The sequence below is a fragment of the Bacillus sp. PS95 genome (assembly GCF_037963565.1).
Taxonomy (GTDB): Bacteria; Bacillota; Bacilli; order Bacillales; family Bacillaceae; genus Bacillus; species Bacillus subtilis.
In genome coordinates this window covers 35,001-148,803 of sequence record NZ_CP150160.1, presented here as the reverse complement: position 1 = coordinate 148,803, position 113,803 = coordinate 35,001, and the positions used below count along the sequence as shown (strand labels likewise).

The window sequence follows — 113,803 nt, the reverse complement described above, 5'->3', positions numbered from 1 at the left end:
GAAACTCGCATTCTCACCAAGAGTCGCGATATGAAGATCAGGATTTAAGATCTCTACATCACTATCGTGTGTAATATCAGCTGCCGTTACAGTTCCTTCACCCTGTACATCAATTTCTAGCGTCTTCTCTTCATCAGAGTAGATTTTCAATGCAAGCTTTTTAATGTGTAAGATAATCGTTGTAACATCTTCCACAACGCCTTCAATTGTCGAGAATTCGTGCAGTACACCATCTATCTGGATTGATGTTACAGCGGCACCAGGGAGTGAGGATAAGAGGATACGACGTAAGGAGTTACCCAGAGTTGTACCATATCCACGCTCAAGTGGCTCTACGACAAACTTACCAAATTTGGCATCGTCGCTGATTTCAACCGTTTCGATTTTTGGTTTTTCAATCTCGATCATTACTTAAAACCCTCCTTCAAAACGTCGAAACCTCGAATAGAATCATATGAGATTCCATCCGAAATTCCCCATTGTTTAGTCCCGTATGTGCTCAGGCAACGAGTCGGTGCATTCGTTTCATAAATAACTGTATCATAACCCATTATTGACAGGGACACAAAATCTATACAAACAAATTACACGCGGCGACGTTTTGGTGGACGGCATCCGTTATGAGGAACAGGAGTTACGTCTCTGATAGCAGTGACTTCTAGTCCAGCAGCTTGAAGTGCACGGATTGCAGCTTCACGGCCTGAACCAGGTCCTTTAACAGTAACCTCTAGAGTTTTAAGACCATGTTCGATTGAACCTTTAGCAGCTGTTTCTGCAGCCATTTGCGCAGCAAAAGGAGTAGATTTACGAGAACCTCTGAATCCTAAAGCTCCGGCACTAGACCAAGAAATAGCATTACCATGAGTGTCAGTGATCGTAACGATCGTGTTATTGAAAGTTGAACGAATATGAGCAATTCCAGACTCAATATTCTTTTTCACGCGACGTTTACGCGTGTTAGATTTACGAGCAGCAGCCATTGTTTAAGAACCTCCCTTACTTATTTTTTCTTGTTAGCTACAGTACGACGCGGACCTTTACGAGTACGCGCATTGTTTTTAGAGTTTTGTCCGCGAACAGGTAATCCTCTGCGATGACGGATTCCGCGGTAGCTTCCGATTTCGATCAGACGTTTGATATTAAGAGAAACTTCACGGCGAAGGTCACCTTCTACTTTCAGTTTGTCAATAATATCACGGATTTTACCAAGTTCTTCTTCAGTAAGATCGCGCACACGAGTATCTTCTGAAACTCCAGCTTCTTTTAAAACTTGCTGAGCCGTTGTGCGGCCAATTCCGAAGATGTATGTTAAAGAAATAACAACACGTTTGTCACGTGGGATATCTACACCAGCAATACGAGCCATTCTCTGGGCACCTCCTTATAAATTATCCTTGTTTTTGTTTATGCTTTGGATTTTCACAGATCACCATTACTTTTCCTTTTCTGCGAATAACTTTACATTTTTCGCAGATTGGTTTAACTGATGGTCTCACTTTCATGTGTTTCCAACCTCCTTCAGTTTCCGGAGTGCTTTATTTGTAACGGTACGTAATCCTGCCACGAGTTAAGTCATATGGAGATAATTCTACCGTAACTTTGTCTCCAGGTAAAATGCGAATGAAGTGCATGCGGATTTTACCAGATACATGAGCCAAAACAGTGTGGCCATTTTCAAGTTCAACTTTGAACATCGCGTTTGGCAGTGTTTCGACTATAGTACCTTCCACTTCAATTACATCGTCTTTCGCCATTCAAGTGTTCTCCCTTCTTCAAATCAGTAACTTGCTTTCTGACAAATTTCAAAAGAAGTTTGTCACACGCCCTGTTTCGTTTATACTGTTCTGAACTTCCGGAGATACGCAATCATAAAGGGTTAAATGATTGATATTCTTTTTCTTAGGAGAATGAAATGTACGCTTTTCTCCGTCTGCTGTTAGTACATTGATGATGGTTAAAATTCCAACGACAAGCAGCAAGATGAATTCGGTCTTGCCAATGTTCACCCAAGCTTTCTGCCCTATCAAGCTTGAAAAACATCTGTCTTCGGAATTATTTTCATCATCTAGACTCTCGTCAGTATATCAAAACCCGTTTCCGTAATCGCAATCGTATGTTCAAAATGAGCACACTTTTTCCCATCTACCGTTACAACCGTCCAGTTATCAGCCAATGTTTTCACGTAGCGGCTGCCAGCGTTCACCATAGGTTCAATAGCGAGAACCATGCCAGGTTTAAGCCGTGGTCCTTTGTTGGGCGGACCGTAATGAGGAATTTGCGGGTCCTCATGCAAGTCTTGACCAACACCATGTCCGACATACTCCCTAACAACTGAAAACTGCTCATTTTCGACATACGTTTGTATTGCGTGGGAAATATTCGACAAACGTTCACCTGGTTTTGCTTCCTGCAAGCCTTTATATAAAGACTCCTCTGTCACTTCCAGAAGTTTTTTGTCATCATCGCTGATGTTTCCTACCGGATATGTCCATGCAGAGTCACCATGATAACCATTTAATTTAGCACCGATATCAATACTGATGATGTCACCGTCCTTCAGCACCCTGCTGCCAGGTATGCCGTGAACGAGTTCTTCATTAACTGATACGCAAATGCTCCCGCGAAACCCATTATACCCCTTAAAAGATGGGATTGCACCCTGCTTCTTAATAAAACGTTCGGCAATTTGATCCAATTCTTTTGTCGAGATTCCTGGTTTAATGTGCTTTTTTAACTCTTCATGAGTTAAAGCCACGATTCGCCCTGCTTCCCGCATGATACCAAGTTCACGTGGGGTTTTACAGATAATCATTTTTTTAATCCTCCAAGAAGATCCTTCACATCTGCATAAACGTCTTGAATGTCCTGCTGGCCATTCACGTTTGCAAGATAACCTTTCTCTGAATAGAAATCGAGTAAAGGCTGAGTTTGCTTCATGTTTACCTCAAGCCGTTTAGAGACTGTTTCCTCATTATCATCTGCCCGTTGATAGAGTTCGCCTCCGTCTTTATCACAAATACCCGGCGTTTTCGGCGGATTAAAGACTAAATGATAGGTTGTGCCGCAAACACTGCAAATTCTGCGTCCAGTCAGACGTTCCATCAGAACATCTTTGTCGACTTCAATGTTAATGACATAATCAATCGGCTTGCCGTATTCCTCAAGAATTTCTTCAAGAGCTTCGGCTTGAGCGACTGTTCGCGGAAATCCGTCCAGAAGAAAACCTCTTTCACAATCATCTTTGCCAAGTCTCTCTTTTACAATTCCGATTGTGACTTCGTCAGGTACGAGCTCTCCCTTATCAATATAAGATTTTGCTTCGAGTCCGAGTGGTGTTTCTTCTTTCATAGCAGCACGGAACATATCTCCTGTTGAGATATGAGGAATCCCATAATCCTCAACAATTCGTTCGCCCTGTGTGCCTTTACCGGCACCAGGAAGCCCCATTAAGACTAAGTTCATTCGGATTTCCCCCGTCCTCTCTTTATTAAGAGGGAATGGATAAATCCATTTCCTCTAGTTTTTCATAAATCCACGGTAGTTTCGTTTCACCAACTGGCTTTCTAGTTGTTTCATTGTCTCCAAGGCTACCCCGACAACAATTAACAAAGACGTTCCGCCAATTTGTGCACTTTGAGGCAATCCAGCGAATTGAATGAAAAAGATAGGAAGAATGGAAATCACGGCTAAGAATATAGAACCCACAAACGTAAGTCGATACAAAATGCTCGTAATTCTATCTTGAGTCATTTTCCCTGGACGAACCCCCGGGATATAGCCACCCTGTTTTTTAAGGTTATCAGCCATTTGTTCAGGGTTTACCTGTACAAAAGCATAAAAGTACGTAAAGGCAATAATCAACGCAACATATATCGCCATACCCACCGGATGCGTATTATCAAAGTTGTTTTGAATCCACTTTGTCACATCGTTTGTTCCAAAGAATGACGCGATCGTCCGCGGCGTTATCAAAAACGCAACCGCAAAGATTACCGGAATAACCCCTGCAGGATTCACTTTCAATGGAAGGTGTGTAGACTGACCTCCGCCAGCAGGTGAACGACCTGTGCCTTTAGCATATTGAATCGCAATTTTCCGTACGGCTTGCTGAATGAAAATAACTCCAACAATAACTGCTAAAATCGCAATCACAAGAAGTGCGACTTTCACAATATGAATAAACAACTGATCGTTGCTGCCGACAAATTGAGTCTCATATATTTGCCCAATTGTTTTTGGAATACTAGACACAATCCCCGCGAAGATAATGATCGATATTCCGTTGCCTACTCCATGAGAAGTAATTTGTTCCCCAAGCCACATTAAAAAGGCAGTTCCGCCAGTGAGCACTAAAGCAATGATAAGATATGTCGATACACCGGATTTTTCGATCAGCATACCGTTTGCCAGATTGTTAAATCCATATGACATACCTAATGCTTGGATGAAACCAAGCACAATCGTAAAGTACCTTGTGAACTGAGCTAATTTACGGCGGCCAACTTCACCTTGCTTAGACCACTCGGTAAACTTCGGTACCACATCCATCTGAAGCAGCTGAATGATGATCGAAGCCGTGATATAAGGAGTAATTCCCATTGCGAAAATGGAAAATTGGTAAAGCGCACCGCCGCCAAATGTATTAAGGAGATCAAAAACACCCATTTGAGACTGTGCCTGTAACGCTTCAGCGTTAACGTAAGGCACAGGAATAAACGCACCTATGCGAAAGACGATAAGCATGAGTAAAGTGAATATGATTTTATTCCTGATATCACTCACACGCATAAAGTTGGAGATTGTTTTAAACAAGTTAGATCACCTCAGCTGTACCGCCAGCAGCTTCAACAGCTTCTTTCGCAGAAGCAGAGAATTTATTGGCTTTTACAGTTAATTTTTTCTCTAATTTACCGTTGCCAAGAATCTTTACTCCTGCATTAAGTTTGCTAATAACACCAGTCTCTAGAAGAAGTTCAGGAGTGACTTCCGTTCCTTCTGCAAAACCGTTCAATTTGTCTAGGTTGACTACAGCGTATTCCTTGCGGTTGATGTTAGTGAAACCGCGTTTAGGAAGACGTTGGAATAAAGGCATTTGTCCCCCCTCGAATCCAGGGCGTACACCGCCGCCAGAACGAGCGTTTTGACCTTTGTGACCTTTACCAGCTGTTTTACCGTTGCCAGAACCAATACCACGACCTACGCGATTACGCGTTTTGCGTGAACCTTCTGAAGGTTTTAATTCATGAAGTTTCATTAGGACACCTCCTTATCCGATCAAATATTTTTATTGTTCTTTAACAGAAACTAAATGAGATACTTTATTAATCATACCACGGATCGCAGCGTTGTCTTCATGCACAACAGTTTGGTTTGTTTTCTTTAAACCAAGTGTTCTTACAGTAACGCGTTGGTCTTCCGGGCGACCGATTACACTTCGTTTGAGGGTAATTTCTAATTTAGCCATTAATGTTCCCTCCTTATCCTAACAGTTCTTCTACAGATTTTCCACGAAGCTTCGCAACGTCTTCAGCACGTTTAAGTTCACTTAAACCTTGAAGTGTTGCACGAATCATGTTGATCGGTGTGTTAGAACCTAAAGACTTAGAAAGGATATCAGCTACACCAGCTAGCTCAAGTACCGCACGTACAGGGCCTCCAGCGATAACTCCAGTACCTTCAGAAGCAGGTTTTAACAAGATGTTACCTGCACCGAAACGTCCGATGATTTCGTGTGGAATTGTAGTTCCAACCATTGGTACTTCAATCAAATTCTTTTTCGCATCTTCAACAGCTTTGCGGATCGCTTCTGGTACTTCTTGTGCTTTACCAGTACCGAATCCTACGTGTCCGTTTTTGTCACCGACAACGACTAGAGCTGCGAAGCGGAAACGACGACCACCTTTAACAACTTTCGCTACGCGGTTAACCGTAACTAAGCGTTCTTCTAACTCTAATTTGCTTGGGTCAATACGACGCATAATCATGTGTCCCTCCTTCTTTTATTAAAATTTAAGTCCAGCTTCACGAGCGGCATCAGCCAAAGCTTTTACACGTCCATGGTATAAGTATCCGCCACGGTCAAATACTACGTCAGAAATGCCTTTTTCAGCAGCGCGTTTTGCAACTAATTCTCCAACTTTAGTAGCAGCAGAAGTATCTCCAGTGCTTTCAACGTTCAAGTCTTTATCGAGAGTAGATGCACTAGCAAGTGTTACACCATTTACATCATCGATGATTTGAGCGTAAATGTGCTTGTTAGAACGGAAAACGTTCAGGCGCGGTCTTTCAGCAGTACCGGAAAGTTTAGCGCGAACACGAGCGTGTCTTTTAAGACGAGCAGCATTTTTGCTAGTTTTCGTAATCATCTAGGTCACTCCTTTCTTCACTTTAAGCGATCTTACTTAGCAGATTTACCTTCTTTACGGCGAACAACTTCACCTTCGTAGCGGATTCCTTTACCTTTGTAAGGCTCTGGAGAACGTACAGCGCGGATGTTAGCAGCAATAGCTCCTACGCGTTCTTTGTCTGTACCTTTTACAACTACTTTTGTTTGAGAAGGAACTTCGATTTCGATGCCTTCTTCAGGAACGATCTCAACAGGATGAGAGTATCCAACGTTTAAAACAAGTTTATTTCCGGATTTAGAAGCACGGTAACCGACACCGACTAATTCCAAACCTCTTTCAAATCCTTTAGATACACCTTCAACCATGTTGCCAAGCAGACTGCGAGTCGTACCATGCAGGGCACGGTGCTCTTTTTGATCAGAAGGACGAGCGACTGTAAGCACATTGTCCTCTACTTTAATCTCCATATCAGGGTGAAACGTACGAGTTAATTCTCCTTTTGGTCCTTTCACAGCTACAGTGTTGTTATCATTTAACGTTACTGTAACATCAGAAGGAATCTCAAGTAGCTTCTTACCTACACGAGACATACCAAACACCTCCATTCATGTTAAACTTCTTACCAAACGTATGCTAGAACTTCTCCACCAGCTTGTTTTGCACGGGCTTCTTTGTCCGTTAAAACACCTTGTGATGTAGAAATAATCGCGATTCCAAGACCGTTAAGTACGCGAGGTACTTCATTAGATTTAGCATAAACACGCAAACCAGGCTTGCTGATTCTTTTAAGACCAGTGATAACGCGCTCGTTGTTTTGTCCGTATTTCAAGAAAACGCGGATGATACCTTGTTTGCTGTCTTCTACGAACTCAACGTCACGAATGAAACCTTCACGCTTTAAAATTTCAGCAATTTCTCTTTTCAATTTAGAAGCAGGAATTTCAAGCTTCTCATGACGTACCATGTTTGCATTGCGAATACGAGTTAGCATATCTGCAATTGGATCTGTCATAACCATTATATAATTACCTCCTTCCCTTTCTTGGGGATTACCAGCTGGCTTTTTTCACGCCAGGAATTTGTCCTTTATATGCAAGCTCACGGAAACAAATACGGCAAAGTTTAAATTTACGAATGACTGAATGCGGACGTCCGCAGCGTTCACAGCGTGTGTACTCTTGTACTTTAAACTTTGGTGTACGTTGTTGTTTCGCAATCATAGACTTTTTAGCCACGATTTCGCCTCCCTTTCATTGATTATTTCTGGAACGGCATACCTACTTGAGTTAATAGCTCACGAGCTTCTTCGTCAGTATTAGCAGTTGTTACGATAACGATGTCCATTCCGCGAACCTTTGTTACTTTATCGTAGTCAATTTCAGGGAAGATTAACTGTTCTTTGATACCAAGTGTGTAGTTACCGCGACCGTCGAAAGATTTTTTAGAAACCCCGCGGAAGTCACGTACACGCGGTAAAGATACAGAAATAAGTTTATCAAGGAAATCATACATGCGCTCTCCGCGAAGAGTTACTTTCGCACCGATAGGCATTCCCTCACGAAGACGGAATCCAGCAATTGATTTCTTCGCACGAGTAACGACAGGTTTTTGACCTGCGATAAACGTTAATTCTTCAACAGCACTGTCGATTGCTTTGGCGTTTTGAACAGCGTCACCAACACCCATGTTGATTACGATTTTTTCGATTTTAGGCACTTGCATGACTGAATCATAATTGAACTTAGTCATTAAAGCAGGTGCAATTTCTTTATTGTACTTTTCTTTAAGGCGGTTCATGAGATAGACCTCCCTTCCTTTTAATACTATTTATCTAGAACTTGCCCAGATTTTTTTGCTACACGAACTTTTTTGCCATCTTCCACTTTGTATCCTACGCGAGTCACTTCACCTGTTTTAGGATCGAGCGGCATAACGTTTGATACATGAATTGGCGCCTCTTGATTAGAAATACCGCCTTGAGGGTTAGCTTGAGTTGGTTTAGAGTGTTTCTTTACCAAGTTAACACCTTCAACTAAAACGCGGTCCTTTTTAGGGAAAGCAGCAAGGATTGTTCCTTGTTTGCCTTTATCTTTACCAGAGATAACCATAACTTTATCGCCTTTTTTTACATGCATCCTGATCGCACCTCCTTGAGTAAGGCATTTATTTCAATTAGATAACTTCTGGAGCTAGAGAAACAATTTTCATAAAGTTGTTTTCACGCAATTCACGAGCAACTGGTCCGAAGATACGAGTTCCGCGTGGGCTCTTGTCGTCACGGATGATAACACATGCATTCTCATCGAAGCTGATGTATGAACCGTCACTTCTGCGCGCTCCGCTTTTAGTGCGAACGATAACAGCTTTTACGACTTCACCTTTTTTGACAACGCCTCCTGGTGTTGCTTGTTTAACCGTGCAAACAATTACATCACCAATGTTAGCTGTTTTACGTCCAGAACCACCAAGAACTTTAATAGTAAGTACTTCACGTGCGCCAGAGTTGTCAGCTACTTTTAAACGAGTCTCTTGTTGAATCATTATTTGTTACCTCCCTTCGGAAAAAGAATTCCGAACTTTATTAGATAATAACAGCTTCTTCGACAACTTCAACTAGACGGAAACGCTTAGTTGCAGACAATGGACGAGTTTCCATGATCTTAACGATGTCACCGATTTTAGCTTGATTATTTTCATCATGTGCTTTGAATTTTTTTGAGTATTTTACGCGTTTACCGTAAAGTGTATGTTTTTTGTATGTCTCAACAACAACAGTAATGGTTTTATCCATTTTGTCAGAAACAACACGGCCTTGGTAAACTTTGCGTTGGTTACGTTCGCTCATGCTCACGACCTCCCCTCAGTGATTATTTATTAGCAGCAATTTCTCTTTCACGAATCACAGTTTTCATGCGCGCGATAGCTTTGCGCACTTCACGAATGCGAGCAGTATTTTCAAGTTGTCCTGTCGCTAATTGAAAGCGAAGATTGAAAAGTTCTTCTTTAAGAGACTTTACTTTTTGTTCAATTTCAGCAGTGGTAAGGTCACGAATTTCATTAGCTTTCATTTGATTCACCACCAATTTCTTCACGTTTTACGAACTTCGTTTTAATTGGCAATTTGTGAGATGCAAGGCGAAGCGCTTCACGAGCAACCTCTTCAGACACACCAGAAATTTCAAATAAAACTTTGCCCGGTTTTACAACAGCTACCCAACCTTCTGGAGCCCCTTTACCGGATCCCATACGTACCTCAAGTGGTTTAGCAGTGTAAGGTTTAGAAGGGAAAATTTTGATCCAAACTTTACCGCCACGTTTCATGTAACGAGTCATCGCAATACGTGCAGCTTCGATTTGACGGTTAGTAATCCAAGAAGCTTCTAGAGCTTGGATACCGAATTCTCCGAAATGTACTTCAGTACCGCCTTTCGCACGGCCACGCATTTTTCCGCGATGCTCTCTGCGATATTTAACGCGTTTTGGTAATAACATATTATTTTCCTCCTTCCTCAGTTTTCTTCTTAGTAGGAAGAACCTCTCCACGATAGATCCAGACTTTTACACCAAGCTTACCGTAAGTAGTATCAGCTTCAGATGTTGCATAGTCAATGTCCGCACGTAATGTGTGCAATGGAACAGTTCCTTCACTGTAGTATTCAGAACGAGCGATATCTGCACCGCCAAGACGACCAGAAACCATTGTTTTCACACCTTGTGCTCCAGCACGCATAGTACGTTGGATTTGTTGTTTCTGCGCACGGCGGAAAGAAACACGGTTTTCTAATTGACGAGCGATGTTGTCAGCAACTAGCTGTGCATCAAGATCTGCTCTTTTGATTTCAAGAATGTTAATGTGTACACGCTTGCCAGTAAGGCTGTTAAGGGCTTTGCGAAGTGCTTCGACTTCAGAACCGCCTTTACCGATAACCATACCAGGCTTAGCTGTGTGGATCGTAATGTTAACGCGGTTTGCTGCACGCTCGATTTCTACTTTAGAAACAGAAGCGTCAGAAAGGCGTTTGCTAATGTATTCACGAATTTTTAAATCTTCGTGCAGGAAGTCAGCGTAATCTTTACCAGCGTACCACTTAGATTCCCAATCACGAATGACTCCGATACGAAGACCGACTGGATTTACCTTTTGACCCACTACTTATCCCTCCTTCTTTTCTGATACAACGATTGTAATGTGGCTCGTACGTTTGTTGATTTGGCTCGCACGTCCCATAGCACGTGGGCGGAATCTTTTTAACGTAGGGCCTTCGTCAACGAATGCTTGAGAAATAACCAGGTTGTTAGCGTCCATTTCATAGTTATGCTCAGCATTTGCAATAGCGGATTTTAATACTTTCTCGATAATTGGAGAAGCAGCTCTTGGTGTAAGGTTCAAGATTGATACTGCCTCACCTACTTGCTTGCCTCGAATCAGGTCCATTACTAGACGTGCTTTACGAGGAGCAATACGGACTGTTCTTGCAACAGCTTTAGCTTGCATTTAAAAGCCTCCTCTCTTAGCGTCTTGTTTTTTTGTCATCACTAGCATGACCTTTGTACGTACGAGTTGGAGCGAATTCACCCAACTTGTGCCCTACCATATCTTCAGAGATGAATACAGGCACGTGTTTACGTCCGTCATAGACTGCGATTGTGTGACCAATAAACTGTGGGAAAATAGTAGAACGACGAGACCAAGTTTTTACGACTTGTTTCTTGTCTGTTTCATTTAATTTCTCGATTTTAGTCATCAAGTGTCCATCGACAAATGGTCCTTTTTTTAAGCTGCGAGCCATTTTGGAACCTCCCTTCGTGATTGCACTACGGTCCGAAAAGAACCGTAGACAACCCCGTTATTTATTTTTACGACGACGTACGATAAATTTATCGGATTTGTTCTTTTTCTTACGAGTCTTGAATCCAAGAGTTGGTTTGCCCCATGGAGACATTGGTGATTTACGTCCGATTGGCGCACGTCCTTCACCACCACCGTGTGGGTGATCGTTAGGGTTCATTACAGAACCACGAACTGTAGGACGGATGCCTTTCCAGCGAGAACGTCCAGCTTTACCAATGTTGATAAGTTCGTGCTGTTCGTTACCTACTTGACCGATAGAAGCACGGCAAGCAGAAAGGATCATGCGAACTTCACCAGAGTTAAGACGTACAAGAACGTATTTACCTTCTTTACCAAGAACCTGAGCAGATGTACCAGCTGAACGTACAAGCTGTCCGCCTTTACCAGGTTTTAATTCAATGTTATGCACAACTGTACCAACAGGGATGTTGATAAGTGGAAGTGCATTACCTACTTTAATGTCAGCTTCAGGACCTGACATGATTTCAGTACCTACTTGAATTCCTTTAGGAGCAAGAATGTAACGTTTTTCTCCGTCTGCATAGTTGATTAGAGCGATGTTAGCTGAACGGTTTGGATCGTATTCAACTGTAGCAACGCGTCCAGGTATACCATCTTTATCGCGTTTGAAGTCGATAACACGGTATTGGCGTTTATGTCCGCCACCTTGGTGACGTACAGTCAATTTACCTTGGTTGTTACGTCCGCCTTTTTTGTGAAGGGGAGCAAGCAAGGATTTTTCCGGCTTGTCAGTCGTGATTTCAGCAAAATCTGAAGTTGTCATGCCACGACGTCCATTAGAGGTCGGTTTATACTTTTTAATCGCCATTTTGAATTTCCCTCCTTCTTTTTACAGATAATTAAGCTTCAAAAATTTCGATTTCTTTGCTGTCTGCAGTAAGTTTTACGATCGCTTTTCTGCGACGGCTAGTCATACCAGTGTAGCGTCCAACACGTTTTGATTTGCCTTTGTAGTTCATGATGTTGACTTTGTCAACTTTCACTCCAAAGATGCTTTCAACCGCGTCTTTCACTTCTGTTTTGTTAGCTCTTACATCAACTTCAAAAGTATATTTTTTTTCAGTCATTAAATCGGCAGAACGTTCAGTAATGACGGGGCGCTTTAGAACATCACGAGGATCTTTCATTATGCAAGCACCTCCTCTACTTTTTCAACCGCTGCTTTTGTAATCAGAAGCTTCTCGTGGTTGACAACGTCTAAAACGTTGATTCCGTTAGCTTCAACAACAGTAACTCCAGGAATGTTACGAGCAGATAATGCTACTGCCTCGTTTGCATCCGCAGTTACGATTAAAGCTTTTTTCTCAACAGATAATCCTTTAAGGATAGCTGCCATTTCTTTTGTTTTAGCCGTATCAAGAGTAAGATCTTCAAGAACGATGATGTTGTTGTCGATCACTTTAGAAGACAATACTGATTTGATTGCCAAGCGGCGAACTTTTTTAGGTAATTTATAAGAATAGCTGCGTGGTGTTGGGCCGAATACGACACCACCTCCGCGCCATTGCGGTGAACGGATTGAACCTTGACGGGCACGTCCAGTACCTTTTTGACGCCATGGTTTACGACCTCCGCCGCGTACTTCAGAACGATTTTTTACTTTGTGAGTTCCTTGACGTAAGGAAGCTCTTTGCATAAGAATAGCGTCGAATACAACACTCTCATTTGGTTCGATACCAAATACAGAAGCGTTTAATTCGATGTCACCAGCAGTAGAACCGTTTTGGTTGTATAATGCTACTTTTGGCATAATCAATTTCCTCCTTTCCTAAGAGAATTATTTAGATTTAACAGCACTTTTAACAGTGATTAAAGATTTCTTCGCACCAGGTACGTTACCTTTGATCAAAAGAAGATTGCGTTCTGCATCAACTTTTACGATTTCAAGGTTTTGAACAGTGATTTGCTCTCCGCCCATACGTCCAGGTAATAATTTACCTTTGAATACACGGTTAGGATCTACAGGTCCCATTGAACCAGGACGACGGTGGTAGCGTGAACCGTGAGACATAGGTCCGCGAGATTGTCCGTGGCGCTTGATCGCACCTTGGAAACCTTTACCTTTAGATACTCCTGTTACATCTACGATTTCTCCAGCAGAGAAAATTTCAACCTTGACTTCCTGACCAACTTCATACGCATCCATTTCCACTCCGCGTAATTCTTTAACGAAGCGCTTAGGAGCAGTTTCCGCTTTTGCAACGTGCCCTTTTTCAGGTTTGTTAGAAAGCTTTTCACGCTTGTCGTCAAAACCAAGCTGGATTGCTTCGTAACCGTCGTTTTCAGCTGTTTTCTTTTGAAGAACAACGTTTGGAGCAGCCTCGATAACAGTTACCGGAATAAGATCACCATTCTCAGCGAATACTTGCGTCATACCAATTTTTCTTCCTAAGATTCCTTTGGTCATTCGTCACACCTCCTATTAAGATCATTCTATATTTTAGAATTAAAGTTTAATTTCGATATCGACACCAGATGGTAAGTCTAATCGCATAAGAGCATCAACAGTTTGTGGTGTTGGGTTCACAATGTCGATTAAACGTTTATGTGTACGCATTTCAAATTGCTCACGAGAATCTTTGTATTTGTGCACCGCACGAAGGATTGTGTAAACTGATTTTTCAGTTGGCAACGGAATCGGACCAGATACGCTGGCACCAGAACGTTTTGCCGTTTCAACAATCTTCTCTGCAGATTGATCAAGGATTCTATGATCATATGCTTTCAAACGAATACGAATTTTTTGTTTTGCCATTATTTTCCCTCCTTTTCGCCTACATCACGTTAGACAGTTCTCCGTGAGAAAAACCTGAACACCTTGCCATGGCAAAGCGGCCGGGTGTGTCAGCAACCTCTCACTTCATCGCAGTCAAAGACCAACATACACCATTATACAGAAAATAGGCGCATGTTGCAAGACTTATTTAAAATATGCATGGTTTGCACACTTTTTTTATTATACAGGGGTTTTTCTTATTTATCAAGGATCTATCATAAATGGTGTCGTGCATGTCGACTTAATGTGTTCGCGAATAATGCCGGCTCCTCAATATGCGGGGTGTGAGCTGAGTTCTCAAATTGAAACCAGCGCTTTTCGGGTGCCTCAAGCTCTTGATAATACTGTTTCGATATTTCAGCAGGAACAATTAAGTCATGTTTCCCTGAAATGAAAACACACGGTACTTTAATAGAAGGAACTGATGTAAAAGCATTAAACCGGTACAACTCACCAGTTAAATGTTTTTTACTGAAGCGCAATCCATTGAGGAAGCTGTGCATGTTCCGCACTCCATACTCATTGCCAGTAAGCATTTGAAATAATACAGCTAGATATTGACGATGACGGCGAGTGAAGCCTCCCCTGCTTAACTCGACACAAAACCGATAGATAAGGTGCTGGATATCCTGCTTCCAAGGCGGAGCACCAATGAAACGTGTGAGGAAAGATAATAAGCTGGCTTTTTTTGATTCAGAAATTTCACGAATATGTTGATAAGCAGTTGATTCTTCATCATGAGGGTTAACAACCTGGCTGATTCCATAATACGCGTAAAATAAATCAGGACACTGCTGCAAAACATGAAGCGCCAGTATTGACCCCCAAGAATGACCGGCTAGGTAAAGTTTTGATTTTGAAAAATGAGCTAAAAGCCATTGAGTGACTTGGATTGTATCTTTAATGAAGTGATTTATTGTCATAGAGTGATGCGAAATTCGCTTAGAATAAGAAAGCCCCGATCCTCTCTGATCCCAATGAACTACTGTAAAATACTGTTCCAGCTCTTTTTGATAATGTCTAACATATCCAATTTGCGGCGTTCCCGGCCCGCCATGTAAAAAAAGCAGCAATGGATTTTTCACGTCAACTCCATTTATCATCAGCATTTGCTTTGTATTTCCAATGCTTAGTTCTTTCATGATTGCGATTGATTTCTTTTCAGGAATCATAAATATTAACCCCTCGAATATGATAGATCCTATTATACAAGAAAAAGATAAGCAAACAAAAAACGAGACCCGCAGGGGTCTCGTTTAAAATCATACTATTACTCAGTGATTGTAGAAACAACGCCTGAACCAACAGTACGTCCGCCTTCACGAATAGAGAAACGAGTTCCTTCTTCGATAGCGATTGTAGAAATAAGTTCAACGTTCATTTCAGTGTTATCTCCAGGCATAACCATTTCTACGCCTTCTGGAAGATGGATGATACCAGTTACGTCAGTTGTACGGAAGTAGAACTGAGGACGGTAGTTAGAGAAGAATGGAGTATGACGTCCACCCTCTTCTTTAGAAAGAACGTAAACTTCAGCTTTGAATTTGCTGTGTGGAGTGATTGTACCTGGTTTAGCAAGTACTTGACCACGTTGGATTTCTTCACGAGATACACCGCGAAGAAGGGCACCAATGTTGTCACCAGCTTCAGCGTAATCAAGAAGCTTACGGAACATTTCAACACCTGTAACAGTTGTTTTCTTGTTCTCTTCTTGAAGACCGATGATTTCAACTTCGTCACCGACTTTAACTTGTCCGCGTTCTACACGGCCAGTAGCAACTGTACCACGACCAGTGATTGAGAATACGTCCTCAACTGGCATCATGAATGGTTTTTCAGTGTCGCGTTCTGGAGTTGGGATGTACTCATCAACCGCATCCATAAGTTCGAAGATTTTAGCTTCCCACTCAGCGTCTCCTTCAAGAGCTTTAAGAGCAGAACCTTTAACAACTGGTACATCATCACCAGGGAAGTCGTATTCGCTAAGAAGATCGCGAACTTCCATTTCAACTAGTTCAAGAAGCTCTTCGTCGTCTACCATGTCGCATTTGTTTAAGAATACAACGATGTATGGTACACCAACGTTTTTAGAAAGAAGGATGTGCTCACGAGTTTGTGGCATTGGGCCATCAGCAGCAGATACTACAAGGATAGCTCCGTCCATTTGCGCAGCACCAGTGATCATGTTTTTAACATAGTCAGCGTGTCCTGGGCAGTCAACGTGTGCATAGTGACGAGTTTCAGTTTCGTACTCAACGTGTGCAGTAGAGATTGTGATACCGCGCTCGCGTTCTTCTGGAGCACCATCAATTTGATCGTACGCCATAGCTGTACCTTTACCAGATTTCTTATGAAGTACTGTTGTGATAGCAGCAGTTAAAGTTGTTTTACCATGGTCAACGTGTCCAATTGTACCAATATTGGCATGTGATTTGGAACGGTCGAATTTTTCTTTAGCCATTCTAAAATCCTCCTTAAGAGCTTTTAATTAGTAATGTATAGAGTGATAGGAAGTGAAAGAAAGCTTTCACTTCCTCATCTTACAATAGTAGTTATACTTGAGTTAAGCGGCAAAATCAATTATTCGCCTTTATTTTTTTTGATAATTTCTTCTGCGACGCTCTTCGGCACTTCTTCGTAGTGATCCATGTGCATAGTGAACGTACCGCGACCTTGCGTATTAGAACGAAGTGCAGTAGCGTAACCGAACATTTCAGCAAGAGGAACCATAGCACGAACAACTTGAGCGTTACCGCGTGCTTCCATACCTTCTACGCGTCCGCGACGTGAAGTGATATCACCCATGATATCTCCCATGTATTCTTCTGGAATAACCACTTCTACTTTCATGATTGGTTCAAGAAGAACTGGGTTACATTTGCTGACTGCATTTTTCAATGCCATAGAAGCAGCAACTTTAAATGCCATTTCGTTTGAGTCAACATCATGGTAAGAACCGTCGAAAAGTTTAGCTTTAATGTCGATAAGCGGGAAGCCTGCTAGTACACCATTTTCAAGTGCATCTTCCAGACCTGCTTGAACAGCTGGGATGTATTCACGAGGAACAACCCCACCGACAATCGCATTTTCAAATTCAAAGCCAGCGCCTTCTTCGTTTGGTTCGAATTCGATCCAAACGTGTCCGAACTGACCGCGTCCACCAGACTGACGTACGAATTTACCTTCAACTTTTGCACCGGTACGGAATGTTTCACGGTACGCAACTTGAGGAGCACCAACATTGGCTTCTACTTTAAATTCGCGTTTCATACGGTCAACAATGATATCAAGGTGAAGTTCACCCATACCAGAGATGATCGTTTGGCCAGTTTCTGGGTTTGTTTGAGTACGGAATGTAGGATCTTCTTCAGCAAGTTTCGCTAAAGCGATACCCATTTTATCTTGGTCAGCTTTTGATTTAGGCTCAATAGCAACGTCGATAACTGGTTCTGGGAATTCCATTGACTCAAGGATAACAAGATCCTTCTCATCACATAGAGTATCTCCAGTAGTTGTATCTTTTAGACCTACAGCAGCTGCGATATCCCCTGCGTATACAGTAGAGATTTCTTCACGGCTGTTAGCGTGCATTTGAAGAATACGTCCAACACGCTCACGTTTGCCTTTAGTAGAGTTTTTCACGTATGAACCAGAATCAAGTGTTCCAGAGTACACACGGAAGAACGTCAACTTACCAACGTAAGGGTCAGTCATAACTTTAAATGCTAATGCAGAGAATGGCTCTTCGTCAGAAGAATGGCGCTCAATCTCTTCATTTGTATCAGGACGTGTACCTTTGATTGCAGCAACGTCAGTTGGTGCAGGAAGGTAGTCAAGAACAGCATCAAGTACTAGTTGAACACCTTTGTTTTTGAAGGCAGAACCAACAAGAACAGGGTAGAATTCAACATTTAAAGTACCTTTACGAATTCCTGCTTTTAACTCGTCAATTGTGATTTCTTCACCCTCAAGGTACTTATCCATAAGCTCTTCATCAAGCTCACATACAGCTTCAATAAGGCTGTTGCGAAGCTCTTCAGCTTGCTCTTTGTACTCTTCAGGGATTTCTTTTGCATCAGAACGAGTTCCGAGGTCATCTTCGTAGAAATACGCAACGTTTTCTACAAGGTCGATGATACCTTCGAAGTTATCTTCAGCACCGATCGGCAATTGAATTGCATGAGCGTTTGCTTGAAGACGGTCTCTTAAAGTTCCTACAGAGTAAAGGAAGTCTGCACCGATTTTGTCCATTTTGTTAACAAAAACGATACGCGGTACTCCATAAGTTGTTGCCTGACGCCAAACAGTTTCTGTTTGAGGCTCAACGCCTGATTGCGCGTCAAGTACAGCAACAGCACCATCAAGTACACGAAGAGAACGTTCAACTTCAACTGTGAAGTCTACGTGTCCTGGAGTATCGATGATGTTTACGCGGTATCCTTTCCACTGTGCAGTTGTCGCAGCGGAAGTGATTGTGATACCACGTTCTTGTTCCTGCTCCATCCAGTCCATTTGTGAAGCTCCTTCATGAGTTTCACCAATTTTGTGGATACGACCAGTATAGAACAAGATACGTTCTGTAGTAGTCGTTTTACCGGCATCGATGTGAGCCATGATACCGATATTACGAGTTTTTTCTAAGGAGAACTCTCTTGCCATTGGGTAATTTCTCCTTCCTTATTAGGAAATTGTGTTTTGTTAATCTATAAATCCTACCAGCGATAGTGAGCAAATGCTTTGTTTGCTTCAGCCATCTTATGAGTGTCTTCACGTTTCTTAACAGCAGCACCAGTGTTGTTAGCTGCGTCAAGGATTTCGTTAGCTAAACGCTCTTCCATCGTTTTTTCTCCGCGAAGACGAGCGTAGTTAACTAACCAGCGAAGTCCAAGAGTCGTACGACGTTCAGGACGAACTTCTACAGGAACTTGGTAGTTCGCACCACCTACACGGCGTGCTTTTACTTCAAGTACAGGCATGATGTTTTTCAATGCTTGTTCGAAAACCTCCATTGCATCATTGCCAGTACGTTCTTTAATGATATCGAATGACTTGTATAGGATTGTTTGAGACTTACCTTTTTTACCATCGATCATCATTTTGTTGATTAAACGAGATACAAGCTTAGAGTTGTAAATCGGATCAGGTAAAACATCTCTTTTTGCTACAGGACCTTTACGTGGCATCTGAATATCCTCCCTTCATCAATTATGCGTATTTTCTTATATTATTTTGCTTTAGGTTTTTTCGTACCGTATTTAGAACGGCCTTGTGCACGGTTTTCAACTCCAGCAGTATCAAGCGCACCACGAACGATGTGGTAACGTACCCCTGGTAAGTCTTTTACACGTCCGCCGCGGATAAGTACAACACTGTGCTCTTGCAGGTTGTGACCGATACCAGGAATGTAAGCAGTAACCTCGATTCCGTTAGTCAAACGAACACGAGCATATTTACGAAGTGCTGAGTTCGGTTTTTTCGGTGTCATTGTACCAACACGAGTACATACCCCGCGTTTTTGTGGAGAAGATACGTTAGTGTGCTCTTTTTTAAAGCTGTTGTATCCTTTGTTAAGTGCAGGAGACTTTGAGTTTTCTACTTTACTCACGCGTCCTTTGCGAATTAGCTGATTAATTGTAGGCATGAATTTTTCCTCCCTTCATTACGTTTTATAACCCACATACCCAGGTGGTTCATCAAAAGGCAAAAAACAATGTCTTTACACAAGATGGAATCTTACGCAAAAACAAAAGTACGTTATAAAATAATGGCAACAGCGGCTGCTCCTACCTCAATTCCGCAGGCTTTGCCGAGCTTTTTCATGGATTCAACCATTGAGACAGAGATACCTTGATCTTCAGCAAGTGAAACAACACTTGACGTGAGTATCGGATCTGCGTCTTTTGCAACGACTACTTCCTTTACTGAACTTCGCTTTAGAGCTTTCACTGTTTGCTTCGTACCAATAATAATTGATTTGGCCTGTGATACTTTATCATAAGACATAAACATATCCTCCAAAGTAACAGGTTTATTTCGAGCACCTTGGTTATATTATCATTCTAGGAGACGAATGTCAACAAGGTATGACATTTTTTAGTTTCGTTCTTCTCATAGAGTGACTTTTTCATAAATATATCTGCTGAAAGACTGTTTTTGCAGTCTTTCAGCAGCATTAAATCAGTTATTCAACCGGGACCATATCGTCAGTCGGCTGAACATTTGATACTGGTTTTACTTTACGGTATTTCATCATTCCTGTACCAGCTGGAACAAGCTTACCGATGATAACATTCTCTTTCAAGCCGAGAAGCTCGTCACGCTTACCTTTGATCGCTGCATCTGTAAGGACACGTGTTGTTTCCTGGAAGGAAGCAGCAGATAAGAATGAATCAGTTTCAAGAGATGCTTTTGTAATACCGAGTAAGACAGGACGGCCTGTAGCAGGTCGATTGCCTTCAAGTAATACCTTTTTGTTTGCTTCAGTAAATTGGTGAATATCAAGCAATGTACCTGGAAGCACATCAGTGTCACCGGCATCAATTACGCGTACTTTGCGAAGCATCTGGCGAACCATTACTTCTACGTGTTTATCACCGATTTCAACACCCTGCATACGGTAAACCTTTTGAACCTCATGGAGAAGATACTCTTGAACAGTCGTCAGGTCAGTCACTTTAAGAAGTTCTTTCGGATCGATTGAACCTTCTGTCAGTACTTGGCCTCGAGTAATTTTATCTCCTTCCGCTACTTTCAGGCGGGAGTTGTAAGGTGCCGTATAAGAACGTGTTTCCACTGCGCCTTGAACCACAATTTCCTGTTGCTTATCACGAACTTCATTGATCTCAACGACTGTACCGTCGATTTCTGTAATTGTTGCCTGACCCTTCGGATTACGCGCTTCGAAAAGCTCTTGGATACGCGGAAGACCCTGTGTGATATCGTCTCCGGCAACCCCGCCTGTATGGAATGTACGCATTGTTAACTGTGTACCAGGCTCACCGATTGATTGGGCAGCAATGATTCCGACAGCTTCACCGACTTCAACATCGGAGCCAGTTGCAAGATTTCGGCCATAGCATCGTTTACATACACCATGAGGCGTATTACATGTGAAGGCAGAACGGATCCACACTTCTTCAATGCCGGCTTCGACAATCTCCAGTGCTTTATCTTCATCGATCAGTTCGTTTTCATTCACAAGCACTTCACCTGTTTCAGGGTGCTTCACTTGTTTTCTTGCAAAACGTCCGATTAAGCGTTCTTCTAAGCGCTCAATTGTTTCAGTTCCTTCTTTAAGAGGCTTAGCAAGAATGCCTCGGTCAGTTCCGCAATCAGTTTCACGGATGATAACATCCTGCGCAACGTCAACGAGACGGCGTGTAAGGTAACCTGAGTCAGCAGTTTTAAGAGCGGTATCGGCAAGACCTTTACGCGCACCGTGTGTGGAGATAAAGTACTCCAATACTGTCAGACCTTCACGGAAACTTGATTTGATCGGCAACTCAATGATACGTCCAGCCGGGTTGGCCATCAGGCCGCGCATTCCGGCAAGCTGTGTAAAGTTAGATGCGTTACCACGGGCACCAGAGTCACTCATCATGTAGATCGGGTTGAGTTCATCAAGTGATTTCATCAGTTTGCCTTGGATAACGTCTTTTGCAGCACTCCAGATAGAGATGACTCTCTCATAGCGTTCTTCTTCAGTGATAAGACCGCGGCGGAACTGCTTCATAACGTTGTCAACTTTGCTTTGCGCTTCCTCAAGAATTTCTTGTTTATCATCAAGTACGACGATGTCAGAAACCCCAACTGTAATACCAGCTTTAGTTGAATATTTGAAACCTAGGTTTTTCATGCGGTCAAGCATTTTAGACGTTTCCGTAATATGGAATCGTTTAAAGATTTCCGCGATGATTTTACCCAGAATGCCTTTTTTAAACGGCGCATTGATTGGCTGCTGTGCGATAACAGCTTTAACGTCAGCACCTTTTTCTAAGAAGAAACGGTCAGGTGTTTTCTCTTCAATGTTGCTCTTCGTTGGTTCATTCATGTAAGGGAATGATTCCGGAAGAATTTCATTGAAGACAAGCTTACCGACAGTTGTAATTAACAATTTTGAGCGCTGTTCTTCGGTAAATGTCACATTCTTAAGTGAGTTAGCTGCAACAGCTACTCTCGTATGAAGGTGAACATATCCGTTTTGATAAGCAAGAAGCGCTTCGTCTGTATTCTTGAAGACCATACCTTCACCGACAGCACCGGCACGCTCAAGTGTCAGGTAATAGTTACCTAGTACCATATCCTGAGACGGTGTTACAACCGGTTTACCATCTTTAGGGTTCAAGATGTTTTGAGCAGCAAGCATCAAGATACGTGCTTCAGCTTGTGCTTCAGCAGATAATGGTACGTGAACCGCCATTTGGTCACCGTCAAAGTCAGCGTTGTAAGCTGTACATACGAGTGGGTGAAGACGGATTGCGCGTCCTTCAACAAGCGTTGGTTCAAACGCCTGGATACCTAATCTGTGAAGTGTAGGGGCACGGTTCAGCAGTACCGGATGCTCCTTAATAACTGATTCTAGCACATCCCAAACTTCAGGCTGTACGCGCTCAATTTTGCGTTTCGCACTCTTAATGTTGTGAGCAAGACCTTTTTCAACAAGTTCTTTCATAACGAAAGGTTTGAAAAGTTCAAGCGCCATTTCCTTCGGTAATCCGCATTGGTACATTTTCAAATGAGGACCAACAACGATTACAGAACGTCCGGAGTAATCGACACGTTTACCAAGAAGGTTTTGACGGAAACGGCCTTGCTTCCCTTTCAGCATGTGAGAAAGAGATTTTAACGGTCTGTTACCAGGGCCTGTTACAGGGCGTCCGCGGCGGCCGTTGTCAATTAAGGCATCGACAGCCTCTTGAAGCATACGCTTTTCGTTTTGAACGATGATGCTAGGCGCACCAAGGTCCAAAAGGCGTTTCAAACGATTGTTACGGTTGATGACACGACGATAAAGGTCATTCAAATCAGAAGTCGCAAAACGTCCGCCATCTAGCTGAACCATCGGTCTAAGCTCCGGAGGAATAACAGGAAGCACATCAAGGATCATCCAAGAAGGCTTGTTTCCTGAGTTACGGAAGGCTTCTAAAACTTCAAGACGTTTGATCGCACGAGTACGGCGTTGTCCTTGTGAAGTTTTCAGCTCTTCTTTTAACATATCAACTTCTTTTACAAGATCGATATCTTGAAGAAGTTTATGAATTGCTTCAGCACCCATAGATGCCTGGAATTTATTACCGTATTTATCAAGATAAGCACGATATTCTTTCTCAGACAGAAGCTGTTTCTTTTCAAGCGGTGTATTCGCCGGATCAGTTACAACGTAAGAAGCAAAGTAAATGACTTCTTCTAAAGCACGAGGTGACATATCCAGCACAAGACCCATACGGCTTGGAATACCTTTGAAATACCAAATGTGGGAAACTGGGGCAGCCAGTTCAATGTGCCCCATTCTCTCACGACGGACTTTAGCCCGTGTTACTTCGACTCCGCAGCGGTCACAAACTACGCCTTTATAACGAACTCGCTTGTACTTCCCGCAATGACATTCCCAGTCCTTAGTCGGTCCGAAAATGCGTTCGCAGAATAGACCGTCCTTTTCAGGTTTTAACGTACGATAGTTTATCGTTTCAGGCTTTTTCACTTCACCAAAAGACCATGAACGGATTTTATCTGGTGAAGCAAGACCGATGTTCATATACTCAAAATTGTTCACATCTAGCAAGGGGCCTACCTCCCTTTTTTCTTCGGATTAACCGATGTCACTTGCCTTTATAACTAGAGATTATTCTTTTGTTACTACATCGCGTTCAACGTCTGCAGATGCTGTTTCTTCCGGCTCTTCATCACCTGATAATGCCAGGCCGTCAGCTTGTTTCGCATCTTCTTCGTCTTCTAAATCTCTCATTTCTATTTCTTCTTCATCACCAGAAAGGATTTTGACATCCATACCTAAGCTTTGAAGTTCTTTGATTAATACTTTGAATGATTCCGGAACACCTGGTTCAGGAACATTGTCGCCTTTAACGATGGCTTCGTATGTTTTCACACGTCCAACCACGTCATCAGACTTAACAGTCAGAATTTCTTGAAGAGTGTAAGCCGCACCGTAAGCTTCAAGTGCCCAAACCTCCATCTCACCAAAACGCTGTCCGCCAAATTGCGCTTTACCGCCAAGAGGCTGCTGCGTAACAAGTGAGTAAGGGCCTGTAGAGCGTGCATGAAGTTTATCGTCAACCATGTGAGCTAGTTTGATCATGTACATGATACCTACAGATACACGGTTATCAAACGGCTCTCCAGTACGTCCGTCGTAAAGCACTGTTTTGGCGTCACGAGACATGCCGGCTTCTTCAAGTGTTTCCCAGACATCCTCTTCTCGCGCTCCGTCAAATACAGGAGATGCAATGTGAATGCCAAGGTAACGAGCGGCCATACCCATGTGAAGTTCCAATACCTGCCCGATGTTCATACGTGATGGTACGCCCAGCGGGTTAAGCATGATATCAATCGGTGTGCCGTCAGGAAGGTAAGGCATATCCTCTTCAGGAAGAATCTTAGAGATAACACCTTTGTTACCATGACGACCGGCCATTTTATCCCCTTCAGAAATCTTACGTTTCTGAACGATATATACGCGTACTAACTGGTTAACACCTGGAGGAAGTTCGTCTCCGTCTTCACGGTTGAAGACTTTAACGTCATGGATAATTCCGCCGCCGCCATGAGGCACACGAAGAGAAGTATCACGAACCTCGCGGGCTTTCTCGCCAAAGATGGCGTGAAGAAGGCGTTCTTCGGCAGTCAGTTCAGTTACGCCTTTAGGCGTTACTTTACCAACAAGAAGATCTCCGTCTTTTACTTCTGCCCCAATACGGATGATTCCGCGGTCATCAAGATTGCGAAGCGCATCTTCACCGACGTTTGGAATATCGCGAGTGATTTCTTCAGGTCCAAGTTTCGTATCACGTGCTTCTGATTCGTATTCTTCAATGTGGATAGATGTATAAACATCATCCTTCACTAGGCGTTCACTCATGATGATGGCATCCTCATAGTTGTAGCCATCCCACGTCATGAAGCCGACCATTACGTTACGGCCAAGTGCAAGTTCACCAAGCTCCATAGAAGGACCGTCAGCAAGGATTTCTCCTTTTACCACTTCATCGCCGACACTTACGATCGGACGCTGGTTGTAGCACGTACCTTGGTTAGAGCGGACAAATTTCAGCAGGCTGTATTTATCCAGGTTTCCTTTTACTTTTTGACCGTCTACTTCTTCATAACGGCGAACCCAAACGTTTTTCGCTTCTACGCGTTCAACGATACCAGGGTGTTTACAAATAACAGCGGCACCAGAGTCTTTTCCTGATACGTATTCCATACCAGTTCCAACAAATGGCGCTTCCGGCTGCATCAAAGGCACAGCCTGACGCTGCATGTTCGCTCCCATGAGGGCACGGTTGGAGTCATCGTTTTCTAAGAACGGGATACATGCTGTCGCAGCAGATACAACCTGCTTAGGCGATACATCCATGTAGTCTACACGGTTTCTGGAAACAACAGTGTTCTCCCCGCGGAAACGAGCTACGATGCTGTCATCAATAAAGGCGCCTTCGTCATCAAGACGAGCATTCGCTTGAGCGACAACATAGTTATCCTCTTCATCAGCAGTTAAGTAATCGATTCTGCCCGTTACCTTCCCTGTTTCAGGGTCAACGCGGCGATATGGCGTTTCAATAAAGCCAAAACGGTTTACTTTTGCATAAGATGATAGTGAGTTGATCAAACCGATGTTCGGGCCCTCAGGCGTTTCAATCGGACACATACGGCCATAGTGGGAGTAGTGAACGTCACGCACTTCCATTCCGGCACGCTCACGTGTCAATCCGCCCGGTCCTAATGCTGACAGACGACGCTTGTGCGTTAATTCAGCAAGCGGGTTCGTCTGATCCATGAATTGAGAAAGCTGTGAGCTTCCAAAGAACTCTTTAATGGACGCAATAACAGGACGAATATTGATCAGCTGCTGAGGCGTAATTGTATTCGTATCTTGAATTGACATTCTCTCACGAACCACACGCTCCATACGGCTTAAACCGATACGGAATTGGTTCTGAAGAAGCTCGCCTACAGAACGTAAACGGCGGTTTCCAAGATGATCGATATCATCTGTGTCGCCTACTCCGTGCAGCAAGTTGAAGAAGTAGCTGATTGAAGAAATAATATCAGCAGGCGTGATGTTTTTAATCTCTTCTTCAATGTAAGCATTGCCGATTACATTAATAACCTGTTCTCCTTCTTGATCAGTCGGAGCAAAGATTTTAATTGATTGAAGAGTCACTTCATCTTCAACAACGCCACCATTCGGATACAGCTTTCTAAAACCGATTCCGTTTTCTAAGTATGGCAGTACTTTATCAAGCGTTCTTCTATCAAGAATCTGGCCTTTTTCAGCAAGGATTTCTCCTGTTTCAGGATCAACAAGCGTTTCAGCAAGTCTCTGATTGAAGAGGCGATTCTTAATATGAAGTTTTTTATTAATTTTATAGCGTCCTACATTGGCAAGATCGTATCGTTTCGGATCAAAGAAACGAGAATCAAGCAAGCTTTTCGCATTTTCTACTGTAGGCGGCTCTCCAGGACGGAGACGCTCGTAAATTTCCAGCAACGCTTTGTCGCTGTTTTCTGTGTTATCTTTATCAAGCGTATTTCGCAGGTATTCGTTTTCTCCTATGAGATCAAGAATCTCTTGATCAGAGCCGAAGCCGAGAGCACGCAAAAGAACCGTAACCGGCAACTTACGTGTGCGATCAATGCGGACATAAACAACATCTTTCGCATCAGTTTCGTATTCTAACCATGCGCCACGGTTTGGAATGACAGTTGCGGTAAAACCTTTTTTACCGTTTTTGTCTACTTTACCACTGAAATATACACTTGGAGACCGAACAAGCTGGGAAACGATAACACGTTCCGCACCGTTAATGATAAAAGTACCTGTATCTGTCATAATAGGGAAATCACCCATGAAGACATCTTGGTCTTTTACCTCTCCAGTTTCTTTGTTAATTAAACGAACCTTCACTCTTAGCGGAGCTGAGTAAGTCACATCACGTTCTTTTGATTCCTCTACAGGATATTTAGGCTCACCTAAACTATAATCAATGAACTCAAGAGAGAGGTTACCAGTGAAATCCTCAATTGGTGATATGTCTTGAAACATCTCTCTAAGACCCTCATCAAGAAACCACTGATAAGAAGAGGTTTGAATTTCAATGAGATTTGGTAATTCTAACACTTCGCTAATGCGAGCATAGCTTCTGCGCTGGCGGTGTCGTCCATACTGAACTAGTTGACCTGTCAACTGATTCACCCCTCAAATCATGCGTATTATATGTGTAATAAGCATTTCTTCCAAAGAAAGAAAATACTTTTACAAGACAAAAGAAAAAAGGGTTTCTAATTAAGAAAACCACATCCAAAAACAAATACCGATTTTATTAGCATTTCCATACTTGTATAATTTATACATAGATATTGACAATTCATCATATCAAGCAAAATATATACATTGGCATTTTACAATATTAACATAGTTAAAATACCGAGTCAAACTTTTTTTGCTTTTATGATATAATAGCCTTTCTTTTTTTGAACGACGGAAACTTCACCGAACAGTTCCTCGAGCTTTTCAATGGCAGAAGGCGCGCCTTGCTTTTTCTGTATGACGATCCACAATTCACCTGAAGCTTTTAAGTGTTCAGCGCTTTTCTCAAAGATAGCATGGACAACTTTTTTTCCGGCTCGGATTGGGGGATTTGTAAGAATAGAAGCAAATGTTTGAGCAGAATCAACGTTTGAAAACAAATCGCTTTGATAAATCTTAACGTTTGTTATTCCGTTTTGTTCCGCATTTTCATTTGATAGTTCTACGGCTCTCTCATTAACGTCAATCATGTGGATAGTCCGGTCTTTAAAGTCGCTGGCGAGCGATAAACCAATCGGGCCGTACCCGCAGCCTACATCCAAAATGCCGCCCTCAACCTCAGGCTCTTCAAAAGAATCAATCAGCAGGCGGGAGCCGAAATCAACTTCTTTTTTAGAAAAAACCCCGCTGTCGCTGGTAAACGTGAAATCTTTATTCCGAAGCCTAAAAGACCAGGTTTGCTTGTTGCTTTTCACTGAAGGTTTTTCTGAATAATAGTGCTCACTCATTATTAGAACCTCCTTTTTTCATGGCTTAAAGAATGGCAAAGAAAAAGCTCGCCTCATAAAAGCGAGCTTCCCCTACAGGTAAGTGAAGATTACTTAACTTCTACAGAAGCGCCAACTTCTTCAAGTTTAGCTTTAAGCTCTTCAGCTTCTTCTTTAGCAATACCTTCTTTAAGTGGTTTTGGAGTGTTGTCAACAAGTTCTTTAGCTTCTTTCAAGCCAAGACCAGTGATTTCACGTACAACTTTGATAACTTTGATTTTTTGAGATCCTGCACCAGCAAGGATAAGATCGAATTCGCTTTGCTCTTCAGCAGCTCCGCCAGCAGCAGCTCCACCAGCTACAGCTACAGGAGCAGCAGCAGTTACGCCAAATTCTTCTTCGATTGCTTTTACTAGGTCGTTCAATTCAAGTACAGTTGCTTCTTTAACGGAAGCAATGATTTCTTCGATATTTAAAGCCATTTGTAATTCCTCCATTTTGTTTTAATTTATGAAAAACTGATTAGATTAAGCGCCTTGTTCTTCCTTTTGTTCTGCCACAGCTTTTGCAGCAAGAGCAAGGTTGCGAACTGGAGCTTGAAGTACGCTAAGCAACATAGAAAGCAAGCCTTCGCGTGATGGAAGTTCAGCAAGAGCTTTCACTTCTTCAACAGTAGAAACTTTACCTTCGATAACGCCAGCTTTGATTTCAAGAGCTTCGTGATTTTTAGCGAAGTCATTAAGAACTTTAGCCGGAGCGACAACATCTTCAGTGCTGAATGCGATCGCGTTCGGTCCAGTTAAGAAATCATTCAAACCATTAAGCTCAGCTTGTTCAACCGCACGGCGAGTCATCGTATTTTTGTAAACTTTGAACTCAACGTTAGCTTCGCGAAGCTGTTTACGAAGTTCAGTTACTTCAGAAACGTTAAGTCCGCGATAGTCAACGATGATCGTTGATTTACTTTCTTTCAGTTTAGAAGCAATTTCTTCAACAACAACTTTTTTTGTTTCAATTGCGCTGCTCATGGTTACACCTCCTGTAGATTCTTGTGTAACACTTATACCGTTAGGTGATCACGACTGAGACGACGGATTCCATATAAAAAGCCTCCATGAGACATGGAGGCTGTATATACAAGCATACGTAACGTAATAGCTGTGATAATATACACCTCGGTAGGATAATTAAGCGGTTAGGCCCCTACTGTCTACGGTATAAATGATATTCTATTTTACAACATTTTGAATAATATCAGAATGTTGATGTCATGTCAATATTATTTTACGTTAAAAGTTGAAGAGTCTACTTTGACACCAGGTCCCATAGTAGAAGTTACAGCAACGTTTTTCACGTAAACGCCTTTAGCTGCAGCAGGTTTAGCTTTAAGGATTGTATCGTACATTGTTGTGAAGTTCTCAACAAGTTTTTCATCCTCGAAAGAAACTTTACCGATAGGAACATGAATGTTTCCAGCTTTATCAACGCGGTATTCAACTTTACCAGCTTTGATTTCGCCGATAGCTTTTTCAACTTCGAAAGTAACTGTACCAGTTTTAGGGTTCGGCATTAAACCTTTTGGTCCAAGTACACGACCGATTTTACCAACTTCACCCATCATGTCAGGTGTAGCTACGATAACATCGAAATCGAACCAGCCTTGTTGAATTTTGTTGATGTAGTCAGTATCGCCTACGAAATCTGCACCAGCAGCTTCAGCTTCTTTCGCTTTTTCGCCTTTTGCGAAAACGAGAACGCGCTGAGTTTTACCAGTTCCGTTTGGAAGCACAACTGCTCCACGGATTTGCTGGTCGTTTTTACGAGGGTCAACCCCTAAACGGAAAGCCACTTCAACTGTAGCGTCGAATTTAGCTGTGTTTGTTTTTTTAACGAGAGCTACTGCTTCAGAGACGTCGTAAGCTTTAGAACGGTCTACAAGCTTAGCAGCTCCAACGTACTTTTTACCTTTTTTAGCCATTTTAAAATTTCCTCCTTATGTGGTTATAGCGGAATAACCTCCCACGAATAAGGGTTGCGAACTTGTTAAAACTCGCAACCCGACAAGAAACAAATTAATCCTCGATTACAATACCCATACTGCGGGCAGTACCTTCAACCATGCGCATTGCCGCTTCAACGTCTGCTGCGTTTAAGTCAGGCATTTTCGTTTCAGCGATTTCGCGTACTTTATCGCGCTTAACGGTTGCCACTTTATTACGGTTTGGTTCACCAGAACCAGACTCAATTCCAGCTGCTTTTTTAAGCAATACTGCAGCAGGTGGAGTTTTTGTAATAAATGTAAATGAACGGTCTTCGTAAACCGAAATTTCAACAGGAATGATTAAACCAGCTTGGTCAGCTGTACGAGCGTTAAACTCCTTACAGAATCCCATGATGTTAACACCGGCTTGACCAAGTGCAGGTCCAACTGGTGGTGCTGGGTTAGCTTTTCCAGCAGGAATTTGCAATTTTACAACTTTAACTACTTTTTTAGCCACGAGACACACCTCCTTAAGTCCGTGATGTGGTAATAGGGTAAACCCTCCCACTCAAGGTTTCATTCTTTATATGAATGACGAAATATCATGCTAGTTGCCTTGGATAAGTCCAAGACGTACCTTTGCTATATTATCATTTATATATAGCAATTTCAAGTTTTTTCACATTACAATTTATCGATTTGGGTAAATTCCAGCTCAACCGGCGTTTCACGGCCAAACATATTAACGAAAACTTTGACCTTGCTTTTATCATAATCAATCTCTTCAATTGATCCTGTAAAGTTAGCAAAAGGTCCGTCTATTACTTTCACTGTCTCTTTCAGTTCAAAGTCAATATCAGTTTTTCGTTCATCCATGCCCATTCTCTTCAGAATGGTTTCTGCTTCCCCCGGAAGAAGCGGCGTCGGTTTTGAACCTGACCCGGCAGATCCTACGAATCCAGTAACGCCCGGCGTGTTGCGTACGACATACCAAGAGTCGTCTGTCATTACAATTTCAACAAGCACATAACCAGGGAATACTTTCTTTTTCACGACTTTTTTCTTGCCGTTTTTGATATCCGTTTCTTCTTCTTCGGGTACGACTACACGGAAAATTTTATCCTGCATCCCCATTGATTCAACACGCTTTTCCAAGTTGGCTTTTACTTTATTCTCATAACCAGAGTACGTGTGAACAACATACCAATTCTTTTCCATTCTATTCAGGACTGTCCAGTCCTTCCCTCCCCGCATTTGGTTTTAGTGAATTACCATAACGCTTCAAAAAATAGGCGGCAAGCCTATGATAACTTTCATTTTAAGCCACAATAAAAAACCCGCTGAACGGGTTTTGGCAAGTAATATTATGATCTATTATAGCACGTATTGCTGATCATTATTCAACTATTAAACGAATTAATTGAGAAATTCCTGTGTCAAGGAGGGCAAAAAAGATAACAAAAAAGATAACTGTTGAAATTACCGTAATGGTATAACGCGTTAACTCTTTTCCTTTAGGCCAGCTTACCTTTTTCATTTCTTTCCCAACATCTTTAAAGAATTTCATAATACGCATGTAAAAGACCTCCACAATTTAAAAGCGCAAAAACTATTTTGTTTCAAGATGAGCTGTATGTGAATTGCAAGTACTGCAGTATTTCTTTACTTCTAATCGCTCAGCCGCTGATGCAGAGCTCTTCATTGTCGTATAATTACGGTTTCCGCATGTCTTGCATGCTAACGTAATCTTTTTTCTCATGTCATTACACCTTTTTCTAAATAGACATTAGTTCTTATCTTTAGTAACATATCATAGTCAGAAAAATACTGTCAATATAGCATAAATTCCTATTACAAACTGATTTCACGAATTTCCAAGTACTTCTCCAGCTTGCGTTTCACACGCTGAAGGGCATTGTCGATCGATTTCACATGTCGGTTCAGTTCATCAGAAATCTCTTGGTAACTTCTCCCGTCGAGATATAAGACGAGTACTTTTCTCTCTAAATCACTTAATAGTTCTCCCATTTTCATTTCAATATCATCAAATTCTTCCTGATTAATGATCATTTCCTCAGGATTTAAGGTTTTCGCTCCTGAAATGACATCCAGCAGCGTTCGGTCTGATTCTTCATCAAAAATCGGTTTATCTAATGAGACGTAGGAATTCAAAGGAATGTGTTTCTGGCGAGTAGCTGTCTTTATTGCGGTAATAATTTGGCGGGTAATACATAATTCTGCGAAAGCTTTGAATGAGGTAAGCTTGTCCTCTTTGAAGTCACGAATAGACTTATAGAGGCCTATCATGCCTTCCTGAACAATATCCTCTCTGTCCGCCCCTATTAAGAAATAGGATCTTGCTTTTGCCCGAACAAAGTTTCGGTACTTCGTAATCAAGTAATCTAACGCATCACTGTCCCCAACATGAACCTTTTCAATGACCTGCTCGTCCTCCAACTGGCAAAACTGCTCTTTGTTGAATTTTCCCTTGTTGTTCTGTAGATTCACTCCGATCCCCCCGGCGCACGTAGATAGAAATATTATACAGTATTGGGCAAAAAAGCGTCAACTTAATCTAAGTCTCCCCGCCTCCACTTTTCAAACGTTTTCAAAACCTCTTCCGATAAAGCAATTTTACCCGCCGGCTTTTCGGAAGTGATTTTTCTTACCCGTCTCTCTATTCGCCTTTCAATCGTTTCTACCTCTCTCAAAAGCTCCCGGGCCGATTTCCGTAATGCCCCCTGTCCGAAAATCGCCCACTGCTCAGTATAGTCAGAGGTCGCAACGTGAATTTGAGTCGCAATATTATTCAAAGCCTGAGCGAGCTTTTCTATCCGCTCATCAGCCGTCTCATTTTCTTTTGTAAAAATCACTTCAACTCTATGGTTGGTCTGTTTTTTCTCAAGCCCTTTTACGAGATGCGCGTCAAAAACAACAATAACCCTGTTTCCTGTATACGATTGATATTCCGCCATTTTCTGAATCAGTACGTCTCTCGCCTCTTCAAAACTGTTCGCTTTTAAATCCTTCAGCTGCGGCCAGGCTCCAATCATGTTGTACCCGTCTACTAACAGGATATCCATGGGTCTTTATTCTCCCAGAGGGTTTCGTTTCCGGTAGACTTCATACATCAAAAGACCAGCCGCGACAGATGCATTTAGTGAAGTTACCTTTCCGGCCATCGGGAGTTTAATGAGAAAATCGCACTTTTCTTTCACAAGGCGGCCCATCCCTTTTCCTTCACTTCCGATGACTAGAGCCAAAGGCATATTCCCGTCCATATTGCGGTAATCCTCACGCGCTGACGCATCCGTTCCGACAACCCAGATTCCCCGCTCTTTCATCTCTTCTAACGTTCGTGCCAAATTGGTGACTCTTGCTACAGGAATGTGCTCAATTGCTCCTGTTGAAGCTTTTGCCACTGTTGTTGTCAGCCCGACAGCTCTCCGTTTTGGAATGACGATGCCATGAGCGCCGACCGCATCTGCTGTCCTCATAATGGAACCAAGATTATGAGGGTCTTCAAGCTCGTCCAGAATGAGGAAGAAAGGCTGTTCATTTTTTTCTTCGGCTGCTTTATATAAATCGTCCAGTTCTGCATATTCATACGCTGCAACCTGTGCCACTACGCCCTGATGCTGTCCTGTCACCATTTGATCGAGTTTTTTTCTCGGGACGTATTGAATCGTGATTCCCTGCTTTTTGGCAAGCTCAATCACTTGCTGTGCTTGTCCCTTTACGGTGTTTTCCGCCATCCACAGCTTATACAGCTTCCGATCAGATTTTAACGTCTCGATCACTGCATTTTTCCCTATGACGTAATCATGTTGCTGACTCATTTGTTTTCCTCCCTGACATCCCGAATTGTATAGCTTCGGCTACGAGCTGACTAAGTCGTTCCTCTTTTTTCTCTAGAAAAAGGTAGCCCAGAAGCGCTTCAAATGCTGTACTGTAGCGGTACGTCTGAACATCTGTATTTTTAGGTATTGTCCCTGACTTGGCATTTCTGCCTCTTTTTAGCACCGCTTCCTCTTCTTCCGTAAAAAATGATTGATTCTGCAGAAAAAATAGGATCTCAGCCTGTGACTTTGCTGAAACAATCCGGCTTGATTTCTTATGAAGATCATTTGGTTTGGTAAAGCCCTGCTTAAGCAGGTGATGCCTGACATACACTTCAAAAATGGCATCACCTATATAAGCAAGCGCAAGACCGTTAAGCTGCTTAGAATCTTTTATCGTATCAAATTCAAGCATCTGTTATTCTCCCCGTTTCCAGCGAGTGCCTTGAGCCGTATCTTCAAGAATGATATTCATGCTTTTCAGCTGGTCGCGGATCTGGTCTGACAATGCAAAATCGCGATTCCGGCGTGCTTCATTTCGCTTTTCGATTAAGTCTTCAATCTCTTGATCGAGAAGTTCCTGCTCACCCAACGAAAAACCGAGGACAGAAACAATGCGGTCAAACATCTCAATAAACGCCGTAATCACATGATCAGCCGTATGATCTTTCTGAAGATAATAATTGGCGTGTTTCGCTAAGTCAAACAAGACTGAAATGGCATTCGCCGTATTAAAATCATCGTCCATCGCTTCTTCGAATGCTTTGCGGTGTTCTTCAACTTTTTCAAGCCATTGATCGTCATCTTCGGTTAAATTCGTACTGCTGTTCAGACGGTGCTGAAGATTGCTGTACGCTGTTTTTAAACGGTTGAACGCGCTTTTCGTATTCTCCAGAAGCTCTTCTGAATAGTTAATCGGATGGCGATAATGAACAGATAGCATAAAGAATCTCAAAAGCTGCGGATCATGCTGTTTAATGATGTCATGCACAAGCACAAAGTTGCCTAGTGATTTTGACATTTTTTCATTATCAATATTGATATAACCATTATGAAGCCAATACTTCGCAAACGTTTTGCCTGTTAGCGCCTCAGATTGCGCAATTTCGTTTTCATGGTGAGGGAATGTTAAATCCTGTCCGCCCGCATGGATATCAATCTGGTCACCGAGATACTTTTTCACCATTGCTGAGCATTCAATGTGCCAGCCCGGACGTCCTTTCCCCCAAGGGCTATCCCAAGAGATTTCTCCTTCTTTTGCCGCTTTCCACAGTGCGAAATCAAGAGCATCTTCTTTTTTCTCGCCGACTCGGATGCGTGCACCTGATCTAAGTTCATCGATTGATTGCTGAGAAAGCTTTCCGTACCCTTCAAACGCTCTGGTTTTGAAATATACGTCACCTTCTGATTCATATGCGTAGCCCTTTTTCACGAGCTGATCTACGAATTCGATAATGGCATCCATGTTCTCCATTACTCGCGGATGAAGGTCGGCTTTTCGGCAGCCGAGCGCACCTACGTCTTCAAAGTATGCTTTAATAAAACGCTCTGAAATGGTGGGTACATCCTCACCGAGTTCATTTGCCGCTTTAATTAATTTATCGTCTACGTCTGTGAAGTTAGAGACATACTGCACATCATAGCCTTTATACTCTAAATAGTTTCGAACCGTATCGTAAACGATTGCCGGACGCGCGTTCCCGATATGAATGTAATTGTAAACCGTGGGTCCGCATACATACATTTTCACTTTTCCCTCTTCAAGAGGAACGAATGTTTCCTTCTGTCTAGTCAATGTATTATAAAGTGTGATTGTCATTTTTGATTGATCCTTTCTTTTCTGTCTTCAAGTTCTGCCTTCAGCTCTAAAATCTGCTGTTCCAAAGACTTAAAGCGGTCAGCAACTGGATCGGGCAAATCCTGATGGTTTAAATCGCGTCTTACTTTCTTGCCATTTTGTACAACGACCCGTCCAGGGATACCGACAACTGTTGAAAAATCAGGAACATCATGCAGCACTACTGAACCAGCCCCAATCTTTGAGCCTTCACCGACCGTAATAGAACCGAGCACTTTAGCACCTGTGGCTATCAATGCGTCATCTTTAATCGTTGGGTGCCTTTTTCCCTTTTCTTTCCCCGTTCCCCCGAGGGTAACCCCCTGAAAAACGGTTACGTTATTGCCGATTTCACATGTCTCCCCAATGACAACCCCCATGCCGTGGTCTATGAAAAATCTTCTCCCGATTGTAGCGCCGGGGTGGATTTCTATCCCGGTAAAAAATCGGCTTACTTGAGATATAAGGCGTGCAAGGAAATAAAATTTTCGTTTATATAAAGCATGTGCAATCCGATGCGCCCATATAGCATGTAAACCGGAATAAGTTAAAATCACTTCAAAATAGCTTCTTGCTGCGGGATCTTGATCGAACACAGTATCAATGTCTTCTTTGAGCATTCTAAAAAACACATGCTTCCCCCCGTTTCTCTATCTGATTTCCTCTACCCAATAAAAAAAGCGTCTCTGCATGTAAACATGACAGAGACGCTTTAACCGCGCGGTTCCACTCTGTTTGAAAAGCAGACTTCTGCTCTCCCAACTTCAGCCTGTAACGGCGGCGGCCGCCTTTGAATACTGATTTCAAAAAACGTTCTTCAAAGGTCTTAAGGGCGCACTTCTAAAACCCGGCTCATGGATCTCTCTCAGCCAATGAAGATCCTTTCTGTAATGGCCTAAAGCTTTATACTCTTCCCTGTCAACAATCATTTATTTAGATATTCTTTAAACGCTGAATTGCAGTCTCTTTACCGATCAATTCAATTGATTGCGGCAGTTCCGGACCGTGAGTTTGCCCTGTTACAGCAACACGAATCGGCATAAACAGTTTTTTCCCTTTATGGCCAGTTTCTTTCTGCACTGCTTTGATCGATGCTTTGATATTATCCGGAGTGAACTCCTCAAGCTCTTCAAGCTTCGCTGCGAATGTGCTGAGCACTTCAGGAACCTGTTCTTCTTCCAGAACAGCTTTCGCTTCTTGATTATACTCGATCTCATCCGTAAAGAACAAATCAGTCAGCTCAACAATTTCCGCACCGTAGCTTAATTGCTCATGATACAGGGAAATCAGTTTACGAACCCATTCTTGTTCTTCAGCAGAAAGCTCAGTGCCAACTTTGCCGGCTTTTTGCAAATGCGGAAGCGTCAATTCAACAACCTGATCAAGATCCAGCTTCTTCACATATTGGTTGTTAACCCATTTTAGCTTATGCATATCAAACAAAGCTGGTGATTTAGATAAACGATTTACATCAAAAATTTCAATAAACTGCTCTTTTGTGAAAAGCTCTTCTTCTCCAACCGGTGACCAGCCTAACAGGCCGATAAAGTTGAACAGTGCTTCTGGCAGGTAGCCAAGCTCTTTGTACTGCTCGATGAATTGAATAATGGATTCATCACGTTTACTGAGCTTTTTACGGCTTTCGTTTACGATCAGCGTCATGTGTCCGAACTGAGGAATATCCCATCCGAATGCTTGATAAATCATAATCTGTTTCGGTGTGTTAGAAATATGATCCTCACCGCGCAGCACGTGTGTCATTTTCATTAAGTAGTCATCAATCGCTACCGCGAAGTTGTAAGTCGGCGTACCGTCCTTTTTCACAATAACAAAGTCGCCGATGCCATCTGATTCAAAAGAAATTTCGCCTTTTACGATGTCGTTGAAGGCGATGACTTTTCCTTCCGGCACACGGAAACGAATACTTGGTTTTCTGCCTTCGGCGATAAATTTCTCCTGTTCTTCCTGAGTCAGGTCTCTGTGTTTTCCGGAATAACGAGGCATTTCTCCGCGGGCAATCTGTTCTTCACGCTCTTTTTCAAGCTCTTCTTCCGTACAGTAACATTTATAAGCAAGCCCTTTTTCAAGAAGCTCTTCATAGTACACTTTATAGATATCGTTACGCTCTGACTGACGGTATGGACCGTACTCTCCTCCGACATCCACACTCTCATCCCAGTCAATACCTAGCCACTTCAGATAATTCAGCTGGCTTTGTTCTCCGCCCTCAATATTGCGCTTTTTATCAGTATCCTCAACTCGAATGATAAACTTACCGCCTTGATTGCGGGCAAATAAATAATTAAAAAGCGCCGTTCTGGCATTTCCAATATGCAAATGTCCGGTTGGACTCGGTGCATAACGGACGCGTACTTCGTTTCCCATTTTCAAATACTTCCTTTCATGTCATGTATGGCCTCAGGCAAAAATGTATGAATCTATTCTACCACCAAATAGACCCGGCATCAAAACAAGTTAGCCTTTTTGTATCAGTACTGTCGCCTGAGCCGCTATTCCTTCCGCCCGGCCTGTAAATCCAAGCTTTTCTGTCGTTGTTGCTTTTACATTTACTTGAGAAACATCTGCCTCAAGGCCTTCAGCAATTCTTTTTCTCATATCTTCTATGTACGGCAGCATCTTCGGCTTTTGCGCTATGATGGTGCAATCAATGTTCCCAAGGACATACCCCTTCTGTTTCACGATTCCCCAGACATGCTGAAGTAATTTGAAAGAATCTGCGTCCTTGAACTCGGGATCTGTGTCAGGAAAATGCTTGCCTATGTCTCCTTCACCCACAGCTCCCAGGCAGGCGTCAGCGACGGTATGCAACAATACGTCTGCATCAGAATGGCCAAGCAGCCCTTTTTCGTACGGGATTTCAATTCCGCCAATAATGAGAGGACGGCCCTCCACTAATTGATGCACATCAAATCCTTGTCCAATTCTAAACATGTTTATTCCCACTTTCTGATTCCATGATAGCTTCAGCTGACGTCAAATCGTCTGGCGTCGTCAGCTTAATATTTGTATAGCTGCCTTCTACAACACGGACCGAACAGCCCTCCATCTGTTCAACGAGGCTGGCGTCATCCGTCCCTAAAAATCCCTTGCGCTCAGCCTCAGCGTGAGCCTTCATCAATAAAGAAAGACGAAAAGCTTGTGGCGTTTGGACAGCCCACAAGCTTGAACGTTCAATCGTCTCACTGACTTGTAAATCTTGAACGCGTTTAATCGTATCTTTTACCGGAACAGCAAGGATGGCCGCTCCTGTCTGTTCCGCCTCTGCGATCAGTTCGTCAATTTGTTCATGTTTTATAAATGGGCGGGCACCGTCATGTACAAGGACAATCTTTTCCTGCTTTACGGCTTTCAGCCCCTTATACACACTGTGCTGACGCTCTTCTCCGCCTGCAACAAGCTCAATTGAAGTTTGGAACGGGTAATCGGACAGCAATTGCTGAAAGTGCTCCCGCTCCTGCTCGTTAATCACCAAAATGATTTTATCGCACTGCCGGTGGCTGTCAAACACTCTTAACGTGTGTATGATCACCGGGTCTCCCTTCAGCTCAATGAACAGTTTATTTCTCCCTGCCTTCATCCGCTTTCCCTGTCCGGCTGCAGGAATCACCACATCATAACTCATTGTTTCTTCTCCCTTTACAGCGCCTTCTCCAACAGCTTAGGCTTCGCAAAAATCATTCGTCCCGCTGCTGTCTGCAGCACACTTGTGACGAGTACATCAATATGCTTGCCGATATAATTCCGTCCTTCTTCAACGACAATCATCGTACCGTCATCCAAGTAGGCAACTCCCTGATTATGCTCTTTCCCGTCCTTAATGACCTGAACATTCATTTCCTCGCCAGGAAGCACAACAGGCTTGACCGCATTGGCAAGGTCATTAATGTTTAATACTGCTACCTTCTGAAGCTCGCACACTTTATTTAAATTAAAATCATTCGTCACAACGACCCCGGATGTCAGCTTAGCAAGTTTGACGAGCTTGCTGTCAACCTCCTGAATATCTTCAAAGTCGCCTTCGTAAATTTCAACTTCAATGTCTAATTCTTTCTGAATGCGGTTCAGGATATCAAGACCGCGGCGTCCTCTGTTTCGTTTTAAAACATCTGAAGAGTCTGCAATATGCTGCAATTCCTCAAGGACAAACTGCGGAATCACGATAACTCCCTCTAAAAAACCAGTCTGACAAATATCTGCTATTCTCCCATCAATAATAACACTAGTGTCCAAAATTTTCAGCTTCTTGTCTTGAACCTCATGTTCTTCATCAGCTGTTCCTTTTTTCTTTTGCATTCTGGCGGAAATGGAAAACAGGCTGATCAATTCATCCTTTTTCTTAAAGCCCACCTGGAAGCCGAGATAACCGAGGAAGAAGGCCAAAAATACAGGAATTATTGTGCTGAATATGCGGTAAGGTATATTGTCTAAAGGAATAACATTTACGATAAGATAAGCAATTATAAGTCCAAAAACTAAGCCAAGACTTCCAAATAACAAATCTGGAACCGGCGCTTTTAACAATGAATCCTCTATCCACTTCACCCAGTTCACAACGTATTCTGTACCCCATATACTGATGAGAAAAAAGATAATTGCTCCTATTGCCGCAGACGTATATGCGTTTGTTATTAAAGGTATGTCCTGTATATTTAACAGTACAAACAATTCAGGTATCAAAAATATACCAACAACGCCGCCAAAAATAATGAAGAACGCCTGAACTATTCGTTTTAACATACCCCCACCTCCTTTTTTAACATTTTAATTTCACAAAGTCTTATGCATCCTACGAATATCAGAATAAACAAAAACCAACATTAATATACCCGTATTCATAAGGTTTTAACCGAAATCACAGTTGTCTGTCTAAATAATGCTTCTCTTGCAGGCGTTTTAATCCTTTTTTGATTTTTTGGGCTCGTACTTCACCGATTCCCTCTACCTCATCTAATTCTTCTGCACTCGCCTCAATAATCCTTGGCAGGACTCCAAATGCTTCTACAACATTTTCAACAATCGGCATCGGAAGACGCGGTATCTTATTTAACAGCCTGTATCCTCTCGGCAATACATAATCATCAAGATTAGTAGAAGCAGGGTAACCGAGAAGCTTATACACAATGGAATCATCCAGCAGATCATAACTGGACATATCCTGCAGCTCCTTCAAGAGAACAAACGGATCTTTAATCTTTTCTTTTACATAGTCCTTAATAAATAAAGCAGCCTCTTCTTCCATATCCGTAATCAATTCAATGACTTGCAGTTTGATCAGATGTCCTTCTGTCCCCAGCTCTTTGATATACATATTAATTTCGTTTTTGATTCTCAGGACCATTTCATAACGATGCATGACAGACAAGACATCACTGAAGGTAACAAGTTCCTCAAACTCTAACGCGTTCAGTGCATTAATCGTTTTATCGAGGATTGTCTTATATTTTTCAAGTGTTTGAATGGCTTGGTTCGCCTTGGTTAAAATAAATCCTATGTCTTTTAGTGTATACTTCATGTTTTCCTGATATAACGTTATGACATTTCTTCTTTCAGAAATAGCGATTACAAGACAGCCAGTTTGCTTAGCTACTCTTTCGGCAGTTCTGTGCCGCATTCCTGTTTCTGATGAAGAAATTGTGGCATCCGGCATCAGCTGAGTATTCGCGTAGAGGATCTTTTGACCAGAATCACTTAAAATGATCGCTCCATCCATTTTAGCCAGCTCATATAAATGCGCCGGAGAAAAAGCCGTGTTTATGTGAAAGCCGCCGTCCACTACTTCTTTTACTTTATCATTATATCCAACAACAATCAGACCGCCTGTATTTGCTCTCAAGACGTTTTCCATCCCCGCTCTGAGCGGTGTACCCGGAGCAACAAACTGCAATATAGATGACAGGTCTAACTCGTGTTTCGCCCCTTTTTTCTCTTTTTCCATCTATTATCCTCCTAATGAAGTACGAAGCGCTTCTGCAACATTTGCTACTCCGATAACCTCAATCCCTTTTGGTTTTGTCCATCCATCCAGATTTGCCGCGGGTATGATCATGCGTTTAAAACCAAGCTTTGCCGCTTCTTTCACACGCTGTTCAATTCTTGAAACCCGCCGGACTTCTCCGGTTAATCCCACTTCTCCAATAAAACAATCTGCAGGATTTGGAGGTGTGTCTCTAAAGCTTGATGCAATACTAATCACAATCGCAAGATCAATTGCCGGTTCATCAAGCTTAACGCCGCCAGCCACTTTCAAATAAGCATCCTGATTTTGCAGCAGCAGTCCAACTCTTTTTTCTAACACAGCCATTAACAGAGAAACCCTGTTATGGTCTATTCCCGTTGCCATACGCCTTGGGTTGCCAAAACTTGTTGGCGAGATGAGTGCCTGAATTTCAACGAGAATCGGTCTAGTGCCCTCCATAGAGGCAGTGATACTCGAGCCTGCGGAACCAGCAGAGCGTTCTTCTAAGAAAATTTCCGAAGGATTCAAAACCTCAGTGAGCCCCTCTTCCCGCATTTCGAAAATGCCCATTTCGTTTGTAGATCCGAAACGGTTTTTTACAGCCCGCAAAATACGGAAAGTATGGTGGCGTTCTCCTTCAAAATATAAAACAGTGTCAACCATATGCTCCAACAGTCTCGGACCTGCAATAGACCCTTCTTTCGTCACGTGCCCTACGATAAAAATCGGAATACCTTTTGTTTTTGCAATTTTCATCAGCTCAGCGGTACATTCTCTGACCTGTGACACACTGCCTGGAGCAGATGTAATATCGCTTTGGTAAACCGTTTGAATAGAGTCAACAACGACAAACGATGGATTCATCTCTTGTATAGCAGACGAAATATACTCCATATCGGTTTCAGATAAAACATGCAGTGACGGATTATTAATGCCGAGACGGTCTGCTCGCAGCTTCGTTTGCTTTACAGATTCTTCTCCCGAAATATACAGGACACTGTTTGATGAGCCTGATAATTGAGCGGAAACCTGCAGTAATAGCGTTGACTTTCCGATACCAGGATCACCGCCAATTAAAACGAGGGAGCCTTTAACGACACCTCCGCCGAGTACTCTGTTAAACTCGCCAAGCTGGGTTTTGACGCGGGGTTCTTCTGATGTTTCGATTGATGTAATAGGTGAAGGTTTCTGTACAGTTTGAACAGAATGAGAAAAAGCCGCTCTCCGATTGGCCGGTGCTTTTTTAATCATTTCTTCCACCATTGTATTCCAAGCACCACAGCCCGGACATTTCCCCATCCATTTTGGAGACTCGTAGCCGCAGGATTGGCAGATGAACTTCGATTTTGTTTTAGCCATATATAGTGTAAGACCTCTCCCTTGTTCTATTTCTTGATATGAAAGTGAGGCATACACTTACATGCTGTATGCCTCATTTCCGTCTTCTATATTAATTCGTTTTAGCAGTCGTTTTTACGACAAATTCGCCATCTTCTACATCAAGAACAATATGCTGTCCTTTATGAATATTTCCTCTGAGGAGTTCTTCAGATAAACGATCCTCGACATGTTTTTGGATCGCTCTTCTTAACGGACGGGCACCGTATTCCAGGTCAACGCCCTCTTCCGCGACTTTCGCTTTTGCAGCATCTGTCAATTCGATAGAAAGATCTTGTTCTTTCAGGCGTTTCGTTAATTGATCAGACATTAATGACACAATTTCAGTAAGATGTTTTTTCTCAAGTGAATGGAAGACAATGATTTCATCAATACGGTTGATGAACTCAGGTCTGAACGCTCGTTTCAATTCACCCATCACTTTATCTTTCATGTCTTTATGATTTTGAGTTTCATCCTGAACGTTAAAGCCGACATATTTATTGCGTTTCAGCTCACTTGCTCCGACGTTTGATGTCATGATCAGAATGGTATTGCGGAAATCGACTGTGCGTCCTTTAGAATCAGTCAATCGCCCGTCTTCAAGAACTTGCAGAAGGATATTGAAGACATCAGGGTGCGCTTTCTCGATCTCATCAAGAAGCACGACAGAGTAAGGTTTTCTTCTGACTTTCTCTGTCAATTGACCGCCTTCATCATATCCCACATATCCCGGAGGTGAACCAACAAGTCTTGAAGTTGAGTGTTTTTCCATGTATTCAGACATATCAATTCTGATCATGGATTCTTCATCGCCAAAAATGGATTCAGCAAGTGCTCGTGCAAGCTCTGTTTTACCTACACCTGTAGGGCCTAAGAAAATGAATGAGCCGATTGGGCGTTTAGGATCTTTCAATCCTGCTCTTGCCCGTCTGACGGCTTTTGCAACCGCTACAACTGCTTCATCCTGGCCGATGACACGGGAGTGAAGAATGTTTTCCATATTGAGAAGCTTATCAGTTTCAGTTTGGGCGATTTTAGATACAGGCACACCAGTCCAGCTGGATACAACCATCGCAATATCATCCACAGTAACCTCTGAGTTTTCCTGCCCTTGCTTCTCTTTCCATGATTTCTTCGTATCCTCTACTTGCTCGCGCAGGCGCTGTTCAGTATCACGCAAGGAAGCAGCTTTTTCAAACTCTTGGCTTTGCACTGCAGCATCCTTCTCTTTACGAACCTCATCAAGCTTCTGCTCAAGCTCTTTTAAGTTAGGAGGCGTTGTAAATGAGCGCAATCTCACCTTTGAACCTGCTTCATCGATCAAGTCAATTGCTTTATCCGGAAGGAAGCGGTCAGAAATATATCTGTCAGAAAGCTTAACCGCAGCTTCAATGGCATCATCAGTGATAGAAACGCGGTGGTGGGCTTCGTATCTGTCACGCAGACCTTGTAAAATTTGAATACTTTCATCTACAGATGGCTGATCAACCTGAATCGGCTGAAAACGGCGTTCCAGTGCTGCATCTTTTTCAATATATTTACGGTACTCATCAAGAGTCGTTGCACCAATACATTGGAGTTCGCCGCGAGCAAGTGAAGGTTTTAAAATATTAGATGCATCAATAGCACCTTCTGCTCCGCCTGCCCCGATTAATGTATGGAGCTCATCGATGAATAGAATGATATTTCCTGCCTGGCGAATTTCATCCATGACCTTCTTCAGGCGATCCTCAAATTCTCCGCGGTATTTTGTGCCAGCAACAACTGTTCCCATGTCTAATGTCATCACACGTTTATCACGCAAAATTTCGGGTACTTCATTATTGATAATTTGCTGTGCCAAACCTTCTGCGATAGCCGTTTTACCTACACCTGGTTCCCCAATGAGAACAGGGTTGTTTTTCGTTCTGCGGCTTAACACTTCAATGACACGCTGGATCTCCTTGCTTCTGCCGATTACAGGGTCAAGGCTGTCTTCCTTCGCAATAGCAGTTAAGTCTCTTGCCAAGCTGTCAAGCGTAGGCGTATTCGCATTGCTGTTTGTTCCTGCCGCTGATGATCCTGTTTCATTACTTCCTAGAAGCTGGAGCACCTGCTGTCTTGCTTTATTTAAGCTGACACCGAGATTATTCAGAACTCTCGCAGCAACACCTTCTCCTTCACGAATCAGACCAAGAAGAATATGTTCTGTTCCAACATAAGAATGACCGAGTTTTCTTGCCTCATCCATTGAAAGCTCAATGACTTTTTTAGCTCTAGGAGTATAATGAATCGTTTGAGACATTTCCTGCCCGCGCCCGATCAAACTTTCTACTTCTTTCTGAATTTTATCTGAACCGAGTCCAAGCGCTTGAAGAGCTTTAGCAGCAATGCCCTCTCCTTCTCTTACCAGTCCTAATAAAATATGCTCAGTGCCAATGTTATTATGACCTAACCGAAGTGCTTCTTCCTGTGCTAGCGCCAGTACTTTTTGAGCTCGTTCTGTAAATCTTCCAAACATCATATCGATTCATCCTCCTGTCTTTTCCCATTCATTTCTAAGTGAAGCCGTTCTCTGATGAGAGCCGCTCTTCGAATGTCCCTTTCGTTCGGACGCAAAGCGCCTCCCGAGTATTGCTGTAAAAATCCTGGCTGCGTCAAAATCATAAGTTCGTTAAGTATGTTGCTTGAAAGTCCTTTTATAATGCCTAGGTCTATGCCTAACCGAACATCTGAAAGGCACTTTGCAGTTTCTTTCGATTCTATCATCCGGCAATTAGACAAGACCCCATAAGACCGATATACCCGATCCTCAAGTTCGATTTTAGAAGTTTGATAAATCGCTTCTCGGGCAGATCGTTCTTGTTCAATCAACTGAGCAGCAACACTGTTAAGATCCTCTACAATATCCTGCTCTGACTTACCAAGCGTGATCTGATTTGAAATTTGAAAGATATTCCCTACTGCTTCGCTGCCTTCCCCATAAATTCCTCTAACAACTAAGCCTAATTGATTAATTGCCGGTATAATTCGATTTATTTGCCTAGTTAAAACCAGTGCCGGCAGATGCATCATGACCGAAGCCCTTAAACCTGTACCTACGTTTGTAGGACAGCTGGTTAAGTATCCTCTTTGCTCATTGAATGCATAATCAACTTTTTCTTCAATCCAGTCGTCGACCTGGTTTGCGGCTTTCATTGCTTCTAAAAGCTGAAATCCAGGGAAAAGACACTGAATTCTAATATGGTCCTCTTCATTTAACATGACGCTTACTTCCTCATTTTCTGAAAGCAAACAGCCGCCAAAAGGAGACTCTGTCAGATTCGGGCTGATTAGATGTTTTTCAACAAGTACACGCTTCTCTAAAGGCTGTGCATCATTCATTCTAATCAAAACAAATTTGCCGATTCCGGGAATTTCTTGCTCTGAAAACTGATCTTCAAATTGCTGTATGATGGATGAGGCTTCTTCATTGGAATACCGCGTAGGGAACCGAATATGCTCAAAGTTCCTTGCTAAACGTATGCGGCTGCTGAGTACAATGTCACTTTCAGGTCCTTTCTGCTTCATCCAACTGCTTAGTGCGTCCTGAATAAAATGCTTTAGCGACATTACTCCTGTTCCTCCTTACTATCTGTACTTTTGAGTGATTGTTCTAATGAACGAATTTGATCTCTTACATGAGCTGCATTTTCAAATTCTTCTTGATGAATTAAGGATTCTAATTCCTTTTTTAGCATATCAATCTGCCGTCTGACATGAAGATTGCCGCCTATTCGTTTCGGTATCTTACCTGCATGCACAGTGTTTCCGCTGTGCACTTTACGTAGGATTGGTGTAATGTTGCTATGAAATGTTTTGTAACATTCAGAACATCCAAAACGGCCAATTTTTCTGAATTGCTGAAAAGTCATTCCGCATTTCGGACAAGCAGATATTTGCTCCGAGTGACTGAACATTTGAGTTCCTGCATTTTGAAATGAAGAATCCATGTTCAGTAAACCCGAAAGTAAATTATGAATAGAGAAACCCTGATTTGCACTTATACCATATGAATCACTATTTTCTTTGGCACATTGTTCACAAATATGAACTTCTATTTTTTCTCCGTTAACAACCTTTGTAAAGTGAAAAGTGGCTGGTCTCTCGTGGCACTCTTGACAAATCAATCTTTTCACCCGCTTATTTTAATTTTAAAGAAGTCAGCATTGCCTTCATCATTCTCGCTCTTAATTCATCACGTTCAGGCAAGTCAATGTGTAAAACTGAGCGGTCCATTACGCTGACCATCATTTTTGCTTCTCTTTCTGAAATTACCTTGTCTTCTAATAGCCTTAAAATAATGTCATCAGAGGCTGCTTGAGACAAATGGGTATTAATTTGAGAAATAATATTATTGATCAGGACAACTTCATTGTTCATTTTAATTTTAATGATTCTGATGTAACCGCCGCCCCCGCGTTTGCTCTCAACAATATATCCTCTTTCGCTTGTAAATCTGGTGTTGATGACATAATTTATTTGGGAAGGAACGCATTGAAATTTATCTGCAATTTCACTTCGTTTAATCTCTAAAATTTCCTTGCCATTTTGATCTAACACTCGTTTTAAATATTGTTCAATGATGTCAGAAATATTATGTCCCACTCAACCCCCTCCTTTACTGACTTTGACTATATTTGACTATAATCTTACTATAAGCCGTTTCTCGAGAATTTTCAACTTTCTCGCTCTATCCTTTATTATTTCCATTTTCTCGGTCCACAAAACCTGATTGCTGATTTAAAATTCGGTATAAAGTTATTATATTATACAGTTAAGTGGAATTTTATGATACCAATAAACCAAAATACAAAAAACCCAGCTCAATGAGCTGGGTTTAAACTTGCTTGGCGGCGTCCTACTCTCACAGGGGGAAACCCCCGACTACCATCGGCGCTGAAGAGCTTAACTTCCGTGTTCGGTATGGGAACGGGTGTGACCTCTTCGCTATCGCCACCAAACAAATTGAGAGTGTTCTCTCAAAACTAGATAACAGGTGTGACATCATTCAAAAATATGGTTAAGTCCTCGATCGATTAGTATCTGTCAGCTCCATGTGTCGCCACACTTCCACCTCAGACCTATCAACCTGATCATCTTTCAGGGATCTTACTTCCTTGCGGAATGGGAAATCTCATCTTGAGGGGGGCTTCATGCTTAGATGCTTTCAGCACTTATCCCGTCCGCACATAGCTACCCAGCGATGCCCTTGGCAGAACAACTGGTACACCAGCGGTGCGTCCATCCCGGTCCTCTCGTACTAAGGACAGCTCCTCTCAAATTTCCTGCGCCCGCGACGGATAGGGACCGAACTGTCTCACGACGTTCTGAACCCAGCTCGCGTACCGCTTTAATGGGCGAACAGCCCAACCCTTGGGACCGACTACAGCCCCAGGATGCGATGAGCCGACATCGAGGTGCCAAACCTCCCCGTCGATGTGGACTCTTGGGGGAGATAAGCCTGTTATCCCCGGGGTAGCTTTTATCCGTTGAGCGATGGCCCTTCCATGCGGAACCACCGGATCACTAAGCCCGACTTTCGTCCCTGCTCGACTTGTAGGTCTCGCAGTCAAGCTCCCTTGTGCCTTTACACTCTGCGAATGATTTCCAACCATTCTGAGGGAACCTTTGGGCGCCTCCGTTACCTTTTAGGAGGCGACCGCCCCAGTCAAACTGCCCACCTGACACTGTCTCCCCGCCCGATAAGGGCGGCGGGTTAGAAGGTCAATACAGCCAGGGTAGTATCCCACCGATGCCTCCACCGAAGCTGGCGCTCCGGTTTCCAAGGCTCCTACCTATCCTGTACAAGCTGTACCAACATTCAATATCAGGCTGCAGTAAAGCTCCACGGGGTCTTTCCGTCCTGTCGCGGGTAACCTGCATCTTCACAGGTACTATAATTTCACCGAGTCTCTCGTTGAGACAGTGCCCAGATCGTTGCGCCTTTCGTGCGGGTCGGAACTTACCCGACAAGGAATTTCGCTACCTTAGGACCGTTATAGTTACGGCCGCCGTTTACTGGGGCTTCAATTCGCACCTTCGCTTACGCTAAGCGCTCCTCTTAACCTTCCAGCACCGGGCAGGCGTCAGCCCCTATACTTCGCCTTACGGCTTCGCAGAGACCTGTGTTTTTGCTAAACAGTCGCCTGGGCCTATTCACTGCGGCTCTCTCGGGCTTGCACCCTAACAGAGCACCCCTTCTCCCGAAGTTACGGGGTCATTTTGCCGAGTTCCTTAACGAGAGTTCTCTCGATCACCTTAGGATTCTCTCCTCGCCTACCTGTGTCGGTTTGCGGTACGGGCACCTCTCACCTCGCTAGAGGCTTTTCTTGGCAGTGTGGAATCAGGAACTTCGCTACTATATTTCGCTCGCCATCACAGCTCAGCCTTATGGGAAACGGATTTGCCTATTTCCCAGCCTAACTGCTTGGACGCGGATATCCAATACCGCGCTTACCCTATCCTCCTGCGTCCCCCCATTGCTCAAATGGTGAGGAGGTGGTACAGGAATATCAACCTGTTGTCCATCGCCTACGCCTTTCGGCCTCGGCTTAGGTCCCGACTAACCCTGAGCGGACGAGCCTTCCTCAGGAAACCTTAGGCATTCGGTGGAGGGGATTCTCACCCCTCTTTCGCTACTCATACCGGCATTCTCACTTCTAAGCGCTCCACCAGTCCTTCCGGTCTGGCTTCACAGCCCTTAGAACGCTCTCCTACCACTGTTCGAAGAACAGTCCGCAGCTTCGGTGATACGTTTAGCCCCGGTACATTTTCGGCGCAGAGTCACTCGACCAGTGAGCTATTACGCACTCTTTAAATGGTGGCTGCTTCTAAGCCAACATCCTGGTTGTCTAAGCAACTCCACATCCTTTTCCACTTAACGTATACTTTGGGACCTTAGCTGGCGGTCTGGGCTGTTTCCCTTTCGACTACGGATCTTATCACTCGCAGTCTGACTCCCAAGGATAAGTCATTGGCATTCGGAGTTTGACTGAATTCGGTAACCCGGTAGGGGCCCCTAGTCCAATCAGTGCTCTACCTCCAAGACTCTTACCTTGAGGCTAGCCCTAAAGCTATTTCGGAGAGAACCAGCTATCTCCAGGTTCGATTGGCATTTCACCCCTACCCACACCTCATCCCCGCACTTTTCAACGTGCGTGGGTTCGGGCCTCCATTCAGTGTTACCTGAACTTCACCCTGGACATGGGTAGATCACCTGGTTTCGGGTCTACGACCACGTACTCATGCGCCCTATTCAGACTCGCTTTCGCTGCGGCTCCGCATCTTCTGCTTAACCTTGCACGGGATCGTAACTCGCCGGTTCATTCTACAAAAGGCACGCCATCACCCGTTAACGGGCTCTGACTACTTGTAGGCACACGGTTTCAGGATCTCTTTCACTCCCCTTCCGGGGTGCTTTTCACCTTTCCCTCACGGTACTGGTTCACTATCGGTCACTAGGGAGTATTTAGCCTTGGGAGATGGTCCTCCCGGATTCCGACGGAATTTCACGTGTTCCGCCGTACTCAGGATCCACTCAGGAGAGAACGAAGTTTTGACTACAGGGCTGTTACCTCCTATGGCGGGCCTTTCCAGACCTCTTCATCTACCTCGTTCCTTTGTAACTCCGTACAGAGTGTCCTACAACCCCAAGAGGCAAGCCTCTTGGTTTGGGCTAATCCCGTTTCGCTCGCCGCTACTCAGGGAATCGCATTTGCTTTCTCTTCCTCCGGGTACTTAGATGTTTCAGTTCCCCGGGTCTGCCTTCTCATATCCTATGAATTCAGATATGGATACCACTCCATTACGAGTGGTGGGTTTCCCCATTCGGAAATCTCCGGATCAAAGCTTGCTTACAGCTCCCCGAAGCATATCGGTGTTCGTCCCGTCCTTCATCGGCTCCTAGTGCCAAGGCATCCACCGTGCGCCCTTTCTAACTTAACCGTTAAAAAGAATCACTATGTGATATCTTGTGTTACTAATTGAATGTGATGTCTACTGTTATCTAGTTTTCAAAGAACACGTTTCGAAGGAATGATCCTTCAAAACTAAACAAGACAGGGAACGTTCTGTTTATAAGACCCAAGGTCTTATATTCCGTATAATATCCTTAGAAAGGAGGTGATCCAGCCGCACCTTCCGATACGGCTACCTTGTTACGACTTCACCCCAATCATCTGTCCCACCTTCGGCGGCTGGCTCCTAAAAGGTTACCTCACCGACTTCGGGTGTTACAAACTCTCGTGGTGTGACGGGCGGTGTGTACAAGGCCCGGGAACGTATTCACCGCGGCATGCTGATCCGCGATTACTAGCGATTCCAGCTTCACGCAGTCGAGTTGCAGACTGCGATCCGAACTGAGAACAGATTTGTGGGATTGGCTTAACCTCGCGGTTTCGCTGCCCTTTGTTCTGTCCATTGTAGCACGTGTGTAGCCCAGGTCATAAGGGGCATGATGATTTGACGTCATCCCCACCTTCCTCCGGTTTGTCACCGGCAGTCACCTTAGAGTGCCCAACTGAATGCTGGCAACTAAGATCAAGGGTTGCGCTCGTTGCGGGACTTAACCCAACATCTCACGACACGAGCTGACGACAACCATGCACCACCTGTCACTCTGCCCCCGAAGGGGACGTCCTATCTCTAGGATTGTCAGAGGATGTCAAGACCTGGTAAGGTTCTTCGCGTTGCTTCGAATTAAACCACATGCTCCACCGCTTGTGCGGGCCCCCGTCAATTCCTTTGAGTTTCAGTCTTGCGACCGTACTCCCCAGGCGGAGTGCTTAATGCGTTAGCTGCAGCACTAAGGGGCGGAAACCCCCTAACACTTAGCACTCATCGTTTACGGCGTGGACTACCAGGGTATCTAATCCTGTTCGCTCCCCACGCTTTCGCTCCTCAGCGTCAGTTACAGACCAGAGAGTCGCCTTCGCCACTGGTGTTCCTCCACATCTCTACGCATTTCACCGCTACACGTGGAATTCCACTCTCCTCTTCTGCACTCAAGTTCCCCAGTTTCCAATGACCCTCCCCGGTTGAGCCGGGGGCTTTCACATCAGACTTAAGAAACCGCCTGCGAGCCCTTTACGCCCAATAATTCCGGACAACGCTTGCCACCTACGTATTACCGCGGCTGCTGGCACGTAGTTAGCCGTGGCTTTCTGGTTAGGTACCGTCAAGGTACCGCCCTATTCGAACGGTACTTGTTCTTCCCTAACAACAGAGCTTTACGATCCGAAAACCTTCATCACTCACGCGGCGTTGCTCCGTCAGACTTTCGTCCATTGCGGAAGATTCCCTACTGCTGCCTCCCGTAGGAGTCTGGGCCGTGTCTCAGTCCCAGTGTGGCCGATCACCCTCTCAGGTCGGCTACGCATCGTTGCCTTGGTGAGCCGTTACCTCACCAACTAGCTAATGCGCCGCGGGTCCATCTGTAAGTGGTAGCCGAAGCCACCTTTTATGTTTGAACCATGCGGTTCAAACAACCATCCGGTATTAGCCCCGGTTTCCCGGAGTTATCCCAGTCTTACAGGCAGGTTACCCACGTGTTACTCACCCGTCCGCCGCTAACATCAGGGAGCAAGCTCCCATCTGTCCGCTCGACTTGCATGTATTAGGCACGCCGCCAGCGTTCGTCCTGAGCCAGGATCAAACTCTCCGATAAAGTAGTTTGACTGACTACGCACATCGCTGTGCGATTTATAAAAAAATGAATTAACAGGTACGTTTTGTCTTGTTTAGTTTTCAAAGATCATTTTGTTTGCTTGCTTGCTTTGTTAAAGCAACTTTATTAGTATACAACGTCACTTCTTCAAAGTCAACAACTTTTTAAAAACTTTTGGTGGAGCCTAGCGGGATCGAACCGCTGACCTCCTGCGTGCAAAGCAGGCGCTCTCCCAGCTGAGCTAAGGCCCCATAAAAAATGGTCGGGAAGACAGGATTCGAACCTGCGACCCCATGGTCCCAAACCATGTGCTCTACCAAGCTGAGCTACTTCCCGATTTCCCATCTATTCTATTAAAAGATATGGCGCGCCCGAGAGGAGTCGAACCCCTAACCTTTTGATCCGTAGTCAAACGCTCTATCCAATTGAGCTACGGGCGCAAAACATAATGCCGAGGGCCGGACTTGAACCGGCACGGTAGTCACCTACCGCAGGATTTTAAGTCCTGTGTGTCTGCCAATTCCACCACCCCGGCGTGGATGGTATAGTTGGAGCGGAAGACGGGATTCGAACCCGCGACCCCCACCTTGGCAAGGTGGTGTTCTACCACTGAACTACTTCCGCAGACAGGATGTCCAGTTTTTCTAACTGTTATCCTATATAATGCGGGTGAAGGGACTTGAACCCCCACGTCATAAAGACACTAGATCCTAAGTCTAGCGCGTCTGCCAATTCCGCCACACCCGCGTAAAATGGTGAGCCATGAAGGACTCGAACCTTCGACCCTCTGATTAAAAGTCAGATGCTCTACCAACTGAGCTAATGGCTCTTCTACAAGAGACTTGAGTATTATATCATATAAAAGTGGTGCCGGCAAGAGGACTTGAACCCCCAACCTACTGATTACAAGTCAGTTGCTCTACCAATTGAGCTACACCGGCATAATGGTGGAGGATGACGGGCTCGAACCGCCGACCCTCTGCTTGTAAGGCAGATGCTCTCCCAGCTGAGCTAATCCTCCATAATTGCACTAACGTGCAATTGCTTGGCGGCGTCCTACTCTCACAGGGGGAAACCCCCGACTACCATCGGCGCTGAAGAGCTTAACTTCCGTGTTCGGTATGGGAACGGGTGTGACCTCTTCGCTATCGCCACCAAACAAATTGAGAGTGTTCTCTCAAAACTAGATAACAGGTGTGACATCATTCAAAAATATGGTTAAGTCCTCGATCGATTAGTATCTGTCAGCTCCATGTGTCGCCACACTTCCACCTCAGACCTATCAACCTGATCATCTTTCAGGGATCTTACTTCCTTGCGGAATGGGAAATCTCATCTTGAGGGGGGCTTCATGCTTAGATGCTTTCAGCACTTATCCCGTCCGCACATAGCTACCCAGCGATGCCCTTGGCAGAACAACTGGTACACCAGCGGTGCGTCCATCCCGGTCCTCTCGTACTAAGGACAGCTCCTCTCAAATTTCCTGCGCCCGCGACGGATAGGGACCGAACTGTCTCACGACGTTCTGAACCCAGCTCGCGTACCGCTTTAATGGGCGAACAGCCCAACCCTTGGGACCGACTACAGCCCCAGGATGCGATGAGCCGACATCGAGGTGCCAAACCTCCCCGTCGATGTGGACTCTTGGGGGAGATAAGCCTGTTATCCCCGGGGTAGCTTTTATCCGTTGAGCGATGGCCCTTCCATGCGGAACCACCGGATCACTAAGCCCGACTTTCGTCCCTGCTCGACTTGTAGGTCTCGCAGTCAAGCTCCCTTGTGCCTTTACACTCTGCGAATGATTTCCAACCATTCTGAGGGAACCTTTGGGCGCCTCCGTTACCTTTTAGGAGGCGACCGCCCCAGTCAAACTGCCCACCTGACACTGTCTCCCCGCCCGATAAGGGCGGCGGGTTAGAAGGTCAATACAGCCAGGGTAGTATCCCACCGATGCCTCCACCGAAGCTGGCGCTCCGGTTTCCAAGGCTCCTACCTATCCTGTACAAGCTGTACCAACATTCAATATCAGGCTGCAGTAAAGCTCCACGGGGTCTTTCCGTCCTGTCGCGGGTAACCTGCATCTTCACAGGTACTATAATTTCACCGAGTCTCTCGTTGAGACAGTGCCCAGATCGTTGCGCCTTTCGTGCGGGTCGGAACTTACCCGACAAGGAATTTCGCTACCTTAGGACCGTTATAGTTACGGCCGCCGTTTACTGGGGCTTCAATTCGCACCTTCGCTTACGCTAAGCGCTCCTCTTAACCTTCCAGCACCGGGCAGGCGTCAGCCCCTATACTTCGCCTTACGGCTTCGCAGAGACCTGTGTTTTTGCTAAACAGTCGCCTGGGCCTATTCACTGCGGCTCTCTCGGGCTTGCACCCTAACAGAGCACCCCTTCTCCCGAAGTTACGGGGTCATTTTGCCGAGTTCCTTAACGAGAGTTCTCTCGATCACCTTAGGATTCTCTCCTCGCCTACCTGTGTCGGTTTGCGGTACGGGCACCTCTCACCTCGCTAGAGGCTTTTCTTGGCAGTGTGGAATCAGGAACTTCGCTACTATATTTCGCTCGCCATCACAGCTCAGCCTTATGGGAAACGGATTTGCCTATTTCCCAGCCTAACTGCTTGGACGCGGATATCCAATACCGCGCTTACCCTATCCTCCTGCGTCCCCCCATTGCTCAAATGGTGAGGAGGTGGTACAGGAATATCAACCTGTTGTCCATCGCCTACGCCTTTCGGCCTCGGCTTAGGTCCCGACTAACCCTGAGCGGACGAGCCTTCCTCAGGAAACCTTAGGCATTCGGTGGAGGGGATTCTCACCCCTCTTTCGCTACTCATACCGGCATTCTCACTTCTAAGCGCTCCACCAGTCCTTCCGGTCTGGCTTCACAGCCCTTAGAACGCTCTCCTACCACTGTTCGAAGAACAGTCCGCAGCTTCGGTGATACGTTTAGCCCCGGTACATTTTCGGCGCAGAGTCACTCGACCAGTGAGCTATTACGCACTCTTTAAATGGTGGCTGCTTCTAAGCCAACATCCTGGTTGTCTAAGCAACTCCACATCCTTTTCCACTTAACGTATACTTTGGGACCTTAGCTGGCGGTCTGGGCTGTTTCCCTTTCGACTACGGATCTTATCACTCGCAGTCTGACTCCCAAGGATAAGTCATTGGCATTCGGAGTTTGACTGAATTCGGTAACCCGGTAGGGGCCCCTAGTCCAATCAGTGCTCTACCTCCAAGACTCTTACCTTGAGGCTAGCCCTAAAGCTATTTCGGAGAGAACCAGCTATCTCCAGGTTCGATTGGCATTTCACCCCTACCCACACCTCATCCCCGCACTTTTCAACGTGCGTGGGTTCGGGCCTCCATTCAGTGTTACCTGAACTTCACCCTGGACATGGGTAGATCACCTGGTTTCGGGTCTACGACCACGTACTCATGCGCCCTATTCAGACTCGCTTTCGCTGCGGCTCCGCATCTTCTGCTTAACCTTGCACGGGATCGTAACTCGCCGGTTCATTCTACAAAAGGCACGCCATCACCCGTTAACGGGCTCTGACTACTTGTAGGCACACGGTTTCAGGATCTCTTTCACTCCCCTTCCGGGGTGCTTTTCACCTTTCCCTCACGGTACTGGTTCACTATCGGTCACTAGGGAGTATTTAGCCTTGGGAGATGGTCCTCCCGGATTCCGACGGAATTTCACGTGTTCCGCCGTACTCAGGATCCACTCAGGAGAGAACGAAGTTTTGACTACAGGGCTGTTACCTCCTATGGCGGGCCTTTCCAGACCTCTTCATCTACCTCGTTCTTTTGTAACTCCGTACAGAGTGTCCTACAACCCCAAGAGGCAAGCCTCTTGGTTTGGGCTAATCCCGTTTCGCTCGCCGCTACTCAGGGAATCGCATTTGCTTTCTCTTCCTCCGGGTACTTAGATGTTTCAGTTCCCCGGGTCTGCCTTCTCATATCCTATGAATTCAGATATGGATACCACTCCATTACGAGTGGTGGGTTTCCCCATTCGGAAATCTCCGGATCAAAGCTTGCTTACAGCTCCCCGAAGCATATCGGTGTTCGTCCCGTCCTTCATCGGCTCCTAGTGCCAAGGCATCCACCGTGCGCCCTTTCTAACTTAACCGTTAAAAAGAATCACTATGTGATATCTTGTGTTACTAATTGAATGTGATGTCTACTGTTATCTAGTTTTCAAAGAACACGTTTCGAAGGAATGATCCTTCAAAACTAAACAAGACAGGGAACGTTCTGTTTATAAGACCCAAGGTCTTATATTCCGTATAATATCCTTAGAAAGGAGGTGATCCAGCCGCACCTTCCGATACGGCTACCTTGTTACGACTTCACCCCAATCATCTGTCCCACCTTCGGCGGCTGGCTCCTAAAAGGTTACCTCACCGACTTCGGGTGTTACAAACTCTCGTGGTGTGACGGGCGGTGTGTACAAGGCCCGGGAACGTATTCACCGCGGCATGCTGATCCGCGATTACTAGCGATTCCAGCTTCACGCAGTCGAGTTGCAGACTGCGATCCGAACTGAGAACAGATTTGTGGGATTGGCTTAACCTCGCGGTTTCGCTGCCCTTTGTTCTGTCCATTGTAGCACGTGTGTAGCCCAGGTCATAAGGGGCATGATGATTTGACGTCATCCCCACCTTCCTCCGGTTTGTCACCGGCAGTCACCTTAGAGTGCCCAACTGAATGCTGGCAACTAAGATCAAGGGTTGCGCTCGTTGCGGGACTTAACCCAACATCTCACGACACGAGCTGACGACAACCATGCACCACCTGTCACTCTGCCCCCGAAGGGGACGTCCTATCTCTAGGATTGTCAGAGGATGTCAAGACCTGGTAAGGTTCTTCGCGTTGCTTCGAATTAAACCACATGCTCCACCGCTTGTGCGGGCCCCCGTCAATTCCTTTGAGTTTCAGTCTTGCGACCGTACTCCCCAGGCGGAGTGCTTAATGCGTTAGCTGCAGCACTAAGGGGCGGAAACCCCCTAACACTTAGCACTCATCGTTTACGGCGTGGACTACCAGGGTATCTAATCCTGTTCGCTCCCCACGCTTTCGCTCCTCAGCGTCAGTTACAGACCAGAGAGTCGCCTTCGCCACTGGTGTTCCTCCACATCTCTACGCATTTCACCGCTACACGTGGAATTCCACTCTCCTCTTCTGCACTCAAGTTCCCCAGTTTCCAATGACCCTCCCCGGTTGAGCCGGGGGCTTTCACATCAGACTTAAGAAACCGCCTGCGAGCCCTTTACGCCCAATAATTCCGGACAACGCTTGCCACCTACGTATTACCGCGGCTGCTGGCACGTAGTTAGCCGTGGCTTTCTGGTTAGGTACCGTCAAGGTACCGCCCTATTCGAACGGTACTTGTTCTTCCCTAACAACAGAGCTTTACGATCCGAAAACCTTCATCACTCACGCGGCGTTGCTCCGTCAGACTTTCGTCCATTGCGGAAGATTCCCTACTGCTGCCTCCCGTAGGAGTCTGGGCCGTGTCTCAGTCCCAGTGTGGCCGATCACCCTCTCAGGTCGGCTACGCATCGTCGCCTTGGTGAGCCGTTACCTCACCAACTAGCTAATGCGCCGCGGGTCCATCTGTAAGTGGTAGCCGAAGCCACCTTTTATGTTTGAACCATGCGGTTCAAACAACCATCCGGTATTAGCCCCGGTTTCCCGGAGTTATCCCAGTCTTACAGGCAGGTTACCCACGTGTTACTCACCCGTCCGCCGCTAACATCAGGGAGCAAGCTCCCATCTGTCCGCTCGACTTGCATGTATTAGGCACGCCGCCAGCGTTCGTCCTGAGCCAGGATCAAACTCTCCGATAAAGTAGTTTGACTGACTACGCACATCGTTGTGCGATTTATAAAAATGAATTAACAGGTACGTTTTGTCTTGTTTAGTTTTCAAAGATCATTTTGTTCATTTTGTTCACTTCGTTCAAGCGACTTTATTATTATAACTCGTTGACTCAGTGAAGTCAATAACTTTTTTTGAAGTTCTTTTTTTCGTTATCGCCTTGTTTAGCGGCAACGAATAATAATATACCACCTAGTAAATAATAGTGCAATAGTTTTTTTGAAGAAATACTAAGGAATTTAAAAAGAGCGGCATCCTTTCCCTATGGAGGATACCGCTCTTCTTTATTAGCGTTGTCTCATTTGCGGGAATAACAGCACATCGCGAATAGAAGGGGCATTCGTCAGCAGCATAACCAGACGGTCGATACCGATGCCTAAACCTCCTGTTGGCGGCATACCGTATTCCAGAGCTTCAACAAAGTCTTCATCCATTAGATGAGCTTCATCATTACCGGCTTCACGCTCTTTTAATTGCGCTTCAAAGCGTTCTCTTTGATCAATAGGATCATTCAGCTCTGTAAACGCGTTGGCATGTTCACGGCCAACGATAAACAGCTCAAAACGGTCTGTAAAACGCGGGTCCTCAGGGTTTTTCTTAGCAAGAGGAGAAATTTCTACAGGATGCCCGTAAATAAAAGTTGGCTGAATAAGCGTTTCTTCAATTTTTTGTTCGAAGAATTCGTTGATGATATGCCCTACTGTCATAGAATCTTTAATTTCTACACAATGTTCTTTTGCATATTCACGCGCCTGCTCAACAGTAACCTCTTCCCAGAAATCAACGCCAGTCGCTTCTTTGACTGCGTCAACCATATGGATTCTTTTCCACTCCGGTTTAAGGTCGATTTGCTCTTCCCCGTATTGAATCGTAGTTGTGCCAAGCACTTCTTGGGCGATATGAGCGACAAGGTTTTCAGTTAAGCTCATGATATCTTTATAGTCCGCATATGCTTCATATAACTCAATCATTGTAAATTCAGGGTTATGGCGTGTAGAGACACCTTCGTTACGGAAAACACGGCCAATTTCATATACTTTTTCTAAACCGCCGACAATTAGACGTTTTAGGTGCAGTTCGATAGCAATACGCATATAGAGTGGAATGTCTAACGCGTTGTGGTGAGTGATAAACGGACGTGCAGAAGCTCCCCCAGGAATGCTGTGCATTGTAGGTGTTTCTACTTCTAAGTATCCATGATCATCAAGGTATCTTCTCATAGCTTGAATGATCTTGCTTCGTGTAATGAACGTATGTTTGCTGTCTGGGTTTACGATAAGATCCAGGTAGCGCTGACGGTAGCGCTGCTCAACGTCTTTTAAACCATGGTATTTGTCAGGAAGCGGACGAAGCGCTTTTGTCAGCAATTCAAAGGAAGTTGCTTTAACAGACAATTCGCCTACATTTGTTTTGAAGACTTTTCCGGTTACGCCGATAAGATCACCGAGGTCAGAAGACTTGAAGATTTCATATTGGTCGTCACCGACACTGTCTTTTCTTACGTAGATTTGGATTTGGCCTTCTAAATCCTGAAGATGGGCAAAGCCGGCTTTTCCTTTGCCGCGTTTTGTCATCATGCGGCCTGCGATTGTAACTTCAATCGCTTTTTCTTCTAACTCTTCTTTGGTTAGATCTTGATATGCCGAAATAACTTCTTGAGACTGATGAGTTCTTTCAAAACGTGCGCCGAATGGATCGATGCCGTTATCTCTCAGCTGATTCATTTTATCGCGTCTGACTTGCAGCTGATCATTCAATTCTTCATGGTTATGCTCTTCTTGACTCATTGTTATCACTCCATTACAGATATTGTTTCATGAAAAAAGCAGAAAAACTGCCAGCGTAAAACTAGCAGTGAGCAGCAAATAGAGGTGAGTATTATCCTACTTTTGCATTTTGAAGCTCTTTTGCCTCAACTTCAACCGTAAATGCATCTAAAAGCTGTACAAACTCTTCTCTCGTCTCGCAATGATTGATTTCATTACGAACGTTCGCATTGCCTTTTACGCCTTTCAGATACCATGCAGCGTGCTTTCTCATTTCTCTTACCGCTACGTTTTCACCTTTTAAGTCAATCAGGCGGTCAAGATGCAGTTTGCATACGGCCATTTTTTCGCGTACTTGCGGCTCTTCTTTTAATTCACCTGTTTCAAGATACTGAACCGTACGGTAAATCATCCACGGGTTGCCCAATGCAGCGCGTCCGATCATGACCCCGTCTACTCCTGTCTCATCGAGCATACGCTTAGCATCCTGCGGTGTCTTAACATCGCCGTTTCCGATAACCGGAATCGATACTGATTGTTTTACTTCTTTGATGATATCCCAGTTTGCCGTTCCTTCGTACATCTGCACTCTCGTACGGCCGTGAAGCGCAACTGCTTTACCGCCCGCACGTTCTACAGCCTGTGCATTTTTCACTGCGAAAATGTGGTCTTCATCCCAGCCCATTCTCATTTTCACTGTAACTGGTTTATTAACAGCATCCACTACTGCAGAAACCATTTCGTAAATCTTATCAGGATCGAGAAGCCATTTGGCTCCCGCATCGCATTTTGTAATCTTCGGCACGGGACATCCCATGTTAATGTCAATGATATCAGCAGTTGTGTTTTGGTCTACAAACTTCGCCGCTTCCACAAGGGTTTCCTTTTTTCCTCCGAAAATTTGAAGGCTCAGTGGTTTCTCACGTTCATCAATATAAAGCATACCCATTGTTCTTGCATTGTTGTAAAGGATCGCTTTGTCACTGACCATTTCAGCGCATACCAATCCGGCTCCGAATTCCTTTACAGTCAATCTGAACGCAGAGTTGCAGACACCAGCCATAGGTGCGAGCACAACCCGGTTTTTCAATTGAATATCTCCAATTTTGAACAATTTTTCTCCTCCTTTCATTTGTTCTATTTTTCTGGCGGCGCCAATTCGTCCGCACTTATATTTAAAACATCTGCTGCATCTTGAATGATGGCAGCTGACGGCAATCGGTTTCCGCGTTCAATTTCGCCGAGAATAGAAACTGATATACCTAATGCTTTTGCAAATCCTTCTTGAGTATAACCTTTCAGCTTTCTGAATGCACGAATTCGTCTACCCCAGATTTCTGCTTCCATACTCTTACACCTTCTTGGTCTGTTTCGGCGCTTGTAGCCTCTTTTTCAACCTGCTGGCAAATTTCCGCAAGCGGCGCAAGGACAAACAAACGCTCATACATTCTCGGATGCGGAACAATTAGTTGCTCTGTTTCAATATTTTCACGATTAAATAACAAAATGTCAAGGTCTGCCGTCCGCGGCCCCCATCTTACTTCCCTTGTTCTGCCTAATTCATTTTCTATCTGCTGCGTCAGTTCAAGGAGTTCAAAAGGGTTCAATGATGTCTTGATTTCAACAGCCATATTCAAAAATTGAGCTTGATCTTCGTATCCGACCGGGTCAGTTTCGTAAATAGACGACACTTTAGTGACTGTCACCGCAGCATGCTGATGCAGTGAAGCCACTGCTTGCCTTAAATACGTTTCTCTATCTCCAATATTAGATCCAAGTGCAATATAAGCTATGTTGTTCATGACTTTTTTCTCGTAATTTCAATTGCTACTGATTTATAGTGTCCGGGAATTGGCGGGTCTGGCTTAATCACTTTCACCGTACATTGCTGAACAGGCTGAAATTTTTTGAGAACAGTGCCAGCAATACGTTCCGCCAGCGTTTCTACCAATTTTACAGGCTCCCCTTCCACGATATCTTTACATACGTGATAGAGCTCAGCATAGTTGATCGTTTGCTCAAGGTCGTCTGTTTGTCCGGCTTTGCTTAAATCCAGCTCAGCGGTTAAATCGACTTTAAACCGCTGGCCAAGTTTGTTTTCTTCTTTGAACACACCGTGATATCCGTAAAACTCCATACCTTCTACATAAACTTTATCCATGGTGCACCCCTCCCTTATTCAGCATCGCGTCCATCATTTTCGCCATTCTGGCAATTTGCTTTACATCATGGACCCTGACAATGTCACAGCCTTTTTGAATGCCGAGACACACAGTCGCGCCTGTGCCCTCAGCCCGCTCCTCAGGCGGAAGATCCAGAACACGTCCGATGAATCTTTTTCGGGAGGTTGCCAGAAGAACCGGATATCCCAGTCCGCTCAAAATCTCTAGTTTGTTCATCACTGCCAAGTTATCGTGATAGGTTTTCGCGAAACCGATACCGGGATCAAGAATAATGTTCTTCTCGTCTACTCCGGCCTCAACAGCAATTTTTACACTCTCCATTAAGTCCGACAGCATATCCGGCAATAAGTCATTGTAGTTTCTTTCAGGGCGGTTATGCATGAGAACAATTGGAACATTATGTTCAGCTGCAACGGAAGCCATCTTCGGATCATGTTTGGCACCCCAAATATCATTGATAATGGATGCGCCGGCTTTCACTGCTTCATCTGCGACAGAAGCCTTGTACGTATCTACAGAAATAGGAACACCAAGCTCTTTCGTAATCCGCTCAATCACCGGAATGACTCTGGACATCTCCTCATCCTCAGATACCCACTCAGCGCCAGGCCTTGTCGATTCCCCTCCGATATCAATGATATGGGCACCATCATCGATCATCTCTTTCGCGTGCAGCAGCGCCTTGTCCAAGCTGTCATATTTTCCGCCGTCCGAGAAAGAGTCAGGCGTTACGTTTAAAATTCCCATCACCAGCGTCTTCTCTTTATATGATAAAGCGCTGGGCTTAGTGTGGATTACTTGTGTTTGATCTATTGTGTGCTGCGCCATGCTCTTCCTCCCTTTTCATACATCATGTTCTTTATTTCTTTTTTGTATAACAATTGAAGAGCGGAGGTTGCTTCTCCGCTTTGGCTTCCATAGTTTACTTCTTCTATTTTAGTAAACGGGATGATTTCAAGAACCGAGTTCGTCATCCACGCTTCGTCAGCTGTCAAGAGAGCTTCTAGCTCATATCGGCCCGTTTTGAGCTCCAGGCCGATATTCTTTGCATTTTCTATGATAAAACGTCTCGTGACGCCGTCCAGAATACCGGTATCAAGCGATGGCGTATAGATACAGCGACCTTTTCTCCAGAAGACATTAGATATGATACCCTCTGCAACAGCTCCATCCTCCGTTAGGAAAATTCCCTCGACACGTGGATCATTTCCAATTTCCCGTTTCGCATACATATTATTTAGATAATGATGAGATTTTAACCGGAACGATCCCTCAGGAGTGTTTCTCCGTATCGATAAAACCTTCCCTTCTTTTTGCAAAGGAAGGCTTTCTGGTTTCAGCTGATTCACAAAGCATAAAACGGTCGGCTTATCGTACGTCTGGGCGACAAAGCCTTTATCGCTGATCCCCGCTGATATGTTCAGTCTGACGCGGGCATTGCCATCCTTGATATCATTTAGCTTAAGCAGCTTGTCCAGCATCTCAAGGATCTCATGCTTTGAAACAGTATATTCGATTTGCAGATCCTTAAGCGCGCGTTCAAGCCTTTCTATATGCCAATCAAGCAAAAACGGGCAGCCTTCGTAGAGCCTGAAGGTTTCGAAAACACCGATCCCATATAAAAACCCATGGTCAAAAGGAGAAAGAACTGCATCTTTCTCCTCCATATACCGGCCGTTCACATATATCATCACGCAATAACTTCCTTGCGATATGTCTCAATAAAATTTCTGAGCATTTCTTTCCCAAAGGAGGTCATAATAGACTCTGGGTGAAATTGCACGCCCTCTATCGGGAGGTCATTGTGGCGAATAGCCATGATTTCTCCTTCTTTCGTTTGTGCTGTTACTGTAAAACAGTTTGGCAGCGTCTCAGGTTTTACGATCAGCGAGTGGTATCGCGTCGCAACAAGGGGGTTTTTCAACCCTTCAAAAATGGTTTTGCCGTCATGCTCGATATCCGAGGTTTTCCCGTGCATAAGCCGTTCTGCCCTAACAACATCACCACCGAACACTTGCGCGATGGACTGATGTCCGAGACATACACCGAAAATAGGAATTTTCCCTGCGAAATGTTTAATTGCTTCGAGGCTGATTCCCGCCTCATCAGGGCTGCACGGTCCGGGAGATATCATCAGAAAGTCCGGAGACAGTTCTTCAATTTCTTCGATTGTGATGCTGTCATTGCGTTTCACAACCAGCTCTTCCCCAAGCTCGCCCAAATACTGTACCAAGTTGTACGTGAATGAATCGTAGTTATCAATCATTAAAATCATTTCTCCGCTCACCTCATCTAATTTTTGTCTCTTCTTCGCTCAGCTCTAATGCTCTTTGCATCGCAAAAGCTTTTTTGAATGATTCCTTGTATTCGTGCTTCGGAACAGAATCAATCACAACTCCTGCGCCGGACTGCATAAATGCCTGCCCTCCGGTTGCATAAATGGTTCGAATGACGATATTAAACTGCAGATCGTGATTATATCCAAACCACCCTATAGATCCAGTATAAAGCCCTCGGCGTGTCGGCTCAAGTTCTTCTATAATTTCCATCGTTCTTACTTTCGGTGCACCAGTAATGGTTCCTCCGGGAAACACAGCATGAATAATATCTACAGCATCATACCCATCCTGCAGTTCACCTTGGACATTAGACACAATGTGCATCACATGCGAGTATTTTTCAATTGCCATGAATTCATTTACGCGCACAGACCCGTAACGTGATACTCTTCCCAGATCATTTCGCTCAAGATCAACCAGCATGACATGTTCCGCTCGTTCTTTGTCATTGTGTATCAATTCGTTTGCAAGCGCCTCGTCTTCTTCATTTGTTTTCCCTCTGGAACGGGTGCCCGCAATCGGTCTTGTCTCTAATAGCTTGCCCTTTTTGCTGACAAGCAGTTCAGGCGATCCGCAAATGATTTGGAAATCAGGTGTTTCTAAATACGCCATATAAGGAGAAGGATTTACTTCTCTCAAGGTTTTGTAAATTTGATATGGGTGGGCAGACAGTGACTGTGACTGCCTTATTGATAGATTGACTTGAAACACATCTCCGCTGGCAATGTATTGTTTGATTTTCTCTACAGCTTGTGAGAACCCATCCTCGGTAAATGGCGCCGCGAAGGAACCATCTGTTTCAGGATTCATCTCTCGCGAAGAGACAGCGGGAAGCTCAGTCAGCCACATCTGCTCTAACTCAGATAGCTTCACATCCGCTGTTTCCTGTTCAGAACCATTAACATGAGTAATCAGCCATAGAGACTCTTCTTGATGGTCATAAACTGCTATATCATCAAAAACAAGAAAATAAATATCTGGTGTTTCTAGATCATCTAATGAGAGCATTTTAAAATTTTCAATGTACCGTGCGTAATCATAGCTGAGAAACCCGATTGCCCCGCCTTGAAAGTCAGGGAACTCATGATTCGTTTCTGTTTCCAGCGTTTTAAACCAGCTGTGGAAGGCCCGTAATGGATCACCTTCTTTAAACAGCATCTCATCACCATGCTTAATTGTAGTTATTCCGTCTTTTCCTTTCACAGTCGCAATTGGATCAAGACCGGCTATACTATATCTGCCGCCTCTTGCACTTTCGAGAAGTACATGATGTTTCCGGGATTGCGCAAGTTTCTCAAATTGTTGTAAGAATGAGTCTTTTTGAAAAGGTATTTTTTTGCCTGCCGGTCTGCGTTGTGCCATTTGTATCATTCCTCTATTTTCTTTTTTACTTGTTTTTAATTGTAAAGCAATGTTGTTAGTGAAAAAAGTGAATTTCTCTTCCAAGAATAACATTCGTCGCAGACATGGCATATTTGATGCACGAAATATAAAAAAACTCCCGGCGGACCGGGAGTTTTGGCTTTTTTAATCGAATTGATACAGCGGCGTGCTTAGATAACGTTCGCCGTTACTTGGAATGATGGCCAATACTTTTTTGCCTTTTCCGAGTTTTTTCGCTACTTGAAGAGCAGCATAAATTGCCGCACCTGATGAGATGCCTCCGAGAATTCCTTCTTCACGTGCAGCTCTGCGGGCATATTCGAATGCTTCTTCATTCTTCACAGGGAAGATTTCATCATATACTTCAGTGTTTAAGATGTCCGGCACGAATCCAGCTCCGATTCCCTGAATTTTGTGGGGGCCTGGTTTTCCTCCTGAAAGCACTGGGGAATCTGACGGTTCAACAGCGTAAATCTTGATGGAAGGGTATGCTTCCTTCAGCACTTCGCCCGCTCCCGTAATCGTTCCGCCCGTTCCGATTCCGGCTACAAATGCGTCAAGCGGGTCATCACCGAATTGCTCAACGATTTCTTTACCCGTTGTTTGGCGGTGAATTTCGGGGTTAGAAGGGTTGTTAAACTGCTGCGGCACAAAGTATCCGTGCTTTTCAGCAAGCTCTTCAGCTTTCTTAATGGCGCCTTTCATGCCTTCCGCACCAGGAGTCAGCACAAGCTCAGCACCGTATGCGCGAAGAAGGTTGCGGCGCTCCATGCTCATTGTATCAGGCATAACCAAAATGGCTTTTAATCCTTTAGCAGCAGCAACCATTGCAAGCCCGATTCCAGTATTTCCGCTTGTCGGTTCAATGATTGTATCACCGGCTTTTAATTTTCCTTCTTTTTCAGCCGCTTCAATCATGGCTAAACCGATACGGTCTTTTACACTGCTTCCAGGGTTCATGTATTCAAGTTTTAGATATACATCCGCACTGTTTTCATCTGCAAGGCGATTTAATTTAACGATTGGCGTATTCCCAATTAATTCAGTAATGGAGTTTGCTACACGTACCATTCTCGACACCTCAATTTCCGACTATTTGTATTGGTATTATGTATATAATCTATCAATTTCAAAATTTTTTGTCAATCACTTAGTACTTTTTTCCCCATAAAACCAAGATACATCAGCTTCTTTCCAAAGTGTCTTAACTGTCGCTTTATCACCTAGCTGATCCATTGCGATTTGCCGTCTGATCTGGTCCTTTACTTCATCAAATGAGAACGTTCTTGCCTTTAGTTTTTCTTTCAGCTGGATAATGGCATATCCGTTGCTGACCTTTATTGGTTCCTGAGACCATTCATCCTCTTTGAGTGTTTTCGCCTCTTCAATGTATGCTAATGGAATGTTGTCTGATGCCTCTGTGACAAAACCTAAATCTCCGCCGTATGGTGATGTATATCTGTCAGTGGATCTTTCGGCAGCGACAGCTTCAAAGCTTGATCCGCCTTTCAGTTCTTTCAGGACTTCTCTCGCTTCTTCTTCATCTTTTACAACAATGTGCCGAATTCGATACGAATCATCAAACTGATATAGTTCCTTATTTTTATTATAGAATGATTCCAATTCTTTGTTTGAGATATCGATATCCCTTGTTAACAATTCCTCAAGGAGGATATTATAACGAATTTGGTCTTTCCACTCTTTCTCCGTCGTATGTTCATCTTCGTAAAAGGAATTATTGACCGCTTTAATCAGCAAAAACTCCCGATCAACTTCGCTTTTGGATATTTTAAGGTTGTTCTTTTTAGCCAGCTGCTCAACAACTCGGACATTGATCATATCTTCAAGCGTTGACTTACCATACTGATCTTCCATTTCTTTCAGCCATTCTTCTCTTGTCACACTCTTGCCCCCGATAGTCGCAATAGACTCACCGGTTGACGATGCGCCGGCTTGGGATTTCGTCAGCGTATATGCAACAGCAATACAGCAAACCAACAGCGCCCCTAAAATAATGGTCCAGATTGTTCTTGATTTCAAACCTGCTTTCAGCCCCTTTTCTCAAATTAAAAACCCGCTAAAGAGCTTAGCGGGTAGTTTGGTCACGAAGCCCTTCCAGCTCTTCTTTTGTAAATAAGTACTTTTCATTACAAAAATGGCATACTGCTTCGGCTTGTCCATCTTCTTCTATCATATCTTGAATTTCTTTTTTGCCTAGTCCTAAAATGGCTGTTTCGAACCGTTCTTTTGAACAAGGGCAATGGAATCTGACAGGCATCGTTTCCAAAATCTCAGGTTTCTCGCCTAGGACTTCTTCTAAAATTTCTTCTGGTGTCAGCCCTTTTTGGATGAGCTTAGAAATCGGCTCTACTTGAGATAGACGCTGTTCAATTTTTGTGATTGTTTCATCATCTGTTCCCGGCATCAGCTGAATAATAAAGCCCCCTGCCGCAAGAATGGTATTGTCAGGATTCACGAGCACACCTACGCCCACTGATGAAGGAACCTGCTCAGATGATACAAGATAGTAAGTGAAATCATCTCCTAATTCTCCTGAAACGATTTCTACTTGTCCTGTGAAGAACTCGCGCAAACCTAAATCTTTTACGACACTTAACGTTCCGTTTGTTCCAACCGCACGTCTGACATCAAGCTTGCCTTGTTCATTTAAATCAAAATGAACTTGCGGGTTAGAGACATAGGCTCTGACTTCTCCTTTGGCATTGGCATCAGCTACAATAGCTCCGATCGGACCTCCGCCCTCGATTTTCACGGTCAGCTTATCATCGCCCTTCAGCATAGCGCCGAGCATGAGTGAAGCTGTCATTGTGCGGCCCAATGCAGCGGATGCTGTCGGCCACGTACCATGGCGTCTCTGCCCCTCATTTACCATATCAGTCGTTCTCGCCGCATAAGCCCGAACTTTTCCGTCATACGCAAGTGCTTTTACTAAATAATCCATTACTAAACCTCCTATACACTTCCTACGCGGTTTCTTTCATAAATCAATTCCAGCCCTTTTAGGGTTAAGAATGGATCAACGATGTCTATACAATCTGATTCGTTCGCAATGAGCGGCGCTAGGCCTCCTGTCGCAATGACCTTTGGTTCCTGTTTTGCCTGCCATTTCATTCGCTTAACGATTCCTTCCACTTGGCCGACATAGCCAAATAAAATCCCAGATTGCATCGCGCTAACAGTGTTTTTTCCGATAATATTGTCGGGCCGGGTGATTTCGATACGCGGAAGCTTTGCTGCACGCGAGTAAAGCGCCTCTGTCGAAATTGTAATCCCAGGGGCAATCGCCCCGCCCATGTATTGTTTGTTTTCATCAATATAGCAGTACGTTGTGGCGGTTCCGAAATCGACAACAATTAATGGATTGCCGTATAAGTGTATCGCAGCGACAGCATTTACGATTCTGTCTGCCCCCACTTCTTTCGGATTGTCATATTTTATATTTAAACCGGTTTTCATACCTGGACCAACAATTTGCGGCTCGATATGAAAGTATTTTGTGCACATTCTTTCTAACGCAAACATGATTGGCGGCACTACTGACGAAATAATAATGCCATCTATCTGTTCAAACATAAGCCCGGAGTGATCAAATAAGGAGCGCAAAATCATCCCAAACTCATCTTCTGTTTTATGCCTGCTTGTTTCTATACGCCAGTGATATTCTAATTTTCCATCATGATATACACCAAGTACAGTATTGGTGTTCCCCACATCGATAACCAGTAACAACCTCTATCACCACTTTTGAATAGTTTCTCTACTTTACTTTTACAAACATTCTACAATACCATACACGATCAGCGGCTCATTTGTAAACAAATCGATACCAGATTTGGATGATTGTAAAAGCCGCAGCTGAGCCCATCATTTACATAAAAAAACTGCCAGCGTCAGCCGGCAGTTTTTTTAGAAAGAAAGCGAATTACTCTTTCGTATCGTCTTTCTTTTCTTCTGTTTTTGTCAGAATGTTTACTTTCACATCATCGTTCTTTTCATCATCTGAGAAATTACGCTCAGGTAATGTTCCATGATCGACAAGGTGTTTGATTTGTTCAGCGTCAAGCGTTTCAACTTTCAGAAGCGTTTGGGCAATCAATTCAAGCTTGTCACGATTTTCAGTCAGGATTTGTTTCGCACGCTCATAACATTCTTTGATGATGCGCTGAATTTCCTGATCAATTTCGTAAGCGATTTGATCACTGTAGTTCTGTTCGTTGTTGAAATCACGGCCTAAGAATACCTGACCGCCCTGAGACTGTCCAAATTGCAACGGTCCCAGTTTTTCTGACATACCGAATTCCGTAACCATTCGTCTTGCAATATTCGTCGCACGCTGGAAGTCATTGTGCGCCCCTGTGCTGACTTCACCGAAGATAATCTCTTCAGCAACACGTCCGCCCAAGAGGCCGACAATTTTATCAAGCAGCTCCGGCTTTGTTTGGAAATAACGGTCTTCTCTTGGCAGCATAACAGCATAACCGCCAGCCTGGCCCCGAGGAACAATCGTTACTTTATGAACCATATCTGCCTCATCTAAAACGAGACCGATAACGGTGTGTCCGCCTTCGTGATAAGCCACGATATTGCGTTCTTTCTTGGAGATAACGCGGCTCTTCTTAGCGGGTCCGGCAATTACACGGTCCGTCGCTTCGTCAATATCACGCGCATCGATTTTTTTCTTGTTTTGACGAGCCGCTACAAGCGCAGCTTCATTCAAGAGGTTTTCTAAGTCAGCGCCTGAGAAGCCTGGTGTTCTCATGGCAATTGATTTTAGGTTAACCGTTTCATCCAGCGGTTTGTTTCTCGCATGGACTTTCAATACAGCTTCACGGCCAATGACATCTGGGCGGTCCACTGTGATTTGACGGTCAAAACGTCCCGGACGAAGTAAGGCTGGGTCCAAGATGTCCGCACGGTTCGTCGCAGCAATGATGATAATTCCTTCATTAGCGCTGAATCCGTCCATTTCAACAAGCAATTGGTTTAGCGTCTGTTCACGTTCATCGTGTCCACCGCCGAGACCAGCGCCACGCTGGCGTCCGACTGCGTCAATTTCATCAATGAAGATCAAACAAGGCGCATTCTTTTTCGCATTTTCAAACAAGTCACGCACACGGGAAGCACCGACCCCTACAAACATTTCAACGAAATCAGATCCGCTGATGCTGAAGAAAGGTACGCCGGCTTCTCCTGCACAAGCCTTGGCAAGCAATGTTTTACCGGTACCCGGAGGTCCGACTAAAAGCACGCCTTTCGGTATTCTGGCGCCGAGCTCGGCAAACTTGCGGGGATCTTTCAGAAACTCAACAACTTCAACAAGTTCTTGCTTTTCTTCGTCAGCCCCTGCAACGTCTTTAAATTTGACGCGTTTCTTTTCCTCTGTATACAGCTTCGCTTTACTCTTGCCAAAGTTCATGACACGGCTGCCGCCGCCTTGAGCCTGATTGAGCAGGAAGAAAAACAGAATAAAGATAATGACAAATGGGATGATGGTCGTCAGGAACGTCACCCATCCGCTTGTTTCTTGCGCGGGCTCAACCTTTACGTCTGTCTTTTTCAAAGCGTTAAATATCTGGTCTGCTCCCTTTCCTTCAGGAACATGAGTCAAAAAGTATTGATCTTTGTCGTAGTTTTTCAGCTGCCCTTTTACCTCATAAACACCTCTGACAGGCTGAACCGATACGCTATCAACTTTCCCGTCATCCAGGTTTTTGATGAACGTACTGTACGACATATTTTCTGTTTTCGGATTTGAGGTCTGGAAGTAGCTCACAACCCCGATTACTACTAATAAAATAAGTAAATAAAAAATGGTATTACGGAAGACCCGATTCATTCCTTACCTCCTCCCACAGTAAGCACAACTATGTTCAATAGTACCATAGAAAATCATTCCAATACAAACAATAACCATCTCGGAAGCAGGCTGCCGATCAGCTTTCATAAACTGCCGGTTTTAACACTCCGATATAAGGCAGATTGCGATAGCGCTCAGCATAATCAAGTCCGTAACCCACTACAAACGCGTCAGGAACTTCAAAACCGACAAAGTCTGCTTTGATGTCCGCTTTTCTTCCGCTCGGTTTATCCAAAAGGGTAACAATCTTAATTGATTTTGCTTTACGGTATCGGAAGAGCTCTACGAGATAACTTAAGGTTAACCCACTGTCGATGATATCTTCAATAATTAAGATGTCCCGGCCCTCTACAGATGTATCCAAATCTTTAATGATTTTTACTTCTCCAGAAGAAACCGTAGAATTTCCGTAGCTTGATACATCCATGAAATCCATTTCCAAATATGTATCAATATGCTTGATAAGATCCGCCATAAAAGGAAGTGCTCCTTTTAACACACCGATTGCCAACGGAAATGTATCTTGATACTCGCTCGTTAATTCTGCACCTAACTCTTTTACTTTCTTTTGTATCTCTTCCTCTGAGATCAGTACTTTCTCGATATCATGTTTCATCATGATTTTGCTTGCCCCCTACACTTTTCATGCTGTCTATATTGTAATACAATGCGGTCGCTGTTTGGAATCACAAGATCTTCAAAAATTGATTTTTTCAAGCCAGGTATCCAGATAATTTCACCGCTTGCGTCCGTCACAATCGGCCAGTTGTCTCTTTCTTGGAGAGGCAATTTCTTATCAATAAATATATCCTTTACCTTTTTTGAGCCGTTCATCCCTTTTAGTTTGATCCGGTCTCCAGCTTTTCTCGTCCGGATTGTTAAGGGAAATCGCACCTTTTTTTCACTTGTGATAAAAACAGCATTCCCATGTTCTTCAGGCGAGTCCGCATAATGCCTTGCCTCTATCAGATATCCATTAGGGAGCACTGCCGTTTCATCAGCAGCTCCGCTAATTTGGTATTCAAAGGGAACATTTTTGCACTGCCATTGTTCAAATGTAAACAAACATGTCTGATATGATTTGACCACCTTCAGCCCTTTCGGAAAGTCCAGTACTCCTGAAGGACCGCCATTTTCCGCCCAATCGAGAAACTGCTGAATGTGATGGGCTGAAAAGGATGATGGAACGTTTTCATAAAGATAGTTTAATATTAGTTGAACTCCTCTTCTTTGTAAAGGCATCGGGAGGGCAAGCAATTGAGAGGAATTGATTTCAACTGATGTATTAGACTGGCTTGTGATTACTTTATTCATTTCATCTTTCGTTAATGACTGTAAGAATTGCTCATCTTCCGTCAGTGCTTCACTCACTTTCTGAAACCTTTTATGCACATCCGGAGATTCCTGCTTCAAAAACGGGAGCACTGTTTTTCTGAATCTGTTTCTTGTGTAGTCATCTTTGGCGTTGCTTTCATCCGTCCGGTAGCTCAAGCCGTTTTCACGGCAATAGTGAAGGATCTCTTCCTTTGTAATGGTTAAGAACGGCCTGATGATCCGCCCCGTGCCAAAACGTCTAACCGGCTGCATTCCCGCAAGTCCCGTTCCAAGCGTACCCTTAGCCAGTTTCATAAGCATTGTTTCAACCTGATCATCACCATGATGCGCAAGAGCTAGATAGTCCGCTTGGTGCTTCGACATGATTTCCTCAAAAAACTGGTAGCGGCAATCGCGTGCTGCAGCCTGCTTATTGAGTCCTTTTTCCTGTGCATATGCGGTTACATTGATTTGAGCCGTTTCGCACACGAGCTGTTCAGCTTTACAATAAGCTTGGACAAAACGCATGTCCTCCTCGGATTCCGCACCTCTGAACCGATGGTCAACGTGAGCTGCAATAACATTCGCTGAACGGCCGCATAACGTATGCAACGCGTGAAGAAGAGCCATTGAGTCCGGACCGCCGGAAACGCCTACAATGATTGTCGCCCCTTTTAACGTAAGATTGTGTTTGTTTAAAAAATCTTTGACACTTTTCACAATGTCCTCCTCACAATGAGCAGGTATTTTAAAGATATTCATATCCTAACACTTTCAACCCCTCCAAGCAAAGAAGAAGCATAGGCTCTGCAGTTTGCGCCATTCAGATTAAGAAAAAGATAATATAGGCGAAATAAAGCGCTAAAACACTGATCACGATAAGCGTTGTTTCAAATAACCCCCCCGACTTAGCCGGTTTCTGTTTTGGGGTATATCGCGTCTTCGTTATTTTTCCTTGGCGCGGTTTTTGCTGTCTTTGTCGTGTGGCAGGCTGCGGTGATGCTTTTATAGGCTGTTTTCTTTGTGCTGCTTTTTGCCCCGCGTCTAGCATATCCTTTTTCATTTCATCTGCGGATTGATAATCTCCGTTCAAGGCTGAAAAAAGCACTTTTTTATACTTATGAAGCAGCGGGTTTCCTTCGATGAGAGACCTAAGCTGTTCTTTGGGCTGGTTCGTTTTCTTAAATTCTTTTTTATGCACACTGTTGATCATAATCATGGCAACTGCGAACAGATCATAGGATGGCTCTGCCTTTCTTGTTCCATACCCCCAATAGCCTCTGTCATAAAACTCCGTATACTCTTTTATCGCCCGGCCTTCCTTTGTCGTGCCGCCCACATCAATGCAGCGGATCCTTGCGGGCGGACCAGTTACGATCAGATTATCAGGTTTAAGATCGCCGAATATCCATCCTTGCTGGTGAAGCACCGATAAGCTGGATAACAGCTGAATCATTAATACCGGTATCCACTCTGCTCCTTTATCACTGACATACTTCAAAAGCAGCGGCCCTTTTATGTATTCCATTGCATAAAATGAAACTTTCGTATTGGTACTGGGAATATAGGCATCATCCGTATCAAAAAAAGAAGGCCCCATCGTAACGGACTGGGCCTTTGAGAAAGATTTCAAGACATTCACTTCAGAAGTAATAGACAGGCTGTCATCACTCACCTTTAAGGCAACATGTCCATCTGATGCTTCTGCCAAATACACAATTCCATTGGCCCCTTTACCAAGCTGTTTACGCAATGTATAAGTGTTTCCATTCCACTTGCCTTTGATTGTCGTACCCGGCTTGAGGCTACATGCCAAACTCGTCAAAGCGTCGTTCATCATCTGCCAGCATGCCCCTTCTTGAGCGTATTTTTTCAAACTGCAGTGTCGCTTCACGAATCGCCGGACCTGTCGGCGTGATGCCGCCTGTCGAAAGCTTTGCAAAGAGTGTGGAAAGAGATTGCAGCTTCGGTGTCCAGTTCAGCACAAGCTCGACCTCTTGTTTTTTCCCGGGAAATATACACATCGCAAATTCGTTATTCCCGATTCGGGAATTGAGGCTTACAGACAAATCAATCAGCGCCTCTTTTACTGTTGGAAGCTTTGGCGCCATACTTGCACTTGTATCAACAAGAACCAAAACCTGAAGATGCACCGTTTCTCCAAGCTCGTCTACCACTTCCATGACTTCGCCGCGTTTTTCCGGAGAAAGCTCTTCCATTTCCACATTCTTTCCGAGAATCTGTTTCAGTTCTTGATTGACTACACCTTGTAAGGTTTGCGTCATCGCTTTTTTTGTTACCATTTGAACAGTTTGTGAAAGCTGAGATGCATAAACGACTTGGTGCACGCCTCCGCCGGCAAGTGCAATCCCTTCGACTTCCTTCATTGCCTCAGGGTCAATTTGATTTTCTTCCATTATACCAATGACATTTACCGTAATCCCCTGCTCTTTAGCAAAAGCAGCCATTGCAAGCGGGTCTTCCCCATGGTTTGAGCAGCCATCCGTTATCAGCAAAATTTGATTTAAATGTCCGTTGTTCACATTCATTCCTCCTGGAGAATACGAGGATTCTCAGATTCATATATTCCCATCTTCGCCAGAAGAAATTTGATTTATACGGAAGCGTTATGAAATTTCTTGTTTGTTTTGAAAGATTGCCGGAACAGGAATGGATGCCCACTTCGGTGTATTGTGATCAATCCGGACGACAACAACAGTCATATCGTCCTCAATTTGGCCGGATCTTGTGCGGATGACTTCTTCCATAAGCAAATCGGCAATCTCCTGCGGGTCATTTGTTTTCAACCCTTTCATTTTACGTTTCATCCATAAGTCGTGATTTTCCACATGCTTAGGCCCCTCAAAAATGCCATCACTCATCATAATTAAGAGGTCACCCGCTTTCAGCTGTTCACTCACAACCTCCACATCAAATTCATTAATAATACCGATTGGCAGATTGCTCGCTTGAACTTTCATGACCTGGTCACCCCGTTTGATAAAGCTAGGCGTCGATCCAACCTTCAAAAATTTACAGCTGGCATCTTGAAGATCGATAATAGATAGGTCAAGCGTGGAATATATTTCGTCAGTTGTCCTTAGAGACAGTATGCTGTTGATCGTTTTAATTGCTATTTTTTCATCAATTCCCGATTCAAGGATTTTTTCAAGAAGCTTGATCGTTTCATTGCTTTCAAAGTGCGCTCTTGCGCCATTGCCCATTCCGTCACTGATTGCTGCAGCATATTTTCTGGCTCCAAGCTCCATCATGCTGTAACTGTCGCCGGAGACAAGGCCGCCGCCCTTCGCAGCGTGAGCAGCTCCCGTGGACACCCTGTATGATTTTGTTGATCCAAAGGCGACATGGCTGTATCCATTCGGATGCGGAGAGTGCTGTTCGGCTTTCACAAGAATTTGTTCTTCCAGAATGTCAGACAGCATAGGGGCAATGATTTTTTCACTTTCTCCATGTCCGCTGAACGGAATGGTCATTTCAATATCTATATTTCCTTGTTCAAGGCTATAGATCTCGACATGCTGAATCTCAATTCCGAAATGTTGAAGCGCCTCTATGATTTGCTCTTCCTGTAGAAAGTGCTGTTCTCGCTCTCTTTTTATTTCCCGAGAAAAGTCGGCCATGACTTCAGAAACGCCTAAAAGCTGTTCAGCAACAAGGCGCCTGCTGTCTTGGACTTTTTTCTTGAGTGTCAAATGGGCATGATGATGTGCGAGCTCATCCTCAATCAGCTCTTCAACCTGCTTGGATTTAGAACAATACTGTTGAAACTCTTTTTTCAGCCTTCGGTTTGATGCATATTCTTTTTCCTCTGTTTCAAGCATAACTTGTTTCATTAAATCATATGTTTTATCAAAGTTCTGTACCCAGCACCTGTTTTTCTTGTAGCACGTCTGACAGGAATGCTCCGTGATTTTGCTTAAGAACAGATCAACTTCGCTGTCATCTGTCTGTTCGTCTGATGCTTGGTAAAAGGTTGCAAAGCTTTCAGACAGCGCGTGAAATACATTGGAGAACTGGTCTACCTTCTGAGCAGTGACATCTCGGATTTTTCTAGCGTATTGCTGTTGCTCTTGAAGATGCTCGACAGTTCCCGGAATATATCTCGCCACTTTCCTTGTAATAGATTGAGGTGTGAGCAAAAACAGGCCGACTGCGATTAATGACTCATAGAGCGTTGTCATCAGACCGGCAGAGCCTTCACCATATAAAGATATAAGAAGTGATCCAACGATCAGACCGATTGCTGCACCCGCTTTTTTCCCTTCCTTCAGCAAACCACCCAATAAACCGGAAAAAGCAAGCAGACTCATTTGATATAGGTTTCCGATATTCGCCAAGCCAAGAATCAGGCCGGTCACAACACCAACCGTACAGCCGATGCTTGCTCCGCCAATAAAGGAAAAACTCAATACAACATAACGAGCCAATATATGTTCTGCCTGCATCCCTTGGTAGGACAAGCCGGCCAGCCCCGTTAAAACAGAGGCAATAAGAATCATAAAGCAAATGATTTCCTCTATTTTTAATGATTGTTTCACTTTTTTCACAGTAAAAATCGGAAGGCTCTGAAGGAAAATCAGTGTTAAGATAAACGACAGTCCAGCCTCAACGATAGCCATTACATAATCATAGGTTGTAAATACGCCATTTTGGGCATAAACAAACCCGGCTCTTGCTGCAGCCATCGAGAAGAACACGACAATCGGGAGCGCTTTAACACGATCGTCGGTAATGAAGGCAGCCACTTTAGAAAATACGAAGAATGCCAGCAATGCCGCCAGTATGAGCAATGAGTGCTTTGGAGATATGGTCAGCGCACCTGCAAGCACAGCCAAAACCGCATAAAACGCTTTGTCTCTTCTGATGAGAAGCATCGCTCCAAAGAAAGGAAGTGCGAAAGGAAGCACCTCGGATAATATGAAAGCCCGTCCAAGCAAAAATCCGATAACAACATAAATGAATCCTTTATAGAAAAACAGTGAATGCAAATGATGAGTCACCAGCTTCGTGCCCCTGTTAAAAAACGATTGGAGTTTTTCCAAAGCTTGTCCCGCCATTGGCCCGTTCACTCTTCTTTCTGCTTTTTCCATTCCTCTCATCTCCCACCTGTTATATTCGTTGCCTGTCATTATAGCGAAAGCACAGATAGGATTTTGTCAAAAGAAGGTAACAATACCAAAGAAATCTTCGACGGTTTCTGCCTTGATATTCGTTTATGAAAAGAATTTCCGGAATGTTGTCTAAAAATGAAAAAAATCGGCTTCTGCAAGAGAAACCGATTTTTTAGGATGACCCGTACGGGATTCGAACCCGTGTTACCGCCGTGAAAGGGCGGTGTCTTAACCGCTTGACCAACGGGCCAAACAAATATGGTAGCGGCGGAGGGGATCGAACCCCCGACCTCACGGGTATGAACCGTACGCTCTAGCCAGCTGAGCTACACCGCCATATTGTTTTGTGCTTCTAAGCACAAGTTATATAATACAAAGGTTTGTCTCTTTCGTCAACAGAAACTTTAATGTTGTAATTTTCTGACTCTTAAAGAGAATGAGGATAATAAAAAAGCATCCGTCGGGATGAACGGATGCTTCATTTATTTTATAGAAAGCAGCAAGTTATCCTCTTCTTGCTCCGCGCCCTCCACGTTTTGATTCCGTATTGCGTTTTAAAGATGACAAGCGATCTTCGCTGTCTTTTAAAAACTTATTCATTTTCTGTTCAAAAGATTCTTTCGGACGGAAATCATTTCTAGGTCTGGCTTGCGGACGGTCTTTAGCTTTTTTAATAGATAAACCAATTTTCCCGTCTTTTTCAACGTTGATGACTTTCACTTCAACTTGGTCGCCGACTTTTAAGTGGTCGTTAATGTCTTTGACATAATTATCAGCTACCTCACTAATGTGAACGAGACCGGTTGAGCCTCCAGGCAATTCAACAAATGCTCCAAAATTTGTAATACCTGTAATTTTCCCTTGCAACTTGCTGCCAACTTCAATCGACATAAAAAAAGTGCTCCTCCTTAGGCTTATAAAAAGATCGTTTGCTTAATTATACCTAAATAAAAATTTAAGTGTCAACAAGGCTACTTGCTCTTCTTCTCCACATTGAAGATAATTTCTCCGTCCCCAGACATGAATAAGTCCCTTCTGGCAAGCTCTGTGACGTAATCCTCATCCTTCAATTTGGATATTTCTTCTTTTAAATCCGTTTGTTTTGTCTTTAAACTTTTCAGTTCTTTTTCAAGCTGTTCTTTCTTTTCTTCTTTTGCACTAAGGGAAGATGTTTGAGACCAGACAGAGCTTGCCAGCACAATTGCCGTCAGGAATACTAGGGCGCCGAATACAGTTAACCGTCTGTACAGCCCTTTGCGTCTTCGTTTCTTCAGCTGATTTTGCCGTTCTACTTGTTCTTTATAGTCGTTTTGTATTTCAGTTATCGTTCGTTCCCTGGAAAAATTCAAACCAGACGGTCCTCCTTTCATTTCTTCAAAAACCGTGTAATGGTCGTTCTTATGGTTATCAATAGTTTCTTCTTCTTTTTGAGAAATCCTGCACCTTTTTCAAAATAACGTCTAAAAGTTAGACGCATTTTCACAGGAAGAAGTTTCAAACATTGTTTCGCGATAAAACGGATCGGAAAACACAGAACCATGACTATTTTATATAGACACAGCAGGAGAAAACCTATCAGGCTGTATGTTTTCTTGAATAAAAATGCCGCCAGCCAGATGATCGCTCCGCATGTCCATACAATAGGACGAAATAACACGTGCTGAATGAGTTTTTTGAAGAATTGATAAACAGAAACAACAAGGTAAATGAAGAATTTCAGTATTTTTATATAGATTCGTTTGCAAAGGCTCTGATACGTCGCAACGCCCAGCAGAACCGCTAAAAAGATGTAAATCCTGAATTCTCCCTCATTTACATGAAGCAAGACATAAAAGAAAAGCAGCCCTTGCACAATCCAGAAAAGAATATCATGAATAAATAATAGCCATCTGGCTGTTTTGGCACGAATGACAAAGAGCCGGTATGTATCAAGCGAAGCACCAAGCCAGAGACCCATACCGGACATCGCCAGCATTGTATAGAATTGTGTCGTCAGCGTCATTTAAACAACTTGCTAAAAAAACCTTTAGCTTTATCCCCTTGTTGTTCGTCTAAGTACACTAAATCAAATACCCTGCCTTTAATCGAAACAATCCCTTTTTCCACATCAAGATTTTTCATCTGCAGGTTTTGGCCTCTGACGGAGAGCATTCCCATCACCGTTTCCAGCAGGAATTCTTCGTTATCAAAACTCTCCACATGCTTAACCCCAGAAATATCTAAATGCTTCCGGCCTTTCATTGTCACATCATGTTGTTCCGGAACAGACGAAGAACCTTTTTGATCATAATATGAATTCATCTATTCAGCCCCCATATCCTCGATACTTTTAGCATTATTACTGCATTGTATGAGGTAGGGGATTTTTTTAGAACAAGCCTATTCGCCGAGTTTTTCTTCTTTTAGAATCGTGTACATGTTTGCAGCTTCTTCTTTTTTCGTCGTGTCTTTCAATTCATTAACTTGAACCGTTACAAGCTTTTGGCCGAAGCGGACCGTTAGTTCATCTCCCGGTTTTACGTCAGAGCTTGCTTTAGCTTGGTTTCCGTTAATAGAGATTCGTCCTTGGTCAGCTACTTCCTTCGCTAGTGTACGCCGTTTGATCAGCCGTGATACTTTCAAAAATTTATCTAATCTCATATCTATGATCTCCTCTCAGTTTCTTTTGCTTCATTCCACAGTTTGTCCATGTCCTCAAGGGACATATCAGCCAGCTCGACTCCCTTTTCCTTCGCTGTTTCCTCAATGTACGAGAACCGTCTCCGGAATTTGTCATTAGTCATGGTCAGCGCTTCCTCTGGCTCTATTTTGTAGAAGCGGGCTACATTCACCAGCGCGAACAAAATGTCGCCAAACTCAGCTTTAAGATTGTGTTCGTGAGGAGCTTCAGAAACCTCAGAAGAAAATTCCTTCATTTCCTCACTTACCTTTTCCCAAATATCGCTGACGTCTTCCCAGTCAAAACCGACCTTCGCTGCTTTTTTCTGCAATTTAGCAGCTTTCGAAAGAGCTGGAAGGGTTTTCGGTACGCTGTCTAGTAACGATGATTCAGACGTATTTTTTTCGGCCTTTTTTATATCTTCCCAATTGGCCAAAACATCGTTTTCATCCTGAACCTTAACATCTTTAAACACATGGGGATGTCTTCGGACCATTTTTTCACTGATTCCTTTTATGACATCATCAATTGTGAAATAACCTTCATCTTCACCAATTTGTGCGTGAAGCAAGACCTGAAGCAAAACGTCGCCAAGCTCTTCGATCATATGGTCTGTGTCTTCTTCGTCAATAGCTTCGAGAAGCTCATAACATTCTTCAATCATGTACTGCTTTAATGACTGATGCGTCTGCTTTTTATCCCACGGACATCCATTAGGTCCGCGAAGCTCTCTGATGATGCTTCGGAACGTGGAGAATTCGTGATAAAGCAGCTTCTCTTCTTTAATCGGCGGAATATACACACTTGTTAAGTTGTTCAAGGCGACATTGCGGTCCAGCTCAAATAATGGCACTGTCCTGATCTCCTCGCCACGGCTGCCTGCTGCAGTCACAATGACGACCTCATAATCATCAGGCAGCTTCTCCATCAATGTCAGCTTGACTTCAGAAGCCGTCATTTGGTCGTAAACCTGACATATGATCAGATGATGTCTGAGCTCAAGCTCATCCGCGGACAATGTGCCGGCATCCACAAATTGAAAACCTTCAATCGGGTCAATTTGCAAGGCATTGAATGTAGCATCAAGGAAACTTTGTCCCCCCGCGACTTTCACTTGAACGTTTTCCTTTTCCTGCCGCTCCGTCAGCAGCTGAACTGTTTTTTCTGCGACAAACGGATGTCCCGGCACAGCATAAACCACGTCCTCACGCCGCGCCGCTTCAAAGAGGGTATCCGCAATTTCTTCATATACCGCCTCGAACTGATCATGTTTCTCATATATATCATCAAAGAAACGGATGTTCTTCGTTTCTTTTTCAAGCTCCTCAATTAAAGGATGATCCTTGGTTCTGACATACAGCGTATCTGCCTTCGTCAGCAGCTTGTGTATACCAATTGTCAATTGGTCCATGTCTCCGGCACCAAGTCCGACGACTGTAATTTTACCCGCCATTTTGTTCTCTCCTTCTCATGAATTTGCTTAACTTGCTGCCGAATGGCACACTGTTCAGCTCTTCATCTGTAAATATTCCCAATCTCATCATACAATAAATAAACACCGCGCCACCAATGGCAACAGCAGAAAGACTCTCAATCACAGCCGCTCCTCTTCCTGTTGCAGGAAACAAGAAAGTCCAGAGACGCGTATACGCAAGCAAAACAGCTGACATCAAAAGAGCAGATCCAATAATCGGAATCAAAACGCCTCTAAGCTTATCGAGCCATTCCTTTTGCCGAAGCTGATACAAGTTAAGGCCGGCGACAGCCGCAAAGGAAGCAGCTGTCGCAAGCGATGCGCCTTCAATCCCATAGCGCGGAACCAAAAGTGTGTTTAACACCCATTTCACTGCAACACCCGCGCCCACCGCTATCGCAGGAAAAACTGTGTACCCCGCTCCCTGTAAGACTGCCGCTGCCGTTACCGCCAAGGATGCAAACAAAATGGAGCAGCTAAATACTTGTAACGCACCTGTCCCTTCTCCATTTTGAAACAGCATGATATTTACCGGCTTTAGAATGCAAATCAACCCAGCCGATGCGCCTGTACCGAGCACAAGGCATAGTTTCAAAGATGACGTGATTTTTTCTTTCATGATCTTCAGCTCTTTGTTTTTTACAGCCATAGAAATATACGGAACGAGAGACGTCGCAATGCTTACGGCAAAAACTGAGCCGAGCTGCAGCAACGGTTGTCCCCGATCATAGATCCCCTTCAGGCGTTTTGCTTCTTCGCTTGCCTCACCACCTGAAAGCAATGCATATAAATTCAAAGCATCAACAAGCTGGATAAACAAAAGCAGCAAACTGCTTACACAAATTGTAACCGAATATAAAAGCAGTTTTTTCGTCAATTCTTTTGTTGTGATGACATTTTCGTTTTGCCTATCCGTTTGGTTGTCTCTTTTCGTTTTGAACCAAAAAAACCCCAGTATTATCAATGCAACCAAACTTCCGGCAAGAGAGCCTGAAGCGGCTGCCGCTCCCGCAGTATAAAGCGAGGCTCCCTTTTTCACGAGCCAAAATGATAAACCCAAGAGCACCGCAACACGCAGAAACTGCTCTGTCATCTGTGATAAGGCTGAAGGGAGCATTTCGTGCCGCCCCTGAAAACCGCCTCTAAGCAACGCGACAAATGGGAACAGCAGAAACGCGTACGCGGTCACTTGAATTAACACGGCTAGATGCGAATCTCCCATAAAGAGTGCAATAGGAACAGCACCCAGATATAAACAAAGAAATAATAAAATACCGATTAAAGACAAAAACAACGCAGATATTTTTAATATGGTGTGATGATTTTTTTCACTATAATCATTCATCAGCTTTGAAATAATGACTGGAAATCCTGATGTGGACAGCATGACCGCAATACCAAGAAAGGGATATACCTGCTGATATATATAAAATCCAACATCGCCGACAATATTTTGAAACGGGACTCTGTAAACAGCGCTTAAAATTTTTGTGATGACGCCTGCCAGAATTAAAACAAAAGCCCCCTGCCAAATCCAATGCCGTTTAACGCCTATTGAATCGTCCATCCAAAAGCTCCTTCCCAACGTCAGGGGCAATACGGTTCACGTATTACCGCGGCACAAATAAAAACGAGGTTATTATACCACATCCCAACCCTTGGATACCTTTTTCGGCACGCATGAAAAAGAACAGCGTCCCAAGGAGAGCTGTTCTTTACATACCTATTTTCGAAGAAAGGAATAAGACCTACTGTTCCATTTGACGAGCCAAAAATCCAGCTGCTGTTTCAACGGCTTTATGCTCTACTTCGCCCATTGTCTGATCTTTTGAAAAGATCACCACAGCACCTATCGGATCACCGTTCGCCACAATTGGGCCGACAGTATAAGAATTCATGTCCTCATCAATTCCATTCACAAGCTGTACTGATTTCGCATCACTCTCAAGCACGGAGCTGCGCTGATCCATTGTTCTTTCCAGCATTTCACTGATTGACTTGTTTAAGTAATCTTTTTTGGAGCTGCCGGACACGGCAATATATACATCACGATCACAAATCAGCACTGAATGGCCGAGGCTGTCGTAAAGCGCGTCTGCATACTCCTTTGCAAAGTCTCCAAGCTCACTGATCGGAGAGTACTTTTTCAAAATCACTTCTCCGTCACGATCTACAAAAATCTCAAGCGGATCGCCTTCCCTGATTCTCAGAGTTCTTCGAATTTCTTTAGGAATCACGACCCGACCTAAGTCATCAATACGACGTACGATACCGGTTGCTTTCATCTCTGGTGCCTCTCTTTCATTTGATGGTATATACATGTGGGAAAGACCTAAAGCAGTTACTTTATGTACCTTCCGCCTCGCTTGAAATTAGTATCCGTCACATCAAATGTAATATACACCAGAGAGTAACAAAATTTACGTTGATGAAATGGTTTGCTTTTTCACATCTTTTAAGCCCTTCAGCATGCCCAGCACGGTGTCGAGCCATTCATCAGCACTACGGCCTTTCGTCTGTATGGAGATTTTGAGTTTTTTCCCTTCCATTCCCAGTCCGATTTGTCTGCCATATTGATTGCCAAGCTCAAACAGCTTCTGTCCGTCAATTTCAGCACTTGCTTCTTCAGAAATCGTCAATCTGACAGCATCTTTATCCTGCTTAATCAGCTCGACGCGTTCCTGTCTCGCATAGACCTTCATTTCTGCAACAGTAAACAAGTATTCGACTTCTTTTGGATAGTTTCCAAAGCGGTCGATCATTTCATCTTGAAGCTCATTCTTCTCTTCGATTGTCGCCACAGACCTGAAGCGTTTATACATATCAATTTTCTGTTTGCCGTCTTGAATATAAGTTTCCGGAATATACGCATCAAGCTCGACATCAATTTCTGTTTCAAACTGCTCTGTCTTCGCTGTGTCTCCTTTACGCTCCTCAATGGCCTCCTTCAGCATTTGTGAATAGAGGTCAAATCCGACCGAATCGATGAAGCCATGCTGCTGGGCACCAAGAAGATTCCCGGCTCCGCGAATCGTTAAGTCACGCATTGCGATTTTAAAACCGGAACCTAGCTCTGTGAATTCTTTAATAGCCTGCAGCCTTTTTTCAGCCACTTCTGTCAGCACTTTATCCCGGCGATACGTGAAGTACGCATACGCCACACGGTTAGAACGGCCGACACGCCCCCGCAGCTGGTAAAGCTGAGAAAGTCCCATCTTGTCGGCGTCAAATACGATCAGCGTATTGACGTTCGGGATGTCCACGCCAGTTTCGATAATGGTTGTGCTGACGAGAACGTCTGATTCTCCTTCAAGGAAACTTAGCATAACGGTTTCTAATTCATTTTCTGTCATTTTCCCATGCGCATATGCTACCTTCGCGTCAGGGACTAGCATTGAAATTTCATCCGCTTTCCGCTCAATGTCCTCTACCCGGTTGTACAAGAAATAGACCTGGCCTCCGCGTGCAAGCTCACGTTCAATCGCCTCTCTGACAAGAGCGCCGTTATATTCCACAACATACGTCTGTACAGGGAAGCGATTTTCCGGCGGAGTCTCGATGACTGAAAGGTCCCTTACGCCAAGCATAGACATATGCAGCGTACGCGGAATCGGTGTTGCTGTTAACGTTAATACATCAACATTGGCTTTTATTTGCTTGATCTTTTCTTTATGGGTTACACCGAAACGCTGCTCTTCATCAATGATGAGGAGCCCTAAGTCTTTATACACGACATCCTTTGATAGCAGCCGATGCGTCCCGATGACGATATCAACCGTTCCGTTTTTCAGCCCTTTGATTGTTTCGTTTGCTTCTTTTCGCGTTCTGAACCTACTGAGAAGGCCGATATTAATCGGATAGTCCTGGAAGCGCTCTTTTATGGTTTCATAGTGCTGCTGTGCCAAAATGGTTGTCGGAACGAGCAGAGCTACCTGCTTTCCGTCACCGATCGCCTTAAACGCGGCACGTATGGCAACCTCTGTTTTACCGTAGCCCACATCTCCGCACAGCAAGCGGTCCATCGGACGTTCTCTTTCCATGTCTTTTTTGATTTCGTGAATCGAACGGAGCTGATCCTCAGTCTCTTGATAAGGGAAAGCCGATTCGAATTCACGCTGCATCTCATGGTCAGGAGAAAACGCATAGCCCTTGCTCGCTTCTCTTTCGGCATACAGCTTAATTAAGTCGTCAGCAATATCCTGAACGGATGTCTCTACTTTTTTCTTGACCCGCTTCCATTCACTTCCGCCTAATTTATACAGCTTTGGCTCTTTTCCTTCGGAGCCAACATATTTTTGGACCTGATCAATTTGTTCTACAGGGACGTAAAGCTTGTCACTGCCCTGATAATGTATATTTAAATAGTCTTTATGAATGCCGTTGATTTCAAGAGTTTCGATCCCCAGGTATTTTCCGATCCCGTGATTAATATGAACGACATAATCTCCAATTTGAAGCTCAGAATAGCTTTTGATGCGCTCTGCATTGGTAAGCTTCTGTTTTCGCGGCTTCTTCTTTACACGGTTTTTGAACAGTTCTTCTTCCGTAATAACGGCAAGCTTCATTAACGGCAGCTCAAATCCCGATTGGAGCTCGCCTTCCATGATATAGACCTGTCCCTGAACAAGCGCTTTTTTGCTGTCTGTCATGGCAGCCTCGATATCATAATCAGCCAAAACAGATGACAATTTCTGTGTACGTTCCTTGTTTGCTCCTAAGAACACAACAGTGAAATTTGATTTTTTAAAACGCTCCATTTCGCCCGCAAGCACGTTCATTTGGCCATGGAAACTCTGCATTTGCCGGCCTGACACATTGACGATATTTTGCGGGCTCGTATGGTGTACATGCCGCAAAAATAAAGAGTAGTACAGCAGAGGCCGTTTTTGCTCAACCACTATTTTTTGGAAGCTGAATGACAAACGAATGTCATGCAAAATCTTCCCTTCCTCAAGAAGATTTGTTATAAACTCCGCTTCTTCTTTTTGAAGCTGTTCTTCCATCTCATGAATCCGACTGACTTCATCCAAAATCAGAAGTGTATTATCAGGTGTATAATCTAGTAAACTAGCAGGCTTTTCATAGAAATATGAGAGATACTTCACGAGCTCCTGATCTGTCTGGCCTTCAGACAAGCGTTCTTTATCGTGAGAAATATTCGCATGAAGTATTTCTTTTTGTTTGTCAGCCTTTAATTTTTTCAAGCTCGCGGCAAGACCACTATCGATTTTCTCCATCGCCCGCGCTTTTTCTTCCGGTCTGATAATTAATTCCTTCGCGGGACCGATATTGATCGAGGTAAGGGTCTCAATTGACCGCTGATCATCTGAATTAAAGCTGCGGATTGAATCCACCTCGGTGTCAAAAAGTTCAATTCTCACCGGATTCTCTGAAGTCAACGGATAAATGTCAATGATTCCCCCGCGAATACTGAATTCCCCGGGCGCAGAAACCATATCAGACCGCTCATACCCTACCTCTACCAGCCGTGAGGCAAGCTGGTCAGGTTCAATATCATGGCCTACTTGAATGAGCATCTGGCTGCTTTTCCACACCTCAACAGGCGGCAGCATTCTTCTGATTGCAGCTACCGGAGCAACGACAATTGGCGCTTCTCCATTCGTTAGTCTATTAATGACTTCTAATCGCTGCGCCCGCAATTCAGGGCTTGCAACTGCGATTTCTGATGAAATGAGTTCATTGACGGGGTACAAAAGGACAGACCGATCCTCTAGAAGTGAAGTCAGATCATCTGTTACTTTCTGGGCTTGATATAAGTTATGGGTGATGAGAAAGATAGGCTTATTCGTTTCATTAGCCAGAGCAGAAGTAAAAACAGAACGCGCGGAACCCGACAGACCCGCGAGCAGCTGTTCCTTCAGGCCCTCGTGTAAACCGTTGATGATGGATTTAAAGTCATCGCTTTCTTTTATAAAGGTTTGAATGTTGTCCATATGGCCCCTCCTCTCTGTTTCCTGCGAGAACAGAAAAACGCTTTGGTCTAGTGTCTACACCAAAGCTTTTTATTGAATAAATGTGTGATATTCGTGGTAATGCGGATTTCGGTCAAGCGCCTCTTGGCAGTCTTCACATATCGTCAAAACATGGACATCTCCATTTTCTTTATAAGAAATCATATCGTTTCTTTCCTCATTTGTTAAGTGCTGAAATCCAAGTGAGTCTGTCGATACCATTGAAGATTCGAGACTGCCTACTTTCACTCCGCAATGACGACAATAATAATGCAAAGCCATACAAGGGACCTCCTGATGAAAAAGTCATTTTGGTGTAGTATGGACTTTGTTGTTACATTTTATACCTTTGCGTTAAATTCGTTCATGACTTCTAAAAACGGTTTACTCAAAGAAGCCTCACAAGCCTTCACAGATTTATCAACCGCTTCTTCGATCTCAGGTGCCTCCTCCTTGGTAAAGGAGCCTAACACATAATCAACGACCTTCATGCCGTTTACAGGCCGGCCGATTCCGATGCGGACACGGTCAAACTCGGATGTTCCAAGATGCTGGATCAGTGATTTGATGCCATTGTGCCCTCCGGCGCTTCCTTTCGTTCTTAAACGGATCTTGCCAGTCGGAAGGTCAAGGTCGTCGTAAATGACTGTCAAATCTTCGTTATCGACATCATAGTAGTCCATTAAAGGCCGCAAACATTCTCCTGATAAATTCATATATGTAAGCGGTTTAACAAGTAGAACCTTTTTGCCAGAAACAAATCCGGTTCCGTATAATCCGTTAAATTTATTTTGATTCAGCTCTATATTCCATTCCTTTGCAAGCTGATCTATCACCATAAATCCGACATTATGCCGTGTGTTTTCATAGTTCTTCCCCGGGTTTCCGAGACCGGCAATCACAAGCATGGCGAATCCTCCCTTAGTCACATAACTCCCGTCTTCATAAACGGGCTATAATTCTTCTCATTCTAGCACAAAAGACGTAACCGCGGGAGGGTTACGCCTTAAGCTATTATTGTTCGTTTTCACCTTCTGGCTGAGCATCGGCAGATTCCTCTTCATCGACCTCAGCTGCTTCCTGCTGCTGCGGAGGAAGGATTGAAGCCACAACCTCATCTGATTCATGATTAAAGGAGTAGTCACCGCCAGCAGGCAAATCTGCAATCGTCAGTACTTCATTTACATCGAGGCTTGAAATATCAGCCTCAATCGTTTGCGGAATGGCTTTTGGCTTGGCCTTTACAGTAAGTGCATATAACGGCTGCTGCAGTACGCCTCCGTTTTTCACTCCAATGGCTTCTCCGGTCAGATGAATCGGAACTTCCACTTCAATGTCCTCACTCATATTAACTACTTGAAAATCAGCATGAGTGATTTCATTTTTCAGCGGGTTCGTCTGCAGGTCTGTTACCATGACGGAGTGTTTTTCTCCGCTGACCTCAAGCGTAATGACTGCATTTTTGCCTTCGTCCCTCAGCGTTTTGATGAGCTCCACACTGTCTAATGACACAGGTTTGTTGCCCGTATCCTTCCCATATATGATACCTGGAACATGTCCTGAAGTACGGATATTCCGAAGAGACGAACGAGTAAAGTCCGTTCTTTCTTTTGCCGTTAAAGTTGCCATATTCAGCACCATCCTATTGTCGTTTTAGTTGTCCTATTACAAACAATACCCATAACGATAAGGATTTAAACCTCGAAAAATGGTTTAGCTGAACAGATAGCTGACTGATTGCTGCTCATGAACGCGAATAATCGCTTCGGCCAGAAGCGGTCCGACTGAAAGCTGCTTAAAGCGTTCAATTTTCTTTTCTTCAGGAAGCTTGATGCTGTTTGTCACAACAAGCTCTTTAATTGTTGAATTATTAATCCGTTCAACCGCAGGGCCTGATAGTACAGGGTGTGTACAGCATGCATATACTTCTTTCGCTCCGTTTTCAACGAGCGCATTAGCAGCAAGTGTAATCGTACCTGCAGTATCAATAATGTCATCGATGAGGATAGCAGTCTTCCCTTCGATGTTACCTACAATATTCATGACTTCCGCCACGTTTGGACGCGGACGGCGTTTATCGATAATCGCAATTGGCGCTTTTAGTCGGTCAGCCAGTTTGCGGGCACGTGTCACACCGCCATGGTCTGGTGAAACAATGACGATATCTTCAAGATTTTTGCCTTCAAAATATTCTCCTAAAATCGGAACACCCATTAAGTGGTCAATCGGTATATCAAAGAATCCTTGAATTTGCGGCGCATGCAGGTCAAGTGCAATCACACGAGTCGCACCGGCTGTTTCAAGCAGGTTAGCGAAAAGTTTAGCTGTGATTGGCTCACGGGATCTTGCTTTTCTGTCTTGACGCGCATAACCGTAATAAGGAATAACAATGTTAATCGTTTTTGCAGAAGCGCGTTTTAACGCATCTACCATAATCAGCAGTTCCATAATATGCTCGTTAACGGGGTCACTTGTAGACTGGATGATGTAACAATCACATCCGCGAATACTTTCTTCGATATTAATTTGGACTTCCCCGTCACTAAATCTTGTGACAGAACATTTCCCTAATTGAACTCCAACTATATCTGCGATTTCTTTTGCAAGCTCTGGATTCGAATTCAAAGAAAAAATCTTTAAATTCTTATCTCCGTATTGATTAGACATGGATAAACCTCCGAATTTAGGATTATTTTTTATGAATATTTTTCACATAATCGTCTTTATTTACTTGTCTCGCTCTGGCAATAGCAAGTGCTTTTCCAGGTACATCTTCCGTAACAGTTGAACCTGCCGCCACATAAGCGCCTTCTCCGACTGTGACAGGGGCAACCAAGTTGGAATTGCAGCCGATAAACGCGCCATCTTCAATTTTTGTCAAATACTTATTCTTTCCATCATAATTGACAGTAATTGAACCGCAGCCCAGGTTTACATCAGTGCCTACCTCAGCATCGCCGACATAGCTTAGATGAGATGCCTTGCTTCGGTCTCCGAATTGAGTCTTTTTAATTTCTACAAAATTCCCGATCTTCACTTCATTCCCGATGACAGAATCAGGTCTGATGTGAGCAAAAGGTCCTATGTTTACATCATTCCCCACTTTACTGTGATTGACTACCGATTGTTTAATAACCGTACGGCTGCCAATGGCACTATTCATAATCTCCGTATGAGGGCCAATAATCGTATCTTCTCCGATTTGCACCTCACCTTTAATCACAGTTCCAGGGTAAATCACAGTATCGCTTCCGATAACAGCGTCAGGAGAAATATACGTATTCATCGGGTCAATCAACGTCACGCCATTTTGCATATGCCGTTTATTAATACGCTCTTTCATAAATTGTTCTGCCTGAGAAAGAGCAACTCTATCATTAACTCCGAGCGTTTCTTGGAAATTACCAGTCTGGTAAGCGGCAACAGTTTCGCCTTCATTTTTAAGAATCTCTATGACATCCGGCAAATAATACTCGCCTTGGGCATTATCATTAGACACCTGATCAATAGCCCGAAATAGCGCTTCATTGTCAAAACAATACGTACCGGTGTTGATCTCAGTTACAAGACGTTCTTCTTCAGAGGCGTCCTTATGCTCAACGATTTTTTGAACCGCTCCGTTTTCGCTGCGAATAATGCGGCCGTATCCGGTTGGATCTTCTGCAACCGCAGTTAAAATCGTAGCTTTCGCTTCTCTTTGTGTATGTTCTTTCAGCATCTGTTCCATCGTCTCTGCTGTCAAAAGCGGCGTATCTCCGCAAATGACAATCGTGACGCCTTTTTCGTCAGCAAGAAATGGCTGTGCCTGTTTTACAGCATGAGCAGTGCCAAGCTGTTCTGCTTGAAGCGCGTACTCGCTTTTATCACCAAGCTGCTTTTTCACTTCTTCCGCACCATGTCCGACAATCGTGACAAGCTTTGATAAAGATAATTTTAAGGCTTCGTCCACGACGTGCTCTACCATAGGCTTACCGCAAACTGGATGAAGGACTTTATAAAGCTTCGATTTCATTCTCGTTCCTTGTCCAGCCGCTAAAACAACTGCAAACCGCTTATCCATTTATTGGCCTCCAATATCCCTTTTATCCATAGAAAAATATATCCTAAATATCTTCTGATTTCAAGGAGACTTCATGAAGTGCAAGAATTTTCTATTGAGTGCAACTAAGTTTGAAAAATCTGAATTAAAAAAGGACCGCCGGCAAAAGGCTTATGTCAGCCCTTTCAGCAGTCCTTGCTTTTTGGTTATTTTTTAAGAAGCTCCAGCTTCTTCGAATTCTAATGCTTCAGTGTCACCCAGACGATGATACTCATTTAACACGGCATCTTGAATCTTTCCTCGCGTGCTTGAATTAATAGGATGAGCAATATCGCGGAACTCTCCATCAGGGGTGCGTTTACTCGGCATCGCAACGAAAAGACCATTGTTTCCATCAATCACACGAATATCATGTACAACAAATTCGTGATCCAGCGTGATGGATGCAATCGCTCTCATGCGACCATCGGTATTCACGCGGCGTAATCTTACGTCAGTAACTTCCACAGTAGTTCACCACCTTTTCCCTATATAAAAGCATTAGTGTATCAATTCCACGATTTTTTCTGAAATCCTGCTCGTTTTTAAAATATTTTTTGAAAAAATAGGATATAGTTACACAATTAGGTCATAAAGCTTTCATTTCGGGCATAAGGTAAATAAAAAAGTGATCCCGGGCTCTCCCAGAATCACTTTTCTTATTATTTCACCAGTGCAATAACTTCGATCTCGACTAACGCATCCTTCGGGAGTCTCGCGACTTCAACACAAGATCTCGCCGGTTTGTGAGTGTCAAAGTATTGTCCGTACACTTCGTTTACTTCCGCAAACTGTTCCATATCCGCGATAAATACAGTTGCTTTTACAACTGTTTCAAAAGAAGCACCCGCTTCTTCCAGAACCGCCTTTAAATTGCTGAATACTTGATGAGTCTGCTCCTTAATATCGCCGTTCACCATTTCGCCTGAAGGAGTCAAAGGGATTTGGCCTGAGCTGTAAAACATATTGTTGACGATAATCCCTTGTGAATAAGGTCCGATTGCCGCTGGGGCATGTTTTGTGTGGACTGCTTTTGTCATGATTCTGTCTCTCCATTCTTTAAAAGATTGTCTTTAAAAAAACGCAGAAAATTGCCATTCTGAATTTCAATGGACTTCTCTTTCATGTTGATGGTTGAAAGAGTAAGAAGTGACATATATTCGTCAACAAGACGTTCATCTACTCCTTCGGCTTCAACTAAGACGCCGATTCCCGCCACATTTGCGTTAAACTCATCCAACAGGTTAATCATACCATTAATGGTGCCGCCTGCTTTCATAAAGTCATCAATAATGAGTACGTTTGAACCCGTTTTCATGCTTCTTTTCGCAAGTGACATTGTTTGAATGCGGTTTGAGGAGCCTGAAACGTAATTAATGCTGACTGTGGAGCCCTCTGTTACCTTATTGTCTTTACGAACGATCACAACAGGCACATTCAAATAGCTTGCAGCTGCATACGCAAGAGGGATGCCTTTCGTGGCAACGGTCATGACAACATCAATTTCGCGTTCTGCAAACACGGAAGCAAACAGCTTCCCTACCTTGGAGAGTACAGATGGCTTTCCTAAGATATCCGTTAAATATACATAACCGCCCGGAAGGATACGCTCAGGATTTGCCAGCGACTGTCCAAGTGTCTGCACAAACTCTTCAGCTTCAGCCTGCTTCATTTTCGGAATATATTTAACGCCTCCGGCAGCCCCGGGAACAGTAAGCAAAGTACCAATCCCCTGCTGTTCAAAGGTTTGTTTAATAATTGTTAAATCTTCACTGATCGATGATTTTGCAGATTCATACCGCTCAGAGAAAAAGGTTAGCGGTATTAACTCGTGCGGATGGGTTAACAAATAATTTGTTAAGTCCACCAATCTGCCGCTGCGACGAAACTTCATGAACTTACCCCCAAAATCCGAATATTTTAAGATCAATATAACTTAACATACGGATTTAATCAAGAGCGTTCTGTTCGCCGATCATTCTCACCGCATAAACTTGATCGCAGAAGCCTCTTAACCCGTTATAAATTCTCTGCACCTTCGACTCATACTGAACCAGTCCAAACACTGTCGGGCCGCTCCCGCTCATTAACACGGCATCTGCACCAAAGCGTTTCATCTGGTTTTTGATCATTGCAACTTCAGGATGCATATCGAGCGTAACAGATTCAAGCACATTGCCTAAACGGCTGCACATCTTCTGAAAACTCTTCTCTTCTATCGCCTCGATCATGCCTTGTACATCGGGATGCTCTATACCATCCAGTTTCAGCGCTCTGTACACTTCAGCAGTTGAAACACCGATTGTCGGCTTCGCTAAAATGACCCAGCAGTGCGGAGGCGTGCTGATATGTTTAATTTTCTCGCCGCGCCCTGTTGCTAATGCAGTTCCGCCATAGACACAAAATGAAACGTCAGAGCCAATTTCCGCTCCAAGCTCAGCAAGCGTTTCCGCGGACAGATTTAAATTCCACAGTCTGTTCAGCCCTCTGAGTGTCGCCGCCGCATCACTGCTTCCGCCGGCAAGACCGGCAGCCACCGGAATTACCTTCGTAATCATGATGGAAACTCCCTTTTTCACGTTGTATCTGTCCTTGATCAGCTTGGCAGCCTGATAAGCTAAGTTTCTTTGGTCATCAGGCACAAATCGGTTGTGGGAGGAAACCCTCACTTCATCCTCTGCAAGCTCCGTCAATTCAATTCGATCAGCTAAATCAATTGTCGTCATGATCATTTCGACTTCATGATAGCCATCCGGGCGTTTTCGGGTGACGTCAAGTGACAGATTGATCTTAGCTGGCGCTTTTTCTAAAATACGCATAGCTTTCACCTACTTCTCCATCTAAACATAAGTATGAACATTGTATCACATTTGAAGTACAGGATGAACATATCCATATTCAGCCCATTATGTATTTATATCCAAAATAAAAAAACCAGGGAACAGCACGTCCCCCGGGTCACATCCTTATCGGTTATTCTGATTCTGAGCCATTTGCTGTTCGGCGATTTCAATAGCGCGCTTTACCATGTTACCGGCATCGCGAGCCCGAATTTCGCCCCAGCCGCCATTTTTTACTGTGTCATAAAAACCAAGGTCTTTAGCCAGCTCATATTTAAACTCATCTGACATAACTCCACGACGTCTGCCCAAACGAAACAACCCCTTTTTTAGAAGTGATAGCCATTCGTGCACGTCACGATAATATGTGACTGTTTTATCTTTTGTTAAATCAGATGGAACTTTCGTTTAAATTACTGGAAACCAAAAAAGGGCAAAACAAAAAGCAGTAAACAAAAGGTTCACTGCCCGTTAAAATGCCACTGAGCTTGCGGCGTCATCATTAAATGTCAGCTCAACAGTCTCAGTCAAAATATCAGCATAACTGTATGAAACTCTTTCAAACGAGTTCTCGTCTTGATCTAGTTGTATCACAAAAACAGAAGGGTACGTCTCAGCTAAAATGCCCGAACGCTCAATCGTTTTTCGGCGGCCACCGTTTGCTTTTAACGTCAGCCTTTTACCTAAATTCCCATCAAGCGATCTTTTAATATCGGACAACGTCTTCGCCATTGCATCCACCTCACTACATTTATTGTACAACACGAGCCCATTTTTGTCAAATAAAATTTAAATTATATCAACGTTAATAAGACGTTGTCAATAAAATTATTTTGACAAAATTCTATGATTCCTCAATTATGTTCCGCAAGTTTCGGTAAATTATGTATCATTATGTAAAATAAAAAACCCGCATAGCTCTCCTATGCAGGTTTTCAACTGTTAATTGGACTTATAAGGCATACCAATTCTCAGAACTCCTCTTGTTTCAATACCTCCAAGCCCTTTCTCTCTTGTCAGCGTATTACGGAGCACTTCCCATACATTAATCCGTTCCATAAACGGCGTAAAGCTGATCTTCGCGACGATATATACCGGATCAAGCGCATGAATATTGACTCTTGACGGTGAACTTGCAAAATTCGCACCCGCTCTGATGAGTGATTCAAAATGGGATTGGCAGGCCCCCGCAAAAATAACAAGCTGATCTAAGTGAGGGATCTTTTTTCGGGCTGTTTGAACAGTTTCAACAAAGTGCTTAGAATGTCTGTACGCATTCAAATCATCAATACCGCCCTTTTGCTTCGAATACGCATCATGCCCTGTGATCACCAGGATATCAGGTCGATATTTGTCGAGCAATTCTTCAATAGAAGCAGACATTTTCTTTTCATGGCAATGGATGCCATAGACCGGCACTCCAATTTTTTTATAGACATTCAGGCATTTTTTCAGATATGCTTCGTCACCATCCAGATGAAGCACTTTGCCCGGCATATGGAAATAATGCTCCTGATGCTGATATTGGCTTGTCGCATAGTACTCCTGTTTTTCTCTGAGCAGTTTATAATCCTGGCGGAGCAATTCGAGCGACTCATTCATTCTGCTCTCATCTTTCTTTTTCCGCATCATCTGCTCATCCTTTTTCACTGCCACCAGATCAGAAAAATCCGAATCAGCAATCAGCCTGACTTCATCTCCATGCAAAATGGCAATTGAATTTCCTTTGCTTGTTTGCTCTATTCCTATAATTCGAAACAAAACATCCATCTGATAGGATTTTCTGGCTACCATATCCCCTATTTGAAATTGCACGTTCCTCACTCCACACATAGACTAAGCCTCATCATGAAAGAAAGAGCCTTGAGAAAGCGCCTTTTTTCGCTGAGTCCAAGTTTTTTCTTATCATTGAATGAAAGGTCCTTCTCTAGCCTATGTAGCGGCAGTCCATGTGGTGCGCAAAACAAAAAGCCCTTTTAGAAAAGGGCTTTATACAATCCGTTAGACAGCGCTGCGAACTCCTCAATAGACAGGGATTCACCTCGGCGCTTACCGTCAATATTTGTTTCTTCAAGCACTTGCTCAATTGTTGATTTTTGCGCTTTTCCTTCAGGCAGATTGTTAACTAAGTTATTGAGCAGCGTTTTACGACGCTGTGCAAAGCTTGCCTTGATGAGCTGAAAGAAAAAGGATTCGTTTTCCACGTCCACTGCCGGGCCGTCTCGGAGAACCAGACGGATGACTGCGGAATCGACATTAGGCTGAGGAACAAATACGGTTTTCGGAACGATCATCACCGTTTTGGCTTCTGTATAAAACTGCACCGCGATTGAAAGCGAGCCGTACTCCTTAGATGAAGGATCAGCCGCCATGCGCTCAGCCACTTCTTTTTGCAGCATGACCACAATTCCTTTCAGCGGAAGATGTTCTTCAAGCAGTTTCATGATAATCGGTGTTGTTACGTAATAAGGAAGGTTGGCAACTACCATGATCTCATCACAATCTTGAAATTGTTCTTCAATGACCGATTTGACATCAGCCTTTAACACGTCATGATGAATGACAGTAACATTGTCGTAAGGTGACAGCGTATCCTTCAGAATCGGCAATAATCGCTGGTCAATCTCAAATGCCACGACCTTTTTCGCCCGCTTGGCAAGCTGTTCGGTTAAAGCCCCGATTCCCGGGCCGATTTCAATGACACCTGTTTTCTCAGTCACTTCCGCGTGATCAACAATTCTGTTTAAAATGTTCGTATCAATTAAGAAATTCTGTCCTAAGCTCTTTTTAAAAGAAAAACCGTATTTCTTCAGTATCTCTTTCGTTCTAATCGGTGTCGCAATATCTTTATTCATTCTGTTCCTCCCGCATAACGGTATCGAGCGCACTCATAAAATCACTTTTTTTAATTTGAAACATTTGCAGCCGCTTTTGAAGCTGTTTGCCATTTGTATAGCCGATTTTCAACAGATCACCCAGTCGTTCCCGGCGGCGTTTGGCCGCAGGCCCGCCTATTAGTCCGGCATGAATCAAATCCTCAGCTGAAATGTCACTCGGCTGCGCTTCCATCTCCTCATGCACATTTTCTAAACATGCCCTAATACTTTCAACCGATGCATGCTCCACACCAATTCCCCGCTTGTTTTTAGGTTTGGCAAGATGTTTTGGCAAAAATGCATGCTTACAGCCGGGTACAGCCTCTGAGATGGTTTTGCGAATCTTCTCTCCCGGAAAGTCCGGATCCGTTAAAATAATGACGCCTCTGGTCTTCTGGGCCAAACGGATTTGGTCAATAACATGATCATCGATGGCTGAACCATTTGTTTCAATTGTGTCTGCATCAACAGCCAATTTGATGCGGGCCGTATCATCACGCCCCTCGACCACAATGATCTCTTTAATTTTCATTATTTCCTCCAAGACAAAATAAAAACTTTTGTATATTCATGAAACTTTTTCTTATGTCGAGCGTCTAATAAGCAGAAAATGCACTTTGTCTATTATAACGAAAAAAACAGAGGGCGCAAAACCCTCTGAATACATAAGTATATACTAATTTAAGATTTTAATTTTGACTGTTTTATTTCCCCATCGGTACGCCGATGATTTCTCTGGGAAAAAGACGTCTATTTTGTTCCCTTTAATCGCTGAACCGGTATCTGCAGCAATGGCATATCCATAGCCTTCCACGTGGACTTTGGAGCCTAGCGGAATGACATTTGGATCCACAGCGATGACTTTGGCATTCGGATTATTTTTTAAATTGACGCCTGTCGCTGTATGTCCTGAACAACCGCTGCAGCTTGCCGTATAAGCCGTAGATGATACAGTCATGACTTTGCCTGTTGATTCATTGCTGCGGGACACAACTGTTTTTGAATCACCTGAAGCACTAACCGTTTCAACTTTTGGGCTGCTTTGCTTTGTGCCGACAGCAATCACTTTATCTTTGCTTTGTTCAGCTGTTTCTTCTTTTACAAGCTCTCTGGACACTTCTTTACCGTTTTCTTTAACGACTTCGAAATGTTTTTTTAGCTTGCCTTCTTTTCCTTTTTGGACGACCTTTTCTTTCCCTTTTTCAAGAGAAGCGTCTTCTTGCTTTTTCACATCGAACGCTATCTTCTCTTCAACTACATCGGTGACCTTTTCGATACGAGTAATTGTAATATCAGCCTTTCCTTTCGTCAGCTTTGCATCTAACGCAGGCTTGATTTTATCTTCGTCTTTTATGTTCATCTTTTGCTGTTTTAAAAAGTCAGCGACCGTAGTCGAAGTCGTCCAGATCTTCTTTTGTTTCCCTGCATCATTCACAGTAACCTGAAATGCGGGCTCTATGTTAATCTTCATGTCTTTCGAAATATCTGTATCTATTGCAGGATCAATTTGATCTTGTTCTTTCACATCAACATCTTGTTCGTCCAGTAATGCACCGACCGTTTTTGCTGTTGACCATAACGTCTTTTCTTCCCCGTTTATTGTAAGCTTCACAGGTTTTGCAGCCTCATACACAACGTCCATGTCTGCTGTTATCTTTGTCTGTTTAGCAGGTGTGATCTTGTCTTCGTCTCTTGTCTTTATATCAAGCGTCTCCAAAAGATCACCGACTGTATTTGCATGTGTGCGTATATGTTTCTTTTTGCCATTGATAGAAACTGAGACTGATTGTTTCGTCAGCTCATGAGCCGCGTACGCAGTCCCGCTTCCTGCCAAAAGCAAACAAGCAGCAACCAGAATGACTTTGCTTTTGCTAAGCTTTACGGAAAACAGCTTTTTCATTTTTTGTGTGATGAAAAACGCCTCCTTCTCCTCGGAGAGATTATATAGAGTATCTAAAAGGCTGTCAACCCTCCCTTCTCTTTCTCCCAAAAGCTCAGTGTCTTCTTCATTATCCTGAAATACACTGAGAAACGGAAGAAAGACTTGTCGACAAACCTATCCTATGAGGAGAAGAAAGCATGTAGAACTTTTATAGAAAAACGCTGTAAGGGACAAGCTCTTACAAAACCCGCTAGCGTTTTTTGTCAGTTTATACGGAAAAGTCTTTTCGCATTTTCAGTCGTGATGGAAGCAATCTCTTCAAAGGTCATTTCTTTTAATTCGGCGATTTGTTCTGCCACATATTTCACATAGCTTGGCTCATTTCTTTTCCCGCGGAAAGGGTGCGGTGTGAGAAACGGGCAGTCCGTTTCAATCAGCAGCCGGTCATTGGGAATTTCCTTCACTACTTCCTTCGGTTTCTTCGCATTTTTAAATGTCACCGGTCCCCCAAATGATAAATAAAAATTCATTTTCATGCATTCTCTTGCCACTTCCGCACTTCCTGTAAAGCAGTGCATGATTCCACCCACAGCTTCTGCGCCTTCCTCTTTCAAAATGGTCACGACATCCTCCGTTGCATCACGGTTATGAATGATAATAGGCAAATTGACCTCTTTCGCTAAGGCGATTTGTTTTCTAAACACCTCTTTTTGAATATCTTTAGGTGATTTATCCCAATGATAATCCAGTCCCATTTCCCCTATGGCTACCACTTTCTCATGAGCAGAAAGCTCTTTAATCCACGCTAAGTCTTCCTCTGTCATGTCAATTGCGTCAACAGGGTGCCAGCCAATGGCTGCATAAATAAAATCATATTCCTCAATCATTTCCATCGCACGGGTAATCGTCGGACGGTCAAAACCAACTACGACAATTCGTTCAACTTTTTCAGCTTTTGCCTGTTCAATAACCTCTTCAAGATCAGTATCATATTGTTCTGCATTTAAATGCGCGTGAGTGTCAAACAACATAAGTGAAAAACTCCTTTCTTGTCGAAACACAAAAGGTGTTCGACGAATTGTTACACGTGAAACACCTTTTGTTTATCATTATTTAATTCTTGTGCCTTTTGGTAACGACTGATCGATAGATACGACCTTTAAAACGCCGTCTGCTTCTCCTGCAAGGATCATACCTTGAGAAAGCTCTCCTCTGAGTTTAACCGGTTTTAGATTTGTTACACAAACGAGTTTTTTTCCAACAAGCTCTTCAGGCGTATAATGCTTCGCAATGCCGGATACCACTTGGCGCTTTTCAAAACCAAGATCAAGCTGCAGCTTCAATAAACGGTCTGCTTTTTTCACTGGTTCTGCCTCAATGACCTCAGCTACGCGAAGCTCTACATCCAAGAATTGATCAATCGTAATTTCAGGTAAACGATCGACCTCTTGAGGCTCTTCTTCTTTTGTTTCTTCTTTCGCTGGTGCTGAACCTTGCATTTTCCCTTTGATGTAAGCAATTTCTTCTTCTGCCTCTAAACGAGGGAACAATGGCTCGCCTTTTTGTACTTTTGTATCTTTCAGCTGGCCGAAAGCTGTAATGCTGTCCCAAGCTTTTAAAGATTCATCAGTAATGCCCAGCTGCTCGAACATTTTTTCAGGTGTTTTTGTTAAGAATGGCTGAAGCAGTACCGCTGAAATACGCAATGATTCAGCGAGATGATACATAACTGATCGCAATTCTTCTTCTTTTGCCGGATCTTTCGCAAGCACCCATGGAGCTGTCTCATCAATGTATTTGTTTGTGCGGCTGATGAGCTGCCATAAAGTCGAAAGTGCTACCGAGAACTCCATATTTTCCATTGCTTTCTCATAAGCTTTCACTGTTTCTTCAGCAACAGAAGTTAGCGTATGGTCAAATTCCGTAACAGCACCTTTGTAAGAACCGATTTGTCCGTCAAAATACTTATTAATCATCGCAACAGTACGATTCAATAGATTTCCTAAATCATTTGCTAAATCATAGTTAATCCGCTCAACAAATCCTTCCGGCGTGAATACTCCGTCAGATCCGAACGGCACTTCGCGAAGCAGGTAATAGCGAAGCTCGTCTAAACCATAGCGCTCAATTAATGTAACCGGATCTACAACGTTTCCTTTTGATTTCGACATTTTTCCGTCTTTCATCAAAAGCCAGCCATGCGCGAATACTTGCTTTGGCAGCGGAAGATCCAGCGCCATCAGCATAATTGGCCAGTAAATAGTATGGAATCGTACAATCTCCTTACCGACTAAATGAACATCGGCAGGCCAATATTTTTGATAAAGCTCATCATTTTCTGTATCATAACCGAGTGCCGTTAAATAGTTAAATAGTGCGTCAATCCAAACATATACAACATGCTTTGGATTTTCCGGCACCTTCACGCCCCAATCAAAAGTGGTACGTGATACTGCCAAATCCTCAAGTCCAGGTTTGATAAAGTTATTAATCATTTCGTTTTTGCGTGATTCTGGCTGAATGAATGTCGGGTTTTCTTCATAGTATTTCAGAAGACGATCCGCGTATTTCCCCATGCGGAAGAAATAAGATTCCTCTTTGATCAATTCAACTGGGTGACCGCTGTCAGGGCTTTTCCCGCCGATGACCTCTCCCTTTTCATTCCGCTCAATATCAACGAGCTGAGTTTCCGTGTAGAACGTTTCATCAGGGATGCTGTACCAGCCTTCATACTCATCAAGATAGATGTCCCCGTTATCAAGAAGCTTTTGAAACACCTTTTCAATGACAACTTTATGCCGTTTTTCTGTCGTGCGGATAAAGTCGTCGTTTGAGATTTCAAGCTGCTTCCACAGTTTTTGAATATCTGCCGCTGCGCGATCCACATACTCCTGAGGTGTAATGTTTTCCTGTTCAGCTTTTTGCTGGATCTTTTGTCCATGCTCGTCCGTTCCCGTTAAATAGCGAACATCGAACCCTTTTAATCTTTTGTAACGTGCCATTGCATCTCCCGCGACTGTCGTATATGCATGGCCGATATGTAATTTTCCGCTCGGATAATAAATCGGTGTTGTAATATAAAATGTATTGTTTTCTTGCGGCATCTTGAAACCTCCTAATCAGAATGTCAAAAAGCTCCCGCCCAAAGGACGAGAGCGGCGATAAGTGCAAATCATATATGAATATTATTTATATTTATCCTTTATCTATGATACCATCTTAGCCTTTAAGATCAAGAATATATACATACACCCTGAAAAAGAATAATTAAAATTAAAAATCTTTAATGAAAATAAAAAAAGTCTGTTCGTGTCGAATTTTGTCGTATATAATCAAATGAAATAAAAAACTTTGGTTCGAAAGTCTTGATTTAAAAGGATTTTTAGTAGGATAATAGCTTTATTAAATATTTATAAAATGCTGTTATTTCGGTAGTTTCTAAGACATTACTGACTATAAGAACTAATTCTTACAATCAATAGTAAACAAAATGATTGACGATTATTGGAAACCTTGTTATGCTATGAAGGTAAGGATTTTGTCGAATAATGACGAAGAAAAATATAATTTAAACAAATAAGTATCTCTTGGGAGGAGAATGTTTATGAAATCTACTGGTATTGTACGTAAAGTTGATGAATTAGGACGTGTAGTTATTCCTATCGAACTGCGTCGTACTCTTGGAATCGCAGAAAAAGATGCTCTTGAAATCTATGTTGATGATGAAAAAATCATCCTTAAAAAATATAAACCAAACATGACTTGCCAAGTAACTGGTGAAGTTTCTGATGATAACCTTAAACTTGCAGGCGGTAAATTGGTTCTTAGTAAAGAAGGCGCTGAGCAAATCATCAGCGAAATCCAAAACCAGCTTCAAAACCTTAAATAATCATTTCTTGTACAAAAAACGTTCTTGTTATGACACAAGAACGTTTTTTTATTGCTTAATATGGTAAGCATCGTACACTTCACGCTTTGGTACATTGCGATCGACTGCTGCTTTTTTAATGGCTTCTTTAGACGTAGCGCCTTTCGAGATGTAATGCTCGACATGTTCTTTCGCAGTGAGGGTTTCCCACCATTGTTCTTCCTCATCTACCTCTTCATTATTACTTCCTTCTACGACAAGACAAAACTCGCCGCGTATCTGATCCTCGTTTGCCCATCCAATGACCTCAGATATGGTTCCTCGGATAAACTCTTCATATTTCTTAGTGAGTTCACGCGTTACAGCAATTTCCCGATCTCCTAATATCTCTGCCATCGCTGACAAGGTTTCCTTCAATCTGTGAGGCGCTTCATAAAAAATGATCGTTTCCCGCCGTTTTTTAAGGGCTTCAAGCTCCTTCTTCTTTTCTTTTTTCTGTCTGTTGAGAAAACCGTAAAAGAAAAAAGGCTGCGGTACAATACCTGAAGCAATAAGAGCTGTTAATGCAGCATTTGCTCCCGGCAACGGAACAACATAACCGCCTATATCCGTAAAATCCTTTACAATTTCCGCTCCGGGATCAGAAATCGTCGGCAGACCGGCATCACTGACAAGAGCAATGTTTTTTCCCGACTTCAGCCATTCAATAATTTTGTGCCCGCTGCTTTCTTTATTGTGTTCGTGATAGCTGACGAGCGGTGTTTCAATTTCATATACATGACAAAGCTTTTTCGTTTGCCTCGTATCTTCCGCAGCAATCACATCCACTGATTTCAGCGTGTCGATCGCCCGGAATGTCATATCCTCTAGATTTCCGATTGGGGTTGGGACCAAGTAAAGAATCCCCATGTCCGACTTTCCATTAAAGCTCATTTGGCGCCTTAACATATACAGCCTCCTTGGTGTTCCGCTTTTCTTCTATATAAAGTTCTTTTTTCTTCCGAGTTAGTTTTTTGAAATAATATTCCGCCTGCATAGCTTCCCGCTTTGTTGAAAAGCTCTCGGCAAAAATTAATTCAACCGGACGTCTTACTTTTGTGTACTTTGCGCCCTTTCCATCATTGTGTGTTTTCACTCGTTTATGCAGATCGTTGGTATACCCGGCATACCAGCTATTGTCCTTACATTTCACGACGTAGAAGAAATGGTTATTTGTCTCCATATAAAATGGTCCTGATTTCTTTTGTATATTCATTTTGTTCATCATAAACGAATAAGGGAGGAAGAATTTTCAAATCTGGGCGCCCACCTTTGATACCTTCAACCAGAATGGTATTGGCTTCTTTCCCTTGCTTCGGATAGACAAATTGTACACGTTTCGGCTCGATTTGATAAGCCTTCATCTGTTCAAAAATCTCCAGAAGCCTTCCCGGCCGGTGAACAAGAGCTGCTTTTCCCCCTTGCTTGAGCAGCTTGCTGCTGACTGAAATGACATCCTCCAGCGTGCAGTGGATTTCATGTCTTGCGATTCGGAGATGCTCGTTCATGTTTTGTTCAGTTTGTTTCGGCGTTTTAAAATACGGCGGATTGCAGGTGACAACATCATATCGATTATGTCCAAGTTTCTCCGGCATGTTTTTCAGGTCATCATGTATGATCTGGATCTGATCGTCCAACTTATTATACTCCACGCTGCGAACAGCCATATCATGCAGTCTTTCTTGAATTTCGACTCCCAGAATGTCTGCTTTTGATCTTGTACTGAGCAGCAGCGGCACAATACCATTGCCGGTGCATAAATCAACAATTTTCCCTTTTTGAATCGGAACGTACGCAAATTTGGACAGAAGCACAGCGTCCAACGAAAAAGCAAACACTGTTGGGCTTTGTATGATTTTCATGTCCTCTGCCAGCAAATAATCTAATCTTTCATCATCATGTAATGAAACCATCTTCTTATCCTTTCAGTACCTTTGAAAAAGGCTCCCGTCTTATGCGGAAGCCTTTTCCCTATTTTTTATTTAAGAATGACAGACAGAAAAGACAATCTTCTTTTCGAACACTACCATAGTGGACATTGCAGATATGAAATCCTTCTTGATACAGACGTGCCAGATTATCATATCCTTCCCCTATATCAGTTTGCTCTGTCTTCTGTGTTTTTGATTCTTTTTTATCAGCTTTGAACTTTTCAATCCGCTGCGTCGTATCGTCCAGCCGTTTGCGCAAATGCTTGTTTTCAAGCTGTAAATGATGATTTTCCTCAATCATCTCACCGATATGCTGCTTCAAATCCCCCAGCTGCCGGTACAGTGAGCCAATTTGTTCTTCTAAGTTAATGACTGTATCAAATAACTCTTTTTTATCCAAGGTTCCACACCTCGTTAATCTGTGGTTTGTGCGGATACGACGCCCTCTTCCAAGAGCTCTTCCCAAGTATATTCTATCACTTTTTCACGGTTTATCAGTTCCACCTGAAGCACCCGTTCCAGAATATTTAGTCCGACGACCTTCGCGGGGCCGTTTGCTGTCGTAATCATTTCTCCTATATCCGGAAGCTGTTCTTTTGCCGTCTCATACTCATCGTTCTCATATTTTAGACAGCACATCAATCGTCCGCAAAGACCCGAAATTTTCGTAGGATTTAAAGACAAGTTCTGATCCTTGGCCATTTTAATGGAAACGGGTTCAAAATCTCCAAGGAACGTTGAACAGCAAAGCATTCTTCCGCAAGGACCGATTCCTCCGAGCATTTTTGCCTCATCCCTTACTCCGATTTGGCGCAGCTCAATTCTTGTCTTAAAGATAGAAGCCAAATCCTTTACAAGCTCTCTAAAGTCGACTCGGCCGTCAGCAGTGAAGTAAAAAATGACTTTATTGCGATCAAACGTGAATTCAACATCGACCAGCTTCATATCCAAGCCATGCTCAATCACTTTCTTTTGGCAGATATCAAATGCTGATAGTGCTTCCTGTTTATTTTCTTCTACAATGAGAAGATCGCGCTCGTCAGCCACACGTATCACTTTTCGAAGGGGAAGCACCACATCATGCTCATCCACCTGTTTATTTGCAATTACGACCTGGCCGTACTCAACGCCTCTGACAGTTTCTACAATTACGCAGCTGTCATGTTCTATATGAAATCCATTCGGATCAAAATAATATATTTTACCCGCTTTCTTAAAGCGGACACCAATTACATTGTACAAGCTTATCCCTCCTGCAACATTAACACCAAGTGCTCCATTAATCCTTGTACATTCACATTGGAATGAAGCCGTTTCTTTGCTTCTAAAACAGCAAGTATCTGATTCGTAACGCTTTGTTGTGTTGATTGTAGCGCATGCTGTTTTATTGATTGGAATAAGTCTTGATAAATCAATTTATCTTCATTTCCTATTTGGATGGACAACACATCACGATATATCAATAAGAGCATATCAAGACCCATTTCTTGATGGGTTTTTTCTTTGAAAAAGGGCATCCATTGATCTTGAATAAAGAAAAAAGCATGTCCTTTCCGCTGGTGTAGGACTTCATACAATTTTATCACTTTCGCTCTAGACTCTGCAAACTCATCATTTCGACTTAATTCGACTGCTTCTGCTACATTATTGGTCATGTTGGCCAGAAGCCTTGCCATATGAGGCGAGACGTCCTGTTCGATCAGTCTGTCTTCAATTGCTTTCGGCTGCAAAGGCTGAAAAGGAAGGGTTTGGCATCTTGAAATGATGGTATCCAATAACCTTTGGGGCTGCTCAGTGATGAGGACGGCCATTGTGTCTTTGTTCGGTTCTTCTAAAAATTTCAGCAGGCTGTTCGCCGCATTTGCTGTCATTTGATCTGCGTGCGAAATAATATACAGCTTTTTATGCGATTCAAGTCCTGTCTTAGAAAACTCTTCTTGGAGCGCTTGAATTTGCGCCTTTTTGATTGATAAGCCATCAGGCTGAACAAGATGGAGATCAGGATGGTTCCCTGACTCTATCCGTTTACAGTTTCGGCAGCTCTCACAAGGCTCCGCGCCACCCTCCAGACAAAAGAAGCTTTTTGCAAGAAGCAGCGCGGCATCAAGCTTGCCTGTTCCTTTTTTCCCCTCAAACAAATAAGCGTGTGATAGTCTGTCCTTCTCAATACTATTATATAAAAGCTTCATCACTCTGGGCTGAAGCTCGTTCATTTCCTTCCAGGATATTGCCATTGTATCACTCTCTATGTGTAAAGGTTAATTAATAAACCTTTTATTTCGCCAATACGCTCCAGCAAATCAATTGCCGGTTTTTCCTGATCCATCATCTCTTCCGTAAGCTGTATCAATTTGTCATCTATTTCTTTCACAAGTCCCAGCGTTCTGCTGTTCCCGTAAAGGTCAAAGCTTTTCGATGTTTCATGTGAAAGACCGCTGTCCACAGCTTCTTTGACAAAACGCTTCACAAGTCCTTTAAATCTCGCTAAGTCTTTAAAATTCCGAGATTTCGTTAGCCTTTTTCCAAATGCTTCTACATCAGATAACAGCCTGGTAAGCTGATCTAGCTTCATTTTGCTGCTTTGGTTTTCCATTGATGTTTTAAACGATGCTGTGATCTCAGATGTTTTCACAGAGGGAATCTGCTTATTATCTATAAATGTACGTATATCTTTATTAATTTTCACAGTTTCAGATCCTTAAAATTGATGAAATTCATCGACTGGAAGGACAAATACTGTCGCTCCGCCAACTTCAACTTCGACTGGATAAGGGACATAGGAATCAGCATTTCCGCCCATTGGAGATACAGGGGCAATCATCTGATCACGTTTCTGCCCGTTTTCTTTAATGAGACTCAACGCTTTATTGACGCGTATATCCTCGACACCGATCATAAACGTTGTATTGCCTGATTTAAGAAATCCTCCTGTCGTCGCAAGCTTTGTGACTCTGAAGTTGTGATCCGTTAAGGTTTTCAAAAGTCTGTTGCTGTCCTGATCTTGTACAACTGCCACTATCAATTTCATCTGTGAAGGCCTCCTTTAGATTGGAAACAACGTGATCTCGTTTACATTATTATATCAACTATTGGGAAACAGGTCACAATTGAATTTTTTTCAACGCTTCATCGATCACCTTTAGAACATCCTGAACGACGAGGTCTTTGGATTGCCCGGCATCAACTGAATGAAATCTTTCCGGAAATCGCTTCATCAGCTCTTGATAACCTTCTTGTACTTTTGTATGAAAGTCCAGTTTTTCTAAATCGAGCCTGTTTTTCTCCCGTGAGCCGTTTGCGTAAATACGCTTCAGTCCTTCTTCCGGATCAATTGAAAAATAAACCGTTACATGGGGCATCATATCTCCAATGGCAAATTCATTAATGGACAGAACCTCATCAATTCCAAGTCCTCTTGCATATCCTTGATACGCAAGAGAACTGTCTATGAATCTGTCGCAAAGAACGATAAACCCCTGTTCTAAAGCAGGTTTTACTTTTTCAACTAAATGCTGGCGTCTTGCAGCCGCATATAAGAGAGCTTCTGTTTTTGGGTCCATTAATATATTGTTCTCATTCAGAATAACCTCTCGAATTTGTTCTGCAATATCTATTCCGCCTGGCTCTCGAGTTGCCATAACCTGAAGGCCTTCTGCTGTCAGTATGTTTTTGATCTCCTGCAGAACAGTCGTTTTTCCTGCACCTTCAGGACCTTCGAATGTAATAAATAAACCGCTCATGATTTCTCCTCTTCTATATAAACAAGTAGTTGTTTCTCTTTGATTTTCATATTCCCTTGAACATGCGTTTTCATGCTGATCAAGCGGCTGAGCTTTTGCACACTTTCTTTTGTTATTCTTTCTCCCGCCATAATCATCGGGATACCCGGAGGATAAGGGATGATATCTTCTGCATTCAGCCGGCCAGCTGCTTCCTCAAAGTCCACATATTCTTTCTTAAACGAATGTAAGACCTTTTTTGGATAAGGCAAGACAGTAACAGGCTGCACACTCCATTCTGCAGAAACAAACGCCTGATCCGGAGGCGTTTTCTCAATCTCTTCATCGATGCTTCTAATGGTTTCAGCATTTATTCTCCGTTTTCCTCCCAATGGGAGAACGAGCAGAACTTGATTTTCATCAGCAAGCTCAGTGAATATGTTGGCACGCTCTAATATGCTTTGCAGCGTATAGCCAGAATGCCCGCGTTTTGAACGAATTGTGAGCTTCAGCGGGTCCGTGATGATCAGTGGATTAGCAGGGTTAACAGCTTCAGCATTTGTAAGTGAATCAAACGTTTGTTTAAGTGTTTGTATCCGCTGAAGAATGTCAGAAAGCTTTTGTTCTTCTATAATATGCTGTACATAAGCGCGGGCAATATCTAACGAAGCCATAATCGGATAAGACGGGCTGCTGCTTTGTAATCGGTTTAAATACTCTGCCACCCGATCCCTGTTAATCCTGCAGCTGCTGTTGAGATGCAAATAAGAACCCATCGTCATGGCAGGCAACGTTTTGTGGGCCGACTGAACAACAATATCTGCCCCCATTTTTAAAGCTGAGACCGGAAAAGGCTCACCTAAAATAAAATGTGCGCCATGCGCTTCATCGACCAAAACAGGAATCCCGTAATGATGGGCTTCAGTAATGATCTCAGTCAAATCAGCACTATGTCCGTAATATGTCGGATTGGTAAGTACCAAGCCTTTCGCATCTGGATATGCTTCCAGGGCCTCTTTAATTGTTCCAAGCGGAACATGCGTAGGCACATGCATCGCTGAATCAACGTCAGGTGCAAGATAAACCGGCTCAGCACCGGACAAATCAACAGCATGAAATACAGATTTATGACAGTTTCTTTGAACCAGAATTGTATCACCAGGTTCACAAACAGATAAAATCATCGCTAAGTTTCCGACAGTCGTACCATTTACCAGAAAAAAACTTTCCGCCGATCCATATAATTGACTGACAAGCTCTTGAGCTTCTTTAATCACCCCGGAAGGATGATGGAGATCATCCAGTCCTGCCAGTTCAGTTACATCAATGGTGAGAAGCGGATCGAATATTGACTTAGCGTCATCAAAAAAGACATCTCCATTGTGATGTCCCGGAACATGAAATGAATGAGAATTTCTTCTCGCATGTTGAATTAATGCTTTATATAAAGGTGTGTTCATGAAAACAATCCTTTGAATGTGTCTTCTTACACCTTATTATATCGTGCCTCTGACAGAACTTAAAGCCAGACTTACTGGTAACTATCTTTCCTTTATTGTAAGCAGCTTTTGCTTTAGGTCGCCTTCCATCATCATCAGCTCTTCTTCTGCCTGACGGCGTTTGATTCGTCCTTCTTCTTGTATAGTCAGTGTTTCTTCAAGCGTGCTTATTAAGCTTTCCTGCACCTTCTTCAAGGTATCTATATCAACAAGGCCTCTTTCATTTGCCCGTGCAGTTTCAATTGTATTGGTTTTTAAAAGCTCCGCATTTTTCAGCAAAAGCTCATTGGTTGTATCAGATACTTTCTGTTGTGCATCCACTGCATTGCGCTGCCTTAAAAGCGTCAGTGCAATGGCAACTTGATTTTTCCATAGCGGAATCGCTGTCACAATGGATGACTGAATCTTTTCAGCTAACGCTTGGTTTGTATTTTGAATCAGCCTGATTTGCGGTGCACTTTGGATTGTAATTTGCCTGCTCAGCAGCAAATCATGCACCCTTTTATCTAACCGGTCAGCAAATTGAATTAAATCATTCACCTCTTGAACGGCCATTTGGTTATGATCACTCGATTCAGCCTGTTGCTTCAGTTCAGGAATTGTTTTCGTTTTTAATTCCTCCAGCTTCAGTTCTCCTGCAGCAATATAAACATTCAGCGCGGCAAAATATTCTTTATTTTTTTCATATAACTGCTCTAACAGCTTGTTGTCACTGATTAAAGCATTTTTAGAGTGCTCCAGCTTCAAGCTGATTTTGTCTATCTGCACACTGGTCTTTTGGTATTTAGACAGCACCTCTTGAAGAGAACTTGATACTCTTCCAAACATGCGTGCCAAAAAACCCTTTTTCTTAGATTGGAGATCATCAGGATTTACTTGCTCCAGCTTTTTCATCAGCTCTCCAAGTATTTCGCCAATCTCCCCGACATCCTTCTTTTGAACATGATTAATCATATCATGAGAAAAGTTCAGCAGTTTAGATTGAGCTTGTGAACCGTATAAGACAATGCTTTGCATATTTTTATGATCAATCTGTCCAGCAAGCTGAATTGCTTTTTCCTTGTTTTCCTCAGAAAGAACATCAACAAGCCGTACTTGCTCTTTCTCTGCTTTTACAGCCTCCGAACCTGGTATCTCTATGTTACCACCAAAAGGATCTGCCAATAATTCATCTATATGAAGGTCGCTTTGGTCTCGGTTCATCGCTCTTACCCTCTTCCCTTATTTCTTTAATGAATGTTTTGCTGCATCTAATTCAAACTGCAATTCGTCAATTTCATCACCCATTGCTTGAGTTAAATCTTCCTCTAAACGCTTGGTCAATTCAGTAAGAGTGATGCGTGTCTCACTTAACGACATCGACAGTTCTTTGCTTTTTTTTGGGTGAGATGATAGAAAAGCATACTTCTCTGTCAATTCAACAACCGAATCGAGAGTTTGATAAAAAAATCGTTCTGCCTGATAAAACCGCTTTGGCTCTTTTTTGGTGAGGAGATAAATCCTTCTCACAATCCTTAGCATTTCTGCATTTTGCTTAAACATTTGAATGCTTTTAGCCTGAAACAAGGCTTTCCTAAGACGGATCATTTTCCGCCTTGCTTCCTCTAAGTTTTTCTTAATGTAAGCATACTCTCTTCCTGTCAATTCATGCTTTTTAAGAAATAACCGTCTTGCATTCCAGATGCCAGCTATATATACGGCTGCTCCAGAAGCAAGCCCATAAACAAAAGATAAAAAAAGCGACTGGTTTAAACCGAAAAAGCTCAATATTCCTATGAAAACAAAAGTCGCACTGCTAGTTAAACTCCACATCAAAAAGCGAAAAAATCTCTGCATGAGATAATCGACTCCTGTGTCTATACTCAGTTTTAATATTATTATCTACTACGTTCAATCCTTAAACAAGTTTCATCTTCTTTTTATTATTAAGAGTACAAAAAAAGACCTTTTCAGGTCTATGAATATAATGGCGGTGTATGAATGCTTTTTAATTTTTTTACGTAAAAGGCATAGTCAGGATCAGAAGTTGATGTAGAAATTACTTTTCTCTCACAATCTAAGCATATAAATTTCGTATAAAGATGAATGCCTCTATTCTTCTCTTGATCACAAATCACACATGTATGATTA

General features: G+C 43.5%; 120 protein-coding genes, 11 tRNA genes, 6 rRNA genes, 1 pseudogene and 2 other annotated features (2 of these 140 only partly in view). Of the genes and pseudogenes, 1 reads left to right on the top strand and 137 read right to left on the bottom strand.

What is annotated here, in order from left to right:
* From NSQ12_RS00865 to metG, 124 genes and pseudogenes are all read right to left on the bottom strand, one after another.
* On the bottom strand, positions 1-408 hold the 5' end (the start) of the coding sequence (locus NSQ12_RS00865; protein ID WP_003225835.1) for a DNA-directed RNA polymerase subunit alpha. The gene continues 537 nt to the left of window position 1, outside the view; 408 of the gene's 945 nt are visible here — the first part of the coding sequence; it begins with the start codon at positions 406-408; the stop codon falls past the left edge of the window.
* Positions 409-584: 176 nt separating this feature from the next.
* Complete coding sequence (gene rpsK / locus NSQ12_RS00860; RefSeq protein ID WP_009966385.1) at positions 585-980, bottom strand: 30S ribosomal protein S11; 396 nt, start codon at positions 978-980, stop codon at positions 585-587.
* Positions 981-1,000: 20 nt separating this feature from the next.
* On the bottom strand, positions 1,001-1,366 hold the full coding sequence (gene rpsM / locus NSQ12_RS00855; protein WP_003235095.1) for a 30S ribosomal protein S13: 366 nt from the start codon (positions 1,364-1,366) through the stop codon (positions 1,001-1,003).
* A 22-nt stretch (positions 1,367-1,388) separates the two neighbouring features.
* A complete protein-coding gene (gene rpmJ / locus NSQ12_RS00850; RefSeq protein ID WP_003156543.1) occupies positions 1,389-1,502 on the bottom strand; it encodes a 50S ribosomal protein L36 in 114 nt (37 codons plus the stop codon).
* 33 nt (positions 1,503-1,535) lie between these two features.
* Complete coding sequence (gene infA / locus NSQ12_RS00845) at positions 1,536-1,754, bottom strand: translation initiation factor IF-1 (protein WP_003156508.1); 219 nt, start codon at positions 1,752-1,754, stop codon at positions 1,536-1,538.
* Positions 1,732-2,000: pseudogene (locus tag NSQ12_RS00840) on the bottom strand (ribosome-binding protein ybzG). The gene infA and the pseudogene NSQ12_RS00840 overlap by 23 nt, the downstream one beginning before the upstream one ends.
* Before the next feature lie 65 nt (positions 2,001-2,065).
* The gene (gene map, locus NSQ12_RS00835; protein WP_003225828.1) at positions 2,066-2,812 is read right to left on the bottom strand and encodes a type I methionyl aminopeptidase; all 747 of its coding nucleotides are present in this window, start codon (positions 2,810-2,812) and stop codon (positions 2,066-2,068) included.
* The gene (locus tag NSQ12_RS00830) at positions 2,809-3,462 is read right to left on the bottom strand and encodes an adenylate kinase (RefSeq protein ID WP_004399686.1); all 654 of its coding nucleotides are present in this window, start codon (positions 3,460-3,462) and stop codon (positions 2,809-2,811) included. The genes map and NSQ12_RS00830 overlap by 4 nt, the downstream gene beginning before the upstream one ends.
* Before the next feature lie 54 nt (positions 3,463-3,516).
* Positions 3,517-4,812: a preprotein translocase subunit SecY gene (secY, locus tag NSQ12_RS00825; RefSeq protein ID WP_004399662.1), complete on the bottom strand. Its 1,296-nt coding sequence runs from the start codon at positions 4,810-4,812 to the stop codon at positions 3,517-3,519.
* A 1-nt stretch (position 4,813) separates the two neighbouring features.
* Positions 4,814-5,254 (bottom strand): 50S ribosomal protein L15, encoded by a 441-nt coding sequence (rplO, locus tag NSQ12_RS00820; RefSeq protein ID WP_003225819.1) that lies wholly within the window; start codon positions 5,252-5,254, stop codon positions 4,814-4,816.
* Positions 5,255-5,284: 30 nt separating this feature from the next.
* Complete coding sequence (gene rpmD / locus NSQ12_RS00815) at positions 5,285-5,464, bottom strand: 50S ribosomal protein L30 (protein WP_003156497.1); 180 nt, start codon at positions 5,462-5,464, stop codon at positions 5,285-5,287.
* 13 nt (positions 5,465-5,477) lie between these two features.
* Positions 5,478-5,978: a 30S ribosomal protein S5 gene (gene rpsE, locus NSQ12_RS00810; protein ID WP_003328273.1), complete on the bottom strand. Its 501-nt coding sequence runs from the start codon at positions 5,976-5,978 to the stop codon at positions 5,478-5,480.
* Between the two features lie 24 nt (positions 5,979-6,002).
* A complete protein-coding gene (gene rplR, locus NSQ12_RS00805; RefSeq protein ID WP_003225816.1) occupies positions 6,003-6,365 on the bottom strand; it encodes a 50S ribosomal protein L18 in 363 nt (120 codons plus the stop codon).
* Positions 6,366-6,397: 32 nt separating this feature from the next.
* Positions 6,398-6,937: a 50S ribosomal protein L6 gene (gene rplF / locus NSQ12_RS00800; RefSeq protein ID WP_004399690.1), complete on the bottom strand. Its 540-nt coding sequence runs from the start codon at positions 6,935-6,937 to the stop codon at positions 6,398-6,400.
* A 29-nt stretch (positions 6,938-6,966) separates the two neighbouring features.
* A complete protein-coding gene (gene rpsH / locus NSQ12_RS00795) occupies positions 6,967-7,365 on the bottom strand; it encodes a 30S ribosomal protein S8 (protein ID WP_003241998.1) in 399 nt (132 codons plus the stop codon).
* Between the two features lie 31 nt (positions 7,366-7,396).
* Positions 7,397-7,582, bottom strand: a complete 186-nt coding sequence (gene rpsN / locus NSQ12_RS00790) for a 30S ribosomal protein S14 (RefSeq protein WP_003156488.1) — start codon at positions 7,580-7,582, stop codon at positions 7,397-7,399.
* 22 nt (positions 7,583-7,604) lie between these two features.
* Positions 7,605-8,144, bottom strand: coding sequence for a 50S ribosomal protein L5 (rplE, locus tag NSQ12_RS00785; RefSeq protein ID WP_003225809.1), 540 nt, complete (start codon positions 8,142-8,144; stop codon positions 7,605-7,607).
* Between the two features lie 26 nt (positions 8,145-8,170).
* Positions 8,171-8,482 carry a 50S ribosomal protein L24 gene (gene rplX / locus NSQ12_RS00780; RefSeq protein ID WP_088325205.1) on the bottom strand — a complete coding sequence of 104 codons (312 nt, stop codon included), beginning with the start codon at positions 8,480-8,482 and terminating at the stop codon, positions 8,171-8,173.
* 37 nt (positions 8,483-8,519) lie between these two features.
* Positions 8,520-8,888 carry a 50S ribosomal protein L14 gene (gene rplN, locus NSQ12_RS00775; protein ID WP_003225805.1) on the bottom strand — a complete coding sequence of 123 codons (369 nt, stop codon included), beginning with the start codon at positions 8,886-8,888 and terminating at the stop codon, positions 8,520-8,522.
* 40 nt (positions 8,889-8,928) lie between these two features.
* A complete protein-coding gene (gene rpsQ / locus NSQ12_RS00770) occupies positions 8,929-9,192 on the bottom strand; it encodes a 30S ribosomal protein S17 (RefSeq protein ID WP_003225804.1) in 264 nt (87 codons plus the stop codon).
* Between the two features lie 22 nt (positions 9,193-9,214).
* Positions 9,215-9,415: a 50S ribosomal protein L29 gene (rpmC, locus tag NSQ12_RS00765; protein ID WP_003156482.1), complete on the bottom strand. Its 201-nt coding sequence runs from the start codon at positions 9,413-9,415 to the stop codon at positions 9,215-9,217.
* Positions 9,405-9,839, bottom strand: a complete 435-nt coding sequence (rplP, locus tag NSQ12_RS00760; protein WP_003225801.1) for a 50S ribosomal protein L16 — start codon at positions 9,837-9,839, stop codon at positions 9,405-9,407. The genes rpmC and rplP overlap by 11 nt, the downstream gene beginning before the upstream one ends.
* Before the next feature lies 1 nt (position 9,840).
* Entirely contained in the window at positions 9,841-10,497 is a 657-nt protein-coding gene (gene rpsC, locus NSQ12_RS00755; protein ID WP_003242001.1) for a 30S ribosomal protein S3, read from the bottom strand.
* Positions 10,498-10,500: 3 nt separating this feature from the next.
* Entirely contained in the window at positions 10,501-10,842 is a 342-nt protein-coding gene (gene rplV / locus NSQ12_RS00750) for a 50S ribosomal protein L22 (protein WP_003156475.1), read from the bottom strand.
* A gap of 16 nt (positions 10,843-10,858) precedes the next feature.
* Positions 10,859-11,137: a 30S ribosomal protein S19 gene (gene rpsS / locus NSQ12_RS00745; RefSeq protein WP_003156472.1), complete on the bottom strand. Its 279-nt coding sequence runs from the start codon at positions 11,135-11,137 to the stop codon at positions 10,859-10,861.
* Positions 11,138-11,194: 57 nt separating this feature from the next.
* Positions 11,195-12,028 carry a 50S ribosomal protein L2 gene (gene rplB, locus NSQ12_RS00740; protein ID WP_003225795.1) on the bottom strand — a complete coding sequence of 278 codons (834 nt, stop codon included), beginning with the start codon at positions 12,026-12,028 and terminating at the stop codon, positions 11,195-11,197.
* Between the two features lie 31 nt (positions 12,029-12,059).
* Complete coding sequence (gene rplW / locus NSQ12_RS00735; protein ID WP_003156467.1) at positions 12,060-12,347, bottom strand: 50S ribosomal protein L23; 288 nt, start codon at positions 12,345-12,347, stop codon at positions 12,060-12,062.
* Complete coding sequence (gene rplD, locus NSQ12_RS00730; protein WP_004399658.1) at positions 12,347-12,970, bottom strand: 50S ribosomal protein L4; 624 nt, start codon at positions 12,968-12,970, stop codon at positions 12,347-12,349. The genes rplW and rplD overlap by 1 nt, the downstream gene beginning before the upstream one ends.
* Before the next feature lie 27 nt (positions 12,971-12,997).
* Positions 12,998-13,627: a 50S ribosomal protein L3 gene (gene rplC, locus NSQ12_RS00725; RefSeq protein ID WP_004399671.1), complete on the bottom strand. Its 630-nt coding sequence runs from the start codon at positions 13,625-13,627 to the stop codon at positions 12,998-13,000.
* A gap of 39 nt (positions 13,628-13,666) precedes the next feature.
* Positions 13,667-13,975: a 30S ribosomal protein S10 gene (gene rpsJ / locus NSQ12_RS00720; RefSeq protein WP_003156464.1), complete on the bottom strand. Its 309-nt coding sequence runs from the start codon at positions 13,973-13,975 to the stop codon at positions 13,667-13,669.
* 236 nt (positions 13,976-14,211) lie between these two features.
* Positions 14,212-15,168, bottom strand: coding sequence for an alpha/beta hydrolase (locus NSQ12_RS00715; protein ID WP_076458786.1), 957 nt, complete (start codon positions 15,166-15,168; stop codon positions 14,212-14,214).
* Positions 15,169-15,266: 98 nt separating this feature from the next.
* Positions 15,267-16,457, bottom strand: a complete 1,191-nt coding sequence (gene tuf / locus NSQ12_RS00710; RefSeq protein ID WP_003235058.1) for an elongation factor Tu — start codon at positions 16,455-16,457, stop codon at positions 15,267-15,269.
* Positions 16,458-16,576: 119 nt separating this feature from the next.
* Positions 16,577-18,655 (bottom strand): elongation factor G, encoded by a 2,079-nt coding sequence (gene fusA, locus NSQ12_RS00705; protein ID WP_003235056.1) that lies wholly within the window; start codon positions 18,653-18,655, stop codon positions 16,577-16,579.
* Positions 18,656-18,708: 53 nt separating this feature from the next.
* Positions 18,709-19,179, bottom strand: coding sequence for a 30S ribosomal protein S7 (gene rpsG, locus NSQ12_RS00700; protein ID WP_003225784.1), 471 nt, complete (start codon positions 19,177-19,179; stop codon positions 18,709-18,711).
* A 41-nt stretch (positions 19,180-19,220) separates the two neighbouring features.
* Positions 19,221-19,637, bottom strand: coding sequence for a 30S ribosomal protein S12 (gene rpsL / locus NSQ12_RS00695; RefSeq protein ID WP_003225781.1), 417 nt, complete (start codon positions 19,635-19,637; stop codon positions 19,221-19,223).
* 113 nt (positions 19,638-19,750) lie between these two features.
* Complete coding sequence (locus tag NSQ12_RS00690; protein ID WP_088325204.1) at positions 19,751-19,999, bottom strand: 50S ribosomal protein L7ae-like protein; 249 nt, start codon at positions 19,997-19,999, stop codon at positions 19,751-19,753.
* 178 nt (positions 20,000-20,177) lie between these two features.
* Positions 20,178-23,777 carry a DNA-directed RNA polymerase subunit beta' gene (gene rpoC / locus NSQ12_RS00685; RefSeq protein ID WP_004399688.1) on the bottom strand — a complete coding sequence of 1,200 codons (3,600 nt, stop codon included), beginning with the start codon at positions 23,775-23,777 and terminating at the stop codon, positions 20,178-20,180.
* 60 nt (positions 23,778-23,837) lie between these two features.
* Positions 23,838-27,419 carry a DNA-directed RNA polymerase subunit beta gene (gene rpoB, locus NSQ12_RS00680; protein ID WP_009966326.1) on the bottom strand — a complete coding sequence of 1,194 codons (3,582 nt, stop codon included), beginning with the start codon at positions 27,417-27,419 and terminating at the stop codon, positions 23,838-23,840.
* Between the two features lie 245 nt (positions 27,420-27,664).
* Complete coding sequence (locus tag NSQ12_RS00675; protein WP_088325203.1) at positions 27,665-28,270, bottom strand: class I SAM-dependent methyltransferase; 606 nt, start codon at positions 28,268-28,270, stop codon at positions 27,665-27,667.
* An 89-nt stretch (positions 28,271-28,359) separates the two neighbouring features.
* Positions 28,360-28,731, bottom strand: a complete 372-nt coding sequence (gene rplL, locus NSQ12_RS00670) for a 50S ribosomal protein L7/L12 (protein ID WP_003156436.1) — start codon at positions 28,729-28,731, stop codon at positions 28,360-28,362.
* 45 nt (positions 28,732-28,776) lie between these two features.
* On the bottom strand, positions 28,777-29,277 hold the full coding sequence (gene rplJ / locus NSQ12_RS00665) for a 50S ribosomal protein L10 (RefSeq protein WP_003235042.1): 501 nt from the start codon (positions 29,275-29,277) through the stop codon (positions 28,777-28,779).
* Between the two features lie 65 nt (positions 29,278-29,342).
* Positions 29,343-29,483: a sequence feature (ribosomal protein L10 leader region), on the bottom strand.
* 45 nt (positions 29,484-29,528) lie between these two features.
* The gene (rplA, locus tag NSQ12_RS00660) at positions 29,529-30,227 is read right to left on the bottom strand and encodes a 50S ribosomal protein L1 (RefSeq protein ID WP_339175662.1); all 699 of its coding nucleotides are present in this window, start codon (positions 30,225-30,227) and stop codon (positions 29,529-29,531) included.
* A 94-nt stretch (positions 30,228-30,321) separates the two neighbouring features.
* Entirely contained in the window at positions 30,322-30,747 is a 426-nt protein-coding gene (rplK, locus tag NSQ12_RS00655; protein ID WP_003156430.1) for a 50S ribosomal protein L11, read from the bottom strand.
* Positions 30,748-30,914: 167 nt separating this feature from the next.
* Entirely contained in the window at positions 30,915-31,448 is a 534-nt protein-coding gene (gene nusG, locus NSQ12_RS00650; protein ID WP_003225764.1) for a transcription termination/antitermination protein NusG, read from the bottom strand.
* A gap of 178 nt (positions 31,449-31,626) precedes the next feature.
* Positions 31,627-31,806 carry a preprotein translocase subunit SecE gene (secE, locus tag NSQ12_RS00645; RefSeq protein WP_004399676.1) on the bottom strand — a complete coding sequence of 60 codons (180 nt, stop codon included), beginning with the start codon at positions 31,804-31,806 and terminating at the stop codon, positions 31,627-31,629.
* A 33-nt stretch (positions 31,807-31,839) separates the two neighbouring features.
* A complete protein-coding gene (gene rpmG, locus NSQ12_RS00640; RefSeq protein WP_003156421.1) occupies positions 31,840-31,989 on the bottom strand; it encodes a 50S ribosomal protein L33 in 150 nt (49 codons plus the stop codon).
* Between the two features lie 92 nt (positions 31,990-32,081).
* A complete protein-coding gene (gene sigH / locus NSQ12_RS00635) occupies positions 32,082-32,738 on the bottom strand; it encodes an RNA polymerase sporulation sigma factor SigH (RefSeq protein WP_003225758.1) in 657 nt (218 codons plus the stop codon).
* A gap of 62 nt (positions 32,739-32,800) precedes the next feature.
* Positions 32,801-33,313, bottom strand: a complete 513-nt coding sequence (gene rae1 / locus NSQ12_RS00630) for a ribosome-dependent mRNA decay endonuclease Rae1/YacP (protein ID WP_003235032.1) — start codon at positions 33,311-33,313, stop codon at positions 32,801-32,803.
* 6 nt (positions 33,314-33,319) lie between these two features.
* Positions 33,320-34,069, bottom strand: coding sequence for a 23S rRNA (guanosine(2251)-2'-O)-methyltransferase RlmB (rlmB, locus tag NSQ12_RS00625; protein ID WP_014475598.1), 750 nt, complete (start codon positions 34,067-34,069; stop codon positions 33,320-33,322).
* The gene (locus NSQ12_RS00620; protein WP_003235028.1) at positions 34,053-34,484 is read right to left on the bottom strand and encodes a mini-ribonuclease 3; all 432 of its coding nucleotides are present in this window, start codon (positions 34,482-34,484) and stop codon (positions 34,053-34,055) included. The genes rlmB and NSQ12_RS00620 overlap by 17 nt, the downstream gene beginning before the upstream one ends.
* A gap of 3 nt (positions 34,485-34,487) precedes the next feature.
* Positions 34,488-35,888: a cysteine--tRNA ligase gene (cysS, locus tag NSQ12_RS00615; protein WP_014478619.1), complete on the bottom strand. Its 1,401-nt coding sequence runs from the start codon at positions 35,886-35,888 to the stop codon at positions 34,488-34,490.
* Positions 35,885-36,538 (bottom strand): serine O-acetyltransferase, encoded by a 654-nt coding sequence (cysE, locus tag NSQ12_RS00610; RefSeq protein WP_003225749.1) that lies wholly within the window; start codon positions 36,536-36,538, stop codon positions 35,885-35,887. Before cysE ends, cysS begins: the two co-directional genes overlap by 4 nt.
* A gap of 68 nt (positions 36,539-36,606) precedes the next feature.
* Positions 36,607-36,837: a binding site (T-box leader), on the bottom strand.
* Between the two features lie 2 nt (positions 36,838-36,839).
* On the bottom strand, positions 36,840-38,291 hold the full coding sequence (gene gltX, locus NSQ12_RS00605) for a glutamate--tRNA ligase (RefSeq protein WP_004399675.1): 1,452 nt from the start codon (positions 38,289-38,291) through the stop codon (positions 36,840-36,842).
* A gap of 90 nt (positions 38,292-38,381) precedes the next feature.
* Complete coding sequence (gene ispF, locus NSQ12_RS00600; protein WP_003225745.1) at positions 38,382-38,858, bottom strand: 2-C-methyl-D-erythritol 2,4-cyclodiphosphate synthase; 477 nt, start codon at positions 38,856-38,858, stop codon at positions 38,382-38,384.
* Positions 38,851-39,549, bottom strand: coding sequence for a 2-C-methyl-D-erythritol 4-phosphate cytidylyltransferase (gene ispD / locus NSQ12_RS00595; protein ID WP_339175659.1), 699 nt, complete (start codon positions 39,547-39,549; stop codon positions 38,851-38,853). Before ispD ends, ispF begins: the two co-directional genes overlap by 8 nt.
* Before the next feature lie 14 nt (positions 39,550-39,563).
* Positions 39,564-40,664: a PIN/TRAM domain-containing protein gene (locus tag NSQ12_RS00590; protein WP_003235014.1), complete on the bottom strand. Its 1,101-nt coding sequence runs from the start codon at positions 40,662-40,664 to the stop codon at positions 39,564-39,566.
* Between the two features lie 115 nt (positions 40,665-40,779).
* Entirely contained in the window at positions 40,780-41,862 is a 1,083-nt protein-coding gene (gene disA / locus NSQ12_RS00585) for a DNA integrity scanning diadenylate cyclase DisA (protein WP_003225736.1), read from the bottom strand.
* A 3-nt stretch (positions 41,863-41,865) separates the two neighbouring features.
* Positions 41,866-43,242, bottom strand: coding sequence for a DNA repair protein RadA (radA, locus tag NSQ12_RS00580; RefSeq protein ID WP_004399687.1), 1,377 nt, complete (start codon positions 43,240-43,242; stop codon positions 41,866-41,868).
* A gap of 91 nt (positions 43,243-43,333) precedes the next feature.
* On the bottom strand, positions 43,334-45,766 hold the full coding sequence (gene clpC / locus NSQ12_RS00575) for an ATP-dependent protease ATP-binding subunit ClpC (protein ID WP_014475592.1): 2,433 nt from the start codon (positions 45,764-45,766) through the stop codon (positions 43,334-43,336).
* On the bottom strand, positions 45,763-46,854 hold the full coding sequence (locus tag NSQ12_RS00570) for a protein arginine kinase (RefSeq protein ID WP_003235007.1): 1,092 nt from the start codon (positions 46,852-46,854) through the stop codon (positions 45,763-45,765). The genes clpC and NSQ12_RS00570 overlap by 4 nt, the downstream gene beginning before the upstream one ends.
* Complete coding sequence (gene mcsA / locus NSQ12_RS00565; RefSeq protein ID WP_339175657.1) at positions 46,854-47,411, bottom strand: protein-arginine kinase activator protein McsA; 558 nt, start codon at positions 47,409-47,411, stop codon at positions 46,854-46,856. The genes NSQ12_RS00570 and mcsA overlap by 1 nt, the downstream gene beginning before the upstream one ends.
* A 13-nt stretch (positions 47,412-47,424) precedes the next feature.
* Positions 47,425-47,889: a transcriptional regulator CtsR gene (gene ctsR, locus NSQ12_RS00560; protein ID WP_003225724.1), complete on the bottom strand. Its 465-nt coding sequence runs from the start codon at positions 47,887-47,889 to the stop codon at positions 47,425-47,427.
* 240 nt (positions 47,890-48,129) lie between these two features.
* Positions 48,130-48,245: ribosomal RNA gene (gene rrf / locus NSQ12_RS00555) — 5S ribosomal RNA — on the bottom strand.
* Between the two features lie 55 nt (positions 48,246-48,300).
* Positions 48,301-51,228: ribosomal RNA gene (locus NSQ12_RS00550) — 23S ribosomal RNA — on the bottom strand.
* A gap of 170 nt (positions 51,229-51,398) precedes the next feature.
* Positions 51,399-52,948: ribosomal RNA gene (locus tag NSQ12_RS00545) — 16S ribosomal RNA — on the bottom strand.
* Positions 52,949-53,123: 175 nt separating this feature from the next.
* A tRNA-Ala gene (locus tag NSQ12_RS00540) sits at positions 53,124-53,199 on the bottom strand.
* Between the two features lie 8 nt (positions 53,200-53,207).
* Positions 53,208-53,284 (bottom strand) — tRNA-Pro (locus NSQ12_RS00535).
* A 27-nt stretch (positions 53,285-53,311) separates the two neighbouring features.
* Positions 53,312-53,388 (bottom strand) — tRNA-Arg (locus NSQ12_RS00530).
* A gap of 9 nt (positions 53,389-53,397) precedes the next feature.
* Positions 53,398-53,483, bottom strand: a tRNA-Leu gene (locus NSQ12_RS00525).
* A 14-nt stretch (positions 53,484-53,497) separates the two neighbouring features.
* Positions 53,498-53,572, bottom strand: a tRNA-Gly gene (locus tag NSQ12_RS00520).
* 40 nt (positions 53,573-53,612) lie between these two features.
* A tRNA-Leu gene (locus NSQ12_RS00515) sits at positions 53,613-53,695 on the bottom strand.
* Between the two features lie 6 nt (positions 53,696-53,701).
* Positions 53,702-53,777: transfer RNA gene (locus NSQ12_RS00510), tRNA-Lys, on the bottom strand.
* 36 nt (positions 53,778-53,813) lie between these two features.
* Positions 53,814-53,889: transfer RNA gene (locus NSQ12_RS00505), tRNA-Thr, on the bottom strand.
* Positions 53,890-53,893: 4 nt separating this feature from the next.
* A tRNA-Val gene (locus NSQ12_RS00500) sits at positions 53,894-53,969 on the bottom strand.
* A gap of 22 nt (positions 53,970-53,991) precedes the next feature.
* Positions 53,992-54,107 (bottom strand): 5S ribosomal RNA (gene rrf / locus NSQ12_RS00495).
* A gap of 55 nt (positions 54,108-54,162) precedes the next feature.
* Positions 54,163-57,090: ribosomal RNA gene (locus NSQ12_RS00490) — 23S ribosomal RNA — on the bottom strand.
* Positions 57,091-57,260: 170 nt separating this feature from the next.
* Positions 57,261-58,810, bottom strand: a 16S ribosomal RNA gene (locus NSQ12_RS00485).
* The 16S, 23S and 5S rRNA genes sit together here with 9 tRNA genes alongside, the layout of an rRNA operon.
* 318 nt (positions 58,811-59,128) lie before the next feature.
* The gene (lysS, locus tag NSQ12_RS00480; RefSeq protein WP_088467487.1) at positions 59,129-60,628 is read right to left on the bottom strand and encodes a lysine--tRNA ligase; all 1,500 of its coding nucleotides are present in this window, start codon (positions 60,626-60,628) and stop codon (positions 59,129-59,131) included.
* Positions 60,629-60,719: 91 nt separating this feature from the next.
* Positions 60,720-61,721, bottom strand: a complete 1,002-nt coding sequence (gene dusB / locus NSQ12_RS00475) for a tRNA dihydrouridine synthase DusB (protein WP_014475588.1) — start codon at positions 61,719-61,721, stop codon at positions 60,720-60,722.
* A gap of 23 nt (positions 61,722-61,744) precedes the next feature.
* Positions 61,745-61,954: a helix-turn-helix transcriptional regulator gene (locus tag NSQ12_RS00470; RefSeq protein ID WP_003226678.1), complete on the bottom strand. Its 210-nt coding sequence runs from the start codon at positions 61,952-61,954 to the stop codon at positions 61,745-61,747.
* A complete protein-coding gene (gene folK, locus NSQ12_RS00465; RefSeq protein WP_003226679.1) occupies positions 61,906-62,409 on the bottom strand; it encodes a 2-amino-4-hydroxy-6-hydroxymethyldihydropteridine diphosphokinase in 504 nt (167 codons plus the stop codon). Before folK ends, NSQ12_RS00470 begins: the two co-directional genes overlap by 49 nt.
* Complete coding sequence (gene folB, locus NSQ12_RS00460) at positions 62,406-62,768, bottom strand: dihydroneopterin aldolase (protein ID WP_088467486.1); 363 nt, start codon at positions 62,766-62,768, stop codon at positions 62,406-62,408. The genes folK and folB overlap by 4 nt, the downstream gene beginning before the upstream one ends.
* Entirely contained in the window at positions 62,761-63,618 is an 858-nt protein-coding gene (gene folP, locus NSQ12_RS00455) for a dihydropteroate synthase (RefSeq protein ID WP_069963942.1), read from the bottom strand. The genes folB and folP overlap by 8 nt, the downstream gene beginning before the upstream one ends.
* Positions 63,600-64,481 (bottom strand): aminodeoxychorismate lyase, encoded by an 882-nt coding sequence (pabC, locus tag NSQ12_RS00450; protein WP_003226685.1) that lies wholly within the window; start codon positions 64,479-64,481, stop codon positions 63,600-63,602. The genes folP and pabC overlap by 19 nt, the downstream gene beginning before the upstream one ends.
* Positions 64,481-65,065: an aminodeoxychorismate/anthranilate synthase component II gene (pabA, locus tag NSQ12_RS00445; RefSeq protein ID WP_015715111.1), complete on the bottom strand. Its 585-nt coding sequence runs from the start codon at positions 65,063-65,065 to the stop codon at positions 64,481-64,483. Before pabA ends, pabC begins: the two co-directional genes overlap by 1 nt.
* A 13-nt stretch (positions 65,066-65,078) precedes the next feature.
* Positions 65,079-66,491, bottom strand: coding sequence for an anthranilate synthase component I family protein (locus tag NSQ12_RS00440; protein ID WP_339175653.1), 1,413 nt, complete (start codon positions 66,489-66,491; stop codon positions 65,079-65,081).
* A gap of 165 nt (positions 66,492-66,656) precedes the next feature.
* Positions 66,657-67,583, bottom strand: coding sequence for a cysteine synthase A (cysK, locus tag NSQ12_RS00435; protein WP_015715109.1), 927 nt, complete (start codon positions 67,581-67,583; stop codon positions 66,657-66,659).
* 75 nt (positions 67,584-67,658) lie between these two features.
* A complete protein-coding gene (locus NSQ12_RS00430; RefSeq protein ID WP_227058755.1) occupies positions 67,659-68,552 on the bottom strand; it encodes a peptidyl-prolyl cis-trans isomerase in 894 nt (297 codons plus the stop codon).
* Positions 68,553-68,598: 46 nt separating this feature from the next.
* The gene (gene hslO / locus NSQ12_RS00425) at positions 68,599-69,474 is read right to left on the bottom strand and encodes a redox-regulated molecular chaperone HslO (protein WP_003226695.1); all 876 of its coding nucleotides are present in this window, start codon (positions 69,472-69,474) and stop codon (positions 68,599-68,601) included.
* An 11-nt stretch (positions 69,475-69,485) separates the two neighbouring features.
* Complete coding sequence (locus NSQ12_RS00420) at positions 69,486-70,262, bottom strand: type III pantothenate kinase (RefSeq protein WP_010886388.1); 777 nt, start codon at positions 70,260-70,262, stop codon at positions 69,486-69,488.
* A 193-nt stretch (positions 70,263-70,455) separates the two neighbouring features.
* The gene (gene ftsH / locus NSQ12_RS00415) at positions 70,456-72,369 is read right to left on the bottom strand and encodes an ATP-dependent zinc metalloprotease FtsH (protein ID WP_003242099.1); all 1,914 of its coding nucleotides are present in this window, start codon (positions 72,367-72,369) and stop codon (positions 70,456-70,458) included.
* 97 nt (positions 72,370-72,466) lie between these two features.
* Positions 72,467-73,009 (bottom strand): hypoxanthine phosphoribosyltransferase, encoded by a 543-nt coding sequence (gene hpt, locus NSQ12_RS00410; RefSeq protein WP_003226700.1) that lies wholly within the window; start codon positions 73,007-73,009, stop codon positions 72,467-72,469.
* Positions 73,006-74,424: a tRNA lysidine(34) synthetase TilS gene (gene tilS, locus NSQ12_RS00405; protein ID WP_015253000.1), complete on the bottom strand. Its 1,419-nt coding sequence runs from the start codon at positions 74,422-74,424 to the stop codon at positions 73,006-73,008. Before tilS ends, hpt begins: the two co-directional genes overlap by 4 nt.
* 103 nt (positions 74,425-74,527) lie before the next feature.
* A complete protein-coding gene (gene prkT / locus NSQ12_RS00400) occupies positions 74,528-75,544 on the bottom strand; it encodes a serine/threonine protein kinase PrkT (protein WP_339175650.1) in 1,017 nt (338 codons plus the stop codon).
* Positions 75,510-76,247 (bottom strand): VWA domain-containing protein, encoded by a 738-nt coding sequence (locus NSQ12_RS00395; RefSeq protein ID WP_003243782.1) that lies wholly within the window; start codon positions 76,245-76,247, stop codon positions 75,510-75,512. The genes prkT and NSQ12_RS00395 overlap by 35 nt, the downstream gene beginning before the upstream one ends.
* A gap of 84 nt (positions 76,248-76,331) precedes the next feature.
* Positions 76,332-78,815 carry a stage II sporulation protein E gene (spoIIE, locus tag NSQ12_RS00390; protein ID WP_015253002.1) on the bottom strand — a complete coding sequence of 828 codons (2,484 nt, stop codon included), beginning with the start codon at positions 78,813-78,815 and terminating at the stop codon, positions 76,332-76,334.
* 199 nt (positions 78,816-79,014) lie between these two features.
* Positions 79,015-79,086: transfer RNA gene (locus NSQ12_RS00385), tRNA-Glu, on the bottom strand.
* 9 nt (positions 79,087-79,095) lie between these two features.
* Positions 79,096-79,172, bottom strand: a tRNA-Met gene (locus NSQ12_RS00380).
* Between the two features lie 168 nt (positions 79,173-79,340).
* The gene (locus NSQ12_RS00375; protein WP_003218379.1) at positions 79,341-79,727 is read right to left on the bottom strand and encodes a S1 domain-containing RNA-binding protein; all 387 of its coding nucleotides are present in this window, start codon (positions 79,725-79,727) and stop codon (positions 79,341-79,343) included.
* Between the two features lie 80 nt (positions 79,728-79,807).
* Positions 79,808-80,185 (bottom strand): cell division protein DivIC, encoded by a 378-nt coding sequence (gene divIC / locus NSQ12_RS00370; RefSeq protein WP_003243211.1) that lies wholly within the window; start codon positions 80,183-80,185, stop codon positions 79,808-79,810.
* Between the two features lie 17 nt (positions 80,186-80,202).
* Positions 80,203-80,838 carry a spore cortex biosynthesis protein YabQ gene (yabQ, locus tag NSQ12_RS00365; protein ID WP_021479720.1) on the bottom strand — a complete coding sequence of 212 codons (636 nt, stop codon included), beginning with the start codon at positions 80,836-80,838 and terminating at the stop codon, positions 80,203-80,205.
* Positions 80,835-81,137, bottom strand: a complete 303-nt coding sequence (gene yabP / locus NSQ12_RS00360; protein WP_003226714.1) for a sporulation protein YabP — start codon at positions 81,135-81,137, stop codon at positions 80,835-80,837. The genes yabQ and yabP overlap by 4 nt, the downstream gene beginning before the upstream one ends.
* A gap of 78 nt (positions 81,138-81,215) precedes the next feature.
* Positions 81,216-81,476, bottom strand: coding sequence for a S4 domain-containing protein (locus tag NSQ12_RS00355; protein WP_003226716.1), 261 nt, complete (start codon positions 81,474-81,476; stop codon positions 81,216-81,218).
* A gap of 2 nt (positions 81,477-81,478) precedes the next feature.
* Positions 81,479-82,948, bottom strand: coding sequence for a nucleoside triphosphate pyrophosphohydrolase (gene mazG, locus NSQ12_RS00350; protein ID WP_326225555.1), 1,470 nt, complete (start codon positions 82,946-82,948; stop codon positions 81,479-81,481).
* Complete coding sequence (locus NSQ12_RS00345; protein ID WP_339175647.1) at positions 82,938-84,536, bottom strand: polysaccharide biosynthesis protein; 1,599 nt, start codon at positions 84,534-84,536, stop codon at positions 82,938-82,940. Before NSQ12_RS00345 ends, mazG begins: the two co-directional genes overlap by 11 nt.
* 181 nt (positions 84,537-84,717) lie before the next feature.
* On the bottom strand, positions 84,718-85,254 hold the full coding sequence (gene spoVT, locus NSQ12_RS00340) for a stage V sporulation protein T (RefSeq protein ID WP_003218365.1): 537 nt from the start codon (positions 85,252-85,254) through the stop codon (positions 84,718-84,720).
* A 135-nt stretch (positions 85,255-85,389) separates the two neighbouring features.
* The gene (mfd, locus tag NSQ12_RS00335; protein WP_327837928.1) at positions 85,390-88,923 is read right to left on the bottom strand and encodes a transcription-repair coupling factor; all 3,534 of its coding nucleotides are present in this window, start codon (positions 88,921-88,923) and stop codon (positions 85,390-85,392) included.
* 69 nt (positions 88,924-88,992) lie between these two features.
* Positions 88,993-89,223, bottom strand: coding sequence for an anti-sigma-F factor Fin (gene fin / locus NSQ12_RS00330; RefSeq protein WP_003243417.1), 231 nt, complete (start codon positions 89,221-89,223; stop codon positions 88,993-88,995).
* A 59-nt stretch (positions 89,224-89,282) separates the two neighbouring features.
* Positions 89,283-89,849, bottom strand: coding sequence for an aminoacyl-tRNA hydrolase (gene pth / locus NSQ12_RS00325; protein WP_038428266.1), 567 nt, complete (start codon positions 89,847-89,849; stop codon positions 89,283-89,285).
* 106 nt (positions 89,850-89,955) lie between these two features.
* On the bottom strand, positions 89,956-90,570 hold the full coding sequence (locus NSQ12_RS00320; RefSeq protein ID WP_339175643.1) for a 50S ribosomal protein L25/general stress protein Ctc: 615 nt from the start codon (positions 90,568-90,570) through the stop codon (positions 89,956-89,958).
* Between the two features lie 84 nt (positions 90,571-90,654).
* Positions 90,655-91,608: a ribose-phosphate diphosphokinase gene (locus NSQ12_RS00315; RefSeq protein ID WP_003218353.1), complete on the bottom strand. Its 954-nt coding sequence runs from the start codon at positions 91,606-91,608 to the stop codon at positions 90,655-90,657.
* Between the two features lie 22 nt (positions 91,609-91,630).
* Entirely contained in the window at positions 91,631-93,001 is a 1,371-nt protein-coding gene (gene glmU, locus NSQ12_RS00310; protein WP_015382564.1) for a bifunctional UDP-N-acetylglucosamine diphosphorylase/glucosamine-1-phosphate N-acetyltransferase GlmU, read from the bottom strand.
* Between the two features lie 192 nt (positions 93,002-93,193).
* Positions 93,194-93,487: a septation regulator SpoVG gene (gene spoVG, locus NSQ12_RS00305; RefSeq protein WP_003218346.1), complete on the bottom strand. Its 294-nt coding sequence runs from the start codon at positions 93,485-93,487 to the stop codon at positions 93,194-93,196.
* A 194-nt stretch (positions 93,488-93,681) separates the two neighbouring features.
* A complete protein-coding gene (gene ridA, locus NSQ12_RS00300; RefSeq protein ID WP_003226738.1) occupies positions 93,682-94,059 on the bottom strand; it encodes a 2-iminobutanoate/2-iminopropanoate deaminase in 378 nt (125 codons plus the stop codon).
* Positions 94,056-94,913, bottom strand: coding sequence for a pur operon repressor (gene purR, locus NSQ12_RS00295; protein WP_003218342.1), 858 nt, complete (start codon positions 94,911-94,913; stop codon positions 94,056-94,058). Before purR ends, ridA begins: the two co-directional genes overlap by 4 nt.
* Positions 94,914-94,968: 55 nt before the next feature.
* Positions 94,969-95,838, bottom strand: a complete 870-nt coding sequence (gene ispE, locus NSQ12_RS00290; RefSeq protein WP_003226742.1) for a 4-(cytidine 5'-diphospho)-2-C-methyl-D-erythritol kinase — start codon at positions 95,836-95,838, stop codon at positions 94,969-94,971.
* Positions 95,839-95,985: 147 nt separating this feature from the next.
* Complete coding sequence (locus NSQ12_RS00285) at positions 95,986-96,171, bottom strand: small, acid-soluble spore protein, alpha/beta type (protein WP_003218333.1); 186 nt, start codon at positions 96,169-96,171, stop codon at positions 95,986-95,988.
* Between the two features lie 159 nt (positions 96,172-96,330).
* Complete coding sequence (locus tag NSQ12_RS00280; RefSeq protein ID WP_003218330.1) at positions 96,331-96,591, bottom strand: Veg family protein; 261 nt, start codon at positions 96,589-96,591, stop codon at positions 96,331-96,333.
* Positions 96,592-96,801: 210 nt separating this feature from the next.
* The gene (gene prtG, locus NSQ12_RS00275) at positions 96,802-97,674 is read right to left on the bottom strand and encodes a sporulation-specific protease PrtG (protein ID WP_014475574.1); all 873 of its coding nucleotides are present in this window, start codon (positions 97,672-97,674) and stop codon (positions 96,802-96,804) included.
* Between the two features lie 161 nt (positions 97,675-97,835).
* Positions 97,836-98,714 (bottom strand): 16S rRNA (adenine(1518)-N(6)/adenine(1519)-N(6))-dimethyltransferase RsmA, encoded by an 879-nt coding sequence (gene rsmA / locus NSQ12_RS00270; protein WP_029317169.1) that lies wholly within the window; start codon positions 98,712-98,714, stop codon positions 97,836-97,838.
* Positions 98,707-99,267, bottom strand: a complete 561-nt coding sequence (gene rnmV / locus NSQ12_RS00265; RefSeq protein ID WP_015253010.1) for a ribonuclease M5 — start codon at positions 99,265-99,267, stop codon at positions 98,707-98,709. The genes rsmA and rnmV overlap by 8 nt, the downstream gene beginning before the upstream one ends.
* Before the next feature lie 144 nt (positions 99,268-99,411).
* A complete protein-coding gene (locus NSQ12_RS00260; RefSeq protein ID WP_015715099.1) occupies positions 99,412-100,725 on the bottom strand; it encodes a ubiquitin-like domain-containing protein in 1,314 nt (437 codons plus the stop codon).
* Positions 100,726-100,880: 155 nt separating this feature from the next.
* Positions 100,881-101,648 (bottom strand): TatD family hydrolase, encoded by a 768-nt coding sequence (locus tag NSQ12_RS00255; protein WP_088325192.1) that lies wholly within the window; start codon positions 101,646-101,648, stop codon positions 100,881-100,883.
* Between the two features lie 78 nt (positions 101,649-101,726).
* Positions 101,727-103,721 carry a methionine--tRNA ligase gene (gene metG, locus NSQ12_RS00250; RefSeq protein ID WP_088325191.1) on the bottom strand — a complete coding sequence of 665 codons (1,995 nt, stop codon included), beginning with the start codon at positions 103,719-103,721 and terminating at the stop codon, positions 101,727-101,729.
* 494 nt (positions 103,722-104,215) lie between these two features.
* Between metG and abrB the strand changes: the two genes are divergently transcribed.
* A complete protein-coding gene (gene abrB, locus NSQ12_RS00245; RefSeq protein ID WP_003226760.1) occupies positions 104,216-104,506 on the top strand; it encodes a transition state genes transcriptional regulator AbrB in 291 nt (96 codons plus the stop codon).
* A gap of 48 nt (positions 104,507-104,554) precedes the next feature.
* On the opposite strand, the gene rsmI is transcribed toward abrB, so the two are convergent.
* From rsmI to csfB, 13 genes are all read right to left on the bottom strand, one after another.
* On the bottom strand, positions 104,555-105,433 hold the full coding sequence (gene rsmI / locus NSQ12_RS00240; RefSeq protein ID WP_033884645.1) for a 16S rRNA (cytidine(1402)-2'-O)-methyltransferase: 879 nt from the start codon (positions 105,431-105,433) through the stop codon (positions 104,555-104,557).
* Entirely contained in the window at positions 105,408-105,707 is a 300-nt protein-coding gene (locus NSQ12_RS00235; RefSeq protein ID WP_014475567.1) for a GIY-YIG nuclease family protein, read from the bottom strand. The genes rsmI and NSQ12_RS00235 overlap by 26 nt, the downstream gene beginning before the upstream one ends.
* Positions 105,694-106,437: a tRNA1(Val) (adenine(37)-N6)-methyltransferase gene (locus NSQ12_RS00230; RefSeq protein WP_339175639.1), complete on the bottom strand. Its 744-nt coding sequence runs from the start codon at positions 106,435-106,437 to the stop codon at positions 105,694-105,696. The genes NSQ12_RS00235 and NSQ12_RS00230 overlap by 14 nt, the downstream gene beginning before the upstream one ends.
* A gap of 58 nt (positions 106,438-106,495) precedes the next feature.
* The gene (gene yabA, locus NSQ12_RS00225) at positions 106,496-106,855 is read right to left on the bottom strand and encodes a replication initiation-control protein YabA (RefSeq protein WP_339175637.1); all 360 of its coding nucleotides are present in this window, start codon (positions 106,853-106,855) and stop codon (positions 106,496-106,498) included.
* Between the two features lie 14 nt (positions 106,856-106,869).
* A complete protein-coding gene (ricT, locus tag NSQ12_RS00220) occupies positions 106,870-107,697 on the bottom strand; it encodes a competence/sporulation regulator complex protein RicT (RefSeq protein ID WP_003226767.1) in 828 nt (275 codons plus the stop codon).
* Between the two features lie 2 nt (positions 107,698-107,699).
* Entirely contained in the window at positions 107,700-108,689 is a 990-nt protein-coding gene (gene holB, locus NSQ12_RS00215; protein ID WP_003244417.1) for a DNA polymerase III subunit delta', read from the bottom strand.
* An 11-nt stretch (positions 108,690-108,700) separates the two neighbouring features.
* Positions 108,701-109,141, bottom strand: coding sequence for a YaaR family protein (locus NSQ12_RS00210; protein ID WP_339175635.1), 441 nt, complete (start codon positions 109,139-109,141; stop codon positions 108,701-108,703).
* A gap of 12 nt (positions 109,142-109,153) precedes the next feature.
* Complete coding sequence (darA, locus tag NSQ12_RS00205; RefSeq protein ID WP_003242755.1) at positions 109,154-109,483, bottom strand: cyclic di-AMP receptor DarA; 330 nt, start codon at positions 109,481-109,483, stop codon at positions 109,154-109,156.
* A 73-nt stretch (positions 109,484-109,556) separates the two neighbouring features.
* A complete protein-coding gene (tmk, locus tag NSQ12_RS00200) occupies positions 109,557-110,195 on the bottom strand; it encodes a dTMP kinase (RefSeq protein ID WP_003243137.1) in 639 nt (212 codons plus the stop codon).
* Positions 110,192-111,634: an aminotransferase class I/II-fold pyridoxal phosphate-dependent enzyme gene (locus NSQ12_RS00195; RefSeq protein WP_339175633.1), complete on the bottom strand. Its 1,443-nt coding sequence runs from the start codon at positions 111,632-111,634 to the stop codon at positions 110,192-110,194. Before NSQ12_RS00195 ends, tmk begins: the two co-directional genes overlap by 4 nt.
* 81 nt (positions 111,635-111,715) lie before the next feature.
* A complete protein-coding gene (locus NSQ12_RS00190) occupies positions 111,716-112,876 on the bottom strand; it encodes a toxic anion resistance protein (protein ID WP_198879159.1) in 1,161 nt (386 codons plus the stop codon).
* 18 nt (positions 112,877-112,894) lie between these two features.
* A complete protein-coding gene (locus tag NSQ12_RS00185; protein ID WP_198879158.1) occupies positions 112,895-113,509 on the bottom strand; it encodes a 5-bromo-4-chloroindolyl phosphate hydrolysis family protein in 615 nt (204 codons plus the stop codon).
* 119 nt (positions 113,510-113,628) lie between these two features.
* A protein-coding gene (csfB, locus tag NSQ12_RS00180; protein ID WP_015482686.1) for an anti-sigma-G factor crosses the window boundary here: on the bottom strand, positions 113,629-113,803 show its 3' portion. The gene runs 20 nt beyond the window's last position; 175 of the gene's 195 nt are visible here — the last part of the coding sequence; the start codon falls outside the window, past its right edge; its stop codon occupies positions 113,629-113,631.

What these genes read in the sequence shown, in the direction of transcription:
- rpsK (WP_009966385.1), bottom strand. Translation starts at nt 980, where the DNA reads ATGGCTGCTGCTCGTAAATCTAACACGCGTAAACGTCGCGTGAAAAAG.
- rpsM (WP_003235095.1), bottom strand. Translation starts at nt 1,366, where the DNA reads ATGGCTCGTATTGCTGGTGTAGATATCCCACGTGACAAACGTGTTGTT.
- rpmJ (WP_003156543.1), bottom strand. Translation starts at nt 1,502, where the DNA reads ATGAAAGTGAGACCATCAGTTAAACCAATCTGCGAAAAATGTAAAGTT.
- infA (WP_003156508.1), bottom strand. Translation starts at nt 1,754, where the DNA reads ATGGCGAAAGACGATGTAATTGAAGTGGAAGGTACTATAGTCGAAACA.
- map (WP_003225828.1), bottom strand. Translation starts at nt 2,812, where the DNA reads ATGATTATCTGTAAAACCCCACGTGAACTTGGTATCATGCGGGAAGCA.
- NSQ12_RS00830 (WP_004399686.1), bottom strand. Translation starts at nt 3,462, where the DNA reads ATGAACTTAGTCTTAATGGGGCTTCCTGGTGCCGGTAAAGGCACACAG.
- rplO (WP_003225819.1), bottom strand. Translation starts at nt 5,254, where the DNA reads ATGAAACTTCATGAATTAAAACCTTCAGAAGGTTCACGCAAAACGCGT.
- rpmD (WP_003156497.1), bottom strand. Translation starts at nt 5,464, where the DNA reads ATGGCTAAATTAGAAATTACCCTCAAACGAAGTGTAATCGGTCGCCCG.
- rpsE (WP_003328273.1), bottom strand. Translation starts at nt 5,978, where the DNA reads ATGCGTCGTATTGACCCAAGCAAATTAGAGTTAGAAGAACGCTTAGTT.
- rplR (WP_003225816.1), bottom strand. Translation starts at nt 6,365, where the DNA reads ATGATTACGAAAACTAGCAAAAATGCTGCTCGTCTTAAAAGACACGCT.
- rplF (WP_004399690.1), bottom strand. Translation starts at nt 6,937, where the DNA reads ATGTCTCGTGTAGGTAAGAAGCTACTTGAGATTCCTTCTGATGTTACA.
- rpsH (WP_003241998.1), bottom strand. Translation starts at nt 7,365, where the DNA reads ATGGTTATGACAGATCCAATTGCAGATATGCTAACTCGTATTCGCAAT.
- rplE (WP_003225809.1), bottom strand. Translation starts at nt 8,144, where the DNA reads ATGAACCGCCTTAAAGAAAAGTACAATAAAGAAATTGCACCTGCTTTA.
- rplX (WP_088325205.1), bottom strand. Translation starts at nt 8,482, where the DNA reads ATGCATGTAAAAAAAGGCGATAAAGTTATGGTTATCTCTGGTAAAGAT.
- rplN (WP_003225805.1), bottom strand. Translation starts at nt 8,888, where the DNA reads ATGATTCAACAAGAGACTCGTTTAAAAGTAGCTGACAACTCTGGCGCA.
- rpsQ (WP_003225804.1), bottom strand. Translation starts at nt 9,192, where the DNA reads ATGAGCGAACGTAACCAACGCAAAGTTTACCAAGGCCGTGTTGTTTCT.
- rpmC (WP_003156482.1), bottom strand. Translation starts at nt 9,415, where the DNA reads ATGAAAGCTAATGAAATTCGTGACCTTACCACTGCTGAAATTGAACAA.
- rplP (WP_003225801.1), bottom strand. Translation starts at nt 9,839, where the DNA reads ATGTTATTACCAAAACGCGTTAAATATCGCAGAGAGCATCGCGGAAAA.
- rplV (WP_003156475.1), bottom strand. Translation starts at nt 10,842, where the DNA reads ATGCAAGCTAAAGCTGTTGCAAGAACAGTCCGTATTGCTCCTCGTAAA.
- rpsS (WP_003156472.1), bottom strand. Translation starts at nt 11,137, where the DNA reads ATGGCTCGCAGCTTAAAAAAAGGACCATTTGTCGATGGACACTTGATG.
- rplB (WP_003225795.1), bottom strand. Translation starts at nt 12,028, where the DNA reads ATGGCGATTAAAAAGTATAAACCGACCTCTAATGGACGTCGTGGCATG.
- rplW (WP_003156467.1), bottom strand. Translation starts at nt 12,347, where the DNA reads ATGAAAGATCCTCGTGATGTTCTAAAGCGCCCCGTCATTACTGAACGT.
- rplD (WP_004399658.1), bottom strand. Translation starts at nt 12,970, where the DNA reads ATGCCAAAAGTAGCATTATACAACCAAAACGGTTCTACTGCTGGTGAC.
- rplC (WP_004399671.1), bottom strand. Translation starts at nt 13,627, where the DNA reads ATGACCAAAGGAATCTTAGGAAGAAAAATTGGTATGACGCAAGTATTC.
- rpsJ (WP_003156464.1), bottom strand. Translation starts at nt 13,975, where the DNA reads ATGGCAAAACAAAAAATTCGTATTCGTTTGAAAGCATATGATCATAGA.
- NSQ12_RS00715 (WP_076458786.1), bottom strand. Translation starts at nt 15,168, where the DNA reads ATGATTCCTGAAAAGAAATCAATCGCAATCATGAAAGAACTAAGCATT.
- tuf (WP_003235058.1), bottom strand. Translation starts at nt 16,457, where the DNA reads ATGGCTAAAGAAAAATTCGACCGTTCCAAATCACATGCCAATATTGGT.
- fusA (WP_003235056.1), bottom strand. Translation starts at nt 18,655, where the DNA reads ATGGCAAGAGAGTTCTCCTTAGAAAAAACTCGTAATATCGGTATCATG.
- rpsG (WP_003225784.1), bottom strand. Translation starts at nt 19,179, where the DNA reads ATGCCACGTAAAGGTCCTGTAGCAAAAAGAGATGTTTTACCTGATCCG.
- rpsL (WP_003225781.1), bottom strand. Translation starts at nt 19,637, where the DNA reads ATGCCTACAATTAATCAGCTAATTCGCAAAGGACGCGTGAGTAAAGTA.
- NSQ12_RS00690 (WP_088325204.1), bottom strand. Translation starts at nt 19,999, where the DNA reads ATGTCTTATGATAAAGTATCACAGGCCAAATCAATTATTATTGGTACG.
- NSQ12_RS00675 (WP_088325203.1), bottom strand. Translation starts at nt 28,270, where the DNA reads ATGAGTGAGCACTATTATTCAGAAAAACCTTCAGTGAAAAGCAACAAG.
- rplL (WP_003156436.1), bottom strand. Translation starts at nt 28,731, where the DNA reads ATGGCTTTAAATATCGAAGAAATCATTGCTTCCGTTAAAGAAGCAACT.
- rplJ (WP_003235042.1), bottom strand. Translation starts at nt 29,277, where the DNA reads ATGAGCAGCGCAATTGAAACAAAAAAAGTTGTTGTTGAAGAAATTGCT.
- rplA (WP_339175662.1), bottom strand. Translation starts at nt 30,227, where the DNA reads ATGGCTAAAAAAGGTAAAAAGTACGTTGGAGCTGCTAAGCTTGTAGAC.
- nusG (WP_003225764.1), bottom strand. Translation starts at nt 31,448, where the DNA reads ATGGAAAAGAATTGGTATGTTGTTCACACGTACTCTGGTTATGAGAAT.
- secE (WP_004399676.1), bottom strand. Translation starts at nt 31,806, where the DNA reads ATGCGTATTATGAAATTCTTTAAAGATGTTGGGAAAGAAATGAAAAAG.
- rpmG (WP_003156421.1), bottom strand. Translation starts at nt 31,989, where the DNA reads ATGAGAAAAAAGATTACGTTAGCATGCAAGACATGCGGAAACCGTAAT.
- rae1 (WP_003235032.1), bottom strand. Translation starts at nt 33,313, where the DNA reads ATGGATATCCTGTTAGTAGACGGGTACAACATGATTGGAGCCTGGCCG.
- rlmB (WP_014475598.1), bottom strand. Translation starts at nt 34,069, where the DNA reads ATGAGTCAGCAACATGATTACGTCATAGGGAAAAATGCAGTGATCGAG.
- NSQ12_RS00620 (WP_003235028.1), bottom strand. Translation starts at nt 34,484, where the DNA reads ATGCTTGAATTTGATACGATAAAAGATTCTAAGCAGCTTAACGGTCTT.
- cysS (WP_014478619.1), bottom strand. Translation starts at nt 35,888, where the DNA reads ATGACAATCACACTTTATAATACATTGACTAGACAGAAGGAAACATTC.
- gltX (WP_004399675.1), bottom strand. Translation starts at nt 38,291, where the DNA reads ATGGGAAACGAAGTACGCGTCCGTTATGCACCGAGTCCAACCGGACAT.
- ispF (WP_003225745.1), bottom strand. Translation starts at nt 38,858, where the DNA reads ATGTTTAGAATTGGACAAGGATTTGATGTGCATCAATTAGTGGAGGGC.
- ispD (WP_339175659.1), bottom strand. Translation starts at nt 39,549, where the DNA reads ATGAGTTATGATGTGGTGATTCCTGCAGCCGGACAGGGAAAGCGGATG.
- NSQ12_RS00590 (WP_003235014.1), bottom strand. Translation starts at nt 40,664, where the DNA reads ATGTTAAAACGAATAGTTCAGGCGTTCTTCATTATTTTTGGCGGCGTT.
- disA (WP_003225736.1), bottom strand. Translation starts at nt 41,862, where the DNA reads ATGGAAAAAGAGAAAAAAGGGGCGAAACACGAGTTAGACCTGTCATCT.
- radA (WP_004399687.1), bottom strand. Translation starts at nt 43,242, where the DNA reads ATGGCTAAAACAAAATCGAAGTTCATCTGCCAATCCTGCGGCTACGAG.
- clpC (WP_014475592.1), bottom strand. Translation starts at nt 45,766, where the DNA reads ATGATGTTTGGAAGATTTACAGAACGAGCTCAAAAAGTACTGGCGCTA.
- NSQ12_RS00570 (WP_003235007.1), bottom strand. Translation starts at nt 46,854, where the DNA reads ATGTCGCTAAAGCATTTTATTCAGGACGCACTAAGCAGTTGGATGAAG.
- lysS (WP_088467487.1), bottom strand. Translation starts at nt 60,628, where the DNA reads ATGAGTCAAGAAGAGCATAACCATGAAGAATTGAATGATCAGCTGCAA.
- NSQ12_RS00470 (WP_003226678.1), bottom strand. Translation starts at nt 61,954, where the DNA reads ATGGAAGCAGAAATCTGGGGTAGACGAATTCGTGCATTCAGAAAGCTG.
- folK (WP_003226679.1), bottom strand. Translation starts at nt 62,409, where the DNA reads ATGAACAACATAGCTTATATTGCACTTGGATCTAATATTGGAGATAGA.
- folB (WP_088467486.1), bottom strand. Translation starts at nt 62,768, where the DNA reads ATGGATAAAGTTTATGTAGAAGGTATGGAGTTTTACGGATATCACGGT.
- folP (WP_069963942.1), bottom strand. Translation starts at nt 63,618, where the DNA reads ATGGCGCAGCACACAATAGATCAAACACAAGTAATCCACACTAAGCCC.
- pabC (WP_003226685.1), bottom strand. Translation starts at nt 64,481, where the DNA reads ATGATATATGTGAACGGCCGGTATATGGAGGAGAAAGATGCAGTTCTT.
- pabA (WP_015715111.1), bottom strand. Translation starts at nt 65,065, where the DNA reads ATGATTTTAATGATTGATAACTACGATTCATTCACGTACAACTTGGTA.
- NSQ12_RS00440 (WP_339175653.1), bottom strand. Translation starts at nt 66,491, where the DNA reads ATGGCACAACGCAGACCGGCAGGCAAAAAAATACCTTTTCAAAAAGAC.
- cysK (WP_015715109.1), bottom strand. Translation starts at nt 67,583, where the DNA reads ATGGTACGTGTAGCAAACTCCATTACTGAATTAATTGGGAATACGCCA.
- hslO (WP_003226695.1), bottom strand. Translation starts at nt 69,474, where the DNA reads ATGGATTATTTAGTAAAAGCACTTGCGTATGACGGAAAAGTTCGGGCT.
- ftsH (WP_003242099.1), bottom strand. Translation starts at nt 72,369, where the DNA reads ATGAATCGGGTCTTCCGTAATACCATTTTTTATTTACTTATTTTATTA.
- hpt (WP_003226700.1), bottom strand. Translation starts at nt 73,009, where the DNA reads ATGATGAAACATGATATCGAGAAAGTACTGATCTCAGAGGAAGAGATA.
- prkT (WP_339175650.1), bottom strand. Translation starts at nt 75,544, where the DNA reads ATGATGAACGACGCTTTGACGAGTTTGGCATGTAGCCTCAAGCCGGGT.
- spoIIE (WP_015253002.1), bottom strand. Translation starts at nt 78,815, where the DNA reads ATGGAAAAAGCAGAAAGAAGAGTGAACGGGCCAATGGCGGGACAAGCT.
- NSQ12_RS00375 (WP_003218379.1), bottom strand. Translation starts at nt 79,727, where the DNA reads ATGTCGATTGAAGTTGGCAGCAAGTTGCAAGGGAAAATTACAGGTATT.
- yabQ (WP_021479720.1), bottom strand. Translation starts at nt 80,838, where the DNA reads ATGACGCTGACGACACAATTCTATACAATGCTGGCGATGTCCGGTATG.
- yabP (WP_003226714.1), bottom strand. Translation starts at nt 81,137, where the DNA reads ATGAATTCATATTATGATCAAAAAGGTTCTTCGTCTGTTCCGGAACAA.
- NSQ12_RS00355 (WP_003226716.1), bottom strand. Translation starts at nt 81,476, where the DNA reads ATGAGATTAGATAAATTTTTGAAAGTATCACGGCTGATCAAACGGCGT.
- mazG (WP_326225555.1), bottom strand. Translation starts at nt 82,948, where the DNA reads ATGGCGGGTAAAATTACAGTCGTCGGACTTGGTGCCGGAGACATGGAC.
- NSQ12_RS00345 (WP_339175647.1), bottom strand. Translation starts at nt 84,536, where the DNA reads ATGGACGATTCAATAGGCGTTAAACGGCATTGGATTTGGCAGGGGGCT.
- spoVT (WP_003218365.1), bottom strand. Translation starts at nt 85,254, where the DNA reads ATGAAAGCAACCGGTATCGTACGTCGTATTGATGACTTAGGTCGGGTC.
- mfd (WP_327837928.1), bottom strand. Translation starts at nt 88,923, where the DNA reads ATGGACAACATTCAAACCTTTATAAAAGAAAGCGATGACTTTAAATCC.
- fin (WP_003243417.1), bottom strand. Translation starts at nt 89,223, where the DNA reads ATGGCTTTGCATTATTATTGTCGTCATTGCGGAGTGAAAGTAGGCAGT.
- pth (WP_038428266.1), bottom strand. Translation starts at nt 89,849, where the DNA reads ATGCTTGTGATTGCCGGTCTCGGAAACCCGGGGAAGAACTATGAAAAC.
- NSQ12_RS00320 (WP_339175643.1), bottom strand. Translation starts at nt 90,570, where the DNA reads ATGGCAACTTTAACGGCAAAAGAAAGAACGGACTTTACTCGTTCGTCT.
- NSQ12_RS00315 (WP_003218353.1), bottom strand. Translation starts at nt 91,608, where the DNA reads ATGTCTAATCAATACGGAGATAAGAATTTAAAGATTTTTTCTTTGAAT.
- glmU (WP_015382564.1), bottom strand. Translation starts at nt 93,001, where the DNA reads ATGGATAAGCGGTTTGCAGTTGTTTTAGCGGCTGGACAAGGAACGAGA.
- ridA (WP_003226738.1), bottom strand. Translation starts at nt 94,059, where the DNA reads ATGACAAAAGCAGTCCACACAAAACATGCCCCAGCGGCAATCGGACCT.
- purR (WP_003218342.1), bottom strand. Translation starts at nt 94,913, where the DNA reads ATGAAGTTTCGTCGCAGCGGCAGATTGGTGGACTTAACAAATTATTTG.
- ispE (WP_003226742.1), bottom strand. Translation starts at nt 95,838, where the DNA reads ATGCGTATTTTAGAAAAAGCGCCAGCTAAGATCAATCTGTCACTTGAC.
- NSQ12_RS00280 (WP_003218330.1), bottom strand. Translation starts at nt 96,591, where the DNA reads ATGGCGAAGACGTTGTCCGATATTAAAAGATCGCTTGATGGGAATTTA.
- rsmA (WP_029317169.1), bottom strand. Translation starts at nt 98,714, where the DNA reads ATGAATAAAGATATTGCGACACCGATTAGAACGAAAGAGATACTGAAG.
- rnmV (WP_015253010.1), bottom strand. Translation starts at nt 99,267, where the DNA reads ATGAAAATTAAAGAGATCATTGTGGTCGAGGGGCGTGATGATACGGCC.
- NSQ12_RS00255 (WP_088325192.1), bottom strand. Translation starts at nt 101,648, where the DNA reads ATGTTGTTTGACACTCACGCGCATTTAAATGCAGAACAATATGATACT.
- metG (WP_088325191.1), bottom strand. Translation starts at nt 103,721, where the DNA reads ATGCCGCAAGAAAACAATACATTTTATATTACAACACCGATTTATTAT.
- abrB (WP_003226760.1), top strand. Translation starts at nt 104,216, where the DNA reads ATGTTTATGAAATCTACTGGTATTGTACGTAAAGTTGATGAATTAGGA.
- rsmI (WP_033884645.1), bottom strand. Translation starts at nt 105,433, where the DNA reads ATGTTAAGGCGCCAAATGAGCTTTAATGGAAAGTCGGACATGGGGATT.
- NSQ12_RS00235 (WP_014475567.1), bottom strand. Translation starts at nt 105,707, where the DNA reads ATGGAGACAAATAACCATTTCTTCTACGTCGTGAAATGTAAGGACAAT.
- NSQ12_RS00230 (WP_339175639.1), bottom strand. Translation starts at nt 106,437, where the DNA reads ATGGTTTCATTACATGATGATGAAAGATTAGATTATTTGCTGGCAGAG.
- holB (WP_003244417.1), bottom strand. Translation starts at nt 108,689, where the DNA reads ATGGCAATATCCTGGAAGGAAATGAACGAGCTTCAGCCCAGAGTGATG.
- darA (WP_003242755.1), bottom strand. Translation starts at nt 109,483, where the DNA reads ATGAAATTGATAGTGGCAGTTGTACAAGATCAGGACAGCAACAGACTT.
- tmk (WP_003243137.1), bottom strand. Translation starts at nt 110,195, where the DNA reads ATGAGCGGTTTATTTATTACATTCGAAGGTCCTGAAGGTGCAGGAAAA.
- NSQ12_RS00195 (WP_339175633.1), bottom strand. Translation starts at nt 111,634, where the DNA reads ATGAACACACCTTTATATAAAGCATTAATTCAACATGCGAGAAGAAAT.
- NSQ12_RS00190 (WP_198879159.1), bottom strand. Translation starts at nt 112,876, where the DNA reads ATGAACCGAGACCAAAGCGACCTTCATATAGATGAATTATTGGCAGAT.
- NSQ12_RS00185 (WP_198879158.1), bottom strand. Translation starts at nt 113,509, where the DNA reads ATGCAGAGATTTTTTCGCTTTTTGATGTGGAGTTTAACTAGCAGTGCG.